109 protein-coding genes, 1 pseudogene and 1 riboswitch are annotated in these 106,892 nt (G+C 46.1%); of the genes and pseudogenes, 42 read left to right on the forward strand and 68 right to left on the reverse strand.

All coding sequences use genetic code 11. From position 1 onward, the window contains the following. Positions 1-149: 149 nt before the first annotated feature. Both glmS and GXP65_RS14125 read right to left on the reverse strand, forming a co-directional pair. The gene (gene glmS / locus GXP65_RS14120; RefSeq protein WP_077201119.1) at positions 150-1,982 is read right to left on the reverse strand and encodes a glutamine--fructose-6-phosphate transaminase (isomerizing); all 1,833 of its coding nucleotides are present in this window, start codon (positions 1,980-1,982) and stop codon (positions 150-152) included. Between the two features lie 115 nt (positions 1,983-2,097). Further along, the gene (locus GXP65_RS14125; protein ID WP_005430429.1) at positions 2,098-2,859 is read right to left on the reverse strand and encodes a DeoR family transcriptional regulator; all 762 of its coding nucleotides are present in this window, start codon (positions 2,857-2,859) and stop codon (positions 2,098-2,100) included. 433 nt (positions 2,860-3,292) lie between these two features. On the opposite strand from GXP65_RS14125, the gene pykF reads away from it, so the two are divergent. Together pykF and GXP65_RS14135 are read left to right on the forward strand one after the other, a co-directional pair. After that, entirely contained in the window at positions 3,293-4,705 is a 1,413-nt protein-coding gene (pykF, locus tag GXP65_RS14130) for a pyruvate kinase PykF (RefSeq protein ID WP_005528633.1), read from the forward strand. A 151-nt stretch (positions 4,706-4,856) separates the two neighbouring features. Continuing rightward, a complete protein-coding gene (locus tag GXP65_RS14135; RefSeq protein WP_005430420.1) occupies positions 4,857-5,534 on the forward strand; it encodes a GntR family transcriptional regulator in 678 nt (225 codons plus the stop codon). A gap of 98 nt (positions 5,535-5,632) precedes the next feature. On the opposite strand, the gene GXP65_RS14140 is transcribed toward GXP65_RS14135, so the two are convergent. The 9 genes from GXP65_RS14140 to GXP65_RS14180 all read right to left on the reverse strand — a co-directional run bounded on the left by GXP65_RS14140 (position 5,633) and on the right by GXP65_RS14180 (position 19,795). Beyond that, positions 5,633-7,513: a diguanylate cyclase gene (locus tag GXP65_RS14140; RefSeq protein WP_038890862.1), complete on the reverse strand. Its 1,881-nt coding sequence runs from the start codon at positions 7,511-7,513 to the stop codon at positions 5,633-5,635. 112 nt (positions 7,514-7,625) lie between these two features. Further along, positions 7,626-8,120 carry an acetolactate synthase small subunit gene (ilvN, locus tag GXP65_RS14145; protein WP_005430438.1) on the reverse strand — a complete coding sequence of 165 codons (495 nt, stop codon included), beginning with the start codon at positions 8,118-8,120 and terminating at the stop codon, positions 7,626-7,628. A 1-nt stretch (position 8,121) separates the two neighbouring features. After that, positions 8,122-9,846, reverse strand: coding sequence for an acetolactate synthase 3 large subunit (locus GXP65_RS14150; RefSeq protein ID WP_162093109.1), 1,725 nt, complete (start codon positions 9,844-9,846; stop codon positions 8,122-8,124). Between the two features lie 448 nt (positions 9,847-10,294). Beyond that, positions 10,295-12,103 (reverse strand): long-chain fatty acid--CoA ligase, encoded by a 1,809-nt coding sequence (locus GXP65_RS14155; protein WP_005430448.1) that lies wholly within the window; start codon positions 12,101-12,103, stop codon positions 10,295-10,297. 299 nt (positions 12,104-12,402) lie between these two features. Continuing rightward, the gene (gene calR / locus GXP65_RS14160; protein WP_005430441.1) at positions 12,403-13,362 is read right to left on the reverse strand and encodes a LysR family transcriptional regulator CalR; all 960 of its coding nucleotides are present in this window, start codon (positions 13,360-13,362) and stop codon (positions 12,403-12,405) included. 531 nt (positions 13,363-13,893) lie between these two features. Then, entirely contained in the window at positions 13,894-14,940 is a 1,047-nt protein-coding gene (locus tag GXP65_RS14165; protein WP_162093110.1) for an MJ1255/VC2487 family glycosyltransferase, read from the reverse strand. A 3-nt stretch (positions 14,941-14,943) separates the two neighbouring features. Beyond that, positions 14,944-15,492, reverse strand: a complete 549-nt coding sequence (locus GXP65_RS14170) for a phosphatase PAP2 family protein (RefSeq protein WP_162093111.1) — start codon at positions 15,490-15,492, stop codon at positions 14,944-14,946. Between the two features lie 210 nt (positions 15,493-15,702). Continuing rightward, a complete protein-coding gene (locus tag GXP65_RS14175) occupies positions 15,703-16,494 on the reverse strand; it encodes an SH3 domain-containing protein (protein WP_162093112.1) in 792 nt (263 codons plus the stop codon). A gap of 241 nt (positions 16,495-16,735) precedes the next feature. Beyond that, a complete protein-coding gene (locus GXP65_RS14180; protein WP_162093113.1) occupies positions 16,736-19,795 on the reverse strand; it encodes a thrombospondin type 3 repeat-containing protein in 3,060 nt (1,019 codons plus the stop codon). Between the two features lie 580 nt (positions 19,796-20,375). Here GXP65_RS14180 and leuA point away from each other — a divergent pair. From leuA to GXP65_RS14205, 5 genes are all read left to right on the forward strand, one after another. Continuing rightward, the gene (gene leuA / locus GXP65_RS14185; protein WP_050914516.1) at positions 20,376-21,923 is read left to right on the forward strand and encodes a 2-isopropylmalate synthase; all 1,548 of its coding nucleotides are present in this window, start codon (positions 20,376-20,378) and stop codon (positions 21,921-21,923) included. A gap of 94 nt (positions 21,924-22,017) precedes the next feature. After that, entirely contained in the window at positions 22,018-23,109 is a 1,092-nt protein-coding gene (gene leuB / locus GXP65_RS14190) for a 3-isopropylmalate dehydrogenase (protein ID WP_005430431.1), read from the forward strand. Between the two features lie 73 nt (positions 23,110-23,182). Further along, positions 23,183-24,583, forward strand: a complete 1,401-nt coding sequence (leuC, locus tag GXP65_RS14195; RefSeq protein ID WP_039841408.1) for a 3-isopropylmalate dehydratase large subunit — start codon at positions 23,183-23,185, stop codon at positions 24,581-24,583. An 11-nt stretch (positions 24,584-24,594) separates the two neighbouring features. Continuing rightward, positions 24,595-25,197 (forward strand): 3-isopropylmalate dehydratase small subunit, encoded by a 603-nt coding sequence (leuD, locus tag GXP65_RS14200; protein ID WP_005430484.1) that lies wholly within the window; start codon positions 24,595-24,597, stop codon positions 25,195-25,197. 133 nt (positions 25,198-25,330) lie between these two features. Next, positions 25,331-26,113: a DUF547 domain-containing protein gene (locus GXP65_RS14205; RefSeq protein ID WP_162093114.1), complete on the forward strand. Its 783-nt coding sequence runs from the start codon at positions 25,331-25,333 to the stop codon at positions 26,111-26,113. Between the two features lie 139 nt (positions 26,114-26,252). On the opposite strand, the gene djlA is transcribed toward GXP65_RS14205, so the two are convergent. Next, positions 26,253-27,107: a co-chaperone DjlA gene (djlA, locus tag GXP65_RS14210; RefSeq protein WP_005430459.1), complete on the reverse strand. Its 855-nt coding sequence runs from the start codon at positions 27,105-27,107 to the stop codon at positions 26,253-26,255. 269 nt (positions 27,108-27,376) lie between these two features. Here djlA and lptD point away from each other — a divergent pair, with 269 nt between their 5' ends. From lptD to apaH, 6 genes are all read left to right on the forward strand, one after another. Next, positions 27,377-29,722 (forward strand): LPS assembly protein LptD, encoded by a 2,346-nt coding sequence (lptD, locus tag GXP65_RS14215; protein ID WP_079402076.1) that lies wholly within the window; start codon positions 27,377-27,379, stop codon positions 29,720-29,722. Between the two features lie 60 nt (positions 29,723-29,782). Then, positions 29,783-31,066, forward strand: a complete 1,284-nt coding sequence (gene surA, locus GXP65_RS14220; protein WP_162093115.1) for a peptidylprolyl isomerase SurA — start codon at positions 29,783-29,785, stop codon at positions 31,064-31,066. After that, positions 31,056-32,054 carry a 4-hydroxythreonine-4-phosphate dehydrogenase PdxA gene (gene pdxA / locus GXP65_RS14225; protein ID WP_050909122.1) on the forward strand — a complete coding sequence of 333 codons (999 nt, stop codon included), beginning with the start codon at positions 31,056-31,058 and terminating at the stop codon, positions 32,052-32,054. Before surA ends, pdxA begins: the two co-directional genes overlap by 11 nt. Next, positions 32,051-32,860, forward strand: coding sequence for a 16S rRNA (adenine(1518)-N(6)/adenine(1519)-N(6))-dimethyltransferase RsmA (gene rsmA / locus GXP65_RS14230; protein ID WP_005528601.1), 810 nt, complete (start codon positions 32,051-32,053; stop codon positions 32,858-32,860). Before pdxA ends, rsmA begins: the two co-directional genes overlap by 4 nt. Before the next feature lie 76 nt (positions 32,861-32,936). Further along, positions 32,937-33,317: a Co2+/Mg2+ efflux protein ApaG gene (apaG, locus tag GXP65_RS14235; protein ID WP_162093116.1), complete on the forward strand. Its 381-nt coding sequence runs from the start codon at positions 32,937-32,939 to the stop codon at positions 33,315-33,317. A gap of 12 nt (positions 33,318-33,329) precedes the next feature. Beyond that, positions 33,330-34,136, forward strand: a complete 807-nt coding sequence (apaH, locus tag GXP65_RS14240; RefSeq protein ID WP_162093117.1) for a bis(5'-nucleosyl)-tetraphosphatase (symmetrical) ApaH — start codon at positions 33,330-33,332, stop codon at positions 34,134-34,136. A gap of 72 nt (positions 34,137-34,208) precedes the next feature. On the opposite strand, the gene folA is transcribed toward apaH, so the two are convergent. The 6 genes from folA to rplU form a co-directional block, all read right to left on the reverse strand. After that, the gene (gene folA / locus GXP65_RS14245; RefSeq protein ID WP_045370107.1) at positions 34,209-34,688 is read right to left on the reverse strand and encodes a type 3 dihydrofolate reductase; all 480 of its coding nucleotides are present in this window, start codon (positions 34,686-34,688) and stop codon (positions 34,209-34,211) included. Positions 34,689-34,697: 9 nt separating this feature from the next. Then, positions 34,698-35,171 carry a threonine/serine exporter family protein gene (locus tag GXP65_RS14250; protein ID WP_005430446.1) on the reverse strand — a complete coding sequence of 158 codons (474 nt, stop codon included), beginning with the start codon at positions 35,169-35,171 and terminating at the stop codon, positions 34,698-34,700. Continuing rightward, on the reverse strand, positions 35,171-35,971 hold the full coding sequence (locus tag GXP65_RS14255; RefSeq protein ID WP_038890875.1) for a threonine/serine exporter family protein: 801 nt from the start codon (positions 35,969-35,971) through the stop codon (positions 35,171-35,173). Before GXP65_RS14255 ends, GXP65_RS14250 begins: the two co-directional genes overlap by 1 nt. A gap of 116 nt (positions 35,972-36,087) precedes the next feature. Then, positions 36,088-37,263: an Obg family GTPase CgtA gene (gene cgtA, locus GXP65_RS14260; protein ID WP_005430443.1), complete on the reverse strand. Its 1,176-nt coding sequence runs from the start codon at positions 37,261-37,263 to the stop codon at positions 36,088-36,090. Positions 37,264-37,474: 211 nt separating this feature from the next. After that, complete coding sequence (gene rpmA / locus GXP65_RS14265) at positions 37,475-37,732, reverse strand: 50S ribosomal protein L27 (protein ID WP_005383095.1); 258 nt, start codon at positions 37,730-37,732, stop codon at positions 37,475-37,477. Positions 37,733-37,752: 20 nt separating this feature from the next. Further along, positions 37,753-38,064, reverse strand: coding sequence for a 50S ribosomal protein L21 (gene rplU, locus GXP65_RS14270; RefSeq protein WP_000271393.1), 312 nt, complete (start codon positions 38,062-38,064; stop codon positions 37,753-37,755). A gap of 257 nt (positions 38,065-38,321) precedes the next feature. On the opposite strand from rplU, the gene ispB reads away from it, so the two are divergent. After that, positions 38,322-39,293, forward strand: coding sequence for an octaprenyl diphosphate synthase (gene ispB, locus GXP65_RS14275; protein WP_162093118.1), 972 nt, complete (start codon positions 38,322-38,324; stop codon positions 39,291-39,293). An 85-nt stretch (positions 39,294-39,378) separates the two neighbouring features. Here the strand turns inward: ispB and GXP65_RS14280 are convergent, their stop codons facing one another. Then, entirely contained in the window at positions 39,379-39,570 is a 192-nt protein-coding gene (locus GXP65_RS14280) for a hypothetical protein (protein ID WP_005430528.1), read from the reverse strand. A 122-nt stretch (positions 39,571-39,692) separates the two neighbouring features. Continuing rightward, positions 39,693-40,628 carry a malate dehydrogenase gene (mdh, locus tag GXP65_RS14285; protein ID WP_005430569.1) on the reverse strand — a complete coding sequence of 312 codons (936 nt, stop codon included), beginning with the start codon at positions 40,626-40,628 and terminating at the stop codon, positions 39,693-39,695. Positions 40,629-40,987: 359 nt separating this feature from the next. Here mdh and argR point away from each other — a divergent pair, with 359 nt between their 5' ends. From argR to GXP65_RS14305, 4 genes are all read left to right on the forward strand, one after another. After that, positions 40,988-41,458, forward strand: a complete 471-nt coding sequence (gene argR, locus GXP65_RS14290) for a transcriptional regulator ArgR (protein WP_005430583.1) — start codon at positions 40,988-40,990, stop codon at positions 41,456-41,458. A gap of 383 nt (positions 41,459-41,841) precedes the next feature. After that, positions 41,842-42,810, forward strand: a complete 969-nt coding sequence (locus GXP65_RS14295) for a TAXI family TRAP transporter solute-binding subunit (protein WP_005430525.1) — start codon at positions 41,842-41,844, stop codon at positions 42,808-42,810. Positions 42,811-43,115: 305 nt separating this feature from the next. Next, positions 43,116-45,695: a TRAP transporter permease gene (locus GXP65_RS14300; protein WP_050905713.1), complete on the forward strand. Its 2,580-nt coding sequence runs from the start codon at positions 43,116-43,118 to the stop codon at positions 45,693-45,695. Positions 45,696-45,739: 44 nt separating this feature from the next. Continuing rightward, positions 45,740-46,177 carry a universal stress protein gene (locus tag GXP65_RS14305; RefSeq protein WP_005430588.1) on the forward strand — a complete coding sequence of 146 codons (438 nt, stop codon included), beginning with the start codon at positions 45,740-45,742 and terminating at the stop codon, positions 46,175-46,177. Positions 46,178-46,252: 75 nt separating this feature from the next. On the opposite strand, the gene thiQ is transcribed toward GXP65_RS14305, so the two are convergent. The 5 genes from thiQ to mpl all read right to left on the reverse strand — a co-directional run bounded on the left by thiQ (position 46,253) and on the right by mpl (position 51,797). Beyond that, the gene (thiQ, locus tag GXP65_RS14310) at positions 46,253-46,957 is read right to left on the reverse strand and encodes a thiamine ABC transporter ATP-binding protein (RefSeq protein ID WP_039841397.1); all 705 of its coding nucleotides are present in this window, start codon (positions 46,955-46,957) and stop codon (positions 46,253-46,255) included. Continuing rightward, complete coding sequence (gene thiP, locus GXP65_RS14315) at positions 46,957-48,543, reverse strand: thiamine/thiamine pyrophosphate ABC transporter permease ThiP (RefSeq protein ID WP_162093119.1); 1,587 nt, start codon at positions 48,541-48,543, stop codon at positions 46,957-46,959. The genes thiQ and thiP overlap by 1 nt, the downstream gene beginning before the upstream one ends. A gap of 14 nt (positions 48,544-48,557) precedes the next feature. Next, positions 48,558-49,550 carry a thiamine ABC transporter substrate binding subunit gene (gene thiB / locus GXP65_RS14320; RefSeq protein ID WP_038890879.1) on the reverse strand — a complete coding sequence of 331 codons (993 nt, stop codon included), beginning with the start codon at positions 49,548-49,550 and terminating at the stop codon, positions 48,558-48,560. A gap of 68 nt (positions 49,551-49,618) precedes the next feature. Further along, a riboswitch (TPP riboswitch) is annotated at positions 49,619-49,768 on the reverse strand. Between the two features lie 32 nt (positions 49,769-49,800). After that, on the reverse strand, positions 49,801-50,439 hold the full coding sequence (locus tag GXP65_RS14325; protein ID WP_012126903.1) for a flavin prenyltransferase UbiX: 639 nt from the start codon (positions 50,437-50,439) through the stop codon (positions 49,801-49,803). After that, positions 50,439-51,797, reverse strand: coding sequence for a UDP-N-acetylmuramate:L-alanyl-gamma-D-glutamyl-meso-diaminopimelate ligase (mpl, locus tag GXP65_RS14330; protein WP_045419923.1), 1,359 nt, complete (start codon positions 51,795-51,797; stop codon positions 50,439-50,441). The genes GXP65_RS14325 and mpl overlap by 1 nt, the downstream gene beginning before the upstream one ends. A 314-nt stretch (positions 51,798-52,111) precedes the next feature. Here mpl and fbp point away from each other — a divergent pair, with 314 nt between their 5' ends. Continuing rightward, positions 52,112-53,128 (forward strand): class 1 fructose-bisphosphatase, encoded by a 1,017-nt coding sequence (gene fbp, locus GXP65_RS14335; protein WP_005430527.1) that lies wholly within the window; start codon positions 52,112-52,114, stop codon positions 53,126-53,128. A gap of 125 nt (positions 53,129-53,253) precedes the next feature. After that, on the forward strand, positions 53,254-53,784 hold the full coding sequence (gene ppa, locus GXP65_RS14340) for an inorganic diphosphatase (protein WP_045402442.1): 531 nt from the start codon (positions 53,254-53,256) through the stop codon (positions 53,782-53,784). 80 nt (positions 53,785-53,864) lie between these two features. On the opposite strand, the gene GXP65_RS14345 is transcribed toward ppa, so the two are convergent. The 5 genes from GXP65_RS14345 to GXP65_RS14365 form a co-directional block, all read right to left on the reverse strand. Continuing rightward, on the reverse strand, positions 53,865-54,224 hold the full coding sequence (locus tag GXP65_RS14345; protein ID WP_162093128.1) for a DUF2799 domain-containing protein: 360 nt from the start codon (positions 54,222-54,224) through the stop codon (positions 53,865-53,867). 16 nt (positions 54,225-54,240) lie between these two features. Further along, the gene (locus GXP65_RS14350; RefSeq protein WP_038890882.1) at positions 54,241-54,579 is read right to left on the reverse strand and encodes a DUF2799 domain-containing protein; all 339 of its coding nucleotides are present in this window, start codon (positions 54,577-54,579) and stop codon (positions 54,241-54,243) included. A gap of 64 nt (positions 54,580-54,643) precedes the next feature. Beyond that, the gene (locus GXP65_RS14355; protein ID WP_005430563.1) at positions 54,644-54,991 is read right to left on the reverse strand and encodes a gamma-glutamylcyclotransferase; all 348 of its coding nucleotides are present in this window, start codon (positions 54,989-54,991) and stop codon (positions 54,644-54,646) included. 33 nt (positions 54,992-55,024) lie between these two features. Continuing rightward, a complete protein-coding gene (locus GXP65_RS14360) occupies positions 55,025-58,897 on the reverse strand; it encodes a translocation/assembly module TamB domain-containing protein (RefSeq protein WP_162093120.1) in 3,873 nt (1,290 codons plus the stop codon). Next, positions 58,894-60,606 carry an autotransporter assembly complex family protein gene (locus GXP65_RS14365; protein WP_050919774.1) on the reverse strand — a complete coding sequence of 571 codons (1,713 nt, stop codon included), beginning with the start codon at positions 60,604-60,606 and terminating at the stop codon, positions 58,894-58,896. The genes GXP65_RS14360 and GXP65_RS14365 overlap by 4 nt, the downstream gene beginning before the upstream one ends. A 166-nt stretch (positions 60,607-60,772) precedes the next feature. On the opposite strand from GXP65_RS14365, the gene msrA reads away from it, so the two are divergent. Next, complete coding sequence (msrA, locus tag GXP65_RS14370; RefSeq protein ID WP_005430534.1) at positions 60,773-61,411, forward strand: peptide-methionine (S)-S-oxide reductase MsrA; 639 nt, start codon at positions 60,773-60,775, stop codon at positions 61,409-61,411. 49 nt (positions 61,412-61,460) lie between these two features. On the opposite strand, the gene GXP65_RS14375 is transcribed toward msrA, so the two are convergent. Then, positions 61,461-61,661 (reverse strand): DUF1107 domain-containing protein, encoded by a 201-nt coding sequence (locus GXP65_RS14375; protein ID WP_162093129.1) that lies wholly within the window; start codon positions 61,659-61,661, stop codon positions 61,461-61,463. Positions 61,662-61,877: 216 nt separating this feature from the next. Here GXP65_RS14375 and GXP65_RS14380 point away from each other — a divergent pair, with 216 nt between their 5' ends. From GXP65_RS14380 to GXP65_RS14410, 7 genes are all read left to right on the forward strand, one after another. Continuing rightward, positions 61,878-62,429, forward strand: a complete 552-nt coding sequence (locus tag GXP65_RS14380) for a YtfJ family protein (RefSeq protein WP_005430577.1) — start codon at positions 61,878-61,880, stop codon at positions 62,427-62,429. 164 nt (positions 62,430-62,593) lie between these two features. Then, a complete protein-coding gene (locus GXP65_RS14385; RefSeq protein WP_005430545.1) occupies positions 62,594-62,893 on the forward strand; it encodes a DUF2607 family protein in 300 nt (99 codons plus the stop codon). Between the two features lie 98 nt (positions 62,894-62,991). Beyond that, positions 62,992-63,705: a DUF2796 domain-containing protein gene (locus tag GXP65_RS14390; RefSeq protein WP_162093121.1), complete on the forward strand. Its 714-nt coding sequence runs from the start codon at positions 62,992-62,994 to the stop codon at positions 63,703-63,705. 52 nt (positions 63,706-63,757) lie between these two features. Then, positions 63,758-64,486, forward strand: coding sequence for an ABC transporter ATP-binding protein (locus tag GXP65_RS14395; protein ID WP_162093122.1), 729 nt, complete (start codon positions 63,758-63,760; stop codon positions 64,484-64,486). After that, on the forward strand, positions 64,483-65,742 hold the full coding sequence (locus GXP65_RS14400; RefSeq protein ID WP_005430508.1) for an ABC transporter permease: 1,260 nt from the start codon (positions 64,483-64,485) through the stop codon (positions 65,740-65,742). The genes GXP65_RS14395 and GXP65_RS14400 overlap by 4 nt, the downstream gene beginning before the upstream one ends. A gap of 5 nt (positions 65,743-65,747) precedes the next feature. Then, positions 65,748-66,242 (forward strand): DUF3299 domain-containing protein, encoded by a 495-nt coding sequence (locus GXP65_RS14405; protein ID WP_005430529.1) that lies wholly within the window; start codon positions 65,748-65,750, stop codon positions 66,240-66,242. 371 nt (positions 66,243-66,613) lie between these two features. Next, positions 66,614-67,519 carry a TIGR03899 family protein gene (locus GXP65_RS14410; RefSeq protein WP_020196530.1) on the forward strand — a complete coding sequence of 302 codons (906 nt, stop codon included), beginning with the start codon at positions 66,614-66,616 and terminating at the stop codon, positions 67,517-67,519. Positions 67,520-67,609: 90 nt separating this feature from the next. Here GXP65_RS14410 and cysC read toward each other — a convergent pair whose 3' ends face one another. From cysC to cobA, 5 genes are all read right to left on the reverse strand, one after another. Then, positions 67,610-68,227 carry an adenylyl-sulfate kinase gene (gene cysC, locus GXP65_RS14415; RefSeq protein ID WP_045402453.1) on the reverse strand — a complete coding sequence of 206 codons (618 nt, stop codon included), beginning with the start codon at positions 68,225-68,227 and terminating at the stop codon, positions 67,610-67,612. A 24-nt stretch (positions 68,228-68,251) separates the two neighbouring features. Then, positions 68,252-69,976 carry an SLC13 family permease gene (locus GXP65_RS14420; RefSeq protein WP_005430526.1) on the reverse strand — a complete coding sequence of 575 codons (1,725 nt, stop codon included), beginning with the start codon at positions 69,974-69,976 and terminating at the stop codon, positions 68,252-68,254. 210 nt (positions 69,977-70,186) lie between these two features. Further along, positions 70,187-71,617 (reverse strand): sulfate adenylyltransferase subunit CysN, encoded by a 1,431-nt coding sequence (cysN, locus tag GXP65_RS14425; RefSeq protein WP_005528550.1) that lies wholly within the window; start codon positions 71,615-71,617, stop codon positions 70,187-70,189. 18 nt (positions 71,618-71,635) lie between these two features. Beyond that, positions 71,636-72,544: a sulfate adenylyltransferase subunit CysD gene (gene cysD, locus GXP65_RS14430; protein ID WP_162093123.1), complete on the reverse strand. Its 909-nt coding sequence runs from the start codon at positions 72,542-72,544 to the stop codon at positions 71,636-71,638. A 58-nt stretch (positions 72,545-72,602) separates the two neighbouring features. After that, positions 72,603-73,478: a uroporphyrinogen-III C-methyltransferase gene (cobA, locus tag GXP65_RS14435; RefSeq protein ID WP_162860262.1), complete on the reverse strand. Its 876-nt coding sequence runs from the start codon at positions 73,476-73,478 to the stop codon at positions 72,603-72,605. A 275-nt stretch (positions 73,479-73,753) separates the two neighbouring features. On the opposite strand from cobA, the gene cpdB reads away from it, so the two are divergent. Both cpdB and GXP65_RS14445 read left to right on the forward strand, forming a co-directional pair. After that, positions 73,754-75,715: a 2',3'-cyclic-nucleotide 2'-phosphodiesterase gene (cpdB, locus tag GXP65_RS14440; protein WP_162093125.1), complete on the forward strand. Its 1,962-nt coding sequence runs from the start codon at positions 73,754-73,756 to the stop codon at positions 75,713-75,715. A 97-nt stretch (positions 75,716-75,812) separates the two neighbouring features. After that, the gene (locus GXP65_RS14445) at positions 75,813-76,385 is read left to right on the forward strand and encodes a Crp/Fnr family transcriptional regulator (RefSeq protein ID WP_162093126.1); all 573 of its coding nucleotides are present in this window, start codon (positions 75,813-75,815) and stop codon (positions 76,383-76,385) included. Between the two features lie 67 nt (positions 76,386-76,452). Here GXP65_RS14445 and dbpA read toward each other — a convergent pair whose 3' ends face one another. Continuing rightward, positions 76,453-77,832: an ATP-dependent RNA helicase DbpA gene (gene dbpA / locus GXP65_RS14450; RefSeq protein WP_038890894.1), complete on the reverse strand. Its 1,380-nt coding sequence runs from the start codon at positions 77,830-77,832 to the stop codon at positions 76,453-76,455. A 146-nt stretch (positions 77,833-77,978) separates the two neighbouring features. On the opposite strand from dbpA, the gene GXP65_RS14455 reads away from it, so the two are divergent. After that, positions 77,979-78,431 (forward strand): GNAT family N-acetyltransferase, encoded by a 453-nt coding sequence (locus GXP65_RS14455; protein ID WP_005528546.1) that lies wholly within the window; start codon positions 77,979-77,981, stop codon positions 78,429-78,431. After that, complete coding sequence (locus GXP65_RS14460) at positions 78,432-79,286, forward strand: DMT family transporter (protein WP_162093127.1); 855 nt, start codon at positions 78,432-78,434, stop codon at positions 79,284-79,286. It abuts the gene before it with no gap. Positions 79,287-79,368: 82 nt separating this feature from the next. Here GXP65_RS14460 and GXP65_RS14465 read toward each other — a convergent pair whose 3' ends face one another. Continuing rightward, positions 79,369-79,965: a LysM-like peptidoglycan-binding domain-containing protein gene (locus GXP65_RS14465; protein WP_138940803.1), complete on the reverse strand. Its 597-nt coding sequence runs from the start codon at positions 79,963-79,965 to the stop codon at positions 79,369-79,371. A 231-nt stretch (positions 79,966-80,196) separates the two neighbouring features. Between GXP65_RS14465 and GXP65_RS14470 the strand changes: the two genes are divergently transcribed. Both GXP65_RS14470 and GXP65_RS14475 read left to right on the forward strand, forming a co-directional pair. Beyond that, a complete protein-coding gene (locus GXP65_RS14470) occupies positions 80,197-80,817 on the forward strand; it encodes an FKBP-type peptidyl-prolyl cis-trans isomerase (protein WP_005437303.1) in 621 nt (206 codons plus the stop codon). 151 nt (positions 80,818-80,968) lie between these two features. Then, positions 80,969-81,448 (forward strand): DUF2780 domain-containing protein, encoded by a 480-nt coding sequence (locus tag GXP65_RS14475; protein WP_045370153.1) that lies wholly within the window; start codon positions 80,969-80,971, stop codon positions 81,446-81,448. Positions 81,449-81,605: 157 nt separating this feature from the next. On the opposite strand, the gene rplQ is transcribed toward GXP65_RS14475, so the two are convergent. The 29 genes from rplQ to rpmE form a co-directional block, all read right to left on the reverse strand. Further along, positions 81,606-81,986 (reverse strand): 50S ribosomal protein L17, encoded by a 381-nt coding sequence (gene rplQ, locus GXP65_RS14480; RefSeq protein WP_005383141.1) that lies wholly within the window; start codon positions 81,984-81,986, stop codon positions 81,606-81,608. A 26-nt stretch (positions 81,987-82,012) separates the two neighbouring features. After that, the gene (rpoA, locus tag GXP65_RS14485; protein ID WP_005383143.1) at positions 82,013-83,005 is read right to left on the reverse strand and encodes a DNA-directed RNA polymerase subunit alpha; all 993 of its coding nucleotides are present in this window, start codon (positions 83,003-83,005) and stop codon (positions 82,013-82,015) included. Positions 83,006-83,029: 24 nt separating this feature from the next. Continuing rightward, positions 83,030-83,650, reverse strand: a complete 621-nt coding sequence (gene rpsD, locus GXP65_RS14490; protein WP_005383146.1) for a 30S ribosomal protein S4 — start codon at positions 83,648-83,650, stop codon at positions 83,030-83,032. 27 nt (positions 83,651-83,677) lie between these two features. Then, positions 83,678-84,067 carry a 30S ribosomal protein S11 gene (gene rpsK, locus GXP65_RS14495; RefSeq protein WP_001118870.1) on the reverse strand — a complete coding sequence of 130 codons (390 nt, stop codon included), beginning with the start codon at positions 84,065-84,067 and terminating at the stop codon, positions 83,678-83,680. Positions 84,068-84,085: 18 nt separating this feature from the next. Continuing rightward, the gene (rpsM, locus tag GXP65_RS14500; protein ID WP_005450559.1) at positions 84,086-84,442 is read right to left on the reverse strand and encodes a 30S ribosomal protein S13; all 357 of its coding nucleotides are present in this window, start codon (positions 84,440-84,442) and stop codon (positions 84,086-84,088) included. 149 nt (positions 84,443-84,591) lie between these two features. Then, positions 84,592-84,705: a 50S ribosomal protein L36 gene (gene rpmJ / locus GXP65_RS14505; protein WP_000868186.1), complete on the reverse strand. Its 114-nt coding sequence runs from the start codon at positions 84,703-84,705 to the stop codon at positions 84,592-84,594. Positions 84,706-84,743: 38 nt separating this feature from the next. Continuing rightward, positions 84,744-86,078 carry a preprotein translocase subunit SecY gene (gene secY, locus GXP65_RS14510; RefSeq protein ID WP_005435093.1) on the reverse strand — a complete coding sequence of 445 codons (1,335 nt, stop codon included), beginning with the start codon at positions 86,076-86,078 and terminating at the stop codon, positions 84,744-84,746. A gap of 20 nt (positions 86,079-86,098) precedes the next feature. Beyond that, a complete protein-coding gene (gene rplO, locus GXP65_RS14515) occupies positions 86,099-86,533 on the reverse strand; it encodes a 50S ribosomal protein L15 (RefSeq protein WP_005528539.1) in 435 nt (144 codons plus the stop codon). 5 nt (positions 86,534-86,538) lie between these two features. After that, positions 86,539-86,715 carry a 50S ribosomal protein L30 gene (rpmD, locus tag GXP65_RS14520; protein WP_000201159.1) on the reverse strand — a complete coding sequence of 59 codons (177 nt, stop codon included), beginning with the start codon at positions 86,713-86,715 and terminating at the stop codon, positions 86,539-86,541. Positions 86,716-86,722: 7 nt separating this feature from the next. Then, the gene (rpsE, locus tag GXP65_RS14525; RefSeq protein WP_005435090.1) at positions 86,723-87,226 is read right to left on the reverse strand and encodes a 30S ribosomal protein S5; all 504 of its coding nucleotides are present in this window, start codon (positions 87,224-87,226) and stop codon (positions 86,723-86,725) included. Between the two features lie 14 nt (positions 87,227-87,240). Continuing rightward, entirely contained in the window at positions 87,241-87,594 is a 354-nt protein-coding gene (gene rplR / locus GXP65_RS14530; protein WP_005435088.1) for a 50S ribosomal protein L18, read from the reverse strand. 9 nt (positions 87,595-87,603) lie between these two features. Beyond that, positions 87,604-88,137, reverse strand: a complete 534-nt coding sequence (rplF, locus tag GXP65_RS14535) for a 50S ribosomal protein L6 (protein ID WP_005528537.1) — start codon at positions 88,135-88,137, stop codon at positions 87,604-87,606. A 12-nt stretch (positions 88,138-88,149) separates the two neighbouring features. Further along, positions 88,150-88,542 carry a 30S ribosomal protein S8 gene (rpsH, locus tag GXP65_RS14540; RefSeq protein WP_005450567.1) on the reverse strand — a complete coding sequence of 131 codons (393 nt, stop codon included), beginning with the start codon at positions 88,540-88,542 and terminating at the stop codon, positions 88,150-88,152. Between the two features lie 29 nt (positions 88,543-88,571). Further along, a complete protein-coding gene (gene rpsN / locus GXP65_RS14545; RefSeq protein ID WP_004410442.1) occupies positions 88,572-88,877 on the reverse strand; it encodes a 30S ribosomal protein S14 in 306 nt (101 codons plus the stop codon). A gap of 17 nt (positions 88,878-88,894) precedes the next feature. Continuing rightward, positions 88,895-89,434: a 50S ribosomal protein L5 gene (gene rplE / locus GXP65_RS14550; protein WP_005528536.1), complete on the reverse strand. Its 540-nt coding sequence runs from the start codon at positions 89,432-89,434 to the stop codon at positions 88,895-88,897. 23 nt (positions 89,435-89,457) lie between these two features. Further along, positions 89,458-89,775: a 50S ribosomal protein L24 gene (gene rplX / locus GXP65_RS14555; RefSeq protein ID WP_005435084.1), complete on the reverse strand. Its 318-nt coding sequence runs from the start codon at positions 89,773-89,775 to the stop codon at positions 89,458-89,460. 13 nt (positions 89,776-89,788) lie between these two features. Next, entirely contained in the window at positions 89,789-90,160 is a 372-nt protein-coding gene (gene rplN / locus GXP65_RS14560) for a 50S ribosomal protein L14 (protein WP_004410450.1), read from the reverse strand. Positions 90,161-90,324: 164 nt separating this feature from the next. After that, the gene (gene rpsQ, locus GXP65_RS14565) at positions 90,325-90,579 is read right to left on the reverse strand and encodes a 30S ribosomal protein S17 (protein WP_005435082.1); all 255 of its coding nucleotides are present in this window, start codon (positions 90,577-90,579) and stop codon (positions 90,325-90,327) included. Then, entirely contained in the window at positions 90,579-90,770 is a 192-nt protein-coding gene (gene rpmC, locus GXP65_RS14570) for a 50S ribosomal protein L29 (protein ID WP_004410456.1), read from the reverse strand. The genes rpsQ and rpmC overlap by 1 nt, the downstream gene beginning before the upstream one ends. Further along, positions 90,770-91,180 carry a 50S ribosomal protein L16 gene (gene rplP / locus GXP65_RS14575; RefSeq protein WP_005379577.1) on the reverse strand — a complete coding sequence of 137 codons (411 nt, stop codon included), beginning with the start codon at positions 91,178-91,180 and terminating at the stop codon, positions 90,770-90,772. The genes rpmC and rplP overlap by 1 nt, the downstream gene beginning before the upstream one ends. A gap of 11 nt (positions 91,181-91,191) precedes the next feature. After that, a complete protein-coding gene (gene rpsC / locus GXP65_RS14580) occupies positions 91,192-91,890 on the reverse strand; it encodes a 30S ribosomal protein S3 (protein ID WP_005435080.1) in 699 nt (232 codons plus the stop codon). A gap of 18 nt (positions 91,891-91,908) precedes the next feature. Further along, the gene (gene rplV, locus GXP65_RS14585; protein WP_005528535.1) at positions 91,909-92,241 is read right to left on the reverse strand and encodes a 50S ribosomal protein L22; all 333 of its coding nucleotides are present in this window, start codon (positions 92,239-92,241) and stop codon (positions 91,909-91,911) included. A 10-nt stretch (positions 92,242-92,251) separates the two neighbouring features. Further along, entirely contained in the window at positions 92,252-92,530 is a 279-nt protein-coding gene (rpsS, locus tag GXP65_RS14590; protein ID WP_005431614.1) for a 30S ribosomal protein S19, read from the reverse strand. A gap of 21 nt (positions 92,531-92,551) precedes the next feature. Next, on the reverse strand, positions 92,552-93,376 hold the full coding sequence (rplB, locus tag GXP65_RS14595; RefSeq protein ID WP_005528534.1) for a 50S ribosomal protein L2: 825 nt from the start codon (positions 93,374-93,376) through the stop codon (positions 92,552-92,554). 15 nt (positions 93,377-93,391) lie between these two features. Further along, positions 93,392-93,694: a 50S ribosomal protein L23 gene (gene rplW / locus GXP65_RS14600; RefSeq protein ID WP_004398471.1), complete on the reverse strand. Its 303-nt coding sequence runs from the start codon at positions 93,692-93,694 to the stop codon at positions 93,392-93,394. Then, positions 93,691-94,293, reverse strand: a complete 603-nt coding sequence (gene rplD, locus GXP65_RS14605; protein ID WP_005435074.1) for a 50S ribosomal protein L4 — start codon at positions 94,291-94,293, stop codon at positions 93,691-93,693. The genes rplW and rplD overlap by 4 nt, the downstream gene beginning before the upstream one ends. A 17-nt stretch (positions 94,294-94,310) precedes the next feature. Continuing rightward, positions 94,311-94,940, reverse strand: a complete 630-nt coding sequence (rplC, locus tag GXP65_RS14610; protein WP_005435072.1) for a 50S ribosomal protein L3 — start codon at positions 94,938-94,940, stop codon at positions 94,311-94,313. Positions 94,941-94,954: 14 nt separating this feature from the next. Continuing rightward, positions 94,955-95,266 (reverse strand): 30S ribosomal protein S10, encoded by a 312-nt coding sequence (rpsJ, locus tag GXP65_RS14615; RefSeq protein WP_004410492.1) that lies wholly within the window; start codon positions 95,264-95,266, stop codon positions 94,955-94,957. Positions 95,267-95,739: 473 nt separating this feature from the next. Then, positions 95,740-95,958, reverse strand: a complete 219-nt coding sequence (gene rpmE / locus GXP65_RS14620) for a 50S ribosomal protein L31 (RefSeq protein ID WP_005429947.1) — start codon at positions 95,956-95,958, stop codon at positions 95,740-95,742. A 295-nt stretch (positions 95,959-96,253) separates the two neighbouring features. On the opposite strand from rpmE, the gene priA reads away from it, so the two are divergent. The 7 genes and pseudogenes from priA (at position 96,254) to rraA (ending at position 104,746) form a co-directional block, all read left to right on the forward strand. Continuing rightward, positions 96,254-98,455, forward strand: a complete 2,202-nt coding sequence (gene priA / locus GXP65_RS14625) for a primosomal protein N' (protein WP_051117724.1) — start codon at positions 96,254-96,256, stop codon at positions 98,453-98,455. 203 nt (positions 98,456-98,658) lie between these two features. Then, a pseudogene (gene cytR, locus GXP65_RS14630) lies at positions 98,659-99,669 on the forward strand (DNA-binding transcriptional regulator CytR); the annotation flags it as partial. A 168-nt stretch (positions 99,670-99,837) separates the two neighbouring features. Beyond that, positions 99,838-100,389, forward strand: a complete 552-nt coding sequence (locus GXP65_RS14635; protein ID WP_005429952.1) for an SPOR domain-containing protein — start codon at positions 99,838-99,840, stop codon at positions 100,387-100,389. Positions 100,390-100,504: 115 nt separating this feature from the next. Next, positions 100,505-101,056 carry an ATP-dependent protease subunit HslV gene (gene hslV / locus GXP65_RS14640; RefSeq protein WP_005435051.1) on the forward strand — a complete coding sequence of 184 codons (552 nt, stop codon included), beginning with the start codon at positions 100,505-100,507 and terminating at the stop codon, positions 101,054-101,056. 29 nt (positions 101,057-101,085) lie between these two features. After that, positions 101,086-102,417, forward strand: coding sequence for an HslU--HslV peptidase ATPase subunit (gene hslU, locus GXP65_RS14645; protein ID WP_010646389.1), 1,332 nt, complete (start codon positions 101,086-101,088; stop codon positions 102,415-102,417). Between the two features lie 808 nt (positions 102,418-103,225). Continuing rightward, a complete protein-coding gene (locus GXP65_RS14650; protein ID WP_038890901.1) occupies positions 103,226-104,143 on the forward strand; it encodes a 1,4-dihydroxy-2-naphthoate polyprenyltransferase in 918 nt (305 codons plus the stop codon). Between the two features lie 75 nt (positions 104,144-104,218). Then, a complete protein-coding gene (gene rraA / locus GXP65_RS14655) occupies positions 104,219-104,746 on the forward strand; it encodes a ribonuclease E activity regulator RraA (RefSeq protein WP_005528529.1) in 528 nt (175 codons plus the stop codon). A 101-nt stretch (positions 104,747-104,847) separates the two neighbouring features. Here rraA and zapB read toward each other — a convergent pair whose 3' ends face one another. Beyond that, positions 104,848-105,090, reverse strand: coding sequence for a cell division protein ZapB (gene zapB / locus GXP65_RS14660; protein WP_005428165.1), 243 nt, complete (start codon positions 105,088-105,090; stop codon positions 104,848-104,850). 347 nt (positions 105,091-105,437) lie between these two features. Here zapB and glpX point away from each other — a divergent pair, with 347 nt between their 5' ends. Next, entirely contained in the window at positions 105,438-106,445 is a 1,008-nt protein-coding gene (gene glpX, locus GXP65_RS14665) for a class II fructose-bisphosphatase (protein WP_012126871.1), read from the forward strand. Positions 106,446-106,892 lie beyond the last annotated feature (447 nt).

Here is a 106,892-nt window from a genome sequence, read left to right on the forward strand (position 1 = left end):
ACTGAGCCCGTAGAGGACTTTCACCTCCTAGATCAACGCCATGCTCGGCGCACCATAAAAAAAGCGAAGTCATGTGACTTCGCTTTAGGTTCTCGCTACTTACATAGCGCGACATAAACAAGTGTAATCTTAATCACACCTTGCATTGCTTACTCTACAGTTACCGCTTTCGCTAGGTTACGAGGTTGGTCTACGTCCGTACCTTTGATCAATGCTACGTAGTAAGACAGCAACTGCATTGGGATGGTGTAGTAGATCGCCGCCGTGATTTCACTAACGTGTGGCATAGTGATGATCTTCATGGTCTCGTCACCTTCAAAACCTGCGTCAGCATCAGCAAATACGTAAAGCAGACCACCACGCGCACGTACTTCTTCAACGTTTGATTTCAGTTTTTCTAGAAGATCGTTGCTTGGTGCAACAACAACCACTGGCATATCTGCATCGATCAACGCTAGAGGACCGTGCTTCAGTTCACCCGCCGCGTACGCTTCTGCGTGGATGTAAGAGATCTCTTTCAGTTTTAGAGACGCTTCCATCGCGATAGGGTAGAACTCACCACGACCTAGGAATAGTGTGTGGTGCTTATCGGCAAAATCGGTTGCCAGTGCTTCGATTTCTTTCTCGAAAGACAGCGCCGCGTTGATTTGCTGCGGCAGAGCGTGAAGCGCTTCTACGATCTCTTTTTCTTTCTCTTTGCTGATGCGGTTTTGTTGCTTACCTAGCGCTGTCACTAGCATTAGTAGTGCAGAAAGCTGAGTCGTGAACGCTTTGGTTGAAGCCACACCAATTTCTACACCGGCACGGGTCATAAACGCGAAATCAGATTCACGAACCAGAGAAGAGCCCGCTACGTTACAGATGGTCATTGCCGCCATGTAACCTTTCTCTTTTGCTAATCGAAGTGCTGCTAGCGTATCGGCTGTTTCACCAGACTGAGAAAGCGTGATCAATAGGCTGTTTGGACGCGTCACAAACTTGCGGTAACGGAATTCAGACGCGATTTCTACGTCACAGCTGACACCTGCAATGTCTTCGAACCAGTAACGTGCTGTCATACCTGCGTTGTAAGACGTACCACAAGCTACGATCTGTACGTGCTCAACTTTGCTTAGGATTTCTGCCGCGTTTACGCCGATAGCTTCAGTGACAACAGAATCAGCCGTGATACGACCTTCCATTGTGTTGATAAGCGCTGTTGGTTGCTCGTAAATTTCTTTCTGCATGAAGTGACGGTATTGACCTTTATCACCCGCATCGTGTTCAGCGTTTGATTCGATAATGTCACGCTCTACACGCTCACCAGCTGCGTCAAATACAGTCACTTCGCGACGAGTAATCTCTGCAACATCACCTTCTTCTAGATACATAAAGCGACGTGTCACGTTAAGCAGTGCAAGTTGGTCAGAGGCAAGGAAGTTTTCACCCACACCAAAACCAATAACGATTGGGCTACCTGAACGTGCTACTACAATGCGTGAAGGATCCTTACGATCCAGCGCTACTGTGCCGTATGCGCCATCCAGTTGTTTTGCTGTCTTCTGTACCGCCTCTAGTAGCGTTTCTGAAGTGCGAAGTTCCCACTCAACCATGTGTGCGATAACTTCAGTATCTGTTTGAGATTCGAAAACGTAACCGCGAGATTGAAGCAGTTCACGTAACTCTTCGTGGTTTTCGATAATACCGTTGTGTACCACCGCGATGTCACCAGACATGTGTGGGTGCGCGTTCGCTTCTGATGGCTCACCGTGAGTAGCCCAACGAGTGTGTGCGATACCCGTACCACCAACGACTTTCGCTTGGTCTACTGCGTCAGCTAACTCTTGAACCTTACCCAGACGACGAATACGCGTTAGGTTGGTTTCGCCATCAACAATCGCGACACCCGCAGAGTCATACCCGCGGTATTCCAGGCGGCGTAGGCCTTCAACCAAAATTTCTGCAACGTCTCGTTGTGCTACTGCACCTACGATTCCACACATGTGCTTATCTCCGTTTATTGTTTTGTTCTTCCCTGACCATGATTTCAAATAGAGGCAGCAAGCAAAGGCCTTTATCCAGGGGGAAGTGAAATATGAAACTGTTTACTTAATTAGATTAGGCGCAAATGACTTTTACGCCATGTTGTTCAATCTTTGCTCTGTGTTCTGGCTGCAACTCTGCATCGGTAACCAACACATCAATTTGGTCCCAAGCGAGTTCTAAGTTCGGGATCTTGCGCCCTACTTTCTCAGACTCGATCATGACGATGACTTCACGAGACACCTCCGCCATGACTTTACTTAAGCCAACCAATTCATTAAACGTTGTGGTTCCGCGCTCTAGATCGATACCGTCGGCACCGATAAATAGCTGGTCAAAGTCGTAAGCTCTCAATACAGATTCGGCTACTTTGCCTTGGAAGGATTCTGAGTGCGTATCCCAAGTTCCGCCTGTCATTAACAGGGTTGGTTCGCTCTCTAATTCGTTAAGTGCATTGGCGACATGCAACGAGTTGGTCATAACAACCAAGCCTCGTTTGTCGTTTAATTGCTGAATCAGCGCCGCAGTCGTACTGCCACTGTCGATCACAATTCGGTTATGTTCTCGAATCAATGATGCGGCTGCTTTTGCTAGACTTAACTTTCGACTCGAAACAATTGGACTCAATTCTTCATGGATAACTTCCGTTGGAATAGAGATTGCACCGCCATAACGGCGCAAAAGTTGTCCGTTTTTCTCCAAAGAAGCTAAGTCCTTTCTAATCGTGACCTCTGAGGTTTCAAATTTCTGTGCTAGCTCATCAACGCTAACTTCCCCAAGCTCATTTACTAGGTTAGAAATGGCGTGTCTTCTTAGTTGAGTGTTTCGTTTCGACATTTATGTTTTGATTTTAAGTTTCGGTTTGAAATTTATTATAGTCAAAACGAAACTTTTAAGTCCATTTATTTCGATCCAAAAAATTAATGTTTCTCGATAAAACCTTGTCCTAAGACAATTCTTAAACAGTGATATTGGATTCATTCGGTGGTAGAATTCGCCACCGAAAAGAAAAAAAATTACAGAATTGACGGTTATTTTTTTGCAACTTTCTGCATATAAAGTGGGATTAGTCACAAAAAGGTAACCATAATCGCCGATCTTTTAGTCATAAAATGACTAAACTTGGTGAAAGACTTACAGAATCTGAAGTTCCAATAATGTGGCGGAAAATCGGTGGGTGGCAGGCACTAAATGTCACCAAAAACGCCCCTACTTCAGACTAAACAACCGACTTTCAAATTGTAACTATACTTACCGGAGAGTATCTTCCATGAAAAAGACCAAAATCGTTTGTACGATTGGCCCTAAAACTGAATCTGTAGAGAAGCTAACTGAACTAGTAAACGCAGGCATGAACGTAATGCGTCTTAACTTCTCTCACGGTGACTACGCAGAGCACGGCACTCGTATCGCGAACTTCCGCCAAGTAATGGAAGCTACAGGCAAGCAACTTGCAATCCTTCTAGACACTAAAGGTCCAGAAATCCGCACAATCAAACTAGAAGACGGCAACGACGTTGATCTAGTAGCTGGTCAAGAATTCACTTTCACAACTGACATCTCAGTTGTAGGTAACAAAGACAAAGTTGCAGTAACTTACGCTGGTTTTGCTAACGACCTAAACGTTGGTAACACTATCCTAGTAGACGACGGTCTAATCGAAATGGAAGTGCTTGCAACTTCTGAAACTGAAGTTAAGTGTAAAGTTCTTAACAACGGTGCTCTAGGCGAAAACAAAGGTGTTAACCTTCCTGGCGTTTCTGTAAACCTACCTGCACTATCTGAAAAAGATAAGAACGACCTTAAATTCGGTTGTGAGCAAGGCGTTGACTTCGTAGCTGCTTCTTTCATCCGTAAAGCTTCTGACGTTCAAGAAATCCGTGAAGTACTTGCTGCAAACGGCGGCGAGAACATCCACATCATCTCTAAGATCGAAAACCAAGAAGGTGTTGATAACTTCGACGAGATCCTAGAGCTTTCTGACGGCATCATGGTTGCTCGTGGTGACCTAGGTGTTGAAATCCCAGCAGAAGAAGTAATCTTCGCTCAGAAAATGATGATCGAGAAGTGTAACCGTGCACGTAAGATGGTTATCACTGCAACTCAAATGCTTGATTCTATGATCAACAACCCACGTCCTACTCGTGCGGAAGCAGGCGACGTTGCTAACGCTGTAATGGACGGTACTGACGCAGTAATGCTTTCTGGTGAAACTGCTAAAGGTAAGTACCCAGTTGAAGCGGTAACTATCATGGCTCAAATCGCGAACCGTACTGATTCAGCTCTAAAAGCTGAGCTAGGTTCTCGTCTAGACAGCCCACGTCTACGCATCACTGAAGCAGTATGTAAAGGCGCAGTAGATACAGCTGAGAAACTAGCTGCTCCACTTATCGTTGTTGCAACTGAAGGCGGTAAATCTGCACGTTCAGTACGTAAGTACTTCCCAACTGCAAACATCCTAGCACTAACGACTAACACTAAGACTGCTGCACAGCTAGTTCTAACTAAAGGTGTTACTCCAGTAGTTGTTGATTCAATCGACAGCACTGACGCATTCTACGTAGCAGGTAAAGAACTTGCTCTAGAATCTGGTCTAGGTAACAAAGGCGACATCGTTGTTATGGTTTCTGGTGCTCTAGTAGCTTCAGGTACAACGAACACAGCTTCTGTACACGTTCTATAAGACTGAAGAATTCAATCATCAGTTCAATAAAAAAGAGGGCTTCAGCCCTCTTTTTTTATATATTTAATCTTGCCCTCATAATCAGTACGCTGTATTATCAATCACAACCGAACTACGTACTGTTTAGTTGTCGTCACGATAATAAAATTTCATGAGGTTGCTTGTGTCTAGTCCTACCCTTACCGACAAAGTTTCGAAAATGATCTGTCAGGACATCCTGACGGGTGAATTAAAACCAGGTCAAAAGCTTGTGGTTGCTGAGCTGAAACAGAAATACAACGTTGGTGCATCACCTATCCGCGAAGCACTTGTGCAACTGTCTTGGAGCAAGTATGTCAAACTTGAACCACAAAAAGGCTGTTGGGTTGCACCTGTATGCAAAAAAGAATTGAACGACTTATACGAAAGCCTTCGTGTAGTCTCTTCTGTACTGCTTAAGAAAGCAATTTTAGCGGGGGATGAAAGCTGGGAGTTGGACGTGCTGACTTCATACCACAAGCTATCACGCCTGAACTTTGATGAGACATTCTGCTGGAAAGAGTGGGAAGAGCGTCATCATCAATTCCACGTTTCTCTACTCGAAGGTGCCGATTCAAAGAACATGTTTGAGTTCTTTAGCGATCTGATTAACCAAATCAAACGCTACCGCTATTTTGCAATGCAAGCGGTAAGCTCAGAGAAAGATGCCCTATTCAATATCGATGAGCATGAGATGATCATGAAGTTGGTGCTGGCAAAGAACAGCGAAGAAGCCATGGATCTTTTAGATAAGCACTTACTGAGCTCAATGCAACGCATTGAAACGGTACTAGAGCTAGAGCCTGCTTAATTATATCGCCCAATAGATAGTAAAAAATCGGGGCTATCCCGATTTTTTTGTTTTGGAGAAACGCCTTCAGTGATGAACGTTTCCCACGGCTTACTTAGCTAAGCAATGTCATCGAAACTGTGACAAATAGACACTCGGTTACGCCCTGCACTTTTTGATTCGTACAGGGCAATATCTGCGCACTTATAGCTACGAGTACGATCGGCAGTTAAATCACTGTAACCAACACTTACCGTCACTGAGCCGTCACCACTCAACTCGACAGCCACTCTCAAGCGATTTAATACCACTTCCGCTTCTTGTATAGTCGTGTGCGGCATGAGCACTGCAAACTCTTCACCACCAACACGAGCAACGAAGTCAGTATTCCTTACTCCACTAAGTAATGTTTCCGCCACGCTGCAGATGACTCGGTCTCCTTCATCATGGCCCATCTCATCGTTGATACGCTTAAAATGGTCAATATCAAACAGCGCTAAACAAGTGGTTGGCGTATTCGGATAACGCTCTAGCATATTGGCATGCTGAGCCAACTGCTCTTCAAACTTGCGTCGGTTCCAAAGATTGGTTAATCCGTCACGTTCACTTAAGTTACGCAACTTTTCTTCCAGTTCTTTACGCTCTGAGATGTCCACTAACGAGGTTATGTAATAACTGACTTTACCCGACTTCGCCATAATGGCCTGAATACGCATAATGGCCGTAAACACATGATTAAGCTTAGTACGGCAACGCACTTCCCCTTCCCATACTTGCTCAACGCCCAGTTTGTTCCAAATCGCGAGAATGTTTTCTAGGTCTTCAGGAATAAAAATCAGGTTATGGGCATTCCAACCTCGTAATCGAGAAGACGAATAACCCATCATGTTTTCAAACTCCTGGTTCACCATCATAATGCGGTGTGAAGTATCTGAAATAACGACAGCGGTCATCCCATCTAGCGCAGCTCGCGCTAATTTAGACTCGATACTATGACGACGGTAATGCAGTGCAAGAGAGGTAATCGGAAGTGCAAACACCAGCATTAAGCTGAGCACAAAAAACGCTTCTTGGACTAAGTCATCAATATCACGATCCGCTCTCTCGAGCAGTTGTTCTTGCGAAAGATCGATAATTAAGTGGAGAGGCTCGCCTGGTACGAAGGCAATCGTGTTGAATACAGTCAGGTTTTTACCGTTGTATTCATAGCCCATCTTCTCTGAGCCCATGTTTTGCCAAACATCGGGTTGCAATAAGCCAAAATTAAATCGAGAGCGATCTGGAATAATATCGCCATACAGTTTTCCAGAGTATGGGCTTGCAACGTAGTAACCCGCTTGATTGAGCAACTCAATATTGAAGTCTCTGACCGGTGAGTAGTTCAAGCGAGACGAAAGGTATTGCACATCAATGTTCAGCACTAGGTAACCTTCACGCACACCATCCATTGCGACCGGCATCATAATGCGAACCGATGGTCTGTAAGGATACACCAGCGCGCCATTTTCTTGCTCTAGCTCGATCCCCCAAGAGCCAATCTGATCATTTTCCAGATTCTGCGCATATTGGAAGTATTCTCGGTCTGATTTGTCTTGTAGCGTGCGGGCGGCGGCGGCCGTTCCAGTTTTGAAATCGTAATTAATCCGAACATTCTCTCGCCCTTCGAGGTTGAGAAAACGGATTTGTCGGTACCATTTTTGGTTTACGGCAACCGAACTCCACACCTCTTCTAAGATGGCGAGATTCTTTGGATTTGGATGACGTAAGTAGTCGTAAAGGCTTTGACTATGACCGAGAAGATCACTGATGGAGGAGATCTGATCTTGAACGTTGTTATATTCGCGCTCAGAGTAAGCTAACTGGTGAAGGGCCTCTTTCGCGGTATTCTTGACGTTACTCGCTAGCAGAGTTTGATATTTCTGGTAGTAGTAGATTGAGATGAGCGCGCTAAAAAATAGCGTCGTCGCCAGCAAGGCGCTGACTAACTTCCTGACTTTCACGCGTTCTACTACTCACATTGTTTACGAAAACGTCAATTATATCATTATTTGTTATTTTCTAAACAAAAAGCCATCGATGAACGATGGCTTTTCTGAAATGCACTTGGTTTCATTAAGGTTTAAGGCAACGCTCTCCACGAGCAATACCAACCACACCACTACGAGCTACTTCCACGACTTCAGTCACTTCAGAAATCGCTTGGATGAAAGCATCCAGCTTCTCACTCGTGCCCGCTAACTGAACTGTATACTGAGAAGCGGTCACATCCACGATTTGACCACGAAAGATATCAGCCGTGCGCTTAACTTCAGCGCGAGCAAAACCACTTGCTTTGACCTTCACCATCATCAGCTCGCGCTCAATATGCTCGAACTCTGTCACTTCTTGAACTTTCAGCACATCAATCAGTTTGTGCAGCTGCTTTTGGATTTGCTCAAGCTGCATTTCATCGGATGTGGTCGTGATGTTCAAACGCGATAACGTTTCATCATCGGTTGGTGATACGTTCAAAGACTCGATGTTGTAACCACGCTGCGAAAACAGACCAACAACACGAGACAAAGCACCAGGTTGGTTTTCCATTAGCAAAGAAATAATGTGTCTCATATTAAGTACGCTCCGTTTTGCTTAGCCACATCTTGTCCATACCCTCGCCTTTGATCTGCATTGGGTAAACGTGTTCGGTTTCATCTACGTTGATGTCGACAAACACCAAACGATCTTTCATGTCTAACGCTTTTTGTAGACCCGCTTCAAGCTGATCTGGCGTTTCGATACGAATACCGACGTGACCATAAGCTTCTGCAATCGCTGCAAAATCAGGAACAGAACTCATGTATGAATTGGAGTGACGACCTTGGTAAATAATGTCTTGCCACTGTTTTACCATGCCTAGGAATCGGTTGTTCAGGTTGATGATCTTCACTGGAATGTCGTATTGCATTGCCGTCGACAACTCCTGAATATTCATCTGAATACTGCCGTCACCAGTCACCACCACCACTTCTTCTTCTGGCATCGCGAACTTCACACCCATACCAGCAGGCAGACCGAAGCCCATAGTGCCAAGGCCACCTGAGTTAATCCAACGGCGTGGCTTATTAAATGGGTAGTAAAGCGCCGCAAACATTTGGTGCTGACCAACATCAGACGCCACGTAAGCATCACCATTGGTCAGCTTGTGTAGGGTTTCAATCACCTGTTGAGGCTTGATACGCTCTGGAGAGGTTTCGTAGGCCAGACACTGACGATTACGCCATACTTGGATATCTTCCCACCACTGGGTGATCGCATCTTGATCGTTGCTGCTGCCTTGCTCTTTCAATAGGCCCATCATGGTTGCCAAGACTTTATCCGCGGAGCCTACGATTGGCAGATCCACTTTCACGTTTTTAGAAATGGAAGAAGGATCGATGTCGATGTGCATCACTTTGGCATTCGGACAGTACTTCTCTAGGTTGTTGGTGGTACGGTCGTCAAAACGGACCCCAATACCGAAGATAAGATCCGCTTCGTGCATCGCCATGTTGGCTTCGTAGGTGCCATGCATGCCTAACATGCCCAGCGAGTTTTTATGTGTACCAGGGAAAGCACCTAACCCCATCAATGTACTTACCACAGGCAAGTTCAATTCATCTGATAGCGCTTGGATATGCTCATGGGCACCAGAAATAACGGCACCACCACCGATGTACAATACCGGCTTCTTCGCCTCAACAAGCGATTTCAATGCTTTTTTGATCTGACCTTTGTGACCTGATGTCGTCGGTTTGTATGAACGCATCGAAATGCTTTCTGGATACTCGTAAGGAAGCTTGATTTGCGGGTTCAAAATGTCTTTTGGCAAATCAATCACAACCGGACCCGGACGGCCAGTTGTCGAGATGTAAAACGCCTTTTTGATCGTCTCTGGAATGTCTTCTGCTTTTTTTACTAAGAAGCTGTGTTTCACTACTGGGCGCGATACACCCACGATGTCACACTCTTGAAAGGCATCATTACCAATCAGGTTGTTTGGCACGTTACCTGAAATGACGATCATTGGAATGGAGTCCATGTACGCCGTCGCAATACCTGTGATGGTATTGGTCGCGCCTGGACCCGAACATACCAGTACTACACCCGGCTTACCCGTTGCTCGGGCATAACCATCCGCCATATGAGTGGCAGCTTGTTCATGTCTTACTAGTACGTGTTTGATTTGATCGGTTTTGGCGTGCAGGGCATCGTAGATATCTAAAACGGAACCACCTGGGTAACCAAAGATTTGTTCTACGCTCTCTTCGATCAGAGATTGCACTACCATCTCTGCGCCTGACAACATTGCTGTCATAATTGCTCTCCTTACCAGTTTCCCTCACCGTAAGGCCAACGGTTTGGTCTGGTTTTACATAGTCTAGGTCTTATTCGTAGCCTAATAGAAATACTTCCACTTTTTCAGCTATGTCTTACGCCTGTCATAACAAAACGCAAGGTAACACAACAAATGTAACGTTTTATTATCAACGGGTCTAATGAGAGATAAATCAAATTTTAAACAAGATGCTATAAATTAGAACAAAGTCAGGGTTAGACGCTACCAATAGAGAGCATTTTAGAATCAACAAAATGTATACACTGAAAATAAAGTGAATAATTTCACTAAAAATAGCGACCCAGAGTGTTTTTTTCTCTTTGTAGAGAGGAAAGAAGTGTGAAAAGCGGTCATAAAAAATCCCCAGCAGCACAATATTAGGCAACTGGGGATAATTTCATCAATCTGAAATCTAAGTCAGCTTAAGTTACTTTTTATCTGACTTTTCGTTGTACATTTCTTCGATTTCATCTTGGTATTTGTCGTTGATGACTTTACGACGAAGTTTTTGTGTTGGGGTCAACTCACCATCATCCATCGAGAACGCTTTAGGCAACAGTTTGAATTTCTTAACCTGTTCAAACTTAGCCAGTTCTTTCTGAAGGTCATTAACACGCTTCTCAAGCATCTCGACAATTTGGTGGTGTTTGATCAACTCAACACGATCGTGGTACTTGATGTTCAGCTCTTTCGCGTACTCTTCTAGCGAGTCATAACAAGGAACGATAAGCGCGGATACAAACTTACGTGTATCAGCAATAACCGCGATCTGCTCGATGAAGTGGTCTTTACCAATTGCACCTTCTACGACCTGAGGTGCAATGTACTTACCGTTTGAGGTCTTCATCAGTTCTTTAATACGGTCAGTAATGAACAGGTTGCCATTCTCATCAATGTAGCCTGCATCACCCGTCTTCAAGAAACCATGCTCGTCGAATGTCTTCTCGGTCTCTTCTGGCATTTTGTAGTAGCCACGCATCACCATTGGGCCACGAACTAAGATCTCGTTATTTTCGCCGATCTTAACTTGCGCACCCGGCATTGCCATACCGATAGAGCTTGGATCAAAACATTGGTCATCCCAACATGAAACCGTTGCTGTGGTTTCTGTCATGCCGTAGCCAAGCTTCACGTTGATGCCAATCGCATGGAAGAAACGACCAATGGTCTCATCCAACTTCGCACCACCACATGGCATGAAGTTAATGCGGCCACCAAGTAATGCACGTAGCTTGCTCAGAACCAGTTTATCCGCCAGAGCATACGACTTGCGCAGCATCAACGATGGCTTGCGACCTTCTTGATGACAAGCCGCCATCTTCGCACCCATGTTTACGGCCCAAGTGAACATAATCTTACGGTGAACAGGTGCTCGCGATACTTTCTCATGAATTGCTGAGAAGATTTTCTCGTAGAAGCGTGGTACCGCACTCATGACTGTAGGGCGTACTTCGCTCAACGCATCACGCACTTGCATCGTGTCTTGCAGATAACAGTTAGTTCCGCCCTTGTAGAGCACGTAGAATGTCCACGCACGTTCAAATACGTGTGATAGTGGTAGAAAACATAGCGATACGTCGTCTTCCGTCAAGCTTAGGCGTTGATCGTGACCTTCAAGCTGCGCAGAGATGTTAGCGTAATCCAACATCACGCCTTTTGGCTGACCTGTCGTGCCCGAAGTGTAAATCAGAGTCAGTAAATCATCTTCTTGTGCTTGCTCTAAGCGAACCTCAAGCTCAGCGTGCTGGCTATTGTCCCCCTTGGCAATAAAGTCTTGCCAAGACATCGCAAAGGCATGCTCACCCAGATCAATGTCGTCTGACATTGCAACGATAAGCTCAAGCTGCTGACATTCGTCGTAGATGCTAACTGCTGCATCAAACTGTGGCTGCTCACCAACGAACAGCACTTTTACGTCTGCGTTATCGATGATGTAAGCAGACTGTGCTGCCGTGTTAGTTGGGTAAATCGGTACAGTCACGCCACGCAATTGCAACGCTGCAAAGTCAGCAATCGTCCACTGCGGCATATTATTTGAGAAGATACCGATCTTATCTTGAACGCCCAATCCCTGAGCCAAAAGCGCAAGTGATAAAGCATCTACTTGCTGACCAAATTGCTCCCAAGTAATACCTTGCCATGTGTCGCCGACTTTATGTTTAAGCGCAACACGAGTACTACCCTTCGCAATTTGTTCACGAATACGTTTTACGATATGAAAATCTAACTTGGCCATTCTTTACATTACCTTTTGGCTTACAGGCGTAAGCTATTTGAGCGCACAAGTGTAACCTCGACGCTTAAAAACGCAACTGACCATTATCAAACTTATTATTATTAAGAGACGACTATCACTAATGAGAGCATAGCTCATGTTTGAGTGATGAAGGTTTAATCAACTTAAGTCGCTGTTTCAGTTGTCATTTGGTGGATATAAAAAGACCCCGAAAGACGGCAATCTCTCGGGGCCAAGGAATTGTAAAAATTGATGATTACAAATCCAGTCTGACCAGTTAGTCAGGCTAAAAAATCGGCTTATTTAAGTGCTACCACTTCACCACAAGTGATCATTAGCTGATCACGTAGCCAGATATGACCTTTATCTTTCTCACTTGATTCGTGCCAGCTTAGGTAACCGCTGATTTCTTTGTTTTCAAATGGGAAATCTAGGATTTGCAGTTGGTCGCTGTTTACTGCGTTTTCTGCCATCCAACGTGGTGCGATAGTTACAAGCTCAGACTGGCTTACTACGTAAAGCAGGTTGCTTAGGCTTGAACCTTCGTACGCTGCTTGGCAATCAAGTTCACGGTACGCTTGCTCAGAGAAGCTGCGTTGACCATGCACGCGTGAAAGTTTCGCGTGTTTTTCGTTGATCAGTTGCTCAGCTGATACACCACCTTGAATGCGAGGGTGCGTCTTAGATGCAATAACCACTAGCTCATCTTTAAAGATTTCAGTGCTTGAGAAACCTTGGTCATCGAAACGAGCGTAGTCGATTACGAAGTCGATTTCTTGGTAGCGCATACGCTCTGAAAGGAGGCGATCAAATTCCGCATCTAGGTGAAGTTGTACGCTTGGCGCCTGCTCATTGATGTTCGCCATAATGCGAGGTGCGAAACGCATGTCACATGGGCTACAAATCGCGAGCTTAAATAGACGAGTTGAAGACTCAGGTTGGAATACTGAGCTCGGTAATTCGTTGCGGATAAGTTGCAGTGCTTGGCGGATTGGGCCAAACAGCTGACGAGCGCGCTGAGTTGGTTGAATACCACGCCCCTGACGCATAAATAGCTCATCATTAAACATCACTTTTAGGCGAGCAACCGCGTTGCTTACTGCTGGTTGTGACATACCTAGATTGTGTGCTGCACGAGTAATGTTTTGCTCTTGCATCACAGCATCAAATACAGTCAATAGATTTAAATCTACACCACGCAATGTGCTTTCCATACGGTAGCTAGCAATTGCGCTCATCGCGTCTTTTTTATCTAACATGGAGTGCGCCTCTTATGTAATCGTCAACTTGGTTCAATGAATTCTTAACGAATAGAATCCCTTCGCACACAGACGACCGTGGCTGGATTCGAATCATTTGTAAGGAATAGAAAACCGAATTTGTATTATATTTATCGTCCGGATATTTCCGGCTTGAACCGTACTATCAACTAATCGATTAAGGTTTATCAACTAGATTGATATTTAATCATTAAATTTTAGCCAATTAGGTATTTATCTATTAATTATCATAACCTTAAGAAAAACATAAAAAAGTATAAAACAACGAATTCAGAGATTTCTGACAACTTATTTAGCACGTAAATGACAATCTACAGGTAGCACTTTATTCATTTACTGAGATTATCGTTCGCATTTCAGTTCAAAAAGCAGCATCAATAGTTCGGTTCACAAAATGCACAAATCAGTTAAAGAGGCAGCGAAATTACCGTGAATAGAAATGATCATAGGGGCATAAAAATGCAGCCAATCAGGTCATGAATGACTGCGAGTGTTCAGTACCAAAAGCGGCTAAAGACTGGATACATAGCTAGGAAAATCGACCTGCTCCCAGAGCTGCTCAGAGAGCTTTTCAGGTGCATCCCAAGCCCCTTGCAGTACCCAACTGGCAATCGCTTTTGCTACATCGGGATACTTCACACTTTCTGCTTGTTGTTCCTTTAGCCACTGACGCACTATCGAGATATCGAGATTGTCCATCGAAGTCGCCAGCCCAAGGTCCTCCAAAGTGGCGACATTACTCTGCTGTTCGAATTGCCCAGCTAACGGTTTGAGCAAAAGTTTCTTACCTAACGAAAGTGCCTCTGATGGCAGTTCAAAACCACCATTGGCAATCACACCACTGCAACGCTGCAGATGATGCTGGAAATGGGTATGACATAAAGGTCTCAACTCGATGTTTTCAATTCGCTCACACTCAATCACATTCGGGTGATAGCAAACAAAACTCTGCTGATTGAAATGAAACAGCAAGTCACTGATGTCTTCTATCGATTCAAACGGCAGATAAACCAACACAAAATCTTCATTGCCTGAGGCATGCTCAAGAGTATGTACAATCGGAGGAAGAATAGGTTGGTCAAAATGATACCAATGTAGTCCAAGATGATGCTGAGAAGGGGCAAAGTGTTCGATCACGGATTTATCAAACCAACTCGCCCCTTTCTGTGGTACGGGATAGCGAAAGGCGTTCTGGTGACTGATGCCGATACATGGCTTGTTTTGCTTGCGTGCAGCCCAAGCAGAGACTGGCTCAAAGTCGTTAATAACCAGATCATAAGAAGAGAGATCAAGATGCTGTACTTCTTTGAAGAACTGAATCAGATTGTTGTTTAGTGCCGTTTTGGTGTAGTTCACTGAGCCCTTTTCTGTGACAAAAGTGAAACCACGCCTTGTCTGATAATCACCAAATGCTTCCATCGAGAAGTATTTATCTGGTTCACGGCCTGAGAAGAGAAAGTCCACCTGCACCTCATGTGCTTTAAATGCCTCACTCATTGCTCGTGCCCGAGCAATATGGCCGTTTCCCGTACCTTGGACACCGTAAAGGATTTTCATCAATTAGCCTCCCACTATGGCTAGCGCAATAGAACCACAAAGGCTGCCTAACAGCGCGCCGATGATGATATCTGTGAAAAAATGTACTCCAAGCAGAATGCGCGAAATACCAATTAGCCCTGCCCAAACAAAAGCAAACGTGCCCAGTTCGGGATAAAAATGATTGATGAGCGTCGCCATCACGAAACCTGCAGCCGTGTGGCCTGAAGGTAGGCTGTAGCGATCAGAGGGGGTTATAAACGCAGGAAGCAATGCGCTAAGTTCTTCAGGACGACGGCGTTTAAAACTGTTTTTTAACGCCCAGTAGATTGGCAGCTCGATGGCAAACGCAATGAGTCCAGAGAGCAAGAACCATTGTCCTTGCTGCTTATCAAGAAACCACGCTATCAGGCCCAGCACCAAGTAGAGATGCCCATCTCCACTGTGTGATACGCCTTTACTGATATTAGCGACTTGTTGATTGAAGCGGTGCTGCAAACACACACTGGAGAATGCCAAATCGAATTTAGCAATACTTGCTATTGGTTGGGTTATTGTCTCTAAAGCTCGCATGTAACTGTCCTTTACTTTGACAACGACTTTGTATGAAAAGTAGGCGTTGAAAGTGACAACTACATGACGGGAACTTGGACAATTAATGACAACGACCAAGCATAGGGAGAAGAGAAGAAAAAGGGGACAAAATAGCTTTATTGAAAAGCTCGGCGATAACTGAATTATCGACCGAACTTTTCACCCTAGGGTGTTATCTATGATTTATCGTTAGGACGGGTTGGCATTCGCCACTGGCACATCGATATACCAGACTTTGCGTTGCTTTCGACAAGCTCTCAGCGCGCCCTTCGTGATGTGACCATCTTTGGTCAACTCGTAGCTCAGGTCACGGCAAGTGTAGCTACCGAACAACTCATTATCTTTGGATTTCTCTGCAGATGGAGCCTCACTACTTAGCAAAGGGTTCGGCTTGATGGAAAGAATATCGCGATTTACGACGTTGCTGCGCGCATAGTCTTTGTGTACATAACCGCGGATCATGCCTTTTTGTTCAACCAAGAGCCAAGGTTCACCTTCCACTTTCGCTAAGGCATTAAACACTTCCCCTTTACTTAACTCCCCCAACTTCTCTCCTTGTAAGTTCGGTTCTGCGCGCAAGTTGAGTGTGGTTTTAGAACGATAGGACACATCCATAAATTCAAGTGTACTGGAGGTATCCACCCCCTCGACAACCGGGCGACTCACTTCAGCCTCTTTCCATTGATTTGGCTGAACGCGAATCTTCCACCAGGTGTAAGTGTCGGGATCTTTGCCTTTAAACTTATCACGGTTATCTGATTCCAATGCCACCAGCATCTGGTTCAAAAACGACTCTCGACCATCTTCACTCAAATACTGATCCATCTGATGATTGATCGCCATAACACTTTTTGCATGGTCATCTTTCATCACAGAAGAAGTCGTTTGTGTCGGTGCTCCAAACTGCAACAGCTGGCAACCAGACAAAGAGAGCACCGCTAAAGCCAGAGCAGAGCGTCCAAATTGTTTTGCCAAATTCATTAATCCCTAACCTGTTTGTGCTAAAACTCTACAAATGCAACCGCTCTACTATAAAACGCTCTGATAGAAAGATACCAACCAATTGATCCCTTTGTGTGATAGCTCGCAAAGCATGCGGTATAAAACCGTCCTCTCCAGCGCTCTTCTCATCATTAAGACACCAGCCCCACAGCTTTGGTAGCATTTAACAAGCCAATGAGATCAAAAAAAGCGGCTACCAAAGTAACCGCTTTCCGACTCGTTAGTGATTGGTTGAAGTTCGGTTCCAAACCTCGGTAGACCAAGTATTGTTGCTTCGCTCTCTCTGCACAATACCCTTACTATCGTAGCTATCGACCTGTCGTTGCCACTCGGTCATATCGTCTAGTTTTGTGCCTGATTCATCGAAGTATTCCGATGTACTGTAGCTAAACTGCTGGCATACCTCAGCTTGATACTGCTGTCCGTCCACATCGTAATTGATCGTTTTCTTACCTGCGTAGGTTTGGCTGTACATCACCTTACCAGAGCGCCAATCCACCAACTGATCGCCATCGACGTCACTGCCGTACTGGGTGGAGGGATCGTGGATAGAAAACTGACTGTAAGTCACATTAGGAATTCGATAGTAAGCATTCTCACTCCAGCCTAAGGTTTCGGTTGTTCTAGAACCCCACTTGATATCAACATCGCTGTTTGGTTCATAGCCCTCAATACCCAGCCAATCCCCATTCTGCGCAATATGATAATGCTCAGTGAACCATGGTGAGCCATCTAGTAGCGTCGCAAACAATTGCTCTAAACGAACGCTCATATCGTGCCACTGGTAATTTTCATTCGCTAACAGGTGCCACTCATAGTTCGCTTCCTGTTCCACATACTCACTAAACTCATTGAAACGCGAACGGGTCATTCGGTAGGAGTTAACATCACCGATTTGAGCTACATACTCTCCTCCTTCTAGCGATGCTAAACACTGCTCGAATGTCACAAACTCACCTTCAGGAACTCTAGAGAGCATTGGGTCTTTACCATAAGCTTGATTATCGATTGTGAAGCCTTCTAGCTGCTTGACGTAGTTGCTCCAGCCCCAAACAGGTGTCACTTTTTCCTCGTCTGCATACTCCATATATGAACGTTCACTTTTCACTACCAGATTTTGGCTAGCGGTGTAGTTTGTCGTTGTCTCTGAAATATATACTGGTGCAGGCTCGTTGCTACCATCATTGTCTACAAAGGCATAGTTGCCCTCATGCCCTGAAACACACACTTCAACGAGAGTGCCATCCACATTTAAAATGTCTTTTCCTTGGTAGAACAACGTGGTGGCGTTTTGATTAAAGGTTGGAGACTCGGCATCGGTGTTCCATTTATGGATACGAGTGTAATCAACAACAAGTGGGGTATTGAGTGTCACGTCGTGGTCTTGCTGAATCGTAGGGACAAAGCCCCACCAGCGATAGTAGGTATCATGGAAGCCGTAATACATACCACTTAACGCATCGGTATACTCTAACTCTGCAATCGGATCCCATTCGCTGACAGCACCATCAAAATCAGGCGTCACTTGGGTAACATGGAAGGTTCGATCCGATAGCAATCCATTAGGTAACCCTGATTGCTGGCCAAGTAAGATTTCTGTTTGAGAAAACTGTTGGGTGTCGCCATTGTTCATTTCACGCGTAATGGAATAAAGCTTACTGTCTCTCGTTTCATCGACCGGAACTGTGGCAAACTGACCTTCCGGTAAAGAGGCAATACACTGCGCTAGAGTGTTAGGTACATTTAGAGCATCGAGAGGCTGATTGTCTTCGTTATCTAAGTAACCATCTCCATCATCATCATTGTCTGCATTGTTACCAATACCATCCCCATCGGTATCGAGTGTTTCCGTCGGGTCGTTTGGCAAGGCATCAGCATTATCGCCTACACCATCTTTATCACTGTCTTTAGATTCTGACGCATCATTTGGGAACGCATCGCTGTTGTCGCCGACACCATCTTTATCGCTATCTTTAGATTCTGATGCATCAGTTGGGAAAGCATCACTATTGTTGCCGACACCGTCTTTATCGCTGTCTTTAGACTCTGTAGCATCACTTGGGAAGACATCACTGTTGTCGCCAACACCATCTTTGTCGCTGTCTTTGGATTCAGATGCATCATTTGGGAAAACATCGCTATTGTCGCCAACACCGTCTTTATCGCTGTCTTTGGACTCTGATGCATCACTTGGGAAGACATCACTGTTGTCACCAACACCATCTTTATCGCTGTCTTTAGACTCTAATGGATCATTTGGAAATGCATCGCTGTTGTCACCAATGCCATCCTTATCACTGTCTTCCGATTCCGATGCATCAGCCGGGAAGACATCACTGTTATCTCCGACACCATCTTTGTCGCTGTCTTTTGTCTCTGAGGGATCGTTAGGGAAAGCATCAGCATTATCACCAACGGTGTCTTTATCTGTGTCCTTGCTCTCACTTGGGTCGAGAGGAAAAAGATCTTGGTTATCCCCTACCTGATCACCGTCACTGTCGTACCATTCAGTATCATCATTAGGAAAAGCATCAAGCGCATCAATAATAAGATCGCCATCACTGTCATGAGTGGAAACCAGCGTCAACTCATTCGTTTCAGGATCTTTAATGACGATATGATCATCACCAGCATTCTCGACCAAAAGGTTCACTTGCTCAGAATCTGCGATAATGTTTTGGGCTTGTTCAAGCTCTTGAACAGAATCAGGCATCGCGCCAGAAGCGACTAGAGAGACCGCACTTTTTTGTACTTTCTTTGCCTCTTCAGTTTGAGTTGCAATATAGTCAGCAACTACCACGCTTTCACTCACCCCAAGTGCTTTCGCTACTTCACTCACCGCTTGTTGGTAAGCATCCGTTTCGCCAGCCTTAGTGCGCACTTTGGCTTCAATCAACGTCGTTAATGGCGTCACAACCTTACCTTGATAGGCGGTCATAAGTAGATCGTGAGCAAGGGGTTTTCCATGATCTAAATCGATCGCCACACCCGCTTCAGCATAGGTAATGAGCTGATAGTTATTAATGTCATCAATTTGAGTGAGATCCAGAGACACCGCGCCAGTTTCATCGGTGGTACCACTCACTTCCCCATCTTCCAAAATGTAGTTAACGTTATCTTTTCTCTCCAACCACACTTTCGCATTTTGAATGTAACCATCAATCACCTTAACGGTTAACACATTGTCGGTAACTGGCGGCGGATTAGAATCGTCACCACCACAGGCAGATAGAACCAAAGTACTGCTGATCGCCAATGCAACTCGGGATTTATAGAACATAACTCACCATCCTTGATTAATTTGCCCTCCATTTTAAATATCTCTCCGCTAGCCGTAAGACATTCAGCCAACTAATAACAAGAACTCGATCGAAAACAATTAAGAAATATTACGTAACTAAAACGCAGTAAAACAAACGGTTACATTTAGTATCAAAGCGCAATAAACACCTGCATTTAAAGCTATTATGAGACTGAAAAGTCGCCCCCTCTGAGCAAAATAAAAACGATTCACGCAGCGAATAACCACCGAAGCTTGAGTCCTCCTAAAAGTCATTAACAGAAATCCACTCATCCGATATGAATAAAAAATCGACTTTAGGGTTGACGTGTTCCATTGAGTGCGGTACTAATTTGTTAACTTAATTTTGTGGAATGCTTAACAACTATGTCAGCACGTTTTTCTATCCTGCTTAGCCTCCTCCTTATCGTGACCAATTCGCGCGGGTAGGCTGTGGAAGAAAAATAACCACACCAATTTCTAAGAAACCCGCATGCAAATGCGGGTTTTTTTATATCTAAATACCGGAAGTAAACGATTAAATTGCACGAAAAGTGCAGAAATCATGAAGGAAGCAAACATGAACGATCAGGTCATTATATTCGACACCACATTGCGTGATGGCGAACAAGCGTTGTCAGCAAGCTTGACGGTTAAAGAAAAACTGCAGATTGCCTATGCGCTGGAAAGGCTAGGCGTTGATGTTATCGAAGCGGGTTTTCCTGTTTCTTCTCCGGGTGATTTCGAGTCCGTACAAACCATCGCAAAACACATTAAAAACAGCCGAGTTTGTGCCCTTTCGCGTGCCGTTGCGAAAGACATCGATGCTGCCGCTCAAGCGCTAAAAGTCGCGGACGCATTCCGAATCCACACTTTCATCTCGACCTCGACTGTTCATGTTCAAGACAAACTGCGCCGTAGCTACGACGATGTTGTAGAAATGGGCGTGAAAGCCGTAAAACACGCACGTAACTACACCGATGACGTTGAGTTTTCTTGTGAAGATGCTGGTCGCACCCCTATCGACAACCTATGTCGTATGGTTGAAGCGGCTATCGATGCTGGCGCAAGCACCATCAACATTCCAGATACCGTTGGCTACACAGTACCAAGTGAATTTGGCGGCATCATTGAGACCCTATTCAACCGCGTACCAAACATCGACAAAGCGATCATCTCTGTTCACTGTCACGATGACTTGGGTATGTCTGTTGCCAACTCTATCGCAGCCGTGCAAGCAGGTGCTCGTCAGGTAGAAGGGACTATCAACGGTATTGGTGAGCGTGCGGGTAACTGTTCTCTTGAAGAAATCGCGATGATCCTAAAAACTCGCCAAGAATTCATGGGCGTGCACACTGGTCTAAAACACGACGAAATCCACCGTACCAGCAAGTTGGTGAGCCAACTATGTAACATGCCAATCCAGAGCAACAAAGCTATCGTTGGTGCTAACGCGTTCAGCCACTCTTCAGGTATTCACCAAGATGGCATGCTAAAGAACAAGAACACTTACGAGATCATGACGCCTGAGTCAATTGGCCTTAAGAACCAAGCATTGAACCTAACCAGTCGCAGTGGCCGTGCTGCGGTTAAGAGCCACATGGACGCAATGGGCTACAAAGAAGAAGAGTACAACCTAGATGCGTTGTACGAGGACTTCTTGAAACTTGCCGACCGCAAAGGTCAGGTGTTCGACTACGATCTAGAAGCGCTAATGCACTTCTCGAACTTGCGCGAAGAAGACGACTTCTACAAGTTGAACTACCTAAGCGTTCAATCTGGCAGCGTAATGGCAACCACCAGCGTCAAAATGCAATGTGGCGATGAAGAAATGTGTGAAGCTGCCGTCGGTAATGGTCCAGTTGATGCGCTATACCAATGTATCTACCGCGTGACAGGTTACGAAATCGTCCTAGACAAGTTTGACCTAACCGCAAAAGGCGAAGGTGAAGACGGCCTTGGTCAAGCAGACATCATCGCAAACTACAAAGGTCGTAAGTACCACGGCACTGGCGTTTCTACCGATATCGTAGAAGCTTCTGGTCAAGCGCTATTGCACGTCATCAACAGCATTCATCGCGCCGATAAGATTGAAGAGATGAAGCAAAAGAGAATTGCGACGGTTTAATCATTAATTCATGGAGCTTGAATCCCGCAACGCAGGCTCCAACCAAATTCGTTTTAGACAAGCTCAAAAAATTTAGAAAATTTAAAGGATTAACATGACAGACAAATCATACAAAATTGCCGTTTTACCAGGCGACGGCATCGGCCCAGAAGTAATGGCGCAAGCACATAAAGTGTTGGATGCAATCGAAAAGAAGCACGGCATTGCGTTTGAGCGTGACGAGCACGATGTAGGTGGTATCGCGATCGATAATCACGGCTGCCCACTTCCAGAAAGCACCGTGAAAGCGTGTGAAGAGTCTGATGCAGTCCTATTCGGCTCAGTTGGCGGCCCTAAGTGGGAGCACTTACCACCAAATGACCAACCTGAACGCGGTGCCCTACTGCCGCTACGTAAACACTTCCAACTATTTTGTAACCTACGCCCAGCGCAAATCCACTCAGGTCTTGAAGCTTTCTCACCACTACGCGCAGACATCTCAGGTCGCGGCTTTGACATCGTGGTTGTCCGTGAACTAACAGGCGGTATCTACTTCGGCCAACCGAAAGGTCGTGAAGGTGAAGGGCCAACAGAGAAAGCGTTCGACACTGAGGTGTACCACCGCTACGAGATTGAACGTATTGCAAAAATTGCCTTTGAGTCTGCTCGTCTACGTCGCAAGAAAGTGTGCTCTATCGACAAAGCGAACGTTCTACAAAGCTCAATCCTATGGCGTGAAGTGGTCGAAGAAATCGCAAAAGACTACCCAGATGTTGAGCTGTCACACATGTACATTGATAACGCAACCATGCAGCTTATCAAAGACCCAGCACAGTTCGACGTAATGCTATGCTCAAACATCTTCGGCGACATCATTTCTGATGAGTGCGCGATGATCACTGGCTCTATGGGTATGTTGCCATCAGCAAGCCTAAACGAAAGCAAATTCGGTCTGTACGAGCCAGCAGGCGGCAGTGCACCAGATATCGCAGGTAAGAACATCGCTAACCCAGTGGCGCAAATCCTATCTGCGGCACTGATGCTGCGTTACAGCCTAGGTGAAGAAACGGCGGCACAAGACATCGAAACGGCCGTTTCAAAAGCACTATCTGCAGGTGAGCTAACGGGTGACCTTGCCGGTGACAACCCAGCACTTTCGACGTCTGAGATGGGCGATAAGATCGCTGAGTACATCTTAAACTCTTAATACAGCACGACTTAATAATAATTATTTGCTCCTGATGAGCCGTTGTCGGGAGCTATACGCGAGATAGCAAACAATGGGCAAAACACTATACGAAAAAGTCTACGACGCACACGTTGCCGTCGCAGCAGAAGGGGAAAACCCAATCTTGTACATCGACCGTCACTTGGTACATGAAGTGACGTCTCCGCAGGCATTTGACGGCTTGCGTGAAAAAGGTCGTAAAGTGCGTCAGGTCAGCAAAACTTTTGCCACCATGGACCACAACGTTTCCACAACCACCAAAGACATCAACGCATCCGGTGAGATGGCACGTATCCAGATGGAAACGCTATCGAAAAACTGTGAAGAGTTTGGTGTTACGCTTTACGACATCAACCATAAGTACCAAGGTATTGTCCACGTTATGGGCCCAGAGCTTGGTATTACCCTACCGGGCATGACCATTGTTTGTGGTGACTCGCACACAGCTACACACGGTGCATTCGGCTCGCTAGCATTTGGTATTGGTACATCAGAAGTTGAGCACGTATTAGCAACTCAAACGCTAAAACAAGCGCGCGCTAAAACGATGAAGATCGAAGTGAAAGGCAAAGTGGCGCCGGGCATCACCGCTAAAGATATCGTGCTAGCGATCATCGGTGAAACGACAGCTGCTGGCGGTACAGGCTACGTGGTTGAATTCTGTGGTGAAGCGATCACCGACCTTTCAATGGAAGGCCGCATGACCGTATGCAACATGGCAATTGAGCTAGGTGCGAAAGCCGGTTTGATTGCACCAGATGAAACCACATTCGAATACATTAAAGGCCGTAAATTCTCACCTCAAGGTGCGGACTTTGATGCTGCAGTAGAATACTGGAAGACTTTAAAAACGGACGATGATGCTCAGTTTGATGCGGTCGTGACACTAAACGCAGCAGACATTAAACCACAAGTCACTTGGGGTACTAACCCAGGCCAAGTTATCGCAGTAGACCAACCGATCCCAGCACCAGAAAGCTTTGCCGATCCAGTAGAAAAAGCTTCTGCTGAAAAAGCGTTGGCTTACATGGGCCTAGAAGCAGGCAAGTCATTGTCTGATTACAACGTCGATAAAGTCTTCGTTGGTTCTTGTACTAACTCACGTATCGAAGACATGCGCGCAGCCGCTGAAGTAGCGAAAGGTCGCAAAGTCGCGTCTCACGTTCAAGCGCTAATCGTTCCTGGCTCTGAGCAAGTAAAAGCGCAAGCTGAAGCAGAAGGCTTGGACGTTATCTTTAAAGAAGCGGGCTTTGAGTGGCGCCTACCTGGTTGTTCAATGTGTCTAGCAATGAACAACGACCGTTTGGGTCCACATGAACGTTGTGCGTCTACTTCAAACCGTAACTTTGAAGGCCGCCAAGGTCGTGATGGCCGTACCCACCTAGTGAGCCCTGCGATGGCAGCGGCGGCAGCAATTGCTGGTCACTTTGTAGATATTCGTGAACTAGACTAAGGAGCAAACAAATGTCAGGCTTTAAACAACACACAGGCTTAGTTGTTCCTCTAGATGCAGCGAACGTAGATACTGATGCCATCATTCCAAAGCAGTTCCTGCAAAAGGTCTCTCGCCTAGGGTTTGGTAAGCACCTATTTCATGACTGGCGCTTCCTAGACGATGCTGGCGAACAACCGAACCCAGAGTTCGTGATGAACGCACCTCGCTACCAAGGTGCCTCTATCTTGCTAGCGCGTGAAAACTTCGGTTGTGGTTCTTCTCGTGAGCACGCACCGTGGGCACTGGCGGATTACGGCATCAAAGCGATGATCGCACCAAGCTTTGCCGATATTTTTTACGGTAACTCGATCAACAACCAAATGGTGCCAGTTCGTTTGACTGAGCAAGAAGTGGATGAAATCTTCCAGTTTGTTGAGGCGAATGAAGGCGCAGAAGTAGAAGTGGACCTAGAAGCGAATGTGGTTCGCGCCAACGGCAAAGAATATGGTTTTGAAATCGATTCGTTCCGTCGTCACTGCCTGCTAAACGGTTTGGACAATATCGGTCTTACCCTTCAACACGAAGACAAGATTGCCGAGTACGAGGCGAATATCCCGAGTTTCTTGAGCTAATTCAAATCGTAATTGAAACAAATACAAGGTTGGCATTGGCCAACCTTTTTTCTTTATATTCATTGTGCCAGGAAAGAAATCCCATCGTAGACAGGTCTACACTATCAACAAGGTTTAACCCAAAGGTCTCTCTATGAAGCGTCTGTTATTGCTATTGTGTGCTCTGGTTTCTTTATCAACATTTGCCGCACCTAAATCCGACTTATGGCCGTATTGGAAACAATCAAATCAGGCTAATCAAAGTCAAATCTCTCATCAAGATTGGCAGCAATTGCTCGATGCTTATTTGGTTGAACAAGGCGAGAATACCTTGTTTCGTTATAGCCAAGTCACAACTTCCGACAAAACGAAGTTAAAGCACTACATCCAACGATTGGCGAAACTTGACCCTCTACAATACAGCCAAGCAGAGCAATACGCCTATTGGGTGAACCTTTACAACGCCATCACAGTTGATCTGATTTTGGATAACTATCCCGTCCAATCGATAACCAAACTGGGCGGCTTGTTTAGCTTTGGCCCTTGGGGAGATGATGTGGTCGAGATAAATGGGAAGAACTTGACTTTAAACGATATTGAGCATCGAATTTTGCGTCCAATCTGGAATGATCCAAGAACCCATTACGCGGTGAACTGTGCCAGCTTAGGTTGCCCAAATTTACAGACTCAAGCATTCACTGCCGACAACTCTCAAGCCTTACTCGAAAGAGCTGCAAAAACATTTATCAACAGCAGCAAAGGCGTATCCATCCAAGGTAACACGGCACAGCTATCTTCTATTTATGATTGGTTTGCCGAAGATTTTGGCGGTAAGAAGCAAGTATTCAACCACATTGCTCAATATGCCCCGCAATACAAAAACTTCTCAGGCAACGTGAAATACGAATACGATTGGGACTTGAATCAAGCCAACTAAACTGGGGAGATTTGAGGTCAATTAGCGTTAGGATCATGATAGGCCAAAAGCTAAAGACACCAGCAACTCAAAGACTAAGACATGAAAAAAGGGCACCCTGTGCCCTTTTTAAATCCAATACTTGATAGAAAACTTCCGGCTACTTAAAGCCTTTGACTTTCTTAATCAGATCGTAAGCGTTTTGAATCTCTTGCGACTTTTCTTTCGCGACGTTCATCATCTCTGGTGGTAAGCCTTTTGCCATCAACTTATCTGGGTGATGCTCATTCATCAATTTACGGTAAGCACGCTTCACTGTTTTGCCGTCTGCATCTGAAGACACATCCAGAATTTTATAAGCGTCCGCCAACTGATCCGCTTGCGAAGCTTGTTGCCAGCCAGCGGATTGGTATTGTCCTTGCTGCTGGCCATGGAAGCCACCTTGGCTTTGGAAACGGAACGCCGCTTCTTGCATGTGCAGGCGACGCTCTAATTGCTCTGAAGAGAAACCCAAGCCACGGGCAATTTTATGCAGGACATTACGTTCACTCGGATGAATCGAGCCATCAGCAAAGGCAGCCGAGATTTGCAGTTCTAGGAAGAATTGCAGCAGGTCAAAACGCCCTGCCGAAGAGATCTTCACACGAACCAACACATCTTCTAATGGGAAATCGCTCTCTTTACCTTCACGAAAAGCATCTTGTGCAGCACGTCGTTGCTCTCCATGGAGATTCATACGATCCATCATGGTCGAAGCCAATTGGATCTCTTCTTTGGTGACTTGACCTTTGGCTTTTGCCACGTGTCCCATTACTGCGAATGCAGCTTTAAAAAATTCTTCTTGGCGCTGAGCTTGGCTAGGCCCTTTACCGAAACCACCTGTAGAAAATCCAGCTTGGCTTAAACGGCGCGCTTTATCGAATTGGTGACCGATAAATAGGCCAAACAATAAACCGAATGGGCCACCGAGTAACAAGCCAAAAAAGGCACCCAAAATTTTGCCAAAAATATGCATTATGTGTTCTCTATCAATGAATTTTTATCGACGACGGCGGTCTTATAGTGCCGGACGCAACGATTTCCTTTATGATAATGGAATTAGTTTTTTTCAGATCAGGCTATTTAGCCTGGCTATCTTTGCAGCTATTTTATATCGGCATTATGCCACAGCGAATCCATGCTCTGGGATAATTGCAAACTATAGTTGATTCATTTGGCTATAACGCGAGGGTACAACAAGCCCTATAGCCATCGAGTAGCAGTGACACAGGAAAGTTCAATTCAATGCAACATTTCTCCCGCACATGTTTAGCGGCCTCTATCAGCACCGCCTTGTTTGTACCTACCACTCAAGCTGAAGCGAATATCAATGATAGTGTGCAGGAAATGCCCACCACAGATCAATGTTTGGTCGAAACAAGTGGTGAGGAGGACGCGCTTAACTCTGAAGTCGTCGTACAAGCAGACCGCTTACAAGCCATCAATGGCGACAAAGCTCAGTACTCTGGCAACGTTGAAGTAACGCAAGGCCCGAAGAAAATCACCGCGGATAGCGTAACACTTCACCAGCAAGACAACGTGGTTGTGGCCGAAGGTAACGTGACCTTCAACGATGGTAAGGTGAAAGCACGCTCTGACCGTGTGACCAACGACATCAACCAAGATACCTTCTCACTCGAAAACACCGATTATCAGTTCCTTTGCCAACAAGGTCGAGGTACAGCGGCATACATCGCACGTACTGGTCAGTCAGTGTATGAGCTAGAAGATGGTTCGATTACCTCTTGTCCTCAGGGTGATAACGCTTGGCGATTAGTTGCATCGGGCATCGATGTCGACCAAGACGAAGAGACAGCAACCCTGCACCACCCACGTTTCGAAATATTGGATGTGCCAGTTTTCTACGTACCGTATATGACCATGCCAATTGGCGACACACGTAAAACGGGTTTCCTATTCCCGTCTATGTCGTATGGCTCGAGTGATGGTATGGAGGTCGAGCTTCCATTTTACTGGAATATCGCGCCACAGTACGACATGACGATTACACCTATGTACATGCAAAAGCGTGGTAATAAGCTGGATACTGATTTCCGCTACCTAACCGATGGTTGGGGTGACGGTGAGATCAAAGGCGAATACATGGGCAGCGACAAAAAGTACGATGACGAGTCGCGCTGGGGTTACCAATTTAAACACGATGGTATTATCAACAAGCAATGGGTAGTCAGCCTTGATTACTCCAAAGTGAGTGATATCAACTACTTCCGAGATCTAGATTCTGACATTGGTAACCGTGAAGATGGCCAATTACTCCAAGAAGGTGAAGTGAAATACCGCTCAAACTTCTGGGATGCATCATTACGAGTCCGTGACTTCCAAATCCTGCTAGAAGAAGACAACCAACCATACCGTCTTCTGCCTGAACTTGAGTTGAACTACTACACGCCACTATGGGGTAACTACGTAAATTTCGATGTGAAGAGCCAACTTAGCCGCTTCGATACCGATGATACTGCGAAGCCAGATGCAACCCGTGTTCACGTCGAGCCAGGCATTACTATTCCTCTATCGAACTCTTGGGCAACTTGGACTACAGAAGCTCGCGTCTTGTCGACATACTACTCGCAAGACTTAGAAGGACTGACTGATCCAGACCTACGTAATACACTGGATGAAAACGTGTCACGTGTCATTCCAGAATTCCGTACCCATGCGCGTATGTACCTTGAGCGTGATACAAGTTGGATTGAAGGTTATACCCAAACACTTGAGCCACAGTTGCAATACTTGTATGTGCCGGATGAAGACCAGAGCAACATCTACAACTACGACACCACCTTGCTGCAAACCGACTACTACGGTCTATTCCGCAGCCGTAAATACAGTGGTATTGACAAGATCGCTTCTGCAAACCAGTTAAGCTACGGTGCAAGTACTCGCTTCTTCGATGATGATTACAAAGAACGCCTGAACGTTTCGTTTGGTCAGATCTACTACTTCGACAAGAAGACTAAGCTCAGCAATAACCCAAGCATGCCCGATGAAACGTCTAACTATTCATCATGGGCAATTGAAACCGATTTCAACTACAACGATTACCTGTTCTACCACGGTGGTCTCCAGTACGACATCGACTTGAGCTCAATGCAACTGGCAAACAGCACCTTGGAATACCAATTTAACGGCGGTTTTATTCAAGGTAACTACCGCTACGTAACGCGTGAGTACATCGAAGATACGATCATTGTCGAAAACCTAGATACGATCACTCGTAAAGGCATTTCACAAGCGGGTATCGTAGCGGCATACGAGTTCAACCCGAGCTGGTCTGCAAGCGGTCAGTACTACTACGACCTAAATGAAAATATTGATATGGAATGGCTAGCCAGCTTGCGCTACCAATCAGATTGTTGGTACTTCGGTCTAACCTACTCAAACCAACTATTGGGCTGGGATGAAAAAGCGATCGGTAGCGATGGTTCATCACCGAAATACGAAAATAACATCAGTGTTAACTTCGGTATTCAGGGTTTTGCAACCAACCAACGTGCAGATACCGCCGCGAAAGAACTTGATGGCTCAGACAATGCGATCAAATACGGTCGACCATTCTATTTGAACAATTAATCAAATTAAGCGTCTTACCTATAACAAGACGCTTAATCACTATTACTGACGGAATTTTTAATGAAAATTTGGAAATCACTCTTATTCACCACCCTACTTTCTTGTGGTGTAACAGCAGCGCCAGTAGAGCTTGATAAGGTTGCAGTCATCGTAAACGATGGTGTGATTCTGCAAAGCGACATCGATACCGCGATGAAAACGCTTCAAGCAAACGCTCGCCAAAGTGGCAAGAGTCTACCTTCAGCAAGCGTGCTGAAAGACCAAGTGGTAGAAAAGCTTATTATCGACACGCTTCAAGGCCAAGAAGCTGAGCGTATCGGTGTACGTATCGATGATAACCGCCTCAATCAAGCGATTGCAGAGATTGCTCGCAACAACAACCAAAGCGTGGAACAGTTGGCAGCCTCTGTACAAGCAGAAGGTCTAAGCTACTCTGAATTCCGCGAACAGATTCGTAAAGAAATTGCCGCTTCTGAAGCGCGTAATGCACTGGTTCGTCGTCGTATCAACATTCTTCCTGCTGAGGTAGATAGCCTTGCAGACCAATTGGCGAAAGAAACTAACGCAACCGTTCAATACAAGATTGGCCATATCCAACTTCGTTTCTCTGACGACAAAGACAAGTCAGAAGTCGAAGCAGAAGCCAATGCATTAGTTCAGAAACTCAAAGACGGTGCAGATTTCTCTGAAATGGCGTACACCTACTCAAAAGGCCCGAAAGCACTACAAGGTGGTGATTGGGGTTGGATGCGTAAAGAAGAAATGCCGACCATCTTTGCTGACCAAATCAAGATGCAAAACAAAGGCAGTATCATTGGCCCATTCCGAAGCGGCATCGGTTTCCACATCCTAAAAATTGAAGATGTGAAAGGTCTTGAAACCGTAGCGGTCACAGAGGTAAATGCTCGTCATATCCTTATCAAACCAACCGTTATCTTAAGTGACGATGGCGCGAAGAAAGAACTAAACGAGTTCATCCGCCGTATCAAAGCAGGTGAAGCGACCTTCGGCCAATTGGCAACGCAATACAGCCAAGACCCAGGTTCAGCCGCTCAAAATGGTGAACTGGGTTACCAAACACCTGATTTATACGTACCAGAATTTAAACACCAAGTAGAAACACTACCAGTAGGCTCAATCAGTGCACCGTTCAAAACCGTACACGGTTGGCACATTGTTGAAGTACTAGACCGCCGTCAAGTTGACCGCACAGACTCAGCAATGAAGAACAAAGCTTACCGCATTCTATTTAACCGTAAGTTTAATGAAGAAGCTGGCGCATGGATGCAAGAGCTACGCGCAAGCGCATTCGTTGAAATCGTGGATAACAATGATGGCAACTAATTCGATTCGTAGAATCGTCGTGACCGCTGGGGAACCTGCGGGCATCGGCCCTGATTTGGTGTTGGCTCTGTCTAAGGAAGACTGGGCGCACCAAATCGTCGTATGTGCAGACAAAAATGTATTGGCAGAAAGAGCCAATCAACTTGGCATAAACGTTCAACTGTTTGATTACAATCCAGAAGAAGCACCCAAAGCGCAACAAGCTGGCACCTTAATCATAGACCACATCGAAATCGCAGAGACTGCGGTAGCTGGTCAACTTAATGAAGCCAACGGCCACTACGTGTTAAAAACACTAGAAAGAGCCGCTTTGGGCTGTATGAATGATGAATTTGATGCTATTGTCACCGGCCCTGTGCATAAGGGGGTGATAAATCGCTCAGGTGTAGCGTTCAGTGGACATACTGAGTTCTTCGCCGAGAAGTCCAACACACCGTTGGTCGTGATGATGCTAGCCACCGAAGGCCTGCGAGTTGCTCTAGTAACAACGCATATCCCTTTGGCTTACGTATCTAAAGCCGTCACGGAAGAGCGATTAGAAAAAATCATCGATATTCTTCATAAAGATCTTGTAGAAAAATTTGCCATCTCGCAGCCAAACATCTATGTTTGCGGGCTAAATCCACATGCGGGAGAAGATGGCTGTTTGGGTCGCGAAGAGATCGAGACCATCACTCCGACATTGGAAAAGATTCGACAAGAAAAAGGAATCAATCTGATCGGCCCATTGCCGGCAGACACCATTTTCAATGAAAAGTATTTAAACGATGCTGATGCTGTTTTAGGTATGTACCACGATCAAGTGTTGCCAGTATTAAAATACAAAGGCTTTGGTCGTTCAGTAAACATTACGCTTGGTCTACCATTTATAAGAACCTCGGTGGATCACGGTACTGCATTAGAGCTGGCAGGGACAGGTCAAGCGGATACAGGGAGCTTCCGAACAGCGCTCACGCATGCGATAGAATTGGTAGAGAAGAAACAATGAGAAATGATGTCCATTTAGGACACAAAGCGCGTAAACGTTTTGGTCAAAACTTCCTGAACGATCCATACATTATTGACGGTATCGTATCAGCAATTAACCCAAGACCAGGTCAGAACCTTGTTGAGATCGGCCCGGGCCTTGGTGCAATTACCGAACCTGTTGGCCGCGAAGTCGATAAGTTCACGGTTATCGAGTTAGACCGAGATCTAGCAGAGCGTCTACGCAACCACCCAGAATTGGCTGACAAGCTTACAATTCATGAAGGCGATGCAATGCGCTTTGACTTCACTCAGTTGGTGAAGCCAAACAACAAGCTACGTATCTTCGGTAACTTGCCATACAACATCTCTACACCATTGATGTTCCACTTATTTGAATTCCATAAAGACATTCAAGACATGCACTTTATGCTTCAAAAAGAAGTGGTAAATCGTTTGGCAGCAGGTCCTGGTAGCAAAGCTTACGGCCGTCTAACGGTTATGGCTCAATACTACTGTAAAGTTGTGCCTGTACTAGAAGTACCACCAACGGCGTTTGTTCCGCCACCAAAAGTAGACTCTGCTGTTGTTCGTCTTGTGCCTTACGAAGAGCTGCCACATCCTGCAAAAGATTTGCGTTTGCTGGAGCGAGTATGTCGTGAAGGCTTTAACCAACGCCGTAAAACAGTACGTAACTGTTACAAAGCACTGATCAGTGCAGAAGTGTTGGAAGAGCTTGGTGTCAACCCAAGCATGCGTCCAGAGAACCTGACGCTACAACAATTCGTCGCCATGGCGAACTGGCTCGCGGATAACCCGCAGCACTAAGAACTCAAACGATAAGCCAAACCCCTGCCGGTTTGGCTTATTATTATTGGGATATTACGTTTCTCGAGGAGTGCACATGGACGTCATTCAACCCTGCATCAAAATTCAAGTTCATACCAAATACATTGAAGAACAGTCCAACCCTGAACTGCAACGCTACGTTTTTGCTTACGTCATTACGATAAAAAACCTCAGCCAACAAACCGTGCAATTAATCAGCCGCCGCTGGTTGATTACCGATTCCAATGGCAAGCAAATGACCGTAGAAGGCGAAGGTGTCGTCGGCCAGCAACCTTTTATTTGCGGTAGCGACGAATACACCTACAGTAGTGGCACAGCACTTGAGACGCCGGTTGGAGTAATGCAAGGACACTACATTCTGCTGGATGAAAAGGGCAATGAATTTATCACCGAGATCGACCCATTCCGTTTGGCGATACCAAACGTGTTAAATTAATCAGGAGACTCAGTGGCTACCTATATTGTTGGTGATATCCAAGGCTGTTTTGATGAACTGCAACAACTGCTAGAGCAAGTCAATTTTTCTGCGTCACATGACCAACTTTGGTTGGCTGGCGACCTTGTCGCTCGAGGGCCTAAGTCTTTAGAGACATTGCGCTTTGTTAAGTCTCTTGGTGACAGCGCAAAAGTCGTTTTGGGTAACCATGACTTGCACCTAATGGCCGTTTCTCAAGGGCTAAAAAAGGTCAAAGACAAGGATAAGACCGCGCCAATCTTCTCTGCTCCAGACAAAAAAGAACTGCTGACTTGGCTATCACAACAACCACTGTTGGCAGAACACGATGACTTTGTCATGTGTCATGCAGGCATCTCTCCACTATGGGATCTTGATACTGCTAGAAGCTGCGCACGTGAAGTGGAAGCGATCATTCGAAGTAAACAATTGCCTTGGCTGCTAGAAAATATGTACAGCAACCAGCCTGATCTCTGGGATAAATCCCTTTCAGGACTCGACCGCTATCGCTACACCATCAATGCATTTACTCGCATGCGTTTTTGCTTCCCTGATGGTCGCTTAGATATGGATTGCAAACTACCACCGCAAGAGGTCTCGGAAGATGAGCTCGTGCCGTGGTTCAAACTGCCACAACGAGTACCTTTAGAAAAAGCGGTGTTGTTTGGCCACTGGGCTGCACTGCAAGGTCATATAGATGAAAGCATCATTGGTCTTGATACTGGCTGCGTTTGGGGTGGATCGCTCACCATGATTCGTTGGGAAGACAAGCAAGTTTTCACTCAACAAGCACTCAGTTAACAGCCCCGATTGCCGGACTAGAAAACAAAAAGCACCGCATTTGCGGTGCTTTTCTTATTCGGCTCAATTTGATTATTTTTCTAAAATCGTAAAACGCATGTTGTAAGCGTTTTTCTCATCCGCTTGATACGCTTCAGAGTATGTTTCTTTAAACTCATTCCCCCAATCTGGGAACTGAGTATCGCCCTCAATTTCGGCTTCAATATGCGTGACATACAGTTTGTTAGCCATCGGTAAACACGCAGCATAAATCGCCCCACCACCAATGATCATCACTTCTTCCACTTCACCAGCAATCTCAAGCGCTTGCTCAATCGACGTAACGGTCGTGACACCTTCAATGGAAAGTGAAGCATCACGGCTGATGACAATATTCAAACGGCCAGGTAAAGGACGTCCGATTGATTCATAAGTTTTACGTCCCATCACAACAGGCTTACCCATTGTACAGCGCTTAAACCATGCAAAATCTGCCGGAAGATGCCAAGGCATCTGATTGTCTTTACCGATGATTCGGTTGTCTGCCATCGCGGCAATCATGCTGATGATCATACTGTGTCCTTAAACTATTGGTCGACGGCGATAGAATAGCAGCCCCGGAACCGCCAAGCCAACCGCTAAGCCTGCAATAATAAACATCGCTTTAAGAAAGTTTTCCATGCACGTCGCAATAAGTTCAGGTGAGTAACCCAAATGGTTTATCTCCACCATGGCAATCATTGCTTTATAAGCGAATACACCCGGAACCATAGGAATCAAAGCTGCCACAGTGAAGACTTTTGGGTGGGCAAGAAAACGATGAGACCAGTGAACACCGATTAAACCTACTAACGTCGCCGCAAAAAACGTTGCCCACTCAATTGGTAAACCGAAGTGCATCATTAAATAGCGGCTGCCGTGACCAATCGCACCGCCTATCGCACAGTACTTCAGCGCCTTCTGTGGCACATTAAACACCATTGCAAAACCAACGGCAGGAATAGCGGCAAAGAACATATCGTTTAAGAGCCCTAAGGCCAAATCAAACACACTCATTAGCTCATCCATCCCCAGATACCGGTGACTTCCATCGCCGCTACAATGCCAAGGCAAGTTGCGAGAGTAAGCAAGCTCGCCATAGTGAATCGTGCGATGCCCATGTTGATATGGCCTTTCAGCATATCGGCAACCGAGTTAATCAGTGGGAAACCGGGTACTAGCATCAATACAGATGATGCCATCGCAACGGTTGGCAAGTTACCGATGTCAAAAATCACCGCTTGAGCAGAGATTAGCGTGGTCACAAACGCCGTGACAGCGAAGTTGAGAAGAGGATTAAAGTGGCGATGGCCAATTTCTTGTCGAACGATCATACCGCCAGCAGAAGCAAGAAACGTCATAACAAACACACCTAAGTCTCCACCAGCCAGATGACTAAAGGCAGCACAAGAGAGGCCGATCATAAACACCACTAACCAACGGTTATAGCGCTCAGGGCTAATAGTATTGAGTTTCTTCTGCGCCATTCTCACATCGAGCAATCCACGCTCCATCATGATACAAATACGTTGGATCTGGGTGATCACTCGCATGTTGATCCCGCGATCGGCGCAACTTCTGGTTGTTGTAATGCAGTGATCGTCTTTGACTGTCGTGACAACCAAAGCGTTCGCAGATAATGCGACTGCCACTTCGCTGACACCACAGGCAATACCGATGCGCTGCATGATGTCACTCACAAGCGTACTCTCTGCTCCGTGAGCTAATAGCATTTGCCCAGCTTGGGCAACGAGCCGAGAAATGGCCCTTTGGTTGGATGCCGTCGTTGCACAAGACGATATAACTTCCGATGTCATAAATACTTCCTAAGTCCGTTAAGCTCATTATTGTGCCGCAAATCACATCGTCTAAACATGATTTAGATACAAAAAAAGCCGCAATAAACATTGCGGCTTAATGAATTAGCTAGCGATTAGTCGCGGACGTAAACAACGTGACCGTCGTCTTCTTCATCGTCCCAATCATCCCAATCGTCGTCATCTTCTTCAGTGATAACGTCTTTGCCAGCAATCGCGTCTTTATGGTAATCATCCCACATGAAGTTTACTTTATCTTCTTCAGCAACTTCTTCCTCTTCACGAGGTAGGTTTTCCATAAAGTCAGCTAACTTGTAGCAAAGCTCTTTTGTACCGTTACGGTTGATCGCCGAGATCTTAAAGTACTCGTCTTCCCAACCTAGCGCATCCAAGATCTCTTGGATCTTTTCATTCGCTTCTTCTTCTGGCATCAGATCCGTTTTGTTGAAGACTAGCCAACGAGGTTTACCTGCTAGTTTTTCACTGTACTGCTCCAGCTCATCAATGATGGTTAGGGCATTTTGAATTGGATCTGACTGATCGATAGGCATGATATCAATCATGTGCAGCAATACGCGGCAACGCTCTAGGTGCTTAAGGAAGCGAATACCTAGACCAGCACCGTCAGCTGCGCCTTCGATTAGACCAGGAATGTCTGCAACCACAAAGCTCTTCTCAGGAACCACACTCACCACACCCAAGCTTGGGATTAATGTAGTAAATGGGTAATCTGCTACTTTTGGTTTTGCTGCTGATACTGCGCGGATAAAGGTTGATTTACCTGCGTTAGGTAGACCAAGCATACCAACATCTGCCAATAGCAATAGCTCTAGACGGATTTCACGGATTTCACCTTTAGTACCTAGCGTTCTCTGACGAGGAGCGCGGTTTACTGAAGATTTAAAACGCGTGTTACCAAGACCGTGCCAGCCGCCTTTAGCGACCATCACTTTCTTACCGTGTTCTGCTACTTCTGCAACGATTTCATTGGTATGGATATCAACTGCGCGAGTACCTACTGGCACGCGAAGTGTGATGTCTTTACCACGTTTACCAGTACAGTTACCGCCGCGACCGTTTTCACCGCGTTCTGCTTCGTAAAAGCGTTGGAAACGGTAATCGATCAGGGTATTTAGGTTTTCATCGGCTTGGATGTATACATCACCACCATCACCACCGTCGCCACCATCTGGGCCACCTTTAGTGATGAATTTTTCACGCCAGAAACTTACAACGCCGCTACCGCCGTCACCAGCCTGAACTTTTACTACCGCTTCATCTACGAACTTCATCTTTTACTCCGACTACTTCGTGCGTGGATTAAATCTGACTTGTCATCAAACAATTTTAGCAGATGACAGATCTAAGCTCCCAGATACCTACCGTTCGAGGTCAGGACGAGAAACTTCGATATGTCGACTGCTACAAATAAAAAACCCCGCCGAATCGGCAGGGCTTTTGAATTCAGCTTTAAAGCTTTAGTAATTAACCTAAAAGGTAAAATTACTCAGCTTCGATGCTTACAAACTTACGGTTCTTAGGACCTTTAACCTCGAACTTCACTTTACCTTCAGTAAGAGCGAATAGAGTGTGGTCTTTACCGATACCTACGTTGTTACCAGCGTGGAACTTAGTACCACGTTGACGAACGATGATGTTACCTGCAAGAACAGATTCACCACCGAAACGCTTAACACCTAGACGTTTGCTTTCTGAATCGCGGCCGTTACGAGTAGAACCACCAGCTTTTTTGTGTGCCATTGTTAAACTCTCCTAATAGATTAAGCGTTGATACCAGTGATCTTCACTTCAGTGAACCACTGACGGTGACCCTGTTGCTTACGAGAGTGCTTACGACGACGGAACTTAACGATTTTAACTTTATCGCCACGACCGTGTTGTACAACTTCAGCAACAACTTTGCCGCCCTCTACAAGAGGAGCACCAACTTTGATGTCTTCGCCGTTAGCAACAAGAAGAACTTTATCAAATTCTACAGTTGCACCAGTTTCAACGTCTAATTTCTCTAAACGAAGAGTTTGACCTTCGCTTACACGGTGTTGTTTACCACCAGATTGGAAAACAGCGTACATATTTTACTCCGCTTTTTCCGCACAGCCTTTTCATGAGGGTGTGCGCTAAACTAATCATCAATAGGGCGCAGATTCTACAGAAGAGATGCCCCTATGACAAGCCATATTTTGAAAAAATTGGCGAAAAGCTAATCGCCAAAGAAAAGTGCGGCAATCATGCCCTTTAGTAATGTATTAATCAACGTTTTTTAGTGTATTATTCGACAATTATATAAATCGAATAAGCCTTGCAGGGTCTAACTTCAGCCGGATATACGATGGATTTTAAAACTATCCAAGCGCTTACTGCCGATGACATGGCAAAAGTGAATGAAACAATTCAAGCCCAACTAAATTCTGATGTCTCTTTAATCAACCAACTCGGTTTCTATATCGTAAGTGGTGGAGGCAAACGCTTAAGACCACTTCTGGCGATATTGTCAGCACGTGCTCTTGGTTACCAAGGTAACGGCCATACTATGGCGGCGGCGTTTATCGAGTTCATCCATACAGCAACTCTGTTGCACGATGATGTAGTTGATGAGTCAGACATGCGTCGTGGTAAAGCGACGGCGAACGCTGCATTTGGTAATGCGGCGAGCGTATTAGTTGGGGACTTTATTTACACTCGCTCATTCCAAATGATGACTGAGCTAGGATCAATGAAGATCCTTAAACTAATGAGTGATGCAGTAAATGTGATCGCAGAAGGTGAAGTTCAGCAGTTAATGAACTGCAATGATCCTGACACCACTGAAGAAAGCTACATGCAGGTCATCTACTCGAAAACAGCTCGTCTGTTTGAGTCAGCAACGCAAATTGGTGCGATCTTAAATGACGCTCCAGAAAACGTAGAAGTTGCGCTGCAAAACTACGGCAAATATCTGGGTACCGCATTCCAACTTATCGATGACGTTATGGACTATACGTCTGACGGTGAAGACATGGGTAAGAATGTTGGCGACGACCTAGCAGAAGGCAAACCAACGCTCCCTCTTTTGCATGCGATGCATAATACAACGCCAGAGAACACAGCGATGATTCGTGAAGCAATCGAGAAAGCCAACGGCATGGATCGATTAGAAGACATCTTAGCTGTCATGCAAGAAGCTGGTTCTCTTGAATACACAACGCAAAAAGCACTAGAAGAAGCTGATAAAGCGATTGCTGAGCTGTCTGTACTGCCTGAATCCGATTATAAGCAAGCATTGGTTACTCTCGCTCACATGGCCGTGAAGCGAACTAGCTAAGGCTGAATAGAAAGACCCTAAAGTAAAAAGGAAGAGCCGAGCTCTTCCTTTTTGTTATCTGTGGTTTGTTGGATGGGTGTTAGTCCTAATAGTACTGATCACAATTACCATGTAGTTGAGGGTTGTCTTCGATCTCGTCAAAGCTTACCGCCAACTGCTCTTCCGAGCCCTGCTTAGCCAACAATACCGTTTCTGCTTCTTGGTCAACCACTAAGATGGTTCCCACCCCTTGCTGACACTCTACAACCATACCTTTACGGATTCGACTCGCTTCCATCATCTTCTCCTCACAAAGTGGCTTAACACTGACTATGTTACGCGCATTGAGATGAAAGGATCAAAAAAGCCGATCGTAAGATCGGCTTTCTTCTTTTATATGGCTTCTACAGAGCAAGAAGCTTACTTGGCAAACTCAACACCAATGTTAATGTCGCCATTTAGCGTTTCTAACATACCGTCAAGCGCAGACTTTTCGTAGTCGCTCAATGCGCCGTAGCTTAGTACTTCTTCTACGCCGTCTTTACCTAGCTTCACAGGTTGTGCGAAGTATGGTGCATGCTCGCTGTCGCCTTCGACGTACGCACACTCAACCACGCCTTCTTCACCTTGAAGAGCGCGAACTAGCGCTAGACCAAAGCGACACGCCGCCTGACCCATAGATAGAGTTGCGCTACCGCCACCCGCTTTAGCTTCTACAACTTCTGTACCTGCGTTCTGGATACGCTTCGTTAGCGCTTCCACTTCTTCAGCAGTAAACTCAACACCTTCAACTTGAGAAAGTAGAGGCAGAATGGTTACGCCAGAGTGGCCACCGATCACAGGAACGCGAACGTCACCTGGATCTTTGTCTTTCAGCTCTGCGACGAATGTTTCTGAACGGATAACGTCTAGTGTTGTTACACCGAACAGTTTGCGTTTATCGTAAACGCCCGCTTTTTTCAGAACTTCAGCAGCGATTGGCACTGTCGTGTTAACTGGGTTAGTGATGATACCTACACATGCTGTAGGACACACAACGGCGATCTTTTCTGCTAGCGATTTAACGATACCAGCATTTACATTGAACAGATCCGCACGATCCATACCAGGCTTACGAGCTACACCAGCAGAGATCAGTACTACGTCTGCACCTTCAAGTGCAGGCGTTGGATCTTCACCAGCGTAACCTTTGATAGAAACCGGAGTTGGGATATGGCTAAGATCAGCAGCCACACCAGGAGTTACTGGAGCAATATCGTATAGGGCTAAATCAGAACCTGCAGGAAGGCGGTTCTTAAGTAGAAGGGCCAGGGCTTGACCGATGCCACCTGCGGCACCAATAACGGCTACTTTCATGTAGTTCTCCTTGAGAGTATTTCTCTTATAAACGTATTCGTCGGGTATTTTGTAACCAGCTGAAACAAAGCTATCGGAATCACAACTTGATTACAATCAATTAACGTCAGCTTTGCGACCTCGCGCAACTCAGTGTTACCGTGCTACAAACAGAGCGCTGATTATTCGGTTATTCTGTTGAAATGACAAGAAATTCAGTGCAATAAATAGGTCAGTATTTTTACACTTAAAGAACCCTATCCCGTATAGGGTTTACAGTGATGGAATTAACATATTACCGTGACTTTTTGGCACTGCATGAATATATATGCGAGAATATGCAAAATTTCTGACCCTTGAATAAGAGAATCATAACGACTATGCGCAATTCAGAAAAACAAGATAACTTAGTTCGCGCTTTTAAAGCCTTATTAAAAGAAGAGAGCTTCGGCTCACAGGGCGAGATCGTAGATGCACTAAAACAACAAGGTTTTGAAAGCATCAACCAATCTAAAGTCTCCCGTATGCTGACGAAGTTTGGTGCGGTTCGTACACGTAATGCAAAAATGGAGATGGTTTACTGTCTACCAGCAGAATTAGGTGTACCTACAGTAAGTAGCTCTCTGCGTGAGTTGGTCTTAGATATCGACCACAACGCAGCATTAGTAGTCATCCACACTGGCCCTGGTGCGGCTCAATTGATTGCCCGCCTACTGGATTCTTTGGGTAAATCTGAGGGTATTCTTGGCGTAGTAGCCGGCGATGACACCATCTTCATTACCCCAACAATGCCAGTTTCTACAGAACAATTGTTCAAGTCAGTGTGTGAACTTTTCGAATACACAGGCTAAGTAACTGTTTGTGGGCTATGAAATTCGTTGAGTTTTGTAGCCCATGAAAAATGTAAATTTTTTGATTTATCAGACTATTTTTCACCCACCACTTTTGTGATTAACATCACGCTATTGATTTTTTTAATACTCCTATCAAAACCAAGCATAAGTATTTGTTCTGGAAAGAATTACACATCAAATTTATCTCCGACACTTGTCGCAGGATTTAGACTTATTCGCTATAAGTTTTAACAATCGGATAATTTTCTGCCAATTTTTTGTTATGATTCGCTCGCTTTTTCAAACGATTGGATTGGAAAAGATGCCGTTTCCGAATAGGAAACTCCTGAAATAATTTAAGGTTATTTCCGGGTTAATAATGAATATAAGGAAGGAAATTCATGGCATTTAACAAACTTCTAAAAGTAGGCGCTATCGCTGCAGCAGTTATGGGCGCAGGCGCAGTTAACGCTCAAGAGTTTATTACTATCGGTACTGGCTCTGTTACAGGTGTTTACTACCCTACTGGTGGTGCTATTTGTAAATTGGTAAACAAAGGTCGTAAAGATCACAACATTCGTTGTTCAGTAGAATCGACTGGCGGCTCAATTTACAACGTCAACACTATCCGTGCTGGCGAGCTAGACTTTGGTATCGTGCAATCGGATTGGCAATACCATGGCTATAACGGTACGAGCAAGTTTGCTGAACAAGGCCCGTACAAAAAGCTACGTGCAATGTTCTCTCTTCATACAGAACCTTTTAACATCATCGCACGTGCAGATTCTGGTATCGAAAACGTTCAAGACCTTAAAGGTAAACGCGTCAACATCGGTAATCCAGGCTCTGGTGACCGCGCGACAATGGGTGTAGTGATGGATGCAATGGGCTGGACAAACGACAGCTTCAAACTGGCATCTGAGCTAAAAGGCTCTGAGCGTTCACAAGCACTATGTGACAACAAGATCGATGCATTCATCTACATGGTTGGTCACCCGAACGGTTCAATCAAAGAAGCAACAACCTCTTGTGATGCAAAACTTGTCCCAGCGACAGGCGCTGAAATCGAAAAGATCGTTGCTAACAACCCTTACTACGCATTCAGCACAGTACCTGCTGGCATGTACCGTGGTACAGATAAAGACGTAAACAGCTTCGGTGTTGCGGCGACAATGGTAACGACTTCTGATGTTTCAGATGACGTCGCTTACAACGTTGCAAAAGCAGTATTCGAAAACTTCGATACATTCAAACGTCTACACCCTGCATTTGCAAACCTGAAGAAAGAAGACATGGTGAAAGCTGGTCTTTCTATCCCTCTTCACCCAGGTGCGGAAAAGTACTACAAAGAAGTAGGTCTGCTTAAGTAAGCAACTACTGACTTCAAGCTCAGGCAGAAAAGGATGGTTTTCTGCCTGATTAAGTATGCTGGTAACGATCGTTTGCCAGCATGCTTTGTTCAACTTGCAGAATGCAATCTGACGATTTCTTTCAGAAGTCGCGCTCACACCTAAAAAAAGAAACCGCACATTTCCTTTACCCACAAATCAATGGGTTACAGATTTGTAGCGATTCACTCGAAAGCAAACTTCGCTCTATTCACTACACTGTTATAGCGAAGCGGGGTTCTCGATACACAATACAGACAGGACCATCAATAATAAGGAAAAAGTACATGGCGACGAACAACACTCCGTCACAAGATGTGCAAGAAATGGTGGCTCAGGCAGACACAGGTGCGCGTAGCCCAATGGGCTTGCAAGGTAGAATCTTATGGTTCGTACCACTGTGTTGGTCGCTATTTCAATTATGGTATGCCTCTCCGCTACCATTTATTTTTAATTTTGGCGTACTCAACGATACTGAAGCGCGAGCAATTCATTTAACTTTTGCCACTTTCCTCGCTTTCACTGCTTACCCAGCAATGAAGAACTCTCCGCGTGACCATATCCCATTAATCGACTGGGTATTGGCATTAGCGGGTAGCTTTGCTGCAGCTTACATTTATATTTTCTATACCGAACTGGCCGGGCGCTCTGGTGCACCGACAACCGTTGACATCGTAGTCTCAGTAACGGGTATGGCTCTATTGCTTGAAGCAACACGTCGTGCACTGGGTCCACCGTTGATGGTCGTTGCCGCAGTATTTCTGACCTACACCTTTGCCGGTCCATATATGCCAGATGTTATTGCTCATAAAGGTGCAAGCTTAAACAAAGCAATGTCACACTTATGGCTAACCACAGAAGGCGTATTCGGTGTTGCACTTGGCGTATCGACTTCGTTTGTATTCTTGTTCGTACTTTTCGGTGCAATGCTAGAACGCGCGGGCGCAGGTGCTTACTTCATTAAAGTCGCCTTCTCACTGCTTGGTCACATGAAGGGCGGTCCTGCAAAAGCGGCTGTCGTTGCATCCGGCCTATCTGGTCTGGTTTCGGGCTCATCCATCGCAAACGTAGTAACAACAGGTACCTTTACGATTCCACTGATGAAGCGAGTAGGCTTCCCGGGTACAAAGGCAGGTGCGGTTGAAGTTGCTGCGTCGACGAACGGCCAGCTAACACCGCCTATCATGGGCGCTGCAGCCTTCCTAATGGTTGAATATGTTGGTATCTCTTACGTTGAGGTAATCAAAGCAGCCCTACTTCCTGCACTTATTTCCTACATTGCTCTGATTTACATCGTTCACCTTGAAGCATGTAAAGCAGGCATGACCGGCCTTCCTCGTCGCCACAACCCAACCATGCTACAAAGCCTATTGTCATTTACTGGCACTATCCTTGGCTTGTGCGTCATCAGCGCCTTGGTTTACTACGGTGTGGGTTGGACTAAAGACGTATTTGGCGATGCTGCAACAACCATTGTAACCATCGCCCTATTAATTGCTTACGTCGGTCTGGTGAAGGTTTCAGCAAATCACGTGAAAGATGGCGCGATTGAAATTGATGCGGAGCTCACCGAAGTACCAGATCCAGGCCCAACGATTAAATCAGGCCTGCACTATCTGCTACCGATCGTCGTGCTGGTTTGGTGTTTGACTGTAGAACGCTTCTCACCGGGTCTGTCAGCATTCTGGGCAACCGTGTTCATGATCTTTATCTTGCTGACGCAGCGCCCATTGATCGCATTGCTATCAAAACAAGGTGACTTGGTTGAGCAGACCAAAGACGGTTTTGTTGATCTCGCAGAGAGTTTGGTATCCGGTGCACGCAACATGATCGGTATCGGCGTGGCAACCGCTGCTGCGGGTACCGTAGTTGGCGTGGTCACCTTGACTGGTATCGGCTTGGTTATGACAGACTTCGTCGAGTTCATCTCTGGTGGCAGCATCATCCTAATGCTGTTGTTTACTGCAGTGATCAGCTTGATCCTGGGTATGGGCCTGCCAACGACGGCAAACTATATCGTGGTATCAACGCTAATGGCACCGGTTATCGTAACTCTGGGTGCGGCTCATGGCCTTATCATCCCACTGATTGCGGTGCACTTATTTGTGTTCTATTTCGGTATCCTTGCAGATGATACGCCTCCTGTAGGTTTAGCTGCCTTTGCCGCTGCCGCAATTGCTAAGTCAGATCCAATTCGTACGGGTATTCAAGGCTTTACCTACGATATTCGAACCGCAATTCTGCCATTCATGTTCGTCTTCAACACTCAACTCTTGTTGATGGGCATTGATTCATGGTGGCACCTAGCGTTAACCGTGATCTCTTCCATTATTGCGATGTTGATCTTCTCCGCGGCAACACAAGGTTGGTGGTTCACACGTAACAAGTGGTGGGAAACGATCCTACTATTAGTATTAACCTTCTCGTTCTTCCGTCCTGGTTTTTGGTGGGACATGCTCTACCCAGCGAAAGTTCTTTCTCCTGGTGTTGAGATAGCTCAAATCACAGAAGGGTTAAATGTAGGAGAATCCATAGAGTTACGTGTCGCTGGAGAAAACCTTGAAGGTGACTACGTTGAAAAAACGGTACGTCTTCCGTTCGAAGATAAAGCGGCAACCGCTGAAGAACGACTTTCTTCAATGGGCCTAATGCTGACCGAGAACGACGGTAAAATGATCGTAGACATGGTTGAATTTGGCAGCCCGGCAGAATCTTCAGGAATCGACTTCGATTGGGAGATCAAATGGGTAGTTCAAGATGCTGAACGACCAATGAAAGAATGGGTATTTGTGCCTTGTTTGATGATTTTGCTGGTACTTGCCCTGAACCAAAAACGTCGTGCTCGTAAGGAACAGCTGAGCGCATAACCGATTTGGCCCCGAGGATAAGGGGCCTTAATGAGAGACATTGAATGTACAAACAAATTCTTGTTCCGGTTGATCTAAATGACCAAGGCTTTTCTGACCGTGCCGTTGAATTAGCGGTATGGCAAGCAAAGCAAGCCAATGCTGAAGTTCACTTGCTTACTGTCTTACCTGGTATTCATATGTCGATGGTCGCGACTTACTTCCCGAAAGACGCGGCGGCGAAAATGAAGCAAGATGTAAAGCAACAGCTCAAAGCCTTTGCAGACCAACATATCGATGATGAAGTCATTTACAAAGTCCACGTGGCAGAAGGTAAAGCGTATGCAACCATCCTTGATTACGCTGAACGCTTAGGTGCTGACCTTATCATTATGCCAAGCCACAAACGCTCAAAGATCAACAAAGTGATGCTGGGCTCTGTAGCAAGCAAAGTCGTTGAGAACTCACCAATCAACGTTATGGTGGTGAAGCCTCAAGGCTAATACGCTCATTCAAACTCCCAAAACCAAAAAAGGTTGATGCTTGCATCAACCTTTTATTTTTCTATCTCAGGGTAATCACCCTGCCGCTTTAACAAAAGCCTTCAATGCTTTACTGCTATGTTGAGCGTTAAGCTCACCAATCTCTCCTGCAGCTTCAACCTGACCACCAGCCACAAAAGCAAAATGACTAGCAATCGCTCTGGCGTCACTTAAGTGGTGCGTCACCATCAAAACGGTAATGCCACGCTCAGCAGCAAGTTGTTTAACCAGTGTCAGCATCTCTTCTCTCAATACTGGGTCTAACGCAGAAAAAGGTTCATCGAGTAACCACATTGGGTGCGGCTGAACAAAACAACGCGCAAGTGCCACACGCTGACGCTGACCACCAGAAAGATGTTCAGGTAAACGGTCCAGATACTCAGCAACCCCGACCTGCTTGGCCGCTTGCTCAACAAGCAGCTTTTGGTCTGCCGTGAGCTTTAGTCCCGGATGCAAACCCAAACCGATGTTGTCTCTTACTGACAGGTGAGCAAACAGATTATGCTCTTGGAACAGCATTGAAAACGGACGCTGATACGGCTCTTTACGCACGATAGACTCACTATCAACCAGAATATCGCCATGGTCTGGATTAATAAAACCAGCAACTAACGCCAATAGGGTTGATTTGCCCGCCCCACTTGGCCCCATCAGTGAAACAATTTGTCCACGCTGAATAGCTAACTCAAAACGAAACAGTTCACGTTGATAGGTGTACTGCACATCATCCAACACTAACATTACGCTCTCTCCTTCGTTTTCAACACTTTCTCAATCAAAGCAAAACAGCCGACGCTGAGTAACAGCAAAGTAACCGATACCACGGCAGCGGCATCCATTTGATAACTGCCCAGCAGTTGGAATAGATACAGCGGCAAGGTTCTAAATTCTTGCCCACCAAACAAGGCAATCGCACTTAAGTCACCAATCGCAAACATAAAGCTGATGGCAAAAGCATGGGCAAACGGCTTGCGCAGTGCTTGCCATTCCACGACTTTAAATCGTTGCCAACCACGCATGCCTAAGCTGGCACACACGTACTGATACTGCTGCTCAATGTGCAACATAGGTTGAGATAAAGTCTTAATGACATATGGCAATGCCATCAAGCCATTAACTAAGATGACCACAAAAAACGCCAAGCTGAATACATCGGTAAACGATCGCAGTAATAGGAACAATCCGGTGCTAATCACCAATCCCGGCGTTACTAAGATAATGGTTCCGATAAGCTCAATTTGATCGGCGAGAGTATTTTTATACTGCAATCGCCAACGTCGACTGGTCAGCAAAATCGACACACCAGCAGCAACAGCAAGAGAGCTCGCCAGTATCGCAACTTTGAGAGAATTGAACAGTGCGGACCAAAAGCGCTCATCGGTCAGTACCGACCAAACTTGCTGGTTGATGCCACTGAACACCACCATCATAAGTGGTGGTATTACTAGTAAAAAGGCACCTATGATCCAAAAGCTATCCCAAGCTTTTGACCACCCATGATCCTTCGTTAAATATTGCTGTACCGATGTACTGCCAGCGCTTACTGAAACTGGCTTCGTCAACTTCTGCACGCCAATCGCTAACAAGCCACATAGTAGCATTTGCCACAGTGCCAAAAGCGCCCCAGCCTGCAGATCAAAATCGAACTTAATCGCCTGATAAATGGCAAGTTCAATGGTGGTCGATTTCGGTCCGCCGCCTAACGCCATCACGGTGGCGAAACTGGTAAAGCAAAGCATAAACACCAAGCCACTTACGTGTGGCAGTTGTTGTCTTAAGCGAGGCCATTCCACCCAGCGGAATTTGTCCCAATGGCTCATTCCAAGGTGCGCACACAGTTTATGTTGCTCTGCGGGGATCGACTCTAATGCCTGCAAAAGGAGCCGCGCTGCATAAGGCATATTAAAGAACACATGCGCAAGTAAAATACCGTTCAGGCCATAGATGGAAAACGGCAGCTCCGAATCGATGCTTTTCAGCCATTGTGCTAAAAAGCCGCTGTTACCGTAAATCGCCAATAAGCCAAATACACCAACTAACACCGGCAGAACTAAGGTAGACGCAAACAACTTTAGTAGTAGAGACTTCCCAAAGAACTCACGTCGAGAAAGTGCGTGAGCAACAGGAATAGCAAAGCCAACACTCAATAGTGTAGAAAGGAAAGCTTGGTAGAAACTGAACTTGGTGACGTGTTGATAGTATGGGTCTCCCCACACCATAGACACATCAAGTGAAGGCGCTTGAACAATCAAAGCACCTAGGGCAGAAACAACAAAGGTCGCAATAATCATCGCGACCCCTAACCCGATTTTCGGAACAGAATTCAAAAGTAGAACCTATATTAGAACGTCAATGCGCTTTGCCACTCGCGAATCCAAGTCTTGCGCATTTTCGCTACTTCATCTGCACTAAAGCTAAGTGGCTTGCTTGGTACGCTTAAGGTTTCAAAGCCTTTTGGTAATTCAACGTCAGTCACTGGGTACATCCAGTTACCTGTTGGCATTGCAGATTGGAACTCATCACTCAAGATGAAATCCATGAATTCATCCGCAAGTTCCGCATTCTTTGAACCTTTGACCTTAGCCGCCACTTCCACTTGCATGTAGTGGCCTTCGGTAAAGTCTGCGCTGGCGTATTTCGCATCACCTTCTGCAATCAAATGGTACGCTGGAGAAGTCGTGTAAGACAGCACGAGGTCGGACTCACCGTTCAAGAACATCGAGTAAGCTTCTGACCAACCTTTGGTAACCGTAACTGTTTTCGTTGCCAGTTGCTTCCATGCTTGAGTCGCATCATCGCCGTAGATGGACTTCATCCACAACATCAAGCCTTGACCCGGCGTCGAAGTTCGAGGGTCTTGGTAAATCACTTTCAGATCATCACGCTCTTCCACCAGCTCTTTCATGCTTTTTGGAGGGTTCGCCAACTTCTCCTTGTTGTATACAAACGCAAAGTAGCCGTAATCGTACGGTACGAAAGTCTTATCGTCCCAACCATTAGGTAGCGTAGTCTTTGAGGTATCAACATTATGCTCAGCCAGCAGCCCGGTCTTTTTCGCTTCCGCCATCAAGTTGTTATCCAAACCTAACACGATATCCGCTTTGCTATTATTTCCCTCTAAACGAAGGCGGTTAAGAATAGAAACGCCATCGTCCAGCGCAACGAAGTTAACATCGCATCCGCATTTGGCTTCGAACGCTTTTTCGACTTTAGGACCTGGTCCCCAATCGGCAGCGAAAGAGTCATACGTATAGACAGTTAGGGTGTTTTCAGCGGCAAACGCCGAAGTAGAAGTGATGGCTGCAAGGGCAATCAGACTAAGAGTGGTTTTCACTGCTCGCTCTCCATTTGCATTATTGACATGAATTGAGCGGCACAGGTTTGAGGCGGTATTTAGGACTTCCAATATCCAGACTCAATTCCTACGCCAGCATTATCTGGTTCAGGTAATACGGGTCCCTGTCTGCTCAACAACGTTAAGCGATTAGGTCTCAGCGCCCAATGGTATTGATAAGCTCAATGCCAAGTGGGTTTGCTCCCCGATGAGTTGGATGGATTGTAAAGGTCTTTTATTGATTACACAATCAACGTTGGTCATAACCCCAACGTGGCACTAAACCTTGCTCAATGCCAAGGTGATCAAGAATTCTCGCAACCATGAAATCAACCAAGTCTTCGATAGTTTTAGGTTGATGATAGAAGCCCGGCGCTGCAGGCATAATGGTGACACCCATTTGCGAAAGCTTGTGCATGTTTTCAAGGTGCAGTGTTGAGAAAGGCGTTTCACGCACCACAAGTAGTAACTGTCCGCGTTCTTTCATTACTACATCAGCAGCGCGCTCAATCAAGTTATCCGACATGCCGTGTGCAATGGCCGCGACACTCCCTGCAGAACATGGACACACCACCATTTGCTTAGGCGCCGCAGAGCCCGAAGCCACCGGCGAGAACCAATCATCTTTGCCACAAACGGTGATGTTATCTGGGTTGCAATTAAGGTGTTCAACCAGCGCTTTTTGCGCCGCCTCAGGGCCACTTGGGAGTTTCAAGTCATGTTCGGTCGCCATTACCACGCGCGCAGCCGAAGAGATCAACACGTAGACGTGGTAATCCGCTGCCACTAAACATTCAAGAAGACGAAGTCCATATGGGGCACCAGAGGCACCCGTTAGTGCTAATGTGATGGCTTTTTTAGGGGTTACTTTTTGCTGCATAGATGTCATTAAGCTTTTTGTTTCAGTTGTTCTAGAAGCTTGCCGTGGATACCGCCAAAACCACCATTACTCATCACGAGAATTTGGTCGCCCGGTTGCGCTCGTTCAACGATTTTTGCGACAAAAGAGTCCATCTCTGCATCAACAAACGCAGGCTGCTTACACTGGTCTGCAATCTCTTGTACCGACCAATCAATACTATCTGGTTGGAAGAGGAACACTTCATCGGCACTGTGCAATGAAGCCGCTAAAGTATTCTTATGCACACCACGTTTCATGGTCGCAGAACGAGGCTCTAAAACGGCAAGGATACGTTTTTCACCAACCTTGTTACGTAAACCGCCCAATGTCAGTTCAATCGCCGTTGGGTGATGAGCAAAATCATCATAAACCGTCACGCCCTGCTCTTCGCCTTTTAACTCTAAGCGACGTTTGGTGTTAATAAAACGACCAAGAGCCTGACAAGCCAGTTCTGGTGCAACACCAACATGACGCGCAGCAGCGATAGCCATCAAAGCGTTATCCACGTTGTGATCACCAACAAGGTCCCAATCAACAATGCCCACTTTCTCACCTTGCAGTGACACTTCAAATTTTGAGCCATCAACAACCAGTTTGTGTGCTTGCCAATCACCATCGACACCCGAGAACTGCTTTTCAGTCCAACAACCGCGCTCAATCACGTCTTGTAGCGACTGATCTTGCTTCGGTGCAAGGATCAAACCATTACCAGGAACAGTACGTACTAAATGATGGAATTGACGCTTAATCGCTTCAAGATCGTCGAAGATGTCTGCATGATCAAATTCAAGGTTGTTCATGATCAAGGTACGTGGATGGTAGTGAACAAACTTAGATCGTTTGTCGAAAAAAGCACTGTCGTATTCGTCTGCTTCGACGACGAAGAACATACTTTCACCCAAGCGAGCTGACACACCGAAGTTACCTAGCACACCACCAACAAGAAAACCTGGTTGGTAACCGCAATCTTCTAAGATCCACGCCAACATACTTGAAGTGGTGGTTTTACCATGGGTACCCGATACCGCTAGAACCCAGCGATCGTGCAATAAGAACTCTTGTAACCATTGTGGACCAGAGGTGTAACGCATATTGGTATTCAGCACATGCTCAACACATGGGTTACCACGGCTCATCGCGTTACCAATAACCACGAGGTCTGGTTGAGGGTCAAGTTGAGAAGGGTCAAAGCCTTCAATAATTTCAATACCTTGAGACTCCAACAGGGTACTCATTGGTGGATAAACGTTGGCATCCGAACCCGTCACTTTATGACCTAGCTGACGCGCTAAAATTGCCGCACCGCCCATAAACGTGCCGCAGATACCCAAGATATGAATGTGCATAAACTTAACCTTGTAATGCGTTCTTTAATCCTTTCATTATCGTGATAACCACCAGAAAAGCGAGTGCCTTTCACCCTGTTCGTGCAGTCTCTTTCACAAATCTGACAAGGCTTAGGGCTGACTGACCAAGCATTAACCAAGCGGTTCACGTCTTATGCAATAAGACAAATAAATTGAGATCTCAGTCGGTTACTTCATTACCATTAATAAGATCTGCGACTTAAACTTACATCTAGCGCAATCGTTTAACATCCATAAAGAGATGCCCCCGTTGCGCGACACCCCCAACGAAATGAAAAATGTAAGGATAAACCATGTCAGGACTGCGCACCCTAGGCGAGTTCATTGTTGAGAAACAAGCGGATTTCCCCCACGCTAGCGGTGATCTTTCATCTCTATTAGCTTCTATTCGTTTAGCTGCAAAAATCGTAAACCGCGAAATCAATGCGGCAGGTCTTGGTGATATCACTGGCGCTGTAGGTACAGAGAACGTACAAGGCGAAGATCAGCAAAAGCTTGATGTATACGCGAACGACAAGTTCAAAGCAGCTCTCGAAGCACGCGACCAAGTGTGTGGTGTAGCCAGTGAAGAAGAAGATGAAGCGGTTGCGTTCAATAAAGAACTTAACCAAAACGCAAAATACGTTGTACTAATGGACCCACTCGATGGCTCATCAAACATCGATGTGAACGTGTCTGTTGGTACGATTTTCTCTATTTATCGTCGAGTTTCTCCTATTGGAACCCCACCAACAGAAGAAGACTTCCTACAACCAGGTCACAAACAAGTGGCAGCGGGCTACGTGATTTACGGCTCATCGACCATGCTGGTTTACACCACAGGTAATGGCGTAAACGGCTTCACTTACGACCCATCGATTGGCAGCTTCTGTCTATCTCATGAAAACATGATGATCCCAGAAGATGGCAAAATCTACTCAATCAACGAAGGCAACTACATCCGCTTCCCGCAGGGCGTGAAGAAGTATATCAAGTACTGTCAGGAGAATGTGCCTGAAGATGGTCGCCCATACACTTCTCGCTACATTGGCTCATTGGTTGCTGACTTCCACCGTAACCTGCTAAAAGGCGGCATTTACTTGTACCCAAGCACGCAAAGCCACCCTCAAGGCAAACTGCGCTTGTTGTACGAGTGCAACCCGATGGCATTCTTAATTGAGCAAGCTGGCGGTTTGGCGTCTGACGGTGTAAACCGCATTATGGATTTGAAACCTACCGAACTGCACCAGCGCGTGCCTTTCTTTGTGGGTTCAAAGAACATGGTCAACAAAGTCGAAGAGTTTCTTGAACTGAATCGCGAAGAAGACTAATTTCAGACCTTTGTCCAACGCGGCGGGTGTTTACCTGCCGCGTTTTTGTCGTTAAAGTGAACTGCGTAAATGTTAGCCAGATTAAGCCTTTCCACGCTTAATCCTCAATGAAAAGGAATATTCAAATGAGCTTAAATAACGTACCAGCAGGTAAATCACTGCCTGAAGATATCTACGTCGTCATCGAAATCCCTGCCAACGCGGATCCAATCAAATACGAAGTAGATAAAGACACTGGTGCTGTATTTGTCGACCGTTTCATGTCTGCGCCAATGTTCTACCCATGTAACTATGGCTACGTGAACGATACTCTTTCTCTAGATGGTGACCCAGTGGACGTACTGGTTCCGACCCCTTACCCATTAATGCCAGGTTCTGTGATTCGCTGCCGTCCAGTCGGTGTACTGAAAATGACAGATGAATCGGGTGAAGATGCGAAAGTCTTCGCTGTCCCGCACTCTAAAATCTCAAAAGAGTACGAAGGCATTCAAGATGTCGGTGACATCCCTGAATTGTTGAAAGCACAGATCACACAATTTTTCGAACGCTACAAAGAGCTTGAAGCGGGCAAATGGGTCAAGGTCGATGGCTGGGATGACGTTGCTGCAGCAAAAGCGGAAATCCTAGAGTCTTACGAGCGTGCTCAAAACAAATAATCGTAAGTAACAAATAACAAAAGAGCTGCCAATTGGCAGCTCTTTTTCGTTTTCATAACTTGGTTTAATCAACAACCGGTTTAATAGCCACCCGCCGTCGACAATCTGCCTGATTCATAATCGTTGTGGAAAAATGGGTCTAAATCATCGCAGATGCCATAGTAAGGAGCGCCTTGTACGCCGAGAATATAAGCGCTTTGCTGACAATACTCTTCCTTACCCTCCTGGTAGCCAGTTTGGTAGGCCATGATGAGTTCAGGAGTGGCACGGTTAGTGTCATCTAACTTGGCAATACGGTCTTCGGACAACTCAAGCGACCCCTTCAGTGCTGCTTGTTTGCCGAAAGCTTGCCAGTCTGTCGCGTTAACAGAGCTGGGTAGTGTGGTTTGCGCACAAGCGTTGAGGAATAGAAGCATAGCGCCAATCGCGAATAGTCTCATCATTACTCCTCACTCATTAGTAGCGTTTGCTGCCTTTAGATGTACGCCCTAGCTCGTATTCTCGACGGAATCGATCATCTAAATCGTCGCAAATGCCTCGGTAATAACGCCTGCTTTCACCGAGTGTGAAAGCATCTTGTGCACAGTAATTTGCTCGACCGCTTTCATAGCCATTACTGTACGCCATATATAAATCGTCACCTTTGTTGAGCTCTTGCATGGAGAGTTTTGATTCACCTGCTTCCGCTCGCTGCATACCGTATTGTTGCCACTGCATGCTGTCGTTACTGCTCGGTGGTGTACTGTTTGAACAACCAACAAGAAGCAGCAGTATGATTGGAGATAGATATTTCATCGCAGACCTCCCAAGTCTTTGTTGTATATATCGTCAATGCATACGTTACTGCTCTCAGTATAGTTCACACCCTTTGGCACCAATCGCCAGAAGCAATCTCTTCTGTGAGTTGCTCAGTATCTTGGTATAAGTAGATCCAAGCTTGGCCAAATGGTGTCGCTATACTCTCTCTACGGTACTCCACCGGCACATCTTCAAGCTTATCTAACTCGCTGAGTGTATCGTTATCAATTAAATACACTTCGCCTTGTATCGCTTTTTGCCCAGTCGACAACGCGGGATAACGACCTAGATCGTACAAAGCAAATTGGGCATCAGTCTCATGATGCCCGAGAAACTCAGCGGTTTTCAAAAAGTGATGATTGCACTCTCCTTTGCGTAAGGTGCCATACACAAATACCAAATGCTGCATAACCACTCCTTAGTTATGTTTTAAAAGCTAAGCTTAGTTGAATTCAAACTGGTAGAGCAGATCAACCGCACTATCGACGCCCGATACCGCCTCTAGGTACAAATCTTTCATCAAACGGTAACGAACAGTGAACTCACCGAGCGAGGTAAAGATACCTACGCCGTACTTCACTTGCAGACCTGGCAAGATATAACCACTTACTGTCACCTGAGAGTCATCTCCCGAACCAGCCGTATCCAATTGCAAGTCTTGTACACCAAAAGCTTCACCGATTTCACCAACCACCTTGCCGCTCTTCGCCAAGCTTAGGCCGATCAACGTTGTAGTCATGGCGTTACCGCCCGACTCCGCATCGATATCTTGACCGCGCAATAGGTAAGACAGTGCGTTCGCTTGTGGCATCGCCGGATCCGAGAAAATTTCTACGGTCGGGTCACTTGCTGGGCCAGTTACTCGAACACCGGCAGTCACATCGTCTTGCGTGTTGTCTGGGTTACGAATCGCTTTGATTGATACGTAAGGCTGATCCGCAGGGCCATTCATCATGATCTTACCTTCTTCGATCACCAAGTCTTGGCCGAATGAGCGGTAAGAACCGTCGACGATATTCACTTCACCAACAATGAATGGGCCTTTGTCTTTTTGTGTCACATTCAAGTTACCTTGCAAGTCACCTTTTAGACCGAATGCAGACAATTGGAAGTCATCGCCAATCTTGATGTTGATGTCAGTTTCTACGTTAAACGGCAGTGCTTGTTCGCCATCGACAGGCTGCATATCTTTATTCAAGATAACCGTATCGCTCGATACGCCAACCGCACTTGGTGGCAACTCATCCACTAAGATACGACCCCACGGAAGATTGATGTTGCCTTCAACCTTGGCCAATTGAGGCGTCACGTCAATCGTCATGTCTGGCTCGACTTTGATTCGCACCATTGGTGGCATATCGACTTTCAGCTCTTTAGCAAATACACGTGCTTTGGTGTGCCAGTTTTCCAGATCGCGCCAATCCGCATCACCGTTAATTTCCAGCTTGCCATCGGGTGTAATAATGCCCGCATCTAAATCTGCTTGATGCCCTCTGAAGTTAATCGCGACTTTGCCCGAGTTGATATCAATTGGCGTCACATCACCTTGCAACTTCATCTGGTCAATCAAGAACTGACCATTCACTTTCGGATGCATCACATCACCAGACAGAGCCAGATCCGTGTTCATGTTCGCTTTGAATAGACTGTACTCACCGATAAGTGGCGCTAAGAAGTCTAAATGGAACGTCGACAGCGACACTTTACCGTCAATAGTTGGGCTCTCTGACGAGACATCATTTAACGACACCTTACCGGATAAATCGCCGTTGTCTGTAACATCAAATAACCACTCAGCATTCAGTTTATCTTGGGCTAACTTAGCTTTTAGGCTGACACTGTCCCAGCCGACCTTAATTGGCTGTTCTAGCGCTTGCTCTACCTGACCTTTCGGCATCTCCACATTTACCGTGACTTCCGGTTTCATGTCTGGTGCCCACTTTGCGTCAGCATTCGCGTTCACCGAGCCCTGAAGCTTAGTTTCTGCTGGTAAGAACTGTTTAATTTGGTCAAAGTCAAAGTTAGTGATAGCTAACTTTGCTTCACCGCTCTTACCAACACTGATGTCTTCCGTTAGACACACTTTTGAGTTTGCTTGCAACCAACAATGTGCCTGTACATTCGCAATCTGCTTATCGATGTTAACCTTAACTGCCGTTGATTTTTGTAGCGCCCAAGGGCCTTGGGGGGTACTTAGCGTTAAGCGACGCAATGCTCCATCCCAGATCATTTCTGGCTTTTGCTTGAAGGTACCTTCGATCTCTAAACTACTTGAAACAACGTCTGAAACCACATCCAACGTGAGTTGGTGCAGTTTCTCATCGCCTGTCACTTCAAGGTCCGCACTATCGATTTTGATGTCATCGTAAGTGATGTTTTTCGCAATTAGGCTGACATCAGCTTTCGGCGCAGGCAGTGGAGTCACATCGCCTTTCAGCGTAATGGTTTCTACCTTGGCTTGTTGTTGCCAATTCACTTGGTTAAGCGCGAGATCTAAGTTGATGTCTGGCTGTTTCAGGCTACCACGAAGTGCGATATTACCATTCATCTTACCGCCAAGGTCCGGTACGCTTTTCGCGAAATCGGGGAAGTTAACTTCAACATCCATCAAGATCTGTTTGTCGATCTTACCTTTTGCTCTCAATGAGTTGGGGCCATGGGACAAAGCTAAACCTTGTGTATTGAGCTGAATATCCTCGCCTTTACCCGTCTTGTCAGATGCCTTTAGCTGACCTTCAATATTCAGCGGGTAGCCACGCAGAATACCGTCGATGTCCAGTTTAGGCAGACTCACTTGCCAGCCACCTTGATCGGTTAGTGAGCCTGAAGTCAATAGACTACCGCTGATATCACCTTCAGCTTCTGGCCATTGTAAACCTGGCTGAATGTTCTTCAGGTTTAGATCGGCTTGCCAGTTGATTGGCGCAGCCCAGTTGGCCATCACCTTACCCGCCAACTCACCGCCTAGTGTTTTGACAACAATGCTGTCTAAATCAATCTGTTCTAGGGTACCTTTACCGTTTAACACCACATCCACAGCAGGAATATCTTTACCCGACGCCTTGGTTTCTAACGCAACGGTGTAGCCCTCTAGTGAGCCTTTGGCGGCTAGGCTAGGAACAGAAACTTGGTAATCACTCTTACCATTCAATGGCCATTGCGCAGCAACATCTTTCAGCTTGATATCAAATGGCAACTCAGTTTTAAGCGGTTGAATTTGACCTTCAATCGTCGCTTTCACCAAATCAGACAGCGTCGCCTGCAATGATAAATCGCCAACCGAGCCAGACGCAGAAAGCGATAGTTTCTGCCCCTTTACGTCCGCTTGTTTAACCAGAGCATCAATCTGCGCTTGAATTGGGTAATCGGCCGATAATGTCACTTGCGTACTTAGCTGACCTTCGACTTCTGGCATATCAAGCTCTAACGTTTTGACATCGACTTTATCACCGCCCGCCGTTGCCTCGAGCCCTAAGTGGTGAACAATCACAGGTGTGTTACCCGCTAATTTAAAGTCATGAATATCGAGACGTTTTGCTTCAACGGTCAGTGGAATCCATACCTCAGGCAGCACAATCCCTTCTGGCTTCGTTTCAGCTGCAGGTTTAGCTTCCTCTGCAGCTGGAGTTTTCGCCTCTTTAGGCTGGCTTTCTGTTGCCTTTGGTGTCGATTTAGCTTGCTCGCTCTTGGCCTTTGGTTCCGAATCTGCTGCTTGTGATGGCTTCTCTCCTGTGGCTTCGTCACTTGGTGCAAGTGCCACATTGATAGCTTTCAATGCCGTTGGAGCAATCACCAAGCGGTCACCTTGCATCGACAATGCGGTAGAGAATTCTTGCCAATCAACCTTGTTACCTAAGATGTTCAAGTTAATGTCGTTAAAGCTGACTTTATTGACGAAGATTGGCACTGGTGTGCTGATAGAGCGCAGCGGTGGTGTTTCTTCTTCCGGCTCATCACTTGCCGGTGGCAACTCTGGCATTTGGAAGTTAACACCCTGCAGCGCGAGCTCATCCACACACACTTTAGGGTCAAAGAAACAACGGAAGTTCATCGCTAACGTTAAGCTTTCCACCTTAGCATCAATATGGAGAGACTCATCCACAAAGCTGACATTATGCAGCGCAAAACGTGGGAATAGTGAGCCTTGGATTTGCTCGACTTTAAGTTGCGGTAACGCTTTTTCGGCCCCCCAAAGTGCCAACTTTAGACCTGGGTGGGTAAATAGAATGGTGCCGACTAAAATCGCCAGCAACACAATAAGAGTCAGTAGACCGATTGAGAACCATTTCGTCCACTTCAGTGTTGTTTTCATCATAGCTCTGGCCCCAAAGAGAAGTGGATACGGAATTCTGGATCTGGCTCGGCGTCTAGGCCCCAAGCAAAGTCAAAACTCACCGGACCGACCGGTGATGCCCAGCGGATACCGACACCCGCACCCGATTTCCATTCAGGGGTTTTATTAAACGCGTCACCAATGTCGTAGAATACCGCACCCCACCAGTTGCCATGCACACGATATTGGTACTCTAACGTACTGGTTACCATGTATTTCGCACCGGTTAATGCGCCACTCGAGTCTGTTGGCGAGATCGATTCGTAGCCGTAACCACGAATGTTGTTGTCACCACCAGCGAAGAAACGCAGCGATGGCGAGAGTTTTTCAAATTCATCAGTGACGTTGGCGCCACCTTCAAGGCGGAATAAACCACGGTGGTTTTGTCCGATACCACGAATCCAAGATGTGCGACCTAACAAACGAAGTACGCGAGTTTCAGACAACAACGCTGGGTCACCGTATTCAACCGTCACACTCTGTTTATCGCCCCACATTGGCATATTACCGCCACGAGTTCGTGTGCGAGAGAACGAGGCTCCAGGTAAAACAAACTGCACACCATCTTCTTGCAAACCTTGCGAGAAGTTTTCGTACAAGTGACGAACATACAACGTTTTGTGCCAACCACCATCGGTGATCCAGTGGCGTTCTACCGCAAGATTCGATTCCAAACTCTCCGTATCGCGGTTATCGAGATGCTTCAAACCGAACTGAAGTTGGTAGTATTCGTGCAATACGTCATCAAGTGGGATCTTGTAGCCAGCCGTGATGGTCTGCTCTGGTTTAGACAGAGAAAGCGCGGTATCAAAGCTGTGGCCTCGCGCACTCACCCATGGTTTTTTCCATTTCAGCGTACCGCGCACACCAGTATCGGTAGAGTAACCAATACCCGTTTCAATTTGGTTTTTCGCAGCAGGAGCAAGTGAGACTTTGATTGGTAGGTCTCGACCATCATCTAACTTGGTGAGATCAGGCTCAACAAATACCGATGAGAACCAATCCGTATTCGAAAGGTTCTGGTTATATTCACCCACTTCAGAGACCAAGTAAGGCTCACCGGTTTTAAATGGGCGCAAAGAATCAACGCGATCTTCCCAGATCTGACTACCTAAAATTTCAACCGTACCAAAGTGATAACGGATACCACTGTCATAGTGCAGACGAACGTTAGCTTCATTAAGCTCTGGCACCACCTCTAAACGGCTCAATTTAAAGTCACCGTTAAAGTAGCCACGCTGCAACGCTAAGTTACGAATGCCCGATTTTAGAGCGTCGTATTCCCCTTGGTTTAGGATTCGACCTTCTTTCAAACGTGATTTTTTGATCAGGTTCGTGAATTCTTCATCTTCCCCCGCCTCACCTGAAATCACTACGTCCATTTCTTTGATTCTGACAGGTTCCCCCGGCTGGACGTTAACGATCAACTCATCATTATCTTTCGTAATAGTGTATGAAATTTTCGCATGATAATAACCAAGCGCATTGAGCGCTTCAGTGATACTTTGTTCCAATCGCGCCTGAAAGCGCAACGACGTGGAGTAATCGTCTTCTGGAATGGAAGACAAGTAAGCGTTCACATTATCTTCTAGCGCGCCATCAATGCCCTTTATCTTTAAGGAAACATCGGCGTAAGCGCTATGAGAAAAGGCAAGTAGACTGACAATGATCGGGGTAGCTTTTCTTATCATGCTTTTTAGCTGGATGAGGTTAAATAAACGTAAACAATAATAACGCCAATTGAAGGCTAAGTCTGTAATATTAATAGGTTTACCACGGTCTATGTCATCACAACATCATATTCAGACTGAATATAATCATTCGCAAAATTAAGACTCGTATTGAAGGACAAATACCATGCTCAACAAACAGACAATGATCAGTATAGAAGATGCGCTGCCAGGTAGAGAGGCATCAATGCAAATCGATGACACGCATTTTGTAAATCAATCGAGTTTAACGGCACAGCCGCAAGCTCACCAACAACAGATTTTATTGGGAATGGGTTGCTTCTGGGGAGCAGAACGATTGTTCTGGCAAATTGAGGGCGTGGTATCCACATCCGTCGGTTACGCAGGGGGTTACACACCAAACCCAACGTACGAAGAAGTGTGCACAGGCAAGACAGGACATACCGAAGTGGTCCGAGTGGTCTTTGATGATCGCGTGATTTCTCTTGAGCATTTGCTTGCCGCATTTTGGGAAAAGCACGACCCAACTCAAGGGATGCGCCAAGGCAACGACTTAGGAACTCAATACCGCTCTGCGATTTACACCTATTCACAAGAACAGCAAGACGCAGCCGAACGTTCAAAGGTTCAGTATCAGCAAGCTCTGCAAGAAGATCAACGCTCAGCCATCACGACAGAAATTGAACCTGCTGGTCCGTATTACTTCGCTGAAACTTACCATCAGCAATACCTAGCGAAAAACCCGAACGGCTACTGTGGTTTAGGTGGCACTGGGGTTTGTTTCCCACCAAGCCTTCAAGGTTAAGCCTAAACTAAAAAGAGCGACGAAAGTCGCTCTTTTACAATTCTTGTCATTACACTGGGAGAGATAAAATTGCTTGATTTACTTCTCTAAATACAGAGAGTTGTTGGGGGTTTTTGATATCAGGCAACAGCACCTTTCCGTTATCAAAACGGAACTGACCAATACCTGCAATTGAAAACTGACCTTTGAATAAAGTCTTAACGAAACGCGCCACCTGACGTGGACGGTAAACAGCAAACTCACGTAGCATAACCACCTCAATATCCTTTTGAGAAAACACCGATTGCTCTTTCCATGGCAACCTTTATGCGCAATTTGCGACAGGGTTCATTCTATCAAATTCCTTTCTCAAAGCAACAAAATTAAAACATCATACGTTAAAGAATTGTTATAAACGGTTCTACATTTTTATTCACTGTAAGTATATACTTGGAAAGTCTCACACCCCCATATGGAACATAACAATATGAAAACTAAGACTCTCCTCCCTTTTTTCCTTGCTCTTGCTCCGGGTCTAGCACTGGCTCACAACTTATCAGTTGGTGAAAGCGTGCCAGCGGCGAAAGTAGACGCCTACGGTGAAATCGTATTGCAAGGTGAAGGCGTGGCTTATCAACCTTGGGCTACGCAACAAATGCTCGGTAAAGTCCGTGTCATTCATGCAATCGCAGGGCGCAGCAGCTCAAAAGCAATGAACGCACCACTAATGACAGCGCTAACTGAAGCGAAATTCCCGGAAGATGCTTACCAAACCACGACCATCATTAATCAAGATGATGCCGTTTGGGGAACTGGTTCATTTGTCAAATCATCGGCGCAAGACAGCAAACAAGAATTTCCTTGGTCATCAATGGTCTTAGATGAAAATGGTGTAGTGGCAAATAGCTGGGCTCTACAAGAAGAAAGCTCAGCCATCATTGTGCAAGACAAGCAAGGTAAAATTCTCTTCATCAAAGAAGGGGCTCTCAGCACGGATGAAATCAACCAAGTTCTTGGTCTAATCAAGCAAAATATCTAGTCTTAATTGCTCCTTACCGTCTTTAGGTGAGGAGCAAACTCCCGAAAACTTGCTTCTAAGTTATTATTTCATCACAGATAATCCATCTCCATTTCATAAAAGAATGAACTTTTCTGCCAAATGGGTGTTATATTATAACACTAGGTATCGTTTCGGGCTTTAAGATGCACTATCGCTGGCAAGCAATCTCACATTATTGGCGTCGCACTGTGGTCTTACTCAGTGTTGCGTTACTGATCGCTTGGAATTTTGCCACTATCGCTCATCAACTTGACCTAGTCCCGGAGCACCACAGCCACCATCATTGCCAAATGTTTGCTGGCTCGCATCATGGTCTGGTTAAGGCTCAACCAGAGCTTCTCGCACCAACTTATCAACGCTCGACATACTCAGACGTGATCAAAAAACGTTTAAATGTCAGTGATGTGCGTTATACAGCGCGCGCGCCGCCTATTTTTGCTTAAACTTAAGAAGCCTCCATACTAGAAATTAAACGAGTTGCTAACTACATGATTTAAATTAGCAATTTCAATAAAACATTTAAGCAAATTAGGAAAAGAAAATGCCTTCTAAACACGCTCTGGCTCTTGTTATCGGCCTATCTCTAGCAGCAACTGCAAACGCAGAAGAATATCGTCAACACGAAGCACACGTGCATGGTCACGTAGAATTCAATATTGCTCAAGATGGTAAAGACTTACTGATCGAAATCACTTCTCCAGGCGCGGACGTTGTTGGCTTTGAGCACGCACCTGAAAACGCAGAACAAGAGAAGGCACTTGGCGATGCTGTTGCTGCTCTAAAAAACACCGACCAGTTGTTTGCTATCAACAAACAAGCGAAATGTGTGATTGAAGATGTTCACGTATCCCACACCCTAGGCCAAGATTCTCATGAAGGTCATGAACACCACGACCATGAGAGCCACGATCACGATAAGCATGACCACGAAGGTCACGATCATGACAAACATGACCATGACAAGCACAAAGACCATGATCACGACGAACATGCACATGATGATGACCACCACGATCACGAAGGTCATGAACATCACGACGAGCATGAGGGTCACGATCATGAACACAGCGGCCACGGTGAATTCACAGCAGAATACCGCTACCACTGTGACTCTGTTGCCGATCTAAACAGCATCAATACCACTTGGTTCAAGCAATTCCCTGCAACAGAATCAATCAGTGCAAACCTATTCACTGACACTACTCAGTCTGCGACTAGCCTAAGCAAAGACAACGCAAAGATCGCAATTAAATAAATCACATGGCGTGTAAGTACTTACTTACACGCCATTGCTTTGGTAATTTATTATGACTGAAACCACGTTAAACGTTGTTGAGCTCTCTAATGCCCAGTTTGTCTGGCCCGGCTCCGAAAACGCGACCATTAACATCCCCCAGTTACACATTGCTCAAGGCGAGCATGTCTTTATCAAAGGCCCAAGCGGCTGCGGTAAATCGACTCTGCTTGCACTGTTAACAGGCATCAATACGCTCACATCCGGTTCATTGTCTGTATTAGACACCGATATCGCGAGTTTGAGAGCGAGTCAAAGAGACAAGTTTCGCGCCGATCACATTGGCTATATCTTCCAACAATTCAATTTGTTGCCTTATCTCAATGTGATAGAGAACGTTCTTATTCCATGCCAATTCAGTAAAATTCGCCGCGACCGCGTTACTCCAAATGCTTCAACGACATCACTGGAAGCACAAGCGACGACGCTACTGGAACGTTTGCGTTTACCTAAAGCCCTGCATGACAAACCGGTATCAGAGCTCAGTATTGGTCAACAACAACGTGTCGCCGCAGCGCGTGCTTTGATCGGTCAGCCTGAACTGGTGATTGCCGATGAGCCCACATCGGCACTCGATCATGACAACCGCAAAGCATTCATTGAACTCTTGATGGAGCAAGCCAACCTTGCTAACGCGACGTTGGTCTTCGTCAGTCATGACCCGACGCTAGAATCCTTATTTGACCGAACACTTAATCTGCCTGAAATCAATCAAGCGCAAATCCTAGGAGCCGCATCATGAGTGCTGTTGTAAAGCTCGCGTGGAAAAGCCTGATGAACCGTAAAGCGACCGCTATTCTCACCATCATGACGGTTGCCATTTCTGTTGTTCTATTATTAGGCGTAGAACGCATTCGAACCCAAGCCAAAGATAGCTTCGCTAATACTATTTCTGGAACTGACCTAATTGTCGGAGGTCGCTCAGGACAAGTGAACCTGCTGCTGTACTCAGTATTCAGAATCGGCAATGCCACCAACAATATTGACTGGAAGAGCTACCAAGAGTTTGCGAACCACCGAGCCGTCGATTGGGCTATCCCAATCTCGTTGGGTGATTCACACAAAGGCTTTCGAGTGATGGGCACCAACCACAGCTATTTCGAACATTATAAGTACGGAAGTAAGCAACCACTCACCTTCTCTGAAGGTCGAGAATTCAATGGCTTATTTGAAACCGTACTTGGCTCTGATGTTGCAAAACAACTCGGCTATAAAATTGGTAGCGAGATCATCATTGCCCATGGCATCAGTGATGTTGGCTTTAGTCGTCACGATAACTTGCCATTTAAAGTTGTCGGTATTCTGGCTCCGACAGGCACGCCAGTGGATAAAACCGTCCACGTTTCCCTAGAAGCGATTGAAGCAATTCACGTCGGTTGGGAAAGTGGCGCTCGCTTGGGCCCGACACCAAGTGCCGCAGACCTCAAAGCCAGAGATTTTCAACCAAAGCAGATCACTGCGATGCTGGTCGGGTTGAAATCACGCATCCAGACTTTTGCTCTGCAAAGACAAATCAACACTTATCCGAAAGAGCCACTTAGTGCCATCATGCCGGGCGTCGCTCTGCATGAATTATGGGGAATGATGTCGGTTGCAGAACAAGCACTGATGGCAGTCTCAGGCTTTGTAGTCGTGGCAGGTTTATTGGGTATGTTGAGTAGCTTGCTGACCAGCTTACAAGAACGCCGCCGTGAAATGGCCATCCTGCGCGCAATGGGAGCAAGACCTAAACACGTCTTCTCGCTACTGATCAGTGAAGCGAGTTTACTCACGTTTGCTGGCATCATTACCGGCGTTGCGGGCTTGTATTCCATTCTTGCCCTCTTGCAACCAATAATCCAACAAAGTTATGGTATACACCTAACCTTAACGGCACTGTCGCCGTATGAATGGATGTTGCTTGGCTTTGTACAGTGTGCAGGTATTGTGATTGGCTTCATCCCAGCATTCCGTGCTTACCGACAATCGCTCAGCGATGGAATGACAATTAGGATTTAGTAAAAATGTGGAAAAAAATACTCGCTAGCTGTTTGCTACTGATATCCTTCACTGCACCAGTAATGGCCAGTGACGAACCGCTGAAACTCGATTGGATTGATCTTGTGCCAGAGAATGAGCGCAAGATGTTCGACAGTGTCGGCATGCCAGCTACAGACCACAACGGTGGGGCGGCACTTCAATCTAAGATTGGTAATGTTCGTCCTGAGCTTAACGGCAGCAAAGTGAAAATCCCTGGCTTCGTGATCCCATTAGAAGGTGATGCGAATACGGTGACGGAATTCTTACTGGTGCCATACTTTGGCGCTTGTATCCACGTTCCACCACCACCACCAAACCAGATCATTTATGTCAAATTCCCGAAAGGTGCACCAGTACAGGAGCTATGGGATGTCATTTATGTGGTGGGAACTCTGAAAACTGAAACGATCGAACATGAGTTGGCAGAAACGGCCTACGTGATTGAAGGCTCATCAATTGAAGCCTACGATGATATGTAGCTTGTTTGATAGCTTATAACTTGGTTGATAATCAATAACTCAGTTGATTAGTAGAATAGATACACTAGGCGTCGCTTCGGCGCCTTTTTTATGCCTGCCAGATATATATTTAGTTACACGATATAGCGAGACAAATACGCGAGTATACCGACATACAAAACCAAAAGTAGCGCTATCGACAGGTGTTTTCTCAGTTTGCTTACGTCTGAATATCTCATCAGCCCTCCAAAATAACGATAACAATTTTAACAACTCATTATCATTTTGAATAGCCCTATTCTGTCAAAATCCGGACATGCCTCTCTGGTCGAGAAAACAGGAAAGGTGTAAATTTAAGCAAGCGCTAATCGCCAGTCTTGGTAGGAAATGAAATGGCAGAACCAACAAAGCAACCTGTTGTTATCGAACACGAACCCACACAACAAAAACATACTCACCACGAAAAGAAGTCTGGCTACATTAAAGACAGTGCGAGCCGTGTTCAAAGCATTGCCCAAATCTACGGGTTAGACGCATTGTTGCAAAGTGATCCTCCAGCTAAAACCGCACTTGAGCGAGCTCAATTAAGAGAACAACGTCGCCAAGAACAAAGACAGAAGAACTTAGAGCAGATCCTCAAACTGGCGCACAGCTCATGTCGAGATGAGACCGCTGGTGAGCCAGACCAAGACTGGTTGTATCGTTTTTTCGATATGGCGCAAGACATCCACAACAGCTCAATGCAAAAGCTCTGGGCGCAAGTCATGAAGCGCGAAGTGACCAACCCCGGCTCAACTTCGATGAAAGCACTTAAAGTGTTGAAAGACATGTCGCCAAGAGAAGCCCAAACTCTGCAACGTGCCGCGACGTTAGCGTGCAGTTTTGGTGGTGATTCAAGTAGAAAACTTTTGATTGGCTACAAAGCGCATGGCGGAATATTCAGTTTTGGCAAACGCGATACCACCAGCAATCTCAACATGGGTAGCTTCCAACTTCCTTATTCGAGCTTATTAGTATTGATTGAATTGGGACTGCTGCACAGCACTGAATTAGAGTCAGGAGAGATTGGCATTGAAACGCCTTTGATGCTCAGCTACCAAGGTAAGAATTTGTCATTACAGGTGAATACAAAAGGTGTGCGTCTGCTTTACTACCGCTTTACTCCGACAGGTAATGAGTTGTGTAAGCTGCTTGGTAACAAGCCTAACAATCAATACTATGACCAGATGCTAGCGCTTCTAAATCAAAGATTTAGCGTTCATAGCGAAGCAAAAACCACAGTAAACCACACCGTTTAGTACATAAAAAAGAGCTTTTGGTCACCTATGATCCAAAAGCTCTTTTAACTGCTCAGTGACTTTTTGGCCACCTATGATCCAAATGCTTTTTTATCGGATCACGCCGCGTTGTCTAAGGTCGATTAAACATAACTCCACCAGCTCATCGACACTCTTTTCGCCCGCTGGCAAATCAATTTCTGGGTTTGCTGGAGCTTGGTATTCAGAGTCAATACCGGTGAAATTCGGGATTTCTCCTGCGCGTGCTTTTTTGTACAAGCCTTTCGGATCGCGACCTTCACACACTTCTAAAGAGGCATTGACGAACACTTCAATAAACTCGCCCTCTGGCAGCAGATCACGCACCAATTGACGCTCTGCGCGGTGAGGAGAAATAAATGCCGACAGAACAATCAAACCCGCGTCTGCCATCAGTTTCGCCAGTTCACCAATGCGACGAATGTTCTCGCGACGGTCTTGCTCAGAAAAACCTAAATCGCTGCACAAGCCATGACGCACATTGTCGCCATCGAGCAAATAAGTGTGATAACCCAATTCGGCTAAGCGATTTTCCAATGCACCTGCCACCGTTGATTTGCCCGCGCCAGATAGCCCAGTAAACCAAAGTACCGCAGGCTTCTGCTTTTTTAATCCAGCACGAAACTGTTTATCAACCGAGTGCTGATGCCAAACGATGTTTTCATCTTTTACCGGAGTTTCGGCAGTCATAACGTATCCTTGTAAATTTACAGATTAAAACGGAAAGAAGACCGGAATCAGCGTCAGTACTAGCACTGAATACACGATGGAAATCGGCACGCCGATTCGCACATAATCGGTCAATTTGTAATTCCCTACGCTGTATACCAACAAATTGGTTTGGTATCCGTAAGGAGAAATAAAACTGGCACTGGCGCCAAACAGCACCGCCATAATGAAAGGCATTGGGTCAACGCCATAACCTACCGCCATGCTATAACCAATAGGGAAAGAAAGCGCCGCCGCCGCATTGTTGGTCACGAGCTCAGTTAGCACTAAAGTCATAATGTAAGTGGCGACTAGCGCGCCAAACACACCCCAGCCATTAAAGGCTTCAATAAACATATCGCCCATTCGCACCGATAAACCGGATGTAATCATCAGCTGGGCGATAGACAACGCCGAGCCCACAATCACCACAATATCGATTGGGAAGCGGCGACGAAGTTCGGAAAGTTGAATCACGCCAAAAGCAAGTAGCGCAATCAGATAAGCTGCCAGACCTTTGATAATAGGTACGATCTCTAGCAACGCACAGCCAATCACAGCGGCAAAACCAAATAACACCAAAGCCGATTTGTTGGCGTCTAAACGCGCGCTGGAATCCAGATCGTTCACCAACACAAACTCTTTACGGTGAGCACGGCGTTCCGTCTCAAAGCGCTTACCGGGTACCAAAACTAACGTATCGCCTGCAGCTAAAGTGATGTTACCTAAGCCACCTTCAAGGCGTTCATGGCCACGACGAATCGCCACAACCACCGCATCAAAGCGGTCACGGAAACGGCTCTCTTTCAGGGTTTTATGACAGAAGGTCGCCGATGAACTGACTACCACTTCAATGAAGTTCTGACCGTTAAGGTGCTGATGGCCAAACAGCGTTAAACCAGGAATTTCTTGCAGTGTTGCGACACTCTCAACATCGCCACAGAACAGCAATCGATCTTTGGCATTCAGAACAAAATCAGGACCAACAGACGGAACCGTTACGCCATCGCGAATCACTTCAGCAAGGAACAATTTTCTCAGGGCACGCAGGTTATTTTCGGTAATGGTGCGCCCAACCAGCGGCGACCCCGGTTCAACTCGAGATTCTAAGAAGTAAGGTAAATCTTCTTGGCTTTGGTCATCGTAATTGGGCAACAGATAGCTCAGCGGGATTAGAATAAGCACACCGCCCACCAACACCGCTAAGCCAATCATGGTTGGAGTAAAGAAGCTCAAGCTTGGCAGGCCGGCATCTTCAACAAAACTGTTGATGATTAAATTGGTCGAGGTACCAATCAACGTCAACGTACCACCAAAAATCGCTGCATAAGAAAGCGGAATCAAAAGCTTAGAAGGCGCATGTTGTTGGTTGCGTTTAATCGCGCCAATTAACGACACCACAACCGCGGTGTTATTTGTGAAAGAAGAAAGTAAAGCGGTAGAAAAGCCCAACTTGGCAATCACACTGCCGAGATGGCCTTCAGAAATACTGCGACTGACCCAACTGATCAATAAGGTTTTTTCTAATGCGCTCGATGCGAGGATCAGCAGCACTAGGGTCAGAAGTGAAGAATTAGTAAAGTTTGCCGCAATGGTATTGAGCTCAATCATCCCCGCCATAAACGCAATGAAAGCAGCTCCTGCAAATACGTAACTTGGTTTAATTTTGGTTACGAGTAAACAAGTGATAATGCCAAGCAAAATCGCTAATACAAATCCTTGTTCCCACATAGCCAATCCTTACCAATAAACCCGATACGGGCACAACAACGACTCGTGCAAACTTAGCTGCACGGAGTGACAAACGAGTAACCAGACAAAAAAGCAAAGCAAGCGAAAAAGAACGCCAGAATGCTCGGTTTCTTGGGCTTCCGGAGCATCCTGGATTCGGGGGAAATCAGCCTGACGGGTTTCGCGATCCAGTCAGGCTAGGTGAACCAATTACTTCTTCAATAACTGGCTCAGGTCTTTAGCTTCCCAATGCGGGAAGTGCTTACGAACCAAAGCATTGAGTTCAAGTTCGAACGCTGAAACATCCGCAAGACCACGCTCAACAGCCGCTAGGCTTTCTTTAACCATGCCTGCACCAACCGTTACATTGGTTAGACGATCGATGATGATGAAGCCGCCGGTATCGGCACAATCTTGGTAGTTATCCAAGGCGACAGATTCGTTCAGCGACCACTCACACAAACCAATGCCGTTGAGTGGCAATTCAGCTGCACCGTGAGTCGAAAGATTGTTGATGTCGTACTGATGACGAATCGCTTCAACGTGACCAACCGTCTTCTTACCAGCAATCTTAATGTCGTAATCACGACCCGGTTGCAACGGTTGCTCTGTCATCCACACAACGTCAGCCAACAAGTGGTTAGTTGACTCTACTTGTGCGTTTTCTAGCACCAGCAAATCACCACGACTGATGTCGATTTCGTCATTCAGCGTCAAGGTCACAGCCAGACCGGCTTGTGCTTCCTGTACATCACCATCAAAAGTCACAATACGTGCAACGGTTGAGGTTTTGCCTGATGGCAGCGCCTTAATCGCATCACCTACTTTCACCGAACCCGATGAAATCGTGCCAGCGAACCCACGGAAGTCGAGGTTAGGACGGTTTACATACTGAACAGGGAAACGGAAGTCGCCTTCGCCCTTCTCGTGGTCAACATCCACAGTCTCAAGTAACTCAAGCAGAGACGGACCTTCAAACCAACTTAGGTTCTGTCCTTTCTCTACTACGTTGTCGCCCTCTAGCGCTGACAACGGAATGATTTGGATATCCGTCTCACCCGCTAGGTTTTCTGAGAACTGCAGGTACTCATCGCGGATCTCTTCAAAACGTTCTTGTGAGTAATCCACCAAGTCCATTTTGTTGATAGCAACAACGAAGTGTTTCAAACCCAGTAGGTTAGAAATGAATGAGTGGCGACGCGTTTGGTCCAACACACCTTTACGTGCATCAACCAGAATCACAGCCAAATCACAGGTCGATGCACCTGTTGCCATGTTACGTGTGTACTGCTCATGTCCTGGCGTGTCAGCAATGATGAACTTACGTTTCTGCGTTGAGAAGTAACGGTAAGCCACATCAATGGTGATGCCTTGTTCACGTTCTGCTTGTAGACCATCTACCAGCAATGCCAAATCTGGCTTTTCACCCGTGGTACCAACGCGTTGGCTATCCGAGTGAACTGCTGCTAGCTGATCTTCATAAATTTGTTTTGAGTCGTGGAGTAAGCGACCAATTAAGGTACTTTTACCGTCATCTACCGAGCCACAAGTCAGGAATCTAAGTAACGACTTGTACTGGTGTTGTTTTAAATAGCCTTCAATACCAAGCTCGGCTAATTGAGCTTCAACTGCACTGTTCATTATCTTTCCTTAGATCCTTTAGAAGTAACCTTGACGTTTCTTAAGTTCCATCGATCCTGACTGATCGTGGTCGATCGCACGACCTTGGCGCTCACTTGAGGTTGCCACCAGCATTTCTTCGATGATGCCTGTTAGCGTGTTTGCTTCAGACTCAATCGCGCCAGTCAGCGGGTAACAACCCAAAGTACGGAAACGTACACTCTTCTCTTCAATCACTTCACCTGGTTCTAGCTCCATGCGGTCATCGTCTACCATGATCAGCATGCCATCACGCTCAACAACCGGTCGCTTGTCTGCAAGGTACAGAGGCACGATCTCGATGTTTTCTAGGTAGATGTATTGCCAGATATCCAGCTCAGTCCAGTTTGAAAGTGGGAACACACGAATGCTCTCCCCTTTGTTTACTTGACCGTTGTATGTTTTCCAAAGCTCTGGACGTTGGTTTTTCGGATCCCAGGTATGGTTCTTATCGCGGAATGAGTAAACGCGCTCTTTTGCACGTGACTTCTCTTCATCACGACGTGCACCACCGAATGCTGCATCAAAACCGTACTTGTTCAGAGCCTGCTTCAAACCTTGAGTCTTCATGATGTCGGTATGCTTTGAAGAGCCGTGCACAAATGGGCTACAACCCATTTCTAGACCTTCTGGGTTCTTATGAACCAAAAGCTCAAAGCCGTATTTCTCAGCGGTACGATCACGAAACTCGATCATCTCGCGGAATTTCCAATCCGTATCTACGTGCAGTAGTGGGAATGGAATTTTGCCTGGGTAGAAGGCTTTGCGCGCAAGATGCAACATGACTGATGAATCTTTACCAATCGAATACATCATGACTGGGTTATCGAACTCAGCCGCAACTTCGCGGATGATATGAATACTCTCCGCTTCGAGTTGTTTAAGGTGAGTTAAACGTTGTTGGTCCATGTTTTGTCTTTCCTTTTTAAGCTTGAAGGCTCATTAGTCCCTAATCTTTGGTCTGAAATTATATGGAGCTGGCAATAGCACTTTTGTTGAATTCAGTACTAGACAAAAACCAGTCCAACTTTTGAGACAGACGCACAACTTCGCCGACAACAATCAAAGACGGAGCTTGAGCTTCTTTAGATAATTCAGATAGTTGAGAAAGTTCTCCGGTGAAAACTTTTTGCTGGATTTGCGTACCGCGCTCGATGATGGCGATAGGGGTTGAGGCTGCCCTACCATGTTTGATGAGCTGATTCTGAATATAGTGTGATTTCATCAGCCCCATGTAGATCACTAAAGTTTGATTCCCGCGCGCTAATGTCGACCAATCCATGTCGTCACTTTCTTCTTTCAGATGACCCGTAACAAACAGTGCTGACTGCGCGTAATCACGATGCGTCAGCGGAATACCGGCATAAGCGGTCGCTCCCGCAGCGGCAGTAATGCCTGGAACCACTTGAAAACGCACACCAGCATCAGCCAAAACTTCCAGTTCTTCACCACCGCGGCCAAACACAAATGGATCACCACCTTTAATGCGCACCACTTTGTAACCTTGCTTAGCAAAGTCCACCAGCAATTGGTTAGTCTTTTCTTGCGGCACACTGTGGTGACCAGCACGTTTACCCACGCACACCAAAATGGTTTCGCTTGGAATTAGCGCCATGATCTCGTCAGACACCAGGTAGTCGTAAAGCACGACGTCAGCTTGTTGTAGGCAGTTGAGTGCTTTCAGCGTTAATAGCTCAGGGTCACCCGGGCCGGCACCAACAAGGGCAACTTCACCTGGCTGAAGAGATTGCTTACTGAAACGCGGAAGATCGGCAGCTCGGTTATCCGAAACCAGCCGAGGCTTATTGATTGGGAAATTCGTTACTGAATCGTTAACTGCCATGTGCTTGCTCATCATCCATTGATATCGTTATGGATGGCATTATGGCGGTGGGTTTATATTACCGGAAATTCTAAAATTTCATTTTTTATTCAAAAAACTGCTAAGAAGCTTTTGTTAGGTCTCATTCAAAATGGTGAAAAAGGCATCAGCCTGACACTTTCCTCCGCATTTAATTGCCTAATGTTCACAGTTTTCTGCATCTTAGCCTGAGCTTGCACTAATATTTGTTACATTACGCTGTACGACCCCTCTATCCCATTTAATTGGAGCACCTCATGAAAATGGCAGTTAATCCCGTATCCGTCGCAGTTTTAAGCGGTATGTTGACGCTTGCAGGTCCAGCAATAGCGGACACTATTAAGCTACGTATTATCGAAACCACCGACATTCACACTAATGTGATGGATTACGACTACTACAAAGATCAGCCTTCTCAGCAAATCGGTCTTAGCCGTGCAGCTACACTGGTTAAGCAAGCTCGTGAAGAAGCAGTGAACAGTGTTTTGGTCGACAATGGCGACTTGATTCAAGGCAGCCCAATGGGCGATTACATGGCAGCGAAAGGGATTAACGCTGGCGAAATCCACCCGGTATACAAAGCGATGAACCAGTTGGATTACGATGTGGGTAACATTGGTAACCACGAATTCAACTACGGTCTTGAGTTCCTGAAAAACTCTATCGACGGTGCAAACTTCCCTTATGTTAGTGCTAACGTTTTCGACAAGAAGACAGGTGAGCACTACTTCAAATCTTATCTCATTAAAACGCACACGTTCAAAGACACTGATGGTCAAAGCCACGAAATCAAAGTGGGTTACATCGGCTTCGTACCACCGCAAATCATGGTATGGGATAAGAAGAATCTAGAAGGAAAAGTCTTCGCTGAAGACATCACTGAGACAGCGAAAAAGCTGGTTCCTCAGATGAAGAAAGAAGGTGCAGACGTGATTGTGGCGATCCCACACTCAGGCATTTCGACTGACCCATACAAGCTAGGCGCTGAAAACTCGGTTTACTACCTCACAGAAGTTGAAGGCATTGATGCGATTGCCTTTGGTCACTCTCACGCGGTATTCCCGGGTAAAGACTTTGCCAAACTGCAAGGTGTCGACAACGCCAAAGGCACAATTAATGGCGTAACCGCAGTCATGCCAGGTCGCTGGGGTAGCCACGTTGGCGTAATGGACTTGATGCTGAAAGAAAAAGACGGCAAATGGCAAGTGGTTGAAGGTCAATCTGAAGCGCGCCCTATCTTCGATAAAGCTAACAAGAAATCTTTGGCAGAAGCCGATAAAGGCATCGTGGATGCACTTGTTGATGACCATAAAGGCACACGTAAATTCGTCAACCAGCCAATTGGTAAAGCAAATGATGTGATGTACAGCTTCCTAGCGCTTGTACAAGATGATCCAACGATTCAAATCGTAAACCTAGCGCAGAAAGATTACGTGGAACGCTTTATCCAAGGCGACCCAGATCTTGCAGACATTCCAGTACTAAGCGCAGCGGCACCATTTAAAGTGGGCGGACGTAAAGACGATCCAAATGGCTTCACGGAAGTAGAGTCCGGCCAGCTGACTTTCCGTAATGCCGCGGATCTTTACTTATACCCGAATACGCTGGTAGCAATGAAGGTTAAAGGCAAAGAAGTTCACGAATGGCTAGAGTGCAGTGCAGGTCAGTTCAATCATATTGATGTTAACAGCACCCAACCTCAGTCTTTGATCAACTGGGATAACTTCCGTACTTACAACTTCGATGTGATGGATGGTGTGAACTACCAAATCGATGTTACTCAACCGCCGAAGTACGATGCGGATTGTAAAGTGATCAACCCAGATTCACAGCGTATCGTGAACCTGACTTACAACGGTAAGCCAGTAGATCCAAAACAAGACTTCATCATCGCAACCAACAACTACCGTGCTTACAGCGCAACCTTCCCAGGCACTGGTCCGGACTTCATCGCGTTTGATGCTCCAGATGAGAACCGTTCAGTAGTTGCCGCTTACATCTCTCGCATCAGTAAAGAGCAAGGCGAAGTGACACCAAGCGCGGATAACAACTGGTCTTTCGCACCAATCAAATCGGATAACAAACTTGATGTTCGTTTTGAAACCTCACCAAGTGATAAAGCTGCGCAGTTCATCAAGGAGAAAGGGCAGTACCCGATGAAACGTGTCGCAACTGACGAAGTTGGTTTCGCGATTTACCAAATTGACCTGAATAAGTAAGGCAAGTTTGGCAGTTATTCTAAGCGGCTCTCATGAGCCGCTTTTTTGTTGTCAGTAAAAACCGTTAGAATGAGAAAAACCGTTTCTGAGTTATCACATGCACAGCGATCTTTTTTCAGACTTAATCAACCATGGCTTCCTTGAAGATGAGGCTAATCAGCTTATTGAACATGGGCAACAGCTTGAACTGCCAACGCGCCATATTCTCAATCACCAAGGTGAGTTCAGCTCGCACATCTACTTTGTGTTAGAGGGCTTGTGCCACGCCAGTTATCTGACCGACAAAGGTAAGGAATTCAGTAAAGAGTTCTACTGGGAAAAAGATTGGGTGATTGGCTTTGAAGGGCTTATCAAGAATCAGCCTTCGCCATATTTATTGGAAACACTGACGCCTTGTCGTCTGTTTTACTTACCAATTGAAGTGCTACATCAATGGCGTGAAGAAAAGCATCCTATCTACTTAAAGCTGCTCGAAGCACAATTAATGCATAAAGAAAACAAAGAACGCTTTATGTTGCTCTACTCACCAGAAGAGCGTTACCAACTGTTTTGTCAGCATTATCCAGACTTAGAACAGCGTATTACCGATAGCCAGATTGCCGCTTACTTGGGGATTACCGCAATCAGTCTTAGCCGAATTAAATCGCGCTTAAAGAAAGGCCATGAATAAGATCAGGTAGGCAGGAAAAAACAAAGGCGCTCAATGTGGAGCGCCTTTGCATTAAATGAGGTTCTGCTTACTTCAGAATACGAGCTCGGAATTGACGACCTTTCATCTTACCGTTGCTGATGGTTTGCAGTGCTTTCTTCGCCACAGATTTCTCTACCGCAACATAAGAACGCATCGCCATTAGCTGGATCTTACCCACTTGTGCACCCGTGATACCATTTTTACCGGTCAAACAGCCAAGGATGTCACCCGCACGTACTTTCTGTTTCTTACCGCCATCGATATTAATCGTCACCATCTTCGCTTGGTATGGCTGCTGAGTTGATTTCGCTGGCAGTGTTGCTGGTACCACATCCATCTCTAGGTACTCTTCAATACGAGCCACACGTAGACCATCTTTCTCACCAAAGAAGCTGAACGCCAGACCTTTGCTGCCCGCACGACCAGTACGGCCGATACGGTGAACGTGTACTTCTGGGTCACGAGACAGCTCAAAGTTAAATACCGCATCAAGGTTGTCGACATCCAAACCACGCGCCGCCACGTCTGTTGCGACAAGGATAGACACACTCTTGTTAGCAAACTGTACCAGAGCTTGGTCGCGTTCACGTTGTTCTAGATCGCCATGAAGGTCCACCACACTGAAGCCTTTGTGATGCAGTTCATCTGCCACATTCTGTACTTCTTTCTTGGTATTACAGAACACTACTGCTGACTCTGGCTGGTGCGTCAGTAGTAGGTTCGCCAGAGCTTCATCACGAGCTTCTGAACCTTCAACGTTGTAAAAGTACTGTGCGATGCTCGACGTATCGTGTGTCGATTCTACTTTGATCATCTCTGGCGATTGCATAATACGCTGAGCAATCTGTTCGATCTTCTCAGGGAAAGTCGCACTGAATAGCAGTGTTTGACGTTGTTTAGGCGCAGCATCAATGATCGCATCGAGTGCGTCTTGGAAGCCCATTTCCAGCATGCGATCTGCTTCATCTAGAACCAGCGTGTTTAGCTCTTCTAGGTTAATGCGACCTTTCTCTAGGTGATCAAGGATACGACCTGGCGTACCTACCAGAATATGCGCGCCATGCTCTAATGAACCGATTTGCGGTCCCATTGGCATGCCGCCACACAATGTCAGTACTTTAATGTTGTGAATACCACGACCTAACGTACGGATCTCTTTCGCCACCTGATCAGCCAGTTCACGCGTTGGGCACAACACCAAAGATTGTACACGGAAGCGCTTCACATTTAGGTTGGACAATACGCCCAGACCAAATGCCGCCGTTTTGCCTGAGCCTGTTTTACCCTGACCAATCACATCACGCTGATTCAAAATCGCAGGTAAGCTCAACGCTTGAATTGGCGTCATATGGGTGTAGTTCAATGATTCAAGCGTCTCTAGTAGCGCTGGATTAAGCCCTACTTGGTCAAAAGTTTGTTTGCTCACAGGGAAATATCCTCAGGTGGGATGAAAAAGAGGGCACATTATCGCCAGATTTGTCACGAAGACCAGTGAAAATTAACCATTGTTAATGAGTAATAGCAGAAAACGACGTAAAGTCAGCTGCATTCGCTCATTAATGGATATTGGAAATGATCAACTGGACTGCCCTACCTTTCTCTCAACTGACAACGACACAACTCTACGAGATGCTGCGCCTGCGCGTTGATGTCTTTGTGGTAGAGCAAACCTGTCCTTATCCAGAACTGGACGGCAAAGATACACTGGAAGGGGTTTTTCACCTATTGGGCTACAAAGACAATGAACTGGTTGCCTGCGCTCGTCTATTGCCTGCTGGCACCACTTACGACAATGTCAGTATCGGCCGTGTGGTAACCAAACAAAGCGCTCGTGGTGGTGGTCTTGGACATGAACTGCTTGAGCAAGCCCTACAACATTGCCAACAGCTTTGGGCAGGTAAAACGATAGATATCGGCGCACAAGAACACCTGATGGCTTTCTATGCGAGTCATGGCTTTGAAGTCATTTCCGAAAGCTACCTTGAAGATGGTATCCCGCATGTCGACATGCGCCGAGTGAGCTAAATGTCACCCCACCACCTGGCGTTACTATTACTGGTTATAGGCAACTTGGCGGCGTCACTCTCCGATGTCGCCGTCAAACTGATTGAAGGCGGCATTAGCCCGTTCCAATATATGTTTGTGCGCCAGTTGGCGTCACTGCTGCTCATCCTACCTTTCTATCTCAGACAACAACCTGATAAACGTACCCTAAAGCAAGCACCTATTACCTTGTTGCGAGCGCATCTAATATTAATTGGTAGCGGATGTATGATGGTTGCGGTTACTCACCTCCCTCTGGCAACTGCCAACGCGGTTTTTTACGCAGCGCCGATTTTAATGTTGCCGCTGTCGATATTGTTCCTCAAAGAGCGTCCTCCACTAAGTAAAATCTTGCTCACTTGCTTCGGGTTCCTTGGTGTCCTAGTGGTACTCAGACCGGATCATTTTCATTGGGCTGCATTGTTTGCACTCGGCACGGCGACCACACTGGCAATGTTTAATATATTGGTAAGAAAGCTACCCAGTGAACAGTCTGTCGTCACCACACTTTGGTGGACCACTCTATTCTCGTTACCTATCTCTGCAGTACTGGCTGGGTTTTACTGGCAACCTATGACGGGACAGGAGTTGGTCTTGGTCATCGTGAGTGCGGTTTGTATCTTGAGTTATAACGGTTTGGCTGTACTAGCGTATCAGAAAGCGCCAGCCGGAGAGATAGCACTCGCCGAATACTCTGGCTTAGTATTTGTTACGCTCTTTGGGATATGGTGGTTTGACGAGATCCCTGACTGGCTGACAGCGGTAGGGATCCTAATGATTGTGTTGCCGCTCTTACCATGGAATAAAAGAAGACGACTCACCAATCGAGAGGCATAAGATTGGGATACCACCACAAGCAAACGGAACGACATAAAAAAGGCGCGAATCATCGCGCCTTTAGAATGCTTGTTAATGAACGTTATTTATTACGCCCGAATGTGCCATCAGATAAGCGGAAGAACATCACCGACTCGCCACTTTTCTCAAGCTGAAGCATATCTAATTTGCCATCGTCAGCGAGCTTAAAGCGAACCAATTGCCCCTGCTTGATTCGGCTTAGTGGCTTGTCGCTGCCTTCAATTTTAACTAAGGCATTCAAGTCCGCCATCGGCAGTTGGTTACTACGGAATACTTGAGCCAACGTATCACCGTTCTTTACCGTGTACTCTTTCCATTGCTCAGATTTTGGCTCTGAGTTTTGCGCTGAACGCTGCTCACTTAAACTTTGCGCATTCAACTGAATGGCAACACGTTGATTCTCGACTTGAGTGTCATCAATAAGTGTTTCAGTATCTTTTGGCACTGGGATGATCAGAAGCACCAACACCACAGGCACCAATACCATTAGTGCACGCTGATGTAGTTTTGGAAGGCGTTGCCAAAACTGAGTGACTGGCTGTAATCTCTCCTGCCACTTCTCTTTGTTAAACGGCTGCTTCCAATCGATAGCAGCGAGCTTTTGTTTCATCAATTCGACATGGTCGACTTGCTGCTTTTTCTTTCTGCGACGATTCATTCTGATGAGTCCCTTAATACTTCTAATCTCAGTATAAAAATACCAGCGCGGAGAGTATATGTTTTTCGCCAAAGTAAAATGTAATTTGGCGTAAATTAGCAGAAATTTCACTTGGAGTAAGAGATAAGTCACACCCTCTGCTCCAGAATGCGACATTCGAGCGCAATCATTTAAACCGAGGCTCGAACCTGATATCCTGTGCCTTTATCACTCCTAATAAGAGCGACATTCATGTCTGAAATTAAATTTGAAACTGCAGAACAGAAAGCTAGCTACGGTATTGGTCTGCAAATGGGTCAGCAACTAGCTGGTTCTGGTCTAGAAGGTCTTAGCGTTGACGCTATCGCTGCTGGTATTGCAACTGCACTAACTGGTGACATGCCATCTATCGAAATCGACGAGATCAACAACGCACTGCAAGAGCTACACACTCGTGCAGAAGCAGTTCGTCAAGAAGCAGCTAAAGCAGCAGCAGCTGACGGCGAAGCGTTCCTAAAAGACAACGCTCTACGTCCAGAAGTAAACGTTCTTGAGTCTGGTCTTCAGTACGAAATCATCACTGAAGGTACTGGTGAAATCCCAACAGCAGCATCTCAAGTACGTGTTCACTACCACGGTGAGCTAACTGACGGCACTGTATTCGACAGCTCTGTATCTCGCGGTCAACCAGCTGAGTTCCCAGTAACTGGCGTAATCAAAGGTTGGGTTGAAGCACTTCAACTAATGCCTGTTGGTTCTAAGTGGAAACTATACATCCCACAAGATCTAGCATACGGTGAGCGTGGCGCAGGTGCTGCTATCCCTCCATTTGCTGCTCTAGTATTCGAAGTAGAACTACTAGACATCCTGTAATTGAGATTCTCCTCAATACAAATTCGAAGCGGCGCTCACTAGCGCCGCTTTTTTTGTCTAAAATAAACAGACTTAAGCTCAACAACCTTAATGTCTCTGTTATCTTAAGTAGTGAATAAACAATAATAATCGCAAGCCACACGGAGGTATTATGCGTAAAACACTCCTCACCTTAACACTGCTTTCAATGAGCATTGGCACAGCCCACGCTTTTCTTGATGCTGTCACCGATAAAGAAAGCCAAGAAGGTTTAATGGACATGGTCAGCCAAGGCATGAATGCGGAATCATCACCGCTCACCGACTTACTCACTAGCCAGCTTCCGGTTTCGACCGAACAAGCAGCCGGCGGTACGGGTGCCCTTTTAGCGTTGGCACAAAGCCAACTGTCAGATCAAAACAGCAGTGAACTAAAATCTCTGATCCCAGGAATGTCGAGTTTGGATGGTGCGCAAAGCTTATTAGGTAATATTGAAAGTTTAAGTGCAGTACAAAGCACGTTCGATAAGCTGGGCTTAGACCCATCGATGATCAGTCAGTTTGCACCAGTGATACTTGGCTATCTAGGTGACCAAGGAGCAAGTGAAGGTTTGTTGAATTCGCTAAGCGGCTTATGGGGTTCAGACAACTAAGAAGTTTCTCCTAAACATAAATTAAGATGAAAGATTCGATTATCGAAGATTAGCGTTGAGAGGGGAGGCGGAAAACTCAATTTGTTTCGCTTTCAAATACGACAGATACAAAAAAGCCGAGCTAATGCTCGGCTTTTTTTGTTCTTACGAACTGAGATTACTCAGCAGCTTCTTCAGCAGCTGGGCGATCTACAAGCTCAATGTAAGCCATTGGAGCTTTATCACCAGCACGGAAGCCAGCTTTTAGGATACGAGTGTAACCGCCCTGACGAGCAGCAAAACGTGGACCTAGTTCGTTAAACAGTTTTGCAACTACTTCGTTGTCACGAGTACGTGCAAATGCTAGACGACGGTTAGCAACACTGTCAGTCTTAGCTAGTGTAATCAAAGGCTCAACTACGCGACGTAGCTCTTTTGCTTTTGGCAAAGTAGTCTTGATAACTTCATGACGTACTAGAGAGCTAGCCATGTTGCTGAACATCGCTTTACGATGTGAGCTGTTGCGGTTGAGTTGACGACCACTCTTACGATGGCGCATGACCTAATCCTTCTAACTAGTATCGATTAATCTTCAGCGATTGATGCAGGTGGCCAGTTTTCTAGGCGCATGCCCAGAGACAGACCACGTGACGCAAGTACGTCTTTAATCTCAGTAAGAGATTTTTTACCAAGGTTAGGCGTTTTAAGTAGCTCAACCTCAGTACGTTGTACTAGATCACCGATGTAGTGAATCGCTTCTGCTTTCAGACAGTTAGCAGAGCGAACTGTTAGTTCAAGATCGTCTACAGGACGCAGTAGGATCGGATCGAATTCTGGCTTCTCTTCCTTCTCCTCAGGTACACGTACATCACGAAGATCTACGAACGCATCCAATTGTTCAGCTAGGATAGTAGCTGCACGACGGATTGCTTCCTCAGGTTCTAGAGTACCGTTCGTTTCCATATCGATAACAAGCTTGTCTAGATCAGTACGCTGCTCTACACGAGCTGCTTCTACAGCGTAGGCAATTTTGTCTACAGGGCTGTAAGTAGCATCTACTAGTAGGCGACCGATTGGACGCTCATCTTCTTCGTTATGGATACGCGCAGAAGCTGGAACATAACCACGACCACGTTCTACTTTGATACGCATTGCGATCTCAGCGTTGTCATCCGTTAGGTGACAAATAACGTGTTCAGGGTTAGCGATCTCTACATCACCGTCATGGGTGATGTCACCTGCAACCACAGGGCCCGAGCCTGATTTGTTCAAAGTAATGAACACTTCATCTTTGCCTTCGGCAACGCGTACAGCCAAACCTTTAAGGTTTAGAAGAATTTCAAGAATATCTTCTTGAACGCCTTCTTTAGTGCTGTACTCATGAAGTACGCCTTCGATTTCTACTTCTGTTACAGCACAACCTGGCATAGAAGATAGAAGAATACGGCGAAGTGCATTACCCAGAGTATGACCAAAGCCACGCTCTAATGGCTCAAGAGTTACTTTTGCGTGAGTCGAGCTGATTTGTTCGATGTCAACTAGACGTGGCTTAAGAAATTCTGTTACAGAACCCTGCATTGTGTCCTCTCTTTAGTTTAAACCTTACTTAGAGTAAAGCTCGACGATCAATTGTTCGTTGATGTCAGCTGATAGATCAGAACGCTCAGGCATACGCTTGAATGTACCTTCCATCTTGCCACCATCTACTTCAATCCAAGTTGGTTTTTCACGTTGTTCAGCAACTTCTAGAGCTGCTTTGATACGAGCTTGCTGTTTAGCTTTCTCGCGGATAGAAACAACGTCATTAGCCGCTACTTTGAAAGAAGGAACGTTTACAACTTTACCGTTAACTAGGATAGCTTTGTGGCTAACTAGCTGACGTGCTTCTGCGCGAGTTGCGCCAAAGCCCATGCGGTAAACTACGTTATCAAGACGACCTTCAAGAAGCTGAAGCAGGTTCTCACCTGTGTTGCCTTTAAGACGTGCAGCTTCTTTGTAGTAGTTACGGAATTGTTTTTCTAGAACGCCGTACATACGACGAACTTTTTGCTTCTCACGAAGCTGAACGCCATACTCAGATAGACGACCGCGACGAGCGCCGTGTACACCTGGTGCGTTATCAATTTTACACTTGGTATCGATCGCGCGAACACCAGACTTAAGGAATAAGTCAGTGCCTTCACGACGGCTAAGCTTCAGCTTAGGACCCAAATATCTTGCCATGATCTTTCTCCAGTAATCTAAAAAACGTTATACGCGACGTTTCTTAGGTGGACGACAACCGTTATGAGGGATTGGTGTAGCATCAACGATGTTTGTGATGCGGAAACCAGCAGCGTTCAGAGCGCGAACAGTAGATTCACGACCTGGACCTGGACCCTTAACCATAACTTCCAAGTTCTTTAGACCGTATTCTTTAGCCATTTCAGCACAACGCTCAGCAGCAACCTGTGCAGCGAACGGAGTAGACTTACGAGAACCACGGAAACCAGAACCACCTGCAGTAGCCCAAGCTAGAGCATTACCTTGACGGTCAGTAATGGTTACGATTGTGTTATTGAAAGAAGCATGGATGTGCGCAACGCCATCTGCAACTTGCTTGCGTACGCGCTTACGAGCGCGAGTTGGTTGTTTAGCCATTGTACTCTACCTTCCCGATTATTTCTTGATCGGCTTACGCGGACCCTTACGGGTGCGAGCATTGGTTTTAGTACGCTGTCCACGTAGTGGTAGACTGCGACGATGACGAAGACCACGGTAACAGCCAAGGTCCATAAGACGCTTGATGTTCATAGATACTTCACGACGTAGATCACCTTCTACAGTGTACTTAGCTACACCATCACGCAGTTGATCGATCTGCTCTTCAGTTAGTTCACTGATCTTAACATCTTCAGCAATACCCACTTCAGCTAGGATAGCTTGAGAGCGAGTTTTACCGATGCCGTAAATCGCCGTTAGAGCGATTACAGCGTGTTTTTGATCAGGAATGTTAATGCCTGCTATACGGGCCATTATTCACTCCTAAGTGTTTCTATAAAAGAATTAGCCGCAGCAAAGCCCGTTATGGATACGCTGCGGGATACTACTTCTTTTGCACGCAAAAGGTAGGCCGAGGAATATACTCGACCTAACCTTCGTTTTCAAGTAAAAATTTCTGCTAATTAGCCTTGGCGCTGTTTGTGCTTTGGCTCACTGCAAATCACGCGAACAACACCGTTGCGCTTGATTACTTTACAGTTACGGCAGATTTTTTTAACGGAAGCACGAACTTTCATTGCTAAACTCCGTAATTGAAACTGAGTCTACCGTCGAATTAACGACCGTAGCCTTTCAGATTCGCTTTCTTCAACACAGAATCATACTGTTGAGACATCAGATGAGTCTGTACCTGTGCCATAAAGTCCATGATAACAACTACTACGATTAGTAGAGATGTACCGCCGAAGTAGAAACGTACGTTCCACGCGACCATCATGAACTCGGGAATCAGACAGATAAAGGTAATGTACAGTGCACCTGCTAGGGTTAAACGTGTCATCACTTTATCAATGTACTTAGCTGTCTGCTCACCTGGGCGGATACCGGGTACGAATGCACCGGACTTCTTCAAGTTATCTGCTGTTTCACGCGGGTTGAAAACCAACGCCGTGTAGAAGAAACAGAAGAAAATAATCGCTGCTGCATAAAGCATTACATACAGCGGTTGACCTGGGCTAAGAGCCAAAGACACGTCAGTTAACCAACCGAACGCGCTGCTCTCACCGTTCTGACCAAACCACTGAGCCAGTGTTCCTGGGAACAGGATAATACTTGATGCAAAAATCGCTGGAATAACACCTGCCATATTAATTTTAAGTGGCAGATGCGAGCTTTGCGCAGCAAATACTTTACGACCTTGTTGACGCTTAGCGTAGTTAACGACGATTCGGCGTTGACCACGTTCCATGAAAACAACGAAGTAAATTACTGCAAAAGCTAATACCGCGATTAGCAGCAGAAGAAGTACATGCAATTCACCTTGACGCGCTTGCTCGATTGTTTGACCGATTGCAGAAGGCAATCCAGCAACAATACCTGCAAAAATCAGAATGGAAATACCATTACCGATTCCTCGCTCTGTAATTTGTTCACCTAACCACATTAGGAACATGGTACCGGTTACTAAACTTACGGTAGCAATTAGCGTAAACATGGTTTGGTTCATAACAACCAGATTGTCGACCATGTTTGGTAAGCCAGTTGCAATACCAATAGCTTGGAATGTTGCAAGTACAAGCGTGCCGTAGCGTGTGTATTGGCTGATCTTACGACGGCCTGCTTCACCCTCTTTTTTGAGTTCCGCTAACGCTGGATGAACTACAGTTAGCAGTTGGACAACAATAGATGCCGAAATATACGGCATGATGCCCAACGCTAGTATAGATGCACGCTCAAGAGCACCACCGGAGAACATGTTAAACATTTCAACGATGGTACCTTTTTGCTGTTCGAACAAATCGGCAAGTACAGCAGCGTCAATACCAGGAATCGGCACAAAAGAGCCGGCTCGGAATACTAAAAGTGCACCAATTACGAATAACAAGCGCGACTTTAGTTCACTTAAGCCGCTCTGAGCACTACGAAAATCTTGTCCTGGTTTCTTAGCCATCTGTACCTCGTTCCTCGAGATTATTCCTCGATTTTACCGCCTGCAGCTTCGATTGCAGCTTTAGCGCCTTTAGTCACACGTAGACCTTTAACAGTCACTGCTTTGTTGATTTCACCAGAAAGAACAACTTTAACGAATTCGATGTTCTTAGTGATGATGTTAGCAGCTTTAAGGCTGTTTAGATCTACCACGTCACCAGAAACTTTCGCTAGTTCACCTAGACGAACTTCAGCAGACACTAGGCTCTTACGAGAAGTGAAACCGAATTTTGGTAGACGTTGTTTCAGAGGCATCTGACCGCCTTCGAAACCTGGACGAACTTTACCGCCAGAACGTGATTTTTGACCTTTGTGACCACGGCCACCAGTTTTACCTAGGCCAGAACCGATACCGCGACCTACACGCTTAGGAGCATGCTTAGAGCCAGCAGCCGGTGCAAGAGTATTCAAACGCATTCTGATTACTCCTCAACTTTAACCATGTAGTAAACCTTGTTGATCATACCGCGTACGCACGGAGTATCTTCAAGTTCTACTGTGTGGTTGATTTTACGAAGACCTAGACCACGCAAAGTAGCTTTGTGCTTTGGTAGGCGGCCAATTGAGCTTTTAGTTTGAGTTACTTTAATAGTTGCCATGGTGTTCTTACTCCGAAATAGCTTCAACAGTTAGACCACGTTTAGCAGCAACCATTTCTGGCGACTTCATGCTACCTAGTGCATCGATCGTTGCACGAACGATGTTGATAGGGTTCGTAGAACCGTATGCTTTAGATAGTACGTTGTGTACGCCAGCAACTTCTAGTACTGCACGCATCGCACCACCTGCGATAACACCAGTACCTTCTGCAGCAGGCTGCATGTAAACTTTAGAGCCCGAATGGCGACCTTTCACTGGGTGGTGAAGAGTGCCTTCGTTTAGCGCGATAGTAGTCATGTTACGACGCGCTTTTTCCATTGCTTTTTGAATCGCTGCAGGTACTTCACGAGCTTTGCCGTAACCGAAACCTACACGACCGTTACCGTCACCAACTACTGTTAGTGCAGTGAAGCTCATGATTCGACCGCCTTTAACCGTTTTAGAAACGCGGTTAACTGCGATTAGCTTTTCTTGCAAATCATTCGCTTGAACTTGTTGTTCTTTAGCCATCTTCCAACCCTACCTTAGAATTTCAGACCAGCTTCGCGAGCAGATTCTGCTAGCGCCGCTACTCGACCGTGGTATTGGAAACCAGAACGATCAAATGCAACTGCAGTTACGCCTTTTTCAAGAGCGCGCTCTGCAACAGCTTTACCTACTGCTTTAGCTGCATCAACGTTACCAGTGTATTTCACTTGCTCACGGATCGCTTTTTCTACAGTAGAAGCTGCTGCGATAACCTCAGAGCCATTAGCCGCGATAACCTGTGCGTACACGTGACGAGGAGTACGGTGTACAACTAGGCGAGTCGCACCCAGTTCTGCAATCTTACGACGTGCGCGTGTAGCACGACGGATGCGAGATGCTTTCTTATCCATAGTGTTACCTTACTTCTTCTTAGCTTCTTTAGTACGCACATTTTCATCTGCGTAACGAACACCTTTGCCTTTGTAAGGCTCAGGTTGACGGTAAGAACGAATGTCAGCCGCAACTTGACCAACTAGTTGCTTATCACAACCAGTGATGATGATTTCAGTTTGGCTTGGACATTCAGCTTTAATACCCGCTGGCAACTCGTGCTCAACTGGGTGAGAGAAGCCTAGTGTTAGACCTACAGCGTTGCCTTTGATAGCAGCACGGTAACCAACACCTTTAAGAGTTAGCTTCTTAGTAAAGCCTTCAGTAACACCAACAACCATGTTGTTAACTAGAGCGCGAGCTGTACCAGCTTGTGCCCATGCGTTAGCAGCACCTTCTTTCGGACCGAAAGTTAGGTTGTTTTCTTCCTGAGCGATAACTACAGCGTTGTTTAGAACGCGAGTCAGTTCGCCTTTAGCACCTTTTACAGTGATTTCTTGGCCGTTTAGTTTCACCTCTACGCCAGCTGGAATAGCGACAGGTGCTTTTGCAACACGAGACATAGTCTACTCCTATTAAGCTACGTAACAGATGATTTCACCGCCAAGACCTGCTTTACGTGCAGCGCGGTCTGACATCAGACCCTTGGAAGTAGAAACGATAGCAATACCAAGACCACCCATTACAGAAGGAAGTTGATCTTTCTTCTTGTAAACACGTAGACCTGGACGAGAAACACGTTTAAGTTGCTCGATTACTGGTTTAGCTTGGAAGTACTTAAGTGTAACTTCTAGCTCAGGTTTTGCTTCGCCTTCAACAGCGAAGTCAACGATGTAACCTTCAGCTTTTAGTAGTGCAGCAATTGCAACTTTAAGCTTTGAAGAAGGCATTTTAACAGCAACTTTGTTTGCTGCCTGACCGTTACGAACGCGGGTCAGCATATCCGAAATCGGATCTTGCATGCTCATATGATTTACTCCAAATGATTAAGTGGCAATTACCAGCTAGCCTTACGAAGACCCGGAATCTCGCCTTTCATGCAAGCTTCACGAACCTTAATACGGCTTAGACCGAACTTACGTAGGTAACCGTGTGGACGACCAGTTTGGTTACAACGGTTGCGCTGACGTGATGCACTTGAATCACGTGGAAGAGATTGCAGTGTAAGAACCGCATTCCAACGATCTTCTTCAGATGCGTTTACATCGCTGATGATAGCTTTTAGCGCAGCACGCTTTTCAGCGAACTTAGCTACTAGCTTCGCACGTTTTGCTTCACGTGCTTTCATTGAATTTTTAGCCATAACAGTAACCCTTCACCTTACTTACGGAATGGGAAGTTAAAGGCAGCCAGCAGAGCACGGCCTTCCTCATCAGTACCAGCAGACGTCGTAATAGTGATGTCTAGACCGCGTACTCGATCAACTTTATCAAAGTCGATTTCCGGGAAGATGATTTGCTCGCGAACGCCCATGCTGTAGTTACCGCGACCGTCAAAAGACTTAGCGCTAACACCACGGAAGTCACGTACACGTGGAAGTGCGATAGAGATTAAACGCTCTAAAAATTCCCACATACGTTCGCCACGCAAGGTTACTTTACAACCGATAGGGTAGCCTTCACGGATTTTGAAACCTGCAACAGATTTACGAGCTTTAGTGATAAGTGGCTTTTGACCAGAGATCGTTGCCATATCAGCAGCTGCGTTTTCTAGCAGTTTCTTATCGTTGATTGCTTCACCAACACCCATGTTTAGGGTGATTTTCTCGATTCTAGGGACTTGCATGACGCTTGTGTAGCTAAACTGTTTGGTCAGTTCAGCGACTACAGACGACTTGTAGTAATCATGCAGTTTCGCCATAGTAGAACTCCAAATTACTTCTATTAGTTAGAAACGATTTCGTTGTTAGACTTAAAGAAACGAACTTTCTTACCATCTTCAAAACGGAAACCGATACGGTCAGCTTTACCAGTAGCTGCGTTAAAGATCGCCACGTTAGAAACATCGATAGCTGCTTCTTGCTCTACGATACCGCCTTGGATACCTAGTGCAGGAACAGGTTTCTGGTGTTTCTTAACAAGGTTGATACCTTCAACGATAACTTTACCAGTTGCTAGGACCTTAGTTACTTTACCTTTCTTGCCTTTGTCTTTACCAGCAAGAACGATTACTTCGTCGTTACGACGGATTTTAGCTGCCATTTCTACGTGCTCCTTACAGAACTTCTGGAGCCAGTGAAACGATCTTCATGAACTTATCGCCACGAAGTTCGCGTGTCACAGGACCAAAGATACGTGTACCGATTGGTTGCTCAGTGTTGTCGTTCAACAATACACAAGCATTTCGGTCGAAGCGAATGACAGAACCGTCAGGACGACGTACGCCTTTACGGGTGCGCACTACCACCGCCTTCAGAACGTCACCTTTCTTAACTTTACCGCGAGGAATTGCTTCCTTAACAGTAACTTTGATAACGTCACCGATATGTGCATAACGGCGGTGAGAGCCACCCAGAACCTTAATACACATTACGCTGCGTGCGCCTGAGTTATCAGCTGCGTCCAGCATACTTTGCATTTGGATCATGTTAGTGCTCCGCTAAATAATAAAAAAACTAGACCCTCTCGGGTCGGGCTGCCTCTTTAAAAGGGACGCGAATTGTACCACCCTTTTTTTCAATTGGGTAGTCAAAAAATAAACGGCTCCAAAAATTATTTTTGGAGCCGTTTTTAATCATAGAATAAAGAAGATTAGATCTTCGCTTTTTCTAGGACTTTTACCAATGTCCAAGACTTAGTCTTAGACAGTGGACGACACTCAGCGATTTCAACTGTGTCGCCTAGGCCACACTCGTTGTTCTCGTCATGTGCGTGTACTTTAGTCGTGCGCTTTACGAATTTACCGTAAATTGGGTGTTTAACCATGCGCTCGATAGCAACTACGATAGACTTGTCCATCTTGTCGCTAACAACACGACCTTGTTGAGTACGTTTTACTTCGCTCATTATGCGCCTGCCTTCTCAGTCAAAACAGTTTTCACACGTGCGATATCACGGCGTACAGCTTTCAGAGTATGAGTTTGCTGTAGCTGACCAGTTGCAGCTTGCATGCGCAAGTTGAACTGTTCACGTAGCAAATTCAATAGCTCAGCGTTAAGCTCTTCAACGCTTTTCTCGCGTAGATCTTGTGCTTTCATCACATCACCTGCTTAGTTACAAATGTAGTTTTGAATGGCAGTTTACGAGCCGCTAGGCGGAACGCTTCACGAGCCAATTCTTCAGGTACACCACCCATTTCGTACATAACCTTACCAGGTTGGATTTGGGCTACCCAGTACTCAACGTTACCTTTACCCTTACCTTGACGAACTTCAAGTGGTTTTTCTGTGATTGGTTTGTCTGGGAACACACGGATCCAGATTTTACCTTGACGCTTAACGTGACGTGTCATTGCACGACGTGCCGCTTCGATTTGACGAGCAGTTAGACGACCACGGCCAACAGCTTTAAGACCGAATTCGCCGAAGCTTACATCAGTACCTTTAGCTAGACCACGGTTACGACCTGTCTGAACCTTACGGAACTTAGTACGTTTAGGTTGTAGCATCTGTCGACTCCTTACTTACGGCCTTTACGCTGCTTCTTAGGCTTGTCGCCTTTAGGCTCTACAGCGTTAGCTGCTGGCATACCACCTAGGATCTCACCTTTGAAGATCCAAGTTTTAATGCCGATCACACCGTATTGAGTGTGAGCCGAAGAAGTTGCGTAATCAATGTCAGCACGTAGAGTGTGTAGAGGTACACGACCTTCACGGTACCACTCAGAACGTGCAATTTCAGCGCCGCCTAGACGACCACTTACTTCTACTTTGATGCCTTTAGCACCTAGACGCATTGCGTTTTGTACCGCGCGCTTCATAGCACGACGGAACATAACACGACGCTCTAGTTGAGACGCGATGCTGTCACCAACAAGTTGTGCATCAAGTTCAGGCTTACGTACTTCAGCGATGTTAATTTGCGCTGGTACACCTGCAATTTTTGCTACAGCTGCGCGTAGTTTCTCAACGTCTTCACCTTTCTTACCGATTACAACGCCTGGACGAGCAGTGTGAATAGTCACACGGATGCTCTTAGCAGGACGCTCGATAACGATGCGTGAAAGAGACGCTTTTTGTAGTTCCTTAGTTAGGAACTGACGTACCTTGAAGTCGCCGTCTAGGTTGTCAGCGAAATCTTTGGTGTTAGCAAACCATGTAGCATTCCAAGGCTTAACGATGCCAAGACGAATACCATTAGGATGTACTTTTTGACCCATTGCTTACTCTCCTAGTCTCTAGCGATCTGCTACAACAACAGTGATGTGGCTTGAACGCTTCAAGATACGATCCGCACGACCTTTAGCACGAGGCATAATACGCTTCATGGTTGGGCCTTCATCTACAAAGATTTTTGCGACATTCAGATCGTCAATATCTGCACCTTCGTTGTGCTCCGCGTTAGCGATAGCAGACTCTAGAACTTTCTTAACTAGAACAGCAGCTTTTTTGTTGCTGAAAGTTAGGATTTCTAGAGCTTGGTCAACAGATTTACCACGAATTAGATCCGCAACTAAGCGAGCTTTCTGAGGCGAAATGCGAGCAAAGTTATGTTTAGCAATAGCTTCCATTATTTACTCCTTAACGCTTCTTAGCTTTCTTATCCGCAGCGTGACCGCGGTAAGTACGTGTTGGTGCGAATTCACCTAGTTTGTGACCGATCATTTCTTCGGTTACGAAAACAGGTACGTGCTGACGACCATTATGGACAGCGATGGTCAAACCGATCATCGATGGGATGATCATTGAACGACGGGACCAAGTCTTAAGTGGCTTTTTGTCTCCGCTTTCCACCGCTTTCTCTACCTTCTTCAGCAAGTGTAGGTCAATAAATGGACCTTTCTTGAGAGAACGTGGCATGGCGATTCCTCTTTATATAGATTACTTGTTACGACGACGTACGATGTACTTGTCAGTGCGTTTGTTCTTACGAGTCTTGAAGCCTTTAGTTGGCATACCCCAAGGAGATACTGGGTGACGACCGCCAGATGTACGACCTTCACCACCACCGTGTGGGTGATCAACCGGGTTCATTACTACACCACGTACGGTTGGACGTACGCCGCGCCAGCGTGAAGCACCAGCTTTACCAAGTTCACGTAGCATGTGCTCAGAGTTACCAACTTCACCGATTGTTGCACGGCCTTCAGAAAGAACTTTGCGCATTTCGCCAGAACGTAGACGGATAGTTACGTACGCACCGTCGCGAGCAACGATTTGAGCGTAAGCACCAGCCGAACGAGCTAGCTGACCACCTTTACCAGGTTTTAGTTCAACGTTGTGTACAGTTGAACCTACTGGGATGTTACGCATTGGAAGAGTGTTACCAGCTTTAATCGGTGCATCAACACCAGATTGGATAACATCACCCGCGTTAACACCTTTAGGTGCTAGGATGTAGCGACGCTCACCGTCTTTGTAAAGAACTAGAGCAATGTTTGCGCTACGGTTTGGATCGTATTCTAGACGCTCAACTGTCGCTGGGATACCGTCTTTAGTACGTTTGAAGTCAACTACACGGTAGTGGTGCTTGTGACCACCGCCGATGTGACGTACTGTGATACGACCGTTGTTGTTACGACCACCGTTCTTAGAGTTTTTCTCTAGAAGAGGTGCGTATGGCTTGCCCTTGTGTAGGTCAGCGTTAACAACTTTAACAACGTGACGACGACCAGGGGAAGTCGGCTTACATTTAACAATAGCCATTTTTAACTACTCCTGTTATTCCGCGCCGCCAACAAAGTCAAGATCTTGACCTTCTTTCAAAGTAACGTACGCTTTCTTAACGTCGCTGCGGCGACCTTGGCGTAGACCTTGACGTTTGGTCTTACCCTTAGTGATAAGAGTATTTACAGACTTAACTTCAACTTCAAAAAGCTTTTCTACAGCTGCTTTGATCTCTTTCTTAGTTGCATCTTTAGCTACTTTGAAAACGATAGTGTTCGCTTTCTCAGCTGCCATAGTTGCTTTTTCAGAGATGTGCGGAGCACGTAGAACTTTTAGGATACGCTCTTCAGTGATCATGCTAGCATCTCCTCAACTTGCTTAACTGCTTCAGCAGTCATTACAACTTTGTCGAACGCGATTAGTGAAACTGGGTCGATACCAGCAACGTCACGTGCGTCAACTTTGTATAGGTTACGAGCAGCTAGGAATAGATTCTCATCTACTTCGCTAGTCACGATTAGAGCGTCAGTTAGCTCAAGCTCTTTAAGCTTAGCAACTAGCTCTTTAGTCTTTGGCGCTTCAACTGAGAAGTTATCAACAACGATTAGACGCTCTTGACGAACTAGCTCAGAAAGAATGCTCTTCATAGCACCGCGGTACATTTTCTTGTTAACTTTTTGGCTGTGATCTTGTGGTTTCGCAGCAAAAGTAACACCACCTGTACGCCAGATTGGGCTACGGATTGTACCAGCACGCGCACGGCCAGTACCTTTTTGACGCCATGGCTTAGCGCCACCGCCAGAAACTTCTGAACGTGTTTTTTGAGCACGAGTACCTTGACGAGCACCTGCTGCAAATGCAACAACTACTTGGTGTACAAGAGCTTCGTTAAACTCACGTCCGAAAGTAGTTTCGGAAACAGTTAGTGCATCAGCACCTTTAACCATTAGTTCCATTACTTACTCCTGAGACGTTATGCTTTAACAGCTGGTTTAACGATCACGTTGCCACCTGTTGAGCCTGGTACTGCACCTTTAATAAGAAGCAGATTGCGCTCAGCGTCAACACGTACGATCTCTAGGTTTTGAGTCGTTACACGCTCAGCACCCATGTGACCTGCCATTTTCTTGCCTTTAAATACGCGACCTGGAGTTTGACATTGGCCAATTGAACCCGGTGCACGGTGAGACAATGAGTTACCGTGAGTCATATCTTGAGTACGGAAGTTCCAACGCTTAACAGCGCCTTGGAAACCTTTACCCTTAGATGTACCAGTAACGTCTACTTTCTTAGTTTCGTTGAATAGTTCAACTGTTAGCTCAGCGCCAACTGCGAACTCTTCACCGTTTTCCAAACGGAATTCCCAAAGACCACGACCAGCTTCAACGCCAGCTTTAGCAAAGTGACCTGCTTCAGCTTTGTTTACACGGTTAGCTTTCTTTGAACCAGCAGTTACCTGGATTGCAGCATAACCATCTGTCTCAAGAGTTTTAACTTGAGAAACACGGTTTGCTTCAACTTCAACAACTGTTACTGGGATAGAAACGCCGTCTTCAGTAAATACGCGGGTCATGCCCACTTTACGACCGATTAGACCAATCATTCTTCTAATCTCCCTTAACCTAGGCTAATTTGAACGTCAACGCCCGCAGCAAGGTCTAGACGCATTAGAGCATCAACAGTTTTGTCTGTTGGCTCAACGATGTCGATTAGACGCTTGTGAGTACGAATTTCGTACTGGTCACGTGCTTTCTTGTTAACGTGTGGAGAGATAAGAACTGTGAAACGCTCTTTACGAGTTGGCAGTGGGATTGGACCACGAACCTGTGCGCCAGTGCGCTTAGCTGTTTCAACGATTTCCGCTGTAGAAGCGTCGATTAGTTTGTAATCGAATGCTTTTAGGCGGATACGGATACGTTGGTTCTGCATGAGACAGAGCTCCAATATTAAAAATTACACAAACAATATCGCCACTCAAACTCGTCAAGACGAGAGAATGCCGATTGATTTATGTGAAACCGTAGCATCCAAGATTAGGACGCATTGTCAGTTAATTTTCGATTAACTATCCCTATATGCCAGAGTCACGTCTGGGGATAGTTTTTCCGAAGAAAAGATAGCTAATTGTATTAACCGCGAACATAAGCTGAGTCTACATTACCTTGCAAATCCGAAGACTTGCTCGCTCCTCATTGCTCATTGGTTCACAACTGGCTTAACCAGTGCGACGCATTATACAGATCACACTTTAGGATGCAAGAGCTGAGTGAAAAATAATCGAACAAAATTCAACCACTCGGCTTATCCCAGTTTTTACGCCAAATCGCCTATTTTAAGATGGACAAATAAACAAAAAGGACGCCGAAGCGTCCTTTTTTAAACAGGAATAATAGCGCTGGCTATTACTTCTTGCTTGATAGAGCACCGAAACGCTTGTTGAAGCGATCAACACGGCCGCCTGTATCAACGATACGTTGCTTACCAGTGTAGAATGGGTGACATTTGTCACATACGTCTAGGTGGATAGACTCTTTGTCTAGAGTTGACTTGAACTCGAAAGAGTTGCCGCAAGAACAAGTAGCAGATACTGCTTTGTATTCTGGGTGGATACCAGCTTTCATGGGATAACCTCAATTGTAGGCCGTGTCGCTATACGAATCTAAGCCGCACACCACACGTAATGAAAAATAAAAGTGCGATACCGCATCAACCAAATGCCGAAGCCATATCTAAGGCGCAGTATAGTAATGAATCACTAGGCTAGGATCAACACATTTGGCAACTTTTTCGCCACTTTTTTCACCAGTACTTTAGTACTGAAGCGAATCAAGTTACCCAAAATGCAGATCGCTCGAATTTCTTAACGCGTTTTAATAGACTATAGCCCTCTTCCCTCTTTTATATAGTAAAGATTCTATGCGTCCATCCATCGCCCGAGTAGCACTGCCAGTCCCGCTCGACAAACAGTTTGACTATCTCATACCTAGTCACCTTTTCCCTGTGATTGGCGGACGCGTTTCTGTGCCTTTTGGTCGGCAGACTTTGGTTGGCATCGTGACCGCCATGGTAAATCATTCAGACTTTCCTAAAGAGCAACTGAAAGCGATTAAAGCGGTATTAGATGCCCAACCAGTTTGGCCAGAAAAACTCTATTCTTTACTGACTTGGTGCAGCCAGTTTTATCAGTATCCACTTGGTGACACTCTTCATAATGCAATGCCTGCTGCCCTGCGTAAGGGAAAACCTGCCGATTTCGCGACATTACAAGAGTGGCAAATCACTGCGTCTGGTAAAGATAAGCTGATGCAAGGCTTAGGGCGTGCAGTCAAGCAACAGCGTGCTTTGCAGATGCTGGTCAATGGTTCAGTGCCACACCAAGAGTTCATCGACCAAGAAATTGGCTCTACCGTACTTAAGTCTTTGGAAGAGAAAGGCTGGGTCGAACGCATAGAGAAAAAGCCGACGATCACTAAGTGGGGCCAACAAGTTGAGTTCGATGTTGAAAAACCAAAGCTCAACCACGAACAAGCTCTGGCGATTGCTAGCGTAAACAGCCAAACTGGCTTTGCCTGCTATTTATTAGAGGGCGTTACAGGTTCCGGCAAAACCGAAGTTTACCTTAACCTCATTAAGCCAGTACTTGAACAAGGTAAGCAAGCTTTGGTGCTCGTCCCTGAGATAGGTCTGACGCCCCAAACCATTAACCGCTTCAAGCGTCGCTTCAATGTGCCTGTGGATGTCATTCACTCTGGGTTAAATGATACCGAGCGACTCAACGCTTGGCTTTCTGCGCGAGACAAAGCAGCTGGCATCATTATTGGTACGCGCTCTGCCCTACTGACGCCTTTTGCTGATCTGGGCATTATCATTGTCGATGAAGAACACGACTCGTCTTATAAACAACAAGATAGCCTGCGCTACCATGCTCGTGATGTTGCGGTGATGCGTGCACATAAAGAGCAAGTGCCTATTGTCCTCGGCTCTGCCACGCCAGCCTTAGAAACACTACACAATGCACTAACGGGCAAGTACCACCATTTAACTCTGACGCAACGCGCCGGTTCTGCCGTTCCGACCACTAACAAGGTACTTGATGTTAAGGGGCTCTATCTAGACAGTGGCTTATCCGCGCCATTGATTGCTGAAATGCGCAAACATCTAAAAGCGGGCAACCAAGTGATGCTGTTCTTAAACCGTCGCGGCTTCTCACCAGCGTTAATGTGCCATGAATGTGGCTGGATTGCGGAATGTAAACGCTGTGATGCTTACTACACCTTCCACCAATACAGCAATGAGATTCGCTGTCACCATTGTGGCTCACAGCAACCTGTCATTAATCAATGCCAAGGTTGTGGTTCGACTCAGTTGGTCACTGTGGGTGTGGGTACCGAACAGCTTGAGTTGCAACTGGCTGAGCTCTTCCCAGAATACAAAGCCATTCGTATTGATAGAGACAGCACGCGCCGTAAAGGTAGCCTAGAAGATGCGCTCGAATCGATTCGTAAAGGCGAATACCAGATTCTAATTGGCACGCAGATGTTAGCAAAAGGACATCACTTCCCAAATGTTACGCTTGTTGCGCTACTCGATGTTGATGGTTCCCTCTACAGTAGTGACTTCCGCGCCTCCGAGAGACTGGCTCAACTGTTTATTCAGGTCGCAGGTCGTGCAGGTCGCGCAAGCAAACCCGGTGAAGTGATATTGCAAACTCACCACCCAGAACACAGTTTACTGCAAGCTCTACTGCAGAAAGACTATCGCCACTTCGCTATGACCGCATTGGAAGAGCGTAAACTCGCCCAACTGCCACCGTATAGCTTCTTGACCTTATTCAAAGCAGAAGCCAACCAAAGCGAAGTGGTCGAAGACTTTTTACGTCAGGTGCGTTTTACCCTTGAATCGCACCCATTGTTCGATGATAGCTGCATGGTGTTGGGGCCGACACCATCACCACTGGCTAAGCGCGCTGGCAAATATCGATGGCAGCTTTTACTGCAAACTCAGCATCGCTCATTGATGCAAAAGTTATTAACCAGTGCGAAACCTGCTATTGAGTTGTTGCCAAATGCCAAGAAAGTTCGCTGGAATTTAGACATAGAACCACAGGATCTCAGCTAGCAAACGTTTAACCATGTAATGAATTGCCTTTTAATGTGATGAGATTCACATTAGGATTGCAATTTTTGTTAAACAGACCGTAACTTTCCCTTTAGAAATGAATAGACTATTCAAATTAGTAAAGTCTAAAGTGGATCAGTCACATAGGCTTCAATTAGAACAATGACAAACGTCACCTTGGCGAATATTTTAAGAGGGTAAAAACTATGGCGACAATGAAGGATGTTGCCCAGCTTGCAGGGGTATCTACTGCGACGGTATCAAGAGCATTAATGAATCCAGAAAAAGTCTCTTCTTCAACAAGAAAGAGAGTGGAAGATGCCGTACTAGAAGCTGGTTATTCACCAAATTCATTAGCTCGTAACTTACGCAGAAATGAATCAAAAACCATTGTCACCATCGTACCGGACATTTGCGACCCGTACTTCTCAGAGATCATTCGTGGTATTGAAGATGCAGCAATGGAACACGGCTATCTTGTTCTATTGGGCGACAGCGGTCAGCAGAAAAAGCGTGAAAGCTCGTTTGTTAACTTAGTCTTTACTAAACAAGCAGATGGTATGCTTTTGCTTGGTACTGATCTGCCGTTTGATGTCAGCAAGCCTGAGCAGAAAAATCTGCCACCTATGGTGATGGCGTGTGAATTTGCTCCAGAGTTGGAACTGCCAACCGTTCATATCGATAACCTAACCTCAGCCTTTGAAGCCGTGAACTACCTTACTCAGTTAGGTCATAAGCGTATTGCTCAGATCTCTGGCCCAGATTCTGCTGCTCTGTGTCAGTTCCGCCACCAAGGTTACCAACAAGCACTGCGTCGAGCGGGTATTAATAAAGAGGAGCAATACACTGTTATTGCCGACTTCTCTTTTGACGGCGGAGTACAAGCCGTGCGTAAACTGCTTGAGCTTCCAGAGCCACCTACCGCTCTATTCTGTCACTGTGACACCATGGCAATTGGTGCTATTCAAGAAGCGAAGCGCCTAGGTTTGCGTATTCCTCAAGACCTGTCCGTTGTCGGCTTTGATGACATTCAGTTCGCTCAATATTGCGATCCACCGCTAACCACCATCTCTCAACCTCGTTATGAGATCGGTCGCCAAGCGATGTTGATGATGCTTGAGTTGCTTAAAGGTCACGACGTGCATTCTGGTTCTCGCCTACTCGAGACCAAACTTGTTGTGCGTGGCAGTGCAGCGCCACCGCCACTTCGATAAGAAAACTCTTCCGCAGCAACAACCGTTTCATTCTAAGCGACGTATTTAGCGTCGCTTTTTAATGTCTACTTTCCTGCACGTAGCTAACAAGATTATCTAATTAGGGTGTTTTCTCGTCGCATTCTGGATTAACATATTTGCCAGAATCCTTGATGACCAGAAGTAACCGTGGCAAATAGAGATTATGTAAGACGCGGACGCGGCGCTCCGAAGAAGTCGACAAAAAAACAACCTTCAAGAAAAAAACCTTGGCGTAGTGGTCTACTAGCAATATTGCTCGTGGGCGGTTTCGGCTATGGTTTGTATTTATTGAGCTCAGATCCAGAACCTGAGCAAACCGTTGTGGCAGAAAAGCCTGTAACGAATACCACCAGCAAACCAAAGCCGAAGAAAGACATTCCACCTCCACCAGAAGAAAAGTGGGAATACGTGGAATCTTTACCACAGCGTGAAGTAGAAGTCGTCGCTAAAGAAATTCAGGTATCCAAAGTACCTTATGTGATGCAGTGTGGTGCTTACAAAAACCAAAGTCAGGCAGAAGAGCGTAAGCTTGCCATTGCCTTCCAAGGTATGAGCAGCCGTGTGATTAAAAAAGAAGGCAGCTCTTGGTATCGCGTAGTACTTGGTCCATACAAGTTCAAACGCGAGGCAGAGAAAGATCGCCACAAGTTGCAACGCGCCAAGATTGAGCCGTGTGCAATTTGGAAAGAGAATCTTTAAACACAGGCCCTAGGAGCTAAGATCCTAGGGCCTTTCTTTTCGCCCCCTTGAATCCCCCACTCACTTGCCCCATATACTTAATTAAATCCAAAGAGAAATAATTAAGAGGTCGACTGTGACTACCATTGTATCTGTACGTCGAAACAATAAAGTCGTCATCGCGGGTGATGGCCAAGTGTCGCTAGGTAATACCGTAATGAAAGGCAACGCACGTAAAGTTCGCCGCCTATACAACAACCAAGTACTTGCCGGTTTTGCTGGCGGTACCGCGGATGCCTTCACCCTATTCGAGCGCTTCGAAAGCAAACTTCAAATGCACCAAGGCCACCTAACTAAGGCGGCTGTAGAGCTAGCAAAAGACTGGCGTAGCGACCGTGCACTTCGCAAACTAGAAGCCCTACTGGCCGTAGCGGATGAAACGGCTTCCCTAATCATCACTGGTAACGGTGATGTGGTTCAGCCAGAAAACGATCTGATCGCTATTGGCTCGGGCGGCGCATACGCACAAGCAGCCGCAACTGCACTATTAGAAAACACAGACCTAGACGCACGCGAAATCGCAGAGAAAGCACTGAACATTGCTGGCGATATCTGTGTATTCACCAACCATCACCACACTGTAGAAGAACTAGAATCTACAGTAGAGCTTCCTAAGCCAACGGCTTAAGCGTAATCGTAACGAAGTAAGGAAAGAATATGTCTGAAATGACTCCTCGCGAAATCGTTCATGAACTGAACCGCCACATTATTGGTCAAGACAAAGCAAAACGTTCGGTTGCGATTGCACTGCGTAACCGCTGGCGTCGCATGCAACTTGAAGAAAGCTTGCGTGTCGAAGTCACGCCAAAGAACATTCTAATGATTGGTCCTACTGGTGTAGGTAAAACTGAGATCGCTCGTCGTCTTGCGAAACTGGCAAACGCACCATTCATCAAAGTAGAAGCAACCAAATTCACTGAAGTGGGTTATGTCGGTAAAGAAGTGGAAACCATTATCCGCGATCTCACCGACGTGGCCGTGAAGATGACCCACCAGCAAGCGATGGAAAAAGTAAAATTCCGCGCAGAAGAGCAAGCAGAAGAACGTGTACTAGACGCGCTACTGCCACCAGCTCGTGATGCTTGGGGTCAATCTGAGCAAAAAGAAGATACATCGAACACGCGTCAAATCTTCCGTAAGAAACTGCGTGAAGGCCAGCTAGACGACAAAGAAATTGAAATCGATGTAGCTGCACCACAAATGGGGGTGGAGATCATGGCGCCTCCTGGTATGGAAGAAATGACTAACCAGCTACAGGGCATGTTCCAAAACCTAGCGGGTGACACCAAGAAGAAACGCAAGCTGAAAATCAAAGACGCAATGAAAGCATTAGCGGAAGAAGAAGCAGCGAAACTGGTGAACCAAGAAGAGCTGAAAGAATCTGCAATCTTCAACGTAGAGAACAACGGCATCGTATTCATCGACGAAATCGACAAGATTTGTAAGCGCGGTGAAAGCTCTGGCCCTGACGTTTCTCGTGAAGGTGTTCAGCGTGACCTACTACCACTAATCGAAGGTAGCACGGTATCAACGAAGCACGGCATGGTAAAAACAGATCACATCTTGTTTGTGGCGTCTGGTGCATTCCAAGTAGCGAAGCCTTCTGACCTGATCCCAGAACTGCAAGGTCGTCTACCAATCCGCGTAGAACTTGAAGCGCTGACCAGCAACGATTTCAAACGTATCCTAACAGAGCCTAAAGCGTCTCTAACAGAGCAATACATTGCGCTGATGAAAACAGAAAGCGTAGATGTAGAATTCACTGAAGACGGTATCACTCAGATCGCAGAAGCGGCATGGACAGTAAACGAAACCACTGAGAACATCGGTGCACGTCGTCTACACACTGTGATGGAGCGTCTAATGGATGAGATTTCTTACGACGCGACTGAAAAAGCCGGTGAGAAGTTCGTCATTAACGCGGCATACGTGAAAGACCGCCTAGGCGATACGATTGAAGATGAAGATCTAAGCCGCTTTATTCTTTAATAACGCTCTCTAGAGTCCAAAGCCCAGAACAATGCTTCTGGGCTTTTTCATTCCGCATGACCGTTACTTTCACAAGCTATAAACCAAGAGAGTTCGCCATCCTAGCGAGCTCCAGCGAGACTAAGGATCTAATAACAACTCACTCGAACTCTTCGCCCTTCACTTCAAACCAAAGCAAAAACGGACAGTAGATTCTGAATACCTCGTCCCTCGTTGTTCAGAATGACGGTGACTTTATCGAGCTATAAACCCAAAGAGTTCGTCATCCTAGCGAGCTCAAGCGAGACTAAGGATCTAATAACAACTCACTCCAACTCTTCGTCTTTCACTTCAACCCAGAGCACAAACGGACAGTAGATTCTGAATCACCTCGCCCCTCGTTGTTCAGAATGACAGTTACTCTAGCAAGCTCTAAACAAAGAGAGTTCGTCATCCTAGCGAGCTCCAGCGAGACTAAGGATCTAGTAACAACGCACTCCAACTCTTCGTCTTTCACTTCAACCCAGAGCACAAACGGACAGTAGATTCTGAATCACCTCGCCCCTCGTTGTTCAGAATGACAGTTACTCTAGCAAGCTCTAAACAAAGAGAGTTCGTCATCCTAGCGAGCTCCAGCGAGACTAAGGATCTAGTAACAACGTGCTCCGTACCCTCTCTTTCCCCAAAAGCGCCATTTTGTTACCTCAAATATGGAAACTGTGTTCCTTCTCCGCAAGCCTTTGACTCTTAATTGAGTTGTTTCAGGTCAATAGCGTAACGGGCGCTTTGTGCTTATACTGGGCACATTGGTTACTAGCACGAAATATCCATGAAACAATCATTGCAGATCTGGCTTGAAGCCGCTCGTCCAAAAACATTACCCCTCGCACTGGTGTCTATTTTGACCGGTAGCGTACTCGCCTACTCTGCGGGTCACTTCTCGCTGACTATCGCTGTAATGGCCTTCGTCACCGCAACACTACTGCAAATTTTATCTAACCTTGCGAACGACTACGGCGATGCAGTGCAAGGCACGGACAACGACAACCGTTTAGGCCCTCAGCGTGCGATGCAGTCTGGCGCGGTAACTGCGGAACAAATGAAGAAAGCGATCATCTTCAACATCATCCTGACCGCCATTGCTGGTTTAACCTTAGTGTTTTACGCACTGAGCTCTTTTGAAAGCATCATTACCTTTATCGGTCTGGGCATTCTTGCCATTATCGCGGCGATTGCTTACACCATGGGCAGTAAGCCTTATGGTTATGTTGGCTTGGGTGACCTGTCTGTATTTATCTTCTTTGGCCTACTTGGTGTATCTGGCACTTACTTCCTACACACAGGTCATGTAGATGCGACACTATTCCTACCAGCACTAGGTTGCGGTTTGTTAGCAGTCGCAGTGCTGAACATCAACAACATGCGCGATATAGAGAACGACAGCGAATGTGGTAAACGCACCATGGCGGTTCGACTTGGCCAACGTAAAGCGAAACAATACCACTTCATCTTACTTGGTGGCGCACTACTGGCTTTTGCTGTTTATCTGCTTATTCAAGACAAACCGGTATGGATCAGCTTGCCATTCCTGATCAGTATTTTCGTGGTGGCGAACCATGGTAAAGCGGTCTGGAATACCGAGAAACCTGCGCAAATCGCCCCAATGATGCCCGTAGTTGTGAAGTGCTCGCTGGTTACCAATGTTTTATTTGCAACAATTGTGGTAGCTCAAACTCTAATGAGTTAAAAAAGGATTGTCATTGCATTGACTTAATGCCTAGATATACTCAAAGACAACAGTTTCTGTTTAGAAAGGTACGCTATGGAATACAATACCTCAGCACTCTGTGATATCTACCTTGATCAGGTAGACGTGGTTGAACCGATGTTCAGTAACTTTGGCGGACGAGCTTCGTTTGCCGGGCAAGTGACAACGATTAAGTGTTTTGAAGACAACGCACTGATCCGCGAAACGTTAGAACAAGATGGTATCGGACGAGTATTGTTGATTGATGGTGGTGGTTCCCTACGCAGAGCCTTAATCGATGCAGAAATCGCGACGCTTGCAGAAGAAAACGAATGGGAAGGTATCGTCGTTTACGGTTGTGTCCGTGAAGTGGACGAACTGGAAGACATGAACCTAGGCATTCAAGCACTCGCGTCTATCCCTGTTGGGGCAGCAAACCAAGGTATCGGTGAAATTGACGTACCGGTTAACTTTGGTGGCGTTAGCTTCCTACCTGAAGATTACATCTACGCAGACAGCACTGGCATCATTCTTTCTCCTGAGCCACTCAATGTAGACCTAGAGCTCGATGAAGAAGACGACGGAGAGGAAGGGTTAAACTAACCTAGTTCCTTTATTAGCAACGAGCCAGTCGCTAAAACCCATAGCCAAATACGCAAACACCCGCCGAAGCGGGTGTTTTTGATTCTGGATACTTAAGTGGATTATTCCACTTCGTCCATCTTGCCAAGTAGTGCACGAATGCGCTCTTGCCACTGTGCGTGTTCTTGTTGAGCTTGCTGAGATTTTTGCTCTAGCTCTTCGCGTTGAGAACGAAGCTCGTTTGCTTCTGTTTCAAGCTTCACTTTATCTTCTTTCAGCTCTTCGACTTCCATCTGAAGAAGAGTGATTGTGTCAACTGCAGTTTGAATTTTCGATTCTAGTTGTTCTAGTACTTCAAAAGACATCTTGGCCTACCTATTGTTATTCCGTTGGGACGATGCGCGAGCATTCGCTTGCACCTTACCTATGAGGTTCATTCTACTCAGCGTAGCGACGAGAAACACTTACTATATTCGATATTTTGCATCATTCGGTTAAAAAATCGGCGCAATCTCACTAAACGCTGACTTTTCTTATCATCGAAGCATTTTTGCGCAATGCATTTTCCCATCACTACCCCATAAACTCACCCAAGTATTGATCAAATTCAACTTAGTTAAAGTAAAAGCTCAGCAAAAAGGCAAACGTTTAACTGACGATGTGATAAAATCGCCGCGCAAATTATTCTTCCCTCTTGTTACTTGGAGACATCATGAAACGCGATTTAGCAATGGCATTTTCCCGTGTTACTGAAGGTGCCGCTTTGGCTGGTTACAAATGGCTTGGCCGTGGCGACAAAAACGCAGCGGACGGCGCTGCAGTTGAAGTGATGCGCACCCTGCTGAACAAAACAGACATCAGTGGTGAAATCGTTATTGGTGAAGGTGAAATCGATGATGCACCAATGCTGTACATCGGTGAGCAAGTGGGTATTGGTGGCGACGAGGTCGATATCGCGGTAGACCCAATCGAAGGTACTCGCATGACCGCAATGGGCCAATCTAACGCACTGGCAGTATTGGCAGCAGGTGAGAAAGGCAGCTTCCTGAAAGCGCCAGACATGTACATGGAAAAACTGGTTGTTGGCCCAGGTGCAAAAGGCGTTATCGACCTAGGTAAGCCACTTAAAGAAAACCTAGAAAACGTAGCGAAAGCGCTGAACAAGCCTCTTGATACGCTAGTCGTCATTACGCTTGCGAAGCCTCGTCACGATGAAGTGATCGCAGAGATGCAAGCGATGGGCGTTCGCGTATTCGCAGTGCCAGACGGTGACGTAGCCGCTTCAATCCTAACTTGTATGCCAGATAGCGAAGTAGACATGATGTACTGCATCGGCGGAGCTCCTGAAGGCGTTGTATCTGCAGCAGTGATTCGTGCACTAGACGGTGACATGCATGGTCGTCTTCTTCCTCGTCATGAAGTAAAAGGCGATACGGAAGAAAACCGCATCTATGGCTCAGCTGAACTACAACGTTGTGAAGAGATGGGTGTAAAAGCGAATGTTGTATTGAAGATGGAAGACATGGCGCGCAGCGACAACGTAGTCTTCTCTGCAACGGGGATTACTAAAGGTGACCTACTAGAGGGCATCTCTCGCCAAGGCAATATCGCAACAACAGAAACCCTATTGATCCGTGGCCGTTGTCGTACTATTCGTCGTATCAAGTCTACGCACTACCTAGAGCGTAAAGATCCAGAAGTACGCGATATTATTCTTTAAGCATTATTCGAGGCTCCCGCTCACTCTGAGTTGGAGCCTTTCTTTCCTTGCAAGTCATTTACGCTTCCTTTGTCATCATCAGAGTACGTCACTCTAGCGAGCAAGAATCTAGTTCCAGCGAGCTCCCCATCTTTATTCCTAAACTCAGACTATAGAATCAACGAATAATAGATTCTGAATCACCTCGTCCCTCGTTTTTCAGAATGACGATTACTTTATCAAGCTATAAACCAAAAGAGTTCGTCATCCTAGCGAGCTCAAGCGAGACTAAGGATCTAGTCACAGCGCCCCCAACTCTTCCTCATTCACCTTAAACCACAGTACAAACAGACAATAGATTCTGAATCACACTCGTTCCTCGTTGTTCAGAATGACGATTACTTTAACAAGCTATAAACCAAAAGAGTTCGTCATCCTAGCGAGCTCAAGCGAGACTAAGGATCTAGT

Source organism: Vibrio sp. LB10LO1 (assembly GCF_010092875.1).
In the GTDB taxonomy this organism is placed as follows: Bacteria; Pseudomonadota; Gammaproteobacteria; order Enterobacterales; family Vibrionaceae; genus Vibrio; species Vibrio campbellii.

Coding starts and splice junctions, on each gene's coding strand:
- GXP65_RS14455 (WP_005528546.1), top strand. CDS start 77,979: ATGATCAACTGGACTGCCCTACCTTTCTCTCAACTGACAACGACACAA.
- GXP65_RS14445 (WP_162093126.1), top strand. CDS start 75,813: ATGCACAGCGATCTTTTTTCAGACTTAATCAACCATGGCTTCCTTGAA.
- glpX (WP_012126871.1), top strand. CDS start 105,438: ATGAAACGCGATTTAGCAATGGCATTTTCCCGTGTTACTGAAGGTGCC.
- GXP65_RS14295 (WP_005430525.1), top strand. CDS start 41,842: ATGGCATTTAACAAACTTCTAAAAGTAGGCGCTATCGCTGCAGCAGTT.
- ilvN (WP_005430438.1), bottom strand. CDS start 8,120: ATGAGACACATTATTTCTTTGCTAATGGAAAACCAACCTGGTGCTTTG.
- GXP65_RS14255 (WP_038890875.1), bottom strand. CDS start 35,971: ATGACATCGGAAGTTATATCGTCTTGTGCAACGACGGCATCCAACCAA.
- fbp (WP_005430527.1), top strand. CDS start 52,112: ATGTCAGGACTGCGCACCCTAGGCGAGTTCATTGTTGAGAAACAAGCG.
- rpsK (WP_001118870.1), bottom strand. CDS start 84,067: ATGGCTAAACAACCAACTCGCGCTCGTAAGCGCGTACGCAAGCAAGTT.
- GXP65_RS14305 (WP_005430588.1), top strand. CDS start 45,740: ATGTACAAACAAATTCTTGTTCCGGTTGATCTAAATGACCAAGGCTTT.
- calR (WP_005430441.1), bottom strand. CDS start 13,362: ATGTTAGATAAAAAAGACGCGATGAGCGCAATTGCTAGCTACCGTATG.
- rplC (WP_005435072.1), bottom strand. CDS start 94,940: ATGATTGGTCTAATCGGTCGTAAAGTGGGCATGACCCGCGTATTTACT.
- mpl (WP_045419923.1), bottom strand. CDS start 51,797: ATGCACATTCATATCTTGGGTATCTGCGGCACGTTTATGGGCGGTGCG.
- cpdB (WP_162093125.1), top strand. CDS start 73,754: ATGAAAATGGCAGTTAATCCCGTATCCGTCGCAGTTTTAAGCGGTATG.
- GXP65_RS14125 (WP_005430429.1), bottom strand. CDS start 2,859: ATGTCGAAACGAAACACTCAACTAAGAAGACACGCCATTTCTAACCTA.
- pykF (WP_005528633.1), top strand. CDS start 3,293: ATGAAAAAGACCAAAATCGTTTGTACGATTGGCCCTAAAACTGAATCT.
- rplE (WP_005528536.1), bottom strand. CDS start 89,434: ATGGCGAAACTGCATGATTACTACAAGTCGTCTGTAGTCGCTGAACTG.
- rpmD (WP_000201159.1), bottom strand. CDS start 86,715: ATGGCAACTATTAAAGTAACTCAAACTAAAAGCTCAATTGGCCGCCTA.
- mdh (WP_005430569.1), bottom strand. CDS start 40,628: ATGAAAGTAGCCGTTATTGGTGCCGCAGGTGGCATCGGTCAAGCCCTG.
- GXP65_RS14470 (WP_005437303.1), top strand. CDS start 80,197: ATGTCTGAAATTAAATTTGAAACTGCAGAACAGAAAGCTAGCTACGGT.
- GXP65_RS14350 (WP_038890882.1), bottom strand. CDS start 54,579: ATGAAATATCTATCTCCAATCATACTGCTGCTTCTTGTTGGTTGTTCA.
- glmS (WP_077201119.1), bottom strand. CDS start 1,982: ATGTGTGGAATCGTAGGTGCAGTAGCACAACGAGACGTTGCAGAAATT.
- rplV (WP_005528535.1), bottom strand. CDS start 92,241: ATGGAAGCTATTGCTAAACATAACTTTGCTCGCATTTCGCCTCAGAAA.
- GXP65_RS14155 (WP_005430448.1), bottom strand. CDS start 12,103: ATGGCCAAGTTAGATTTTCATATCGTAAAACGTATTCGTGAACAAATT.
- GXP65_RS14400 (WP_005430508.1), top strand. CDS start 64,483: ATGAGTGCTGTTGTAAAGCTCGCGTGGAAAAGCCTGATGAACCGTAAA.
- cysD (WP_162093123.1), bottom strand. CDS start 72,544: ATGGACCAACAACGTTTAACTCACCTTAAACAACTCGAAGCGGAGAGT.
- GXP65_RS14205 (WP_162093114.1), top strand. CDS start 25,331: ATGAAGCGTCTGTTATTGCTATTGTGTGCTCTGGTTTCTTTATCAACA.
- rplR (WP_005435088.1), bottom strand. CDS start 87,594: ATGGATAAGAAAGCATCTCGCATCCGTCGTGCTACACGCGCACGTCGT.
- rplX (WP_005435084.1), bottom strand. CDS start 89,775: ATGGCAGCTAAAATCCGTCGTAACGACGAAGTAATCGTTCTTGCTGGT.
- GXP65_RS14650 (WP_038890901.1), top strand. CDS start 103,226: ATGAAACAATCATTGCAGATCTGGCTTGAAGCCGCTCGTCCAAAAACA.
- rplN (WP_004410450.1), bottom strand. CDS start 90,160: ATGATCCAAATGCAAAGTATGCTGGACGCAGCTGATAACTCAGGCGCA.
- GXP65_RS14375 (WP_162093129.1), bottom strand. CDS start 61,661: ATGCTACGTGAGTTTGCTGTTTACCGTCCACGTCAGGTGGCGCGTTTC.
- rpsS (WP_005431614.1), bottom strand. CDS start 92,530: ATGCCACGTTCTCTCAAGAAAGGTCCATTTATTGACCTACACTTGCTG.
- ppa (WP_045402442.1), top strand. CDS start 53,254: ATGAGCTTAAATAACGTACCAGCAGGTAAATCACTGCCTGAAGATATC.
- GXP65_RS14420 (WP_005430526.1), bottom strand. CDS start 69,976: ATGTGGGAACAAGGATTTGTATTAGCGATTTTGCTTGGCATTATCACT.
- leuA (WP_050914516.1), top strand. CDS start 20,376: ATGAACGATCAGGTCATTATATTCGACACCACATTGCGTGATGGCGAA.
- GXP65_RS14460 (WP_162093127.1), top strand. CDS start 78,432: ATGTCACCCCACCACCTGGCGTTACTATTACTGGTTATAGGCAACTTG.
- leuC (WP_039841408.1), top strand. CDS start 23,183: ATGGGCAAAACACTATACGAAAAAGTCTACGACGCACACGTTGCCGTC.
- rpsM (WP_005450559.1), bottom strand. CDS start 84,442: ATGGCCCGTATAGCAGGCATTAACATTCCTGATCAAAAACACGCTGTA.
- rplU (WP_000271393.1), bottom strand. CDS start 38,064: ATGTACGCTGTTTTCCAATCTGGTGGTAAACAACACCGTGTAAGCGAA.
- rpsN (WP_004410442.1), bottom strand. CDS start 88,877: ATGGCTAAAAATTCAATGAAAGCACGTGAAGCAAAACGTGCGAAGCTA.
- GXP65_RS14135 (WP_005430420.1), top strand. CDS start 4,857: ATGAGGTTGCTTGTGTCTAGTCCTACCCTTACCGACAAAGTTTCGAAA.
- pdxA (WP_050909122.1), top strand. CDS start 31,056: ATGGCAACTAATTCGATTCGTAGAATCGTCGTGACCGCTGGGGAACCT.
- GXP65_RS14410 (WP_020196530.1), top strand. CDS start 66,614: ATGGCAGAACCAACAAAGCAACCTGTTGTTATCGAACACGAACCCACA.
- GXP65_RS14395 (WP_162093122.1), top strand. CDS start 63,758: ATGACTGAAACCACGTTAAACGTTGTTGAGCTCTCTAATGCCCAGTTT.
- surA (WP_162093115.1), top strand. CDS start 29,783: ATGAAAATTTGGAAATCACTCTTATTCACCACCCTACTTTCTTGTGGT.
- GXP65_RS14405 (WP_005430529.1), top strand. CDS start 65,748: ATGTGGAAAAAAATACTCGCTAGCTGTTTGCTACTGATATCCTTCACT.
- rplW (WP_004398471.1), bottom strand. CDS start 93,694: ATGATCACTGAAGAGCGTATCCTAAAAGTTCTACGTGCTCCGCACATC.
- rpmE (WP_005429947.1), bottom strand. CDS start 95,958: ATGAAAGCTGGTATCCACCCAGAATACAAAGCAGTATCTGCTACTTGT.
- GXP65_RS14365 (WP_050919774.1), bottom strand. CDS start 60,606: ATGATAAGAAAAGCTACCCCGATCATTGTCAGTCTACTTGCCTTTTCT.
- GXP65_RS14165 (WP_162093110.1), bottom strand. CDS start 14,940: ATGAAAATCCTTTACGGTGTCCAAGGTACGGGAAACGGCCATATTGCT.
- GXP65_RS14325 (WP_012126903.1), bottom strand. CDS start 50,439: ATGACATCTATGCAGCAAAAAGTAACCCCTAAAAAAGCCATCACATTA.
- GXP65_RS14465 (WP_138940803.1), bottom strand. CDS start 79,965: ATGAATCGTCGCAGAAAGAAAAAGCAGCAAGTCGACCATGTCGAATTG.
- GXP65_RS14170 (WP_162093111.1), bottom strand. CDS start 15,492: ATGCGAGCTTTAGAGACAATAACCCAACCAATAGCAAGTATTGCTAAA.
- rplD (WP_005435074.1), bottom strand. CDS start 94,293: ATGGAACTAATGGTTAAAGGTGCTGATGCACTAACTGTTTCCGAAACT.
- GXP65_RS14150 (WP_162093109.1), bottom strand. CDS start 9,846: ATGACAGCAATGTTGTCAGGCGCAGAGATGGTAGTGCAATCTCTGATC.
- GXP65_RS14250 (WP_005430446.1), bottom strand. CDS start 35,171: ATGAGTGTGTTTGATTTGGCCTTAGGGCTCTTAAACGATATGTTCTTT.
- GXP65_RS14180 (WP_162093113.1), bottom strand. CDS start 19,795: ATGTTCTATAAATCCCGAGTTGCATTGGCGATCAGCAGTACTTTGGTT.
- GXP65_RS14360 (WP_162093120.1), bottom strand. CDS start 58,897: ATGATGAAAACAACACTGAAGTGGACGAAATGGTTCTCAATCGGTCTA.
- GXP65_RS14175 (WP_162093112.1), bottom strand. CDS start 16,494: ATGAATTTGGCAAAACAATTTGGACGCTCTGCTCTGGCTTTAGCGGTG.
- djlA (WP_005430459.1), bottom strand. CDS start 27,107: ATGCATATTTTTGGCAAAATTTTGGGTGCCTTTTTTGGCTTGTTACTC.
- rsmA (WP_005528601.1), top strand. CDS start 32,051: ATGAGAAATGATGTCCATTTAGGACACAAAGCGCGTAAACGTTTTGGT.
- hslU (WP_010646389.1), top strand. CDS start 101,086: ATGTCTGAAATGACTCCTCGCGAAATCGTTCATGAACTGAACCGCCAC.
- rplP (WP_005379577.1), bottom strand. CDS start 91,180: ATGCTACAACCTAAACGTACTAAGTTCCGTAAGGTTCAGACAGGTCGT.
- rpsD (WP_005383146.1), bottom strand. CDS start 83,650: ATGGCAAGATATTTGGGTCCTAAGCTGAAGCTTAGCCGTCGTGAAGGC.
- rpmC (WP_004410456.1), bottom strand. CDS start 90,770: ATGAAAGCACAAGATCTACGCGAGAAAAGCGTTGAAGAGCTTAACGCT.
- rplF (WP_005528537.1), bottom strand. CDS start 88,137: ATGTCTCGTGTTGCAAAAGCACCTGTCGCTATTCCAGCTGGCGTAGAG.
- rpsH (WP_005450567.1), bottom strand. CDS start 88,542: ATGAGCATGCAAGATCCGATTTCGGATATGCTGACCCGCGTTCGTAAC.
- lptD (WP_079402076.1), top strand. CDS start 27,377: ATGCAACATTTCTCCCGCACATGTTTAGCGGCCTCTATCAGCACCGCC.
- GXP65_RS14300 (WP_050905713.1), top strand. CDS start 43,116: ATGGCGACGAACAACACTCCGTCACAAGATGTGCAAGAAATGGTGGCT.
- priA (WP_051117724.1), top strand. CDS start 96,254: ATGCGTCCATCCATCGCCCGAGTAGCACTGCCAGTCCCGCTCGACAAA.
- msrA (WP_005430534.1), top strand. CDS start 60,773: ATGCTCAACAAACAGACAATGATCAGTATAGAAGATGCGCTGCCAGGT.
- leuB (WP_005430431.1), top strand. CDS start 22,018: ATGACAGACAAATCATACAAAATTGCCGTTTTACCAGGCGACGGCATC.
- rraA (WP_005528529.1), top strand. CDS start 104,219: ATGGAATACAATACCTCAGCACTCTGTGATATCTACCTTGATCAGGTA.
- rpsC (WP_005435080.1), bottom strand. CDS start 91,890: ATGGGTCAAAAAGTACATCCTAATGGTATTCGTCTTGGCATCGTTAAG.
- rplO (WP_005528539.1), bottom strand. CDS start 86,533: ATGCGTTTGAATACTCTTGCACCGGCTGCTGGCTCTAAGCATGCTCCT.
- rplQ (WP_005383141.1), bottom strand. CDS start 81,986: ATGCGCCATCGTAAGAGTGGTCGTCAACTCAACCGCAACAGCTCACAT.
- ispB (WP_162093118.1), top strand. CDS start 38,322: ATGGATTTTAAAACTATCCAAGCGCTTACTGCCGATGACATGGCAAAA.
- cysC (WP_045402453.1), bottom strand. CDS start 68,227: ATGACTGCCGAAACTCCGGTAAAAGATGAAAACATCGTTTGGCATCAG.
- folA (WP_045370107.1), bottom strand. CDS start 34,688: ATGATCATCAGCATGATTGCCGCGATGGCAGACAACCGAATCATCGGT.
- GXP65_RS14390 (WP_162093121.1), top strand. CDS start 62,992: ATGCCTTCTAAACACGCTCTGGCTCTTGTTATCGGCCTATCTCTAGCA.
- rpsJ (WP_004410492.1), bottom strand. CDS start 95,266: ATGCAGAACCAACGTATCCGTATCCGCCTAAAAGCATTCGATTACAAA.
- zapB (WP_005428165.1), bottom strand. CDS start 105,090: ATGTCTTTTGAAGTACTAGAACAACTAGAATCGAAAATTCAAACTGCA.
- GXP65_RS14475 (WP_045370153.1), top strand. CDS start 80,969: ATGCGTAAAACACTCCTCACCTTAACACTGCTTTCAATGAGCATTGGC.
- GXP65_RS14280 (WP_005430528.1), bottom strand. CDS start 39,570: ATGGAAGCGAGTCGAATCCGTAAAGGTATGGTTGTAGAGTGTCAGCAA.
- rplB (WP_005528534.1), bottom strand. CDS start 93,376: ATGGCTATTGTTAAATGTAAGCCGACTTCCCCTGGTCGTCGTCACGTT.
- thiQ (WP_039841397.1), bottom strand. CDS start 46,957: ATGTTAGTGTTGGATGATGTGCAGTACACCTATCAACGTGAACTGTTT.
- cysN (WP_005528550.1), bottom strand. CDS start 71,617: ATGAACAGTGCAGTTGAAGCTCAATTAGCCGAGCTTGGTATTGAAGGC.
- rpmA (WP_005383095.1), bottom strand. CDS start 37,732: ATGGCACACAAAAAAGCTGGTGGTTCTACTCGTAACGGCCGCGATTCA.
- rpsE (WP_005435090.1), bottom strand. CDS start 87,226: ATGGCTAAAGAACAACAAGTTCAAGCGAATGATTTGCAAGAAAAGCTA.
- rpsQ (WP_005435082.1), bottom strand. CDS start 90,579: ATGAGCGAAGTAAAACGTACTCAACAAGGTCGTGTTGTTAGCGACAAG.
- apaG (WP_162093116.1), top strand. CDS start 32,937: ATGGACGTCATTCAACCCTGCATCAAAATTCAAGTTCATACCAAATAC.
- GXP65_RS14385 (WP_005430545.1), top strand. CDS start 62,594: ATGCACTATCGCTGGCAAGCAATCTCACATTATTGGCGTCGCACTGTG.
- cobA (WP_162860262.1), bottom strand. CDS start 73,478: ATGGCAGTTAACGATTCAGTAACGAATTTCCCAATCAATAAGCCTCGG.
- GXP65_RS14345 (WP_162093128.1), bottom strand. CDS start 54,224: ATGAGACTATTCGCGATTGGCGCTATGCTTCTATTCCTCAACGCTTGT.
- secY (WP_005435093.1), bottom strand. CDS start 86,078: ATGGCTAAGAAACCAGGACAAGATTTTCGTAGTGCTCAGAGCGGCTTA.
- rpmJ (WP_000868186.1), bottom strand. CDS start 84,705: ATGAAAGTTCGTGCTTCCGTTAAAAAAATCTGCCGTAACTGTAAAGTA.
- cgtA (WP_005430443.1), bottom strand. CDS start 37,263: ATGAAGTTCGTAGATGAAGCGGTAGTAAAAGTTCAGGCTGGTGACGGC.
- rpoA (WP_005383143.1), bottom strand. CDS start 83,005: ATGCAGGGTTCTGTAACAGAATTTCTTAAGCCACGTCTAGTTGACATC.
- argR (WP_005430583.1), top strand. CDS start 40,988: ATGCGCAATTCAGAAAAACAAGATAACTTAGTTCGCGCTTTTAAAGCC.
- GXP65_RS14380 (WP_005430577.1), top strand. CDS start 61,878: ATGAAAACTAAGACTCTCCTCCCTTTTTTCCTTGCTCTTGCTCCGGGT.
- GXP65_RS14355 (WP_005430563.1), bottom strand. CDS start 54,991: ATGCAGCATTTGGTATTTGTGTATGGCACCTTACGCAAAGGAGAGTGC.
- leuD (WP_005430484.1), top strand. CDS start 24,595: ATGTCAGGCTTTAAACAACACACAGGCTTAGTTGTTCCTCTAGATGCA.